Annotated in this window: 104 protein-coding genes, 2 tRNA genes, 1 pseudogene and 1 riboswitch (1 of these 108 running past the window's edge); of the genes and pseudogenes, 85 read left to right on the forward strand and 22 right to left on the reverse strand. The window is 42.8% G+C overall.

From position 1 onward, the window contains the following. Nucleotides 1-20: 20 nt before the first annotated feature. The 8 genes from ACUW6H_RS07950 to ACUW6H_RS07985 all read left to right on the forward strand — a co-directional run bounded on the left by ACUW6H_RS07950 (nt 21) and on the right by ACUW6H_RS07985 (nt 10972). Nucleotides 21-94, forward strand: a tRNA-Pro gene (locus tag ACUW6H_RS07950). A gap of 176 nt (nt 95-270) precedes the next feature. Next, nucleotides 271-4662 (forward strand): PolC-type DNA polymerase III, encoded by a 4392-nt coding sequence (locus ACUW6H_RS07955; protein ID WP_454363896.1) that lies wholly within the window; start codon nt 271-273, stop codon nt 4660-4662. A 19-nt stretch (nt 4663-4681) separates the two neighbouring features. After that, entirely contained in the window at nt 4682-4834 is a 153-nt protein-coding gene (locus ACUW6H_RS07960) for a hypothetical protein (RefSeq protein ID WP_000778898.1), read from the forward strand. Nucleotides 4835-4855: 21 nt separating this feature from the next. Then, nucleotides 4856-6097 carry an aminopeptidase gene (locus ACUW6H_RS07965; RefSeq protein WP_454363898.1) on the forward strand — a complete coding sequence of 414 codons (1242 nt, stop codon included), beginning with the start codon at nt 4856-4858 and terminating at the stop codon, nt 6095-6097. Nucleotides 6098-6106: 9 nt separating this feature from the next. After that, nucleotides 6107-6337: a GlsB/YeaQ/YmgE family stress response membrane protein gene (locus ACUW6H_RS07970; protein ID WP_000901575.1), complete on the forward strand. Its 231-nt coding sequence runs from the start codon at nt 6107-6109 to the stop codon at nt 6335-6337. A 73-nt stretch (nt 6338-6410) separates the two neighbouring features. Next, nucleotides 6411-7133, forward strand: a complete 723-nt coding sequence (locus ACUW6H_RS07975; RefSeq protein ID WP_454363900.1) for a pseudouridine synthase — start codon at nt 6411-6413, stop codon at nt 7131-7133. Nucleotides 7134-7243: 110 nt separating this feature from the next. Further along, nucleotides 7244-8578, forward strand: coding sequence for an aminopeptidase C (pepC, locus tag ACUW6H_RS07980; RefSeq protein WP_454363902.1), 1335 nt, complete (start codon nt 7244-7246; stop codon nt 8576-8578). A 165-nt stretch (nt 8579-8743) separates the two neighbouring features. Then, a complete protein-coding gene (locus tag ACUW6H_RS07985) occupies nt 8744-10972 on the forward strand; it encodes an HAD-IC family P-type ATPase (RefSeq protein WP_454363904.1) in 2229 nt (742 codons plus the stop codon). A gap of 61 nt (nt 10973-11033) precedes the next feature. Here the strand turns inward: ACUW6H_RS07985 and ACUW6H_RS07990 are convergent, their stop codons facing one another. From ACUW6H_RS07990 to ACUW6H_RS08005, 4 genes are all read right to left on the reverse strand, one after another. Beyond that, nucleotides 11034-11945: a PTS system mannose/fructose/sorbose family transporter subunit IID gene (locus ACUW6H_RS07990; protein ID WP_004250646.1), complete on the reverse strand. Its 912-nt coding sequence runs from the start codon at nt 11943-11945 to the stop codon at nt 11034-11036. A 14-nt stretch (nt 11946-11959) separates the two neighbouring features. Next, nucleotides 11960-12772 (reverse strand): PTS mannose/fructose/sorbose transporter subunit IIC, encoded by an 813-nt coding sequence (locus tag ACUW6H_RS07995; RefSeq protein ID WP_004250648.1) that lies wholly within the window; start codon nt 12770-12772, stop codon nt 11960-11962. A gap of 29 nt (nt 12773-12801) precedes the next feature. Further along, on the reverse strand, nt 12802-13791 hold the full coding sequence (locus ACUW6H_RS08000; protein ID WP_454363906.1) for a PTS sugar transporter subunit IIB: 990 nt from the start codon (nt 13789-13791) through the stop codon (nt 12802-12804). A gap of 278 nt (nt 13792-14069) precedes the next feature. Further along, the gene (locus ACUW6H_RS08005; RefSeq protein WP_096405960.1) at nt 14070-14882 is read right to left on the reverse strand and encodes a Cof-type HAD-IIB family hydrolase; all 813 of its coding nucleotides are present in this window, start codon (nt 14880-14882) and stop codon (nt 14070-14072) included. A 186-nt stretch (nt 14883-15068) separates the two neighbouring features. On the opposite strand from ACUW6H_RS08005, the gene ACUW6H_RS08010 reads away from it, so the two are divergent. From ACUW6H_RS08010 to ACUW6H_RS08040, 7 genes are all read left to right on the forward strand, one after another. Then, nucleotides 15069-16487 carry an NCS2 family permease gene (locus ACUW6H_RS08010; RefSeq protein WP_454363909.1) on the forward strand — a complete coding sequence of 473 codons (1419 nt, stop codon included), beginning with the start codon at nt 15069-15071 and terminating at the stop codon, nt 16485-16487. A gap of 53 nt (nt 16488-16540) precedes the next feature. Beyond that, nucleotides 16541-17248 (forward strand): CPBP family intramembrane glutamic endopeptidase, encoded by a 708-nt coding sequence (locus ACUW6H_RS08015; RefSeq protein ID WP_454363911.1) that lies wholly within the window; start codon nt 16541-16543, stop codon nt 17246-17248. A gap of 93 nt (nt 17249-17341) precedes the next feature. Continuing rightward, entirely contained in the window at nt 17342-18319 is a 978-nt protein-coding gene (gene folP, locus ACUW6H_RS08020; protein ID WP_454363913.1) for a dihydropteroate synthase, read from the forward strand. Nucleotide 18320: 1 nt separating this feature from the next. Beyond that, nucleotides 18321-19643: a bifunctional folylpolyglutamate synthase/dihydrofolate synthase gene (locus ACUW6H_RS08025; protein WP_454363915.1), complete on the forward strand. Its 1323-nt coding sequence runs from the start codon at nt 18321-18323 to the stop codon at nt 19641-19643. After that, on the forward strand, nt 19624-20178 hold the full coding sequence (gene folE, locus ACUW6H_RS08030; RefSeq protein ID WP_454363917.1) for a GTP cyclohydrolase I FolE: 555 nt from the start codon (nt 19624-19626) through the stop codon (nt 20176-20178). The genes ACUW6H_RS08025 and folE overlap by 20 nt, the downstream gene beginning before the upstream one ends. A gap of 42 nt (nt 20179-20220) precedes the next feature. Further along, complete coding sequence (gene folK / locus ACUW6H_RS08035) at nt 20221-21042, forward strand: 2-amino-4-hydroxy-6-hydroxymethyldihydropteridine diphosphokinase (protein WP_096405965.1); 822 nt, start codon at nt 20221-20223, stop codon at nt 21040-21042. Beyond that, the gene (locus ACUW6H_RS08040) at nt 21035-22318 is read left to right on the forward strand and encodes a DUF308 domain-containing protein (protein WP_096405966.1); all 1284 of its coding nucleotides are present in this window, start codon (nt 21035-21037) and stop codon (nt 22316-22318) included. The genes folK and ACUW6H_RS08040 overlap by 8 nt, the downstream gene beginning before the upstream one ends. Before the next feature lie 50 nt (nt 22319-22368). Here ACUW6H_RS08040 and ACUW6H_RS08045 read toward each other — a convergent pair whose 3' ends face one another. Continuing rightward, nucleotides 22369-22686 (reverse strand): DUF960 domain-containing protein, encoded by a 318-nt coding sequence (locus tag ACUW6H_RS08045; protein WP_000886038.1) that lies wholly within the window; start codon nt 22684-22686, stop codon nt 22369-22371. 204 nt (nt 22687-22890) lie between these two features. On the opposite strand from ACUW6H_RS08045, the gene ccpA reads away from it, so the two are divergent. After that, on the forward strand, nt 22891-23901 hold the full coding sequence (ccpA, locus tag ACUW6H_RS08050; RefSeq protein ID WP_001090640.1) for a catabolite control protein A: 1011 nt from the start codon (nt 22891-22893) through the stop codon (nt 23899-23901). A gap of 52 nt (nt 23902-23953) precedes the next feature. Here the strand turns inward: ccpA and ACUW6H_RS08055 are convergent, their stop codons facing one another. Beyond that, complete coding sequence (locus tag ACUW6H_RS08055; RefSeq protein ID WP_454363920.1) at nt 23954-24916, reverse strand: asparaginase; 963 nt, start codon at nt 24914-24916, stop codon at nt 23954-23956. A 65-nt stretch (nt 24917-24981) separates the two neighbouring features. Between ACUW6H_RS08055 and ACUW6H_RS08060 the strand changes: the two genes are divergently transcribed. After that, nucleotides 24982-26367 (forward strand): Cof-type HAD-IIB family hydrolase, encoded by a 1386-nt coding sequence (locus tag ACUW6H_RS08060; protein WP_454363922.1) that lies wholly within the window; start codon nt 24982-24984, stop codon nt 26365-26367. A gap of 38 nt (nt 26368-26405) precedes the next feature. Here ACUW6H_RS08060 and ACUW6H_RS08065 read toward each other — a convergent pair whose 3' ends face one another. Then, the gene (locus ACUW6H_RS08065) at nt 26406-26858 is read right to left on the reverse strand and encodes a universal stress protein (RefSeq protein ID WP_454363924.1); all 453 of its coding nucleotides are present in this window, start codon (nt 26856-26858) and stop codon (nt 26406-26408) included. A 165-nt stretch (nt 26859-27023) separates the two neighbouring features. Here ACUW6H_RS08065 and ACUW6H_RS08070 point away from each other — a divergent pair, with 165 nt between their 5' ends. The 3 genes from ACUW6H_RS08070 (at nt 27024) to rpmH (ending at nt 28964) form a co-directional block, all read left to right on the forward strand. Beyond that, complete coding sequence (locus ACUW6H_RS08070) at nt 27024-27323, forward strand: hypothetical protein (protein WP_454363926.1); 300 nt, start codon at nt 27024-27026, stop codon at nt 27321-27323. Between the two features lie 146 nt (nt 27324-27469). Next, nucleotides 27470-28684, forward strand: a complete 1215-nt coding sequence (locus tag ACUW6H_RS08075) for a pyridoxal phosphate-dependent aminotransferase (protein WP_454363928.1) — start codon at nt 27470-27472, stop codon at nt 28682-28684. A gap of 145 nt (nt 28685-28829) precedes the next feature. Beyond that, entirely contained in the window at nt 28830-28964 is a 135-nt protein-coding gene (rpmH, locus tag ACUW6H_RS08080; protein WP_000831905.1) for a 50S ribosomal protein L34, read from the forward strand. A gap of 181 nt (nt 28965-29145) precedes the next feature. Here rpmH and ACUW6H_RS08085 read toward each other — a convergent pair whose 3' ends face one another. Beyond that, complete coding sequence (locus ACUW6H_RS08085; RefSeq protein ID WP_454363988.1) at nt 29146-30990, reverse strand: APC family permease; 1845 nt, start codon at nt 30988-30990, stop codon at nt 29146-29148. A gap of 151 nt (nt 30991-31141) precedes the next feature. On the opposite strand from ACUW6H_RS08085, the gene ACUW6H_RS08090 reads away from it, so the two are divergent. The 12 genes from ACUW6H_RS08090 to pflA all read left to right on the forward strand — a co-directional run bounded on the left by ACUW6H_RS08090 (nt 31142) and on the right by pflA (nt 42252). Next, complete coding sequence (locus ACUW6H_RS08090; protein WP_096405974.1) at nt 31142-31915, forward strand: TatD family hydrolase; 774 nt, start codon at nt 31142-31144, stop codon at nt 31913-31915. Continuing rightward, the gene (gene rnmV, locus ACUW6H_RS08095; protein WP_454363990.1) at nt 31915-32490 is read left to right on the forward strand and encodes a ribonuclease M5; all 576 of its coding nucleotides are present in this window, start codon (nt 31915-31917) and stop codon (nt 32488-32490) included. The genes ACUW6H_RS08090 and rnmV overlap by 1 nt, the downstream gene beginning before the upstream one ends. A gap of 49 nt (nt 32491-32539) precedes the next feature. Continuing rightward, nucleotides 32540-33844 carry a hypothetical protein gene (locus tag ACUW6H_RS08100; protein ID WP_000790643.1) on the forward strand — a complete coding sequence of 435 codons (1305 nt, stop codon included), beginning with the start codon at nt 32540-32542 and terminating at the stop codon, nt 33842-33844. Between the two features lie 4 nt (nt 33845-33848). Beyond that, nucleotides 33849-34721 (forward strand): 16S rRNA (adenine(1518)-N(6)/adenine(1519)-N(6))-dimethyltransferase RsmA, encoded by an 873-nt coding sequence (gene rsmA, locus ACUW6H_RS08105; RefSeq protein WP_454363992.1) that lies wholly within the window; start codon nt 33849-33851, stop codon nt 34719-34721. Nucleotide 34722: 1 nt separating this feature from the next. Then, nucleotides 34723-35601 (forward strand): ribosome small subunit-dependent GTPase A, encoded by an 879-nt coding sequence (gene rsgA / locus ACUW6H_RS08110; RefSeq protein ID WP_454364185.1) that lies wholly within the window; start codon nt 34723-34725, stop codon nt 35599-35601. 10 nt (nt 35602-35611) lie between these two features. Beyond that, the gene (gene rpe, locus ACUW6H_RS08115) at nt 35612-36268 is read left to right on the forward strand and encodes a ribulose-phosphate 3-epimerase (RefSeq protein ID WP_096405983.1); all 657 of its coding nucleotides are present in this window, start codon (nt 35612-35614) and stop codon (nt 36266-36268) included. Continuing rightward, nucleotides 36231-36893, forward strand: a complete 663-nt coding sequence (locus tag ACUW6H_RS08120) for a thiamine diphosphokinase (RefSeq protein ID WP_096405985.1) — start codon at nt 36231-36233, stop codon at nt 36891-36893. The genes rpe and ACUW6H_RS08120 overlap by 38 nt, the downstream gene beginning before the upstream one ends. A gap of 1 nt (nt 36894) precedes the next feature. Beyond that, nucleotides 36895-38151: a DNA recombination protein RmuC gene (gene rmuC / locus ACUW6H_RS08125; protein ID WP_096405986.1), complete on the forward strand. Its 1257-nt coding sequence runs from the start codon at nt 36895-36897 to the stop codon at nt 38149-38151. Continuing rightward, the gene (locus ACUW6H_RS08130) at nt 38141-39082 is read left to right on the forward strand and encodes a 3'-5' exoribonuclease YhaM family protein (protein ID WP_096405988.1); all 942 of its coding nucleotides are present in this window, start codon (nt 38141-38143) and stop codon (nt 39080-39082) included. Before rmuC ends, ACUW6H_RS08130 begins: the two co-directional genes overlap by 11 nt. A 104-nt stretch (nt 39083-39186) precedes the next feature. Next, a complete protein-coding gene (gene purR, locus ACUW6H_RS08135) occupies nt 39187-40014 on the forward strand; it encodes a pur operon repressor (RefSeq protein WP_002874197.1) in 828 nt (275 codons plus the stop codon). Between the two features lie 66 nt (nt 40015-40080). Further along, entirely contained in the window at nt 40081-41337 is a 1257-nt protein-coding gene (locus tag ACUW6H_RS08140; RefSeq protein WP_096408799.1) for a diaminopimelate decarboxylase, read from the forward strand. Between the two features lie 120 nt (nt 41338-41457). Next, on the forward strand, nt 41458-42252 hold the full coding sequence (pflA, locus tag ACUW6H_RS08145) for a pyruvate formate-lyase-activating protein (protein ID WP_001288281.1): 795 nt from the start codon (nt 41458-41460) through the stop codon (nt 42250-42252). A gap of 72 nt (nt 42253-42324) precedes the next feature. On the opposite strand, the gene yidC is transcribed toward pflA, so the two are convergent. Together yidC and ACUW6H_RS08155 are read right to left on the reverse strand one after the other, a co-directional pair. After that, a complete protein-coding gene (gene yidC / locus ACUW6H_RS08150; protein WP_096408803.1) occupies nt 42325-43254 on the reverse strand; it encodes a membrane protein insertase YidC in 930 nt (309 codons plus the stop codon). A 77-nt stretch (nt 43255-43331) separates the two neighbouring features. Beyond that, the gene (locus ACUW6H_RS08155) at nt 43332-43610 is read right to left on the reverse strand and encodes an acylphosphatase (protein WP_001174609.1); all 279 of its coding nucleotides are present in this window, start codon (nt 43608-43610) and stop codon (nt 43332-43334) included. 33 nt (nt 43611-43643) lie between these two features. Here ACUW6H_RS08155 and ACUW6H_RS08160 point away from each other — a divergent pair, with 33 nt between their 5' ends. The 11 genes from ACUW6H_RS08160 (at nt 43644) to ACUW6H_RS08210 (ending at nt 52429) form a co-directional block, all read left to right on the forward strand. Beyond that, nucleotides 43644-44384 (forward strand): TrmH family RNA methyltransferase, encoded by a 741-nt coding sequence (locus tag ACUW6H_RS08160; RefSeq protein ID WP_454363998.1) that lies wholly within the window; start codon nt 43644-43646, stop codon nt 44382-44384. Between the two features lie 54 nt (nt 44385-44438). After that, a complete protein-coding gene (locus ACUW6H_RS08165; protein WP_454364000.1) occupies nt 44439-45122 on the forward strand; it encodes a Bax inhibitor-1/YccA family protein in 684 nt (227 codons plus the stop codon). Nucleotides 45123-45231: 109 nt separating this feature from the next. Then, nucleotides 45232-46224 carry an aspartate--ammonia ligase gene (asnA, locus tag ACUW6H_RS08170; protein ID WP_049537752.1) on the forward strand — a complete coding sequence of 331 codons (993 nt, stop codon included), beginning with the start codon at nt 45232-45234 and terminating at the stop codon, nt 46222-46224. Between the two features lie 64 nt (nt 46225-46288). Continuing rightward, complete coding sequence (gene rsmD / locus ACUW6H_RS08175; protein WP_096405992.1) at nt 46289-46828, forward strand: 16S rRNA (guanine(966)-N(2))-methyltransferase RsmD; 540 nt, start codon at nt 46289-46291, stop codon at nt 46826-46828. Further along, on the forward strand, nt 46818-47306 hold the full coding sequence (gene coaD, locus ACUW6H_RS08180) for a pantetheine-phosphate adenylyltransferase (protein ID WP_200370493.1): 489 nt from the start codon (nt 46818-46820) through the stop codon (nt 47304-47306). The genes rsmD and coaD overlap by 11 nt, the downstream gene beginning before the upstream one ends. Then, nucleotides 47290-48327, forward strand: a complete 1038-nt coding sequence (locus ACUW6H_RS08185; RefSeq protein WP_454364003.1) for a SepM family pheromone-processing serine protease — start codon at nt 47290-47292, stop codon at nt 48325-48327. The genes coaD and ACUW6H_RS08185 overlap by 17 nt, the downstream gene beginning before the upstream one ends. Before the next feature lie 55 nt (nt 48328-48382). Further along, nucleotides 48383-48613: a DUF1146 family protein gene (locus ACUW6H_RS08190; protein WP_002892633.1), complete on the forward strand. Its 231-nt coding sequence runs from the start codon at nt 48383-48385 to the stop codon at nt 48611-48613. Nucleotides 48614-48636: 23 nt separating this feature from the next. After that, the gene (murA, locus tag ACUW6H_RS08195; RefSeq protein ID WP_000411920.1) at nt 48637-49920 is read left to right on the forward strand and encodes a UDP-N-acetylglucosamine 1-carboxyvinyltransferase; all 1284 of its coding nucleotides are present in this window, start codon (nt 48637-48639) and stop codon (nt 49918-49920) included. Further along, entirely contained in the window at nt 49907-50101 is a 195-nt protein-coding gene (locus ACUW6H_RS08200) for a DNA-directed RNA polymerase subunit beta (protein ID WP_000739701.1), read from the forward strand. The genes murA and ACUW6H_RS08200 overlap by 14 nt, the downstream gene beginning before the upstream one ends. Before the next feature lie 40 nt (nt 50102-50141). Further along, the gene (locus tag ACUW6H_RS08205) at nt 50142-50966 is read left to right on the forward strand and encodes a DNA/RNA non-specific endonuclease (protein WP_454364006.1); all 825 of its coding nucleotides are present in this window, start codon (nt 50142-50144) and stop codon (nt 50964-50966) included. Nucleotides 50967-51097: 131 nt separating this feature from the next. Continuing rightward, nucleotides 51098-52429 carry a hemolysin family protein gene (locus tag ACUW6H_RS08210; RefSeq protein ID WP_454364008.1) on the forward strand — a complete coding sequence of 444 codons (1332 nt, stop codon included), beginning with the start codon at nt 51098-51100 and terminating at the stop codon, nt 52427-52429. An 80-nt stretch (nt 52430-52509) separates the two neighbouring features. Here ACUW6H_RS08210 and ACUW6H_RS08215 read toward each other — a convergent pair. Then, a tRNA-Cys gene (locus ACUW6H_RS08215) sits at nt 52510-52580 on the reverse strand. Nucleotides 52581-52890: 310 nt separating this feature from the next. Here ACUW6H_RS08215 and ACUW6H_RS08220 point away from each other — a divergent pair. The 6 genes from ACUW6H_RS08220 (at nt 52891) to ACUW6H_RS08245 (ending at nt 61149) form a co-directional block, all read left to right on the forward strand. Next, nucleotides 52891-54870 carry a peptide ABC transporter substrate-binding protein gene (locus ACUW6H_RS08220; protein WP_454364010.1) on the forward strand — a complete coding sequence of 660 codons (1980 nt, stop codon included), beginning with the start codon at nt 52891-52893 and terminating at the stop codon, nt 54868-54870. 66 nt (nt 54871-54936) lie between these two features. Beyond that, nucleotides 54937-56433 carry an ABC transporter permease gene (locus ACUW6H_RS08225; RefSeq protein WP_454364012.1) on the forward strand — a complete coding sequence of 499 codons (1497 nt, stop codon included), beginning with the start codon at nt 54937-54939 and terminating at the stop codon, nt 56431-56433. Then, entirely contained in the window at nt 56433-57359 is a 927-nt protein-coding gene (oppC, locus tag ACUW6H_RS08230) for an oligopeptide ABC transporter permease OppC (protein WP_000103692.1), read from the forward strand. Before ACUW6H_RS08225 ends, oppC begins: the two co-directional genes overlap by 1 nt. A gap of 8 nt (nt 57360-57367) precedes the next feature. Beyond that, nucleotides 57368-58435 (forward strand): ABC transporter ATP-binding protein, encoded by a 1068-nt coding sequence (locus ACUW6H_RS08235; RefSeq protein WP_454364015.1) that lies wholly within the window; start codon nt 57368-57370, stop codon nt 58433-58435. 10 nt (nt 58436-58445) lie between these two features. Then, entirely contained in the window at nt 58446-59375 is a 930-nt protein-coding gene (locus ACUW6H_RS08240) for an ATP-binding cassette domain-containing protein (RefSeq protein ID WP_096406003.1), read from the forward strand. A gap of 160 nt (nt 59376-59535) precedes the next feature. Beyond that, complete coding sequence (locus tag ACUW6H_RS08245; RefSeq protein ID WP_454364017.1) at nt 59536-61149, forward strand: LPXTG cell wall anchor domain-containing protein; 1614 nt, start codon at nt 59536-59538, stop codon at nt 61147-61149. Nucleotides 61150-61302: 153 nt separating this feature from the next. On the opposite strand, the gene ACUW6H_RS08250 is transcribed toward ACUW6H_RS08245, so the two are convergent. Both ACUW6H_RS08250 and trkA read right to left on the reverse strand, forming a co-directional pair. Continuing rightward, nucleotides 61303-62742 carry a TrkH family potassium uptake protein gene (locus ACUW6H_RS08250; RefSeq protein ID WP_454364019.1) on the reverse strand — a complete coding sequence of 480 codons (1440 nt, stop codon included), beginning with the start codon at nt 62740-62742 and terminating at the stop codon, nt 61303-61305. Nucleotides 62743-62745: 3 nt separating this feature from the next. Then, entirely contained in the window at nt 62746-64092 is a 1347-nt protein-coding gene (gene trkA / locus ACUW6H_RS08255; protein WP_000706819.1) for a Trk system potassium transporter TrkA, read from the reverse strand. A 400-nt stretch (nt 64093-64492) separates the two neighbouring features. Between trkA and ACUW6H_RS08260 the strand changes: the two genes are divergently transcribed. The 9 genes from ACUW6H_RS08260 to rpsI all read left to right on the forward strand — a co-directional run bounded on the left by ACUW6H_RS08260 (nt 64493) and on the right by rpsI (nt 73880). Continuing rightward, the gene (locus tag ACUW6H_RS08260) at nt 64493-64996 is read left to right on the forward strand and encodes a tRNA (cytidine(34)-2'-O)-methyltransferase (protein WP_242747135.1); all 504 of its coding nucleotides are present in this window, start codon (nt 64493-64495) and stop codon (nt 64994-64996) included. A 40-nt stretch (nt 64997-65036) separates the two neighbouring features. Beyond that, nucleotides 65037-65255: riboswitch (FMN riboswitch) on the forward strand. Between the two features lie 153 nt (nt 65256-65408). Next, nucleotides 65409-65972 (forward strand): ECF transporter S component, encoded by a 564-nt coding sequence (locus tag ACUW6H_RS08265; RefSeq protein ID WP_454364022.1) that lies wholly within the window; start codon nt 65409-65411, stop codon nt 65970-65972. Continuing rightward, entirely contained in the window at nt 65962-66612 is a 651-nt protein-coding gene (locus tag ACUW6H_RS08270; RefSeq protein WP_454364024.1) for a phosphatase PAP2 family protein, read from the forward strand. Before ACUW6H_RS08265 ends, ACUW6H_RS08270 begins: the two co-directional genes overlap by 11 nt. 273 nt (nt 66613-66885) lie before the next feature. After that, nucleotides 66886-67932 carry a phenylalanine--tRNA ligase subunit alpha gene (pheS, locus tag ACUW6H_RS08275; protein ID WP_454364026.1) on the forward strand — a complete coding sequence of 349 codons (1047 nt, stop codon included), beginning with the start codon at nt 66886-66888 and terminating at the stop codon, nt 67930-67932. Nucleotides 67933-68063: 131 nt separating this feature from the next. Continuing rightward, nucleotides 68064-70469, forward strand: a complete 2406-nt coding sequence (pheT, locus tag ACUW6H_RS08280; RefSeq protein WP_454364028.1) for a phenylalanine--tRNA ligase subunit beta — start codon at nt 68064-68066, stop codon at nt 70467-70469. A 249-nt stretch (nt 70470-70718) separates the two neighbouring features. After that, complete coding sequence (locus ACUW6H_RS08285; protein WP_454364030.1) at nt 70719-71612, forward strand: ABC transporter ATP-binding protein; 894 nt, start codon at nt 70719-70721, stop codon at nt 71610-71612. Beyond that, complete coding sequence (locus ACUW6H_RS08290) at nt 71609-72808, forward strand: ABC transporter permease (protein ID WP_454364032.1); 1200 nt, start codon at nt 71609-71611, stop codon at nt 72806-72808. Before ACUW6H_RS08285 ends, ACUW6H_RS08290 begins: the two co-directional genes overlap by 4 nt. 214 nt (nt 72809-73022) lie before the next feature. Further along, the gene (gene rplM / locus ACUW6H_RS08295; protein ID WP_001044624.1) at nt 73023-73469 is read left to right on the forward strand and encodes a 50S ribosomal protein L13; all 447 of its coding nucleotides are present in this window, start codon (nt 73023-73025) and stop codon (nt 73467-73469) included. Between the two features lie 18 nt (nt 73470-73487). Further along, nucleotides 73488-73880, forward strand: a complete 393-nt coding sequence (gene rpsI, locus ACUW6H_RS08300; RefSeq protein WP_000075973.1) for a 30S ribosomal protein S9 — start codon at nt 73488-73490, stop codon at nt 73878-73880. Nucleotides 73881-73990: 110 nt separating this feature from the next. Here the strand turns inward: rpsI and ACUW6H_RS08305 are convergent. Then, a pseudogene (locus ACUW6H_RS08305) lies at nt 73991-74140 on the reverse strand (site-specific integrase); the annotation flags it as partial. A gap of 409 nt (nt 74141-74549) precedes the next feature. Between ACUW6H_RS08305 and ACUW6H_RS08310 the strand changes: the two are divergent. From ACUW6H_RS08310 to ACUW6H_RS08335, 6 genes are all read left to right on the forward strand, one after another. Beyond that, nucleotides 74550-75515, forward strand: a complete 966-nt coding sequence (locus ACUW6H_RS08310) for a hypothetical protein (RefSeq protein WP_454364059.1) — start codon at nt 74550-74552, stop codon at nt 75513-75515. Nucleotides 75516-75577: 62 nt separating this feature from the next. Continuing rightward, nucleotides 75578-76090, forward strand: a complete 513-nt coding sequence (locus ACUW6H_RS08315; protein WP_454364061.1) for a GNAT family N-acetyltransferase — start codon at nt 75578-75580, stop codon at nt 76088-76090. Between the two features lie 263 nt (nt 76091-76353). Continuing rightward, nucleotides 76354-77040 carry an XRE family transcriptional regulator gene (locus ACUW6H_RS08320; RefSeq protein ID WP_454364063.1) on the forward strand — a complete coding sequence of 229 codons (687 nt, stop codon included), beginning with the start codon at nt 76354-76356 and terminating at the stop codon, nt 77038-77040. A 3-nt stretch (nt 77041-77043) separates the two neighbouring features. Then, nucleotides 77044-78459 carry a Y-family DNA polymerase gene (locus ACUW6H_RS08325; RefSeq protein ID WP_454364065.1) on the forward strand — a complete coding sequence of 472 codons (1416 nt, stop codon included), beginning with the start codon at nt 77044-77046 and terminating at the stop codon, nt 78457-78459. Next, a complete protein-coding gene (locus ACUW6H_RS08330) occupies nt 78456-78818 on the forward strand; it encodes a hypothetical protein (protein WP_096406040.1) in 363 nt (120 codons plus the stop codon). Before ACUW6H_RS08325 ends, ACUW6H_RS08330 begins: the two co-directional genes overlap by 4 nt. Further along, the gene (locus ACUW6H_RS08335; RefSeq protein WP_454364067.1) at nt 78811-79104 is read left to right on the forward strand and encodes a DUF5960 family protein; all 294 of its coding nucleotides are present in this window, start codon (nt 78811-78813) and stop codon (nt 79102-79104) included. The genes ACUW6H_RS08330 and ACUW6H_RS08335 overlap by 8 nt, the downstream gene beginning before the upstream one ends. A 363-nt stretch (nt 79105-79467) precedes the next feature. On the opposite strand, the gene ACUW6H_RS08340 is transcribed toward ACUW6H_RS08335, so the two are convergent. The 6 genes from ACUW6H_RS08340 to ACUW6H_RS08365 form a co-directional block, all read right to left on the reverse strand. Then, entirely contained in the window at nt 79468-85491 is a 6024-nt protein-coding gene (locus tag ACUW6H_RS08340) for an alpha-L-fucosidase (RefSeq protein WP_454364069.1), read from the reverse strand. 345 nt (nt 85492-85836) lie between these two features. Continuing rightward, nucleotides 85837-86313 carry a glutathione peroxidase gene (locus tag ACUW6H_RS08345; protein ID WP_220107319.1) on the reverse strand — a complete coding sequence of 159 codons (477 nt, stop codon included), beginning with the start codon at nt 86311-86313 and terminating at the stop codon, nt 85837-85839. After that, nucleotides 86310-86888 (reverse strand): DUF3278 domain-containing protein, encoded by a 579-nt coding sequence (locus ACUW6H_RS08350; protein WP_454364071.1) that lies wholly within the window; start codon nt 86886-86888, stop codon nt 86310-86312. Before ACUW6H_RS08350 ends, ACUW6H_RS08345 begins: the two co-directional genes overlap by 4 nt. A gap of 12 nt (nt 86889-86900) precedes the next feature. After that, on the reverse strand, nt 86901-87236 hold the full coding sequence (locus ACUW6H_RS08355) for a hypothetical protein (protein WP_454364073.1): 336 nt from the start codon (nt 87234-87236) through the stop codon (nt 86901-86903). Between the two features lie 10 nt (nt 87237-87246). Continuing rightward, on the reverse strand, nt 87247-87789 hold the full coding sequence (locus ACUW6H_RS08360) for a DUF3278 domain-containing protein (protein ID WP_454364075.1): 543 nt from the start codon (nt 87787-87789) through the stop codon (nt 87247-87249). A gap of 15 nt (nt 87790-87804) precedes the next feature. After that, complete coding sequence (locus ACUW6H_RS08365) at nt 87805-87999, reverse strand: helix-turn-helix transcriptional regulator (RefSeq protein WP_001082467.1); 195 nt, start codon at nt 87997-87999, stop codon at nt 87805-87807. 162 nt (nt 88000-88161) lie between these two features. On the opposite strand from ACUW6H_RS08365, the gene rsmH reads away from it, so the two are divergent. Genes rsmH through mraY form a run of 4 tightly spaced genes read left to right on the forward strand, consistent with a single transcriptional unit; the run spans nt 88162 to nt 92681 of the window. Beyond that, nucleotides 88162-89112: a 16S rRNA (cytosine(1402)-N(4))-methyltransferase RsmH gene (gene rsmH, locus ACUW6H_RS08370; protein WP_454364077.1), complete on the forward strand. Its 951-nt coding sequence runs from the start codon at nt 88162-88164 to the stop codon at nt 89110-89112. A gap of 10 nt (nt 89113-89122) precedes the next feature. Continuing rightward, nucleotides 89123-89440 carry a cell division protein FtsL gene (gene ftsL / locus ACUW6H_RS08375; RefSeq protein ID WP_000840795.1) on the forward strand — a complete coding sequence of 106 codons (318 nt, stop codon included), beginning with the start codon at nt 89123-89125 and terminating at the stop codon, nt 89438-89440. 3 nt (nt 89441-89443) lie between these two features. Next, the gene (pbp2x, locus tag ACUW6H_RS08380) at nt 89444-91699 is read left to right on the forward strand and encodes a penicillin-binding protein PBP2X (protein ID WP_454364080.1); all 2256 of its coding nucleotides are present in this window, start codon (nt 89444-89446) and stop codon (nt 91697-91699) included. Between the two features lies 1 nt (nt 91700). Beyond that, on the forward strand, nt 91701-92681 hold the full coding sequence (gene mraY, locus ACUW6H_RS08385; RefSeq protein WP_084880148.1) for a phospho-N-acetylmuramoyl-pentapeptide-transferase: 981 nt from the start codon (nt 91701-91703) through the stop codon (nt 92679-92681). A gap of 69 nt (nt 92682-92750) precedes the next feature. On the opposite strand, the gene ACUW6H_RS08390 is transcribed toward mraY, so the two are convergent. Then, nucleotides 92751-97931: an SIALI-17 repeat-containing surface protein gene (locus ACUW6H_RS08390; protein ID WP_454364082.1), complete on the reverse strand. Its 5181-nt coding sequence runs from the start codon at nt 97929-97931 to the stop codon at nt 92751-92753. A gap of 331 nt (nt 97932-98262) precedes the next feature. Here ACUW6H_RS08390 and ACUW6H_RS08395 point away from each other — a divergent pair, with 331 nt between their 5' ends. The 12 genes from ACUW6H_RS08395 to ACUW6H_RS08450 all read left to right on the forward strand — a co-directional run bounded on the left by ACUW6H_RS08395 (nt 98263) and on the right by ACUW6H_RS08450 (nt 105923). After that, nucleotides 98263-98508 carry a YneF family protein gene (locus ACUW6H_RS08395; RefSeq protein WP_000364980.1) on the forward strand — a complete coding sequence of 82 codons (246 nt, stop codon included), beginning with the start codon at nt 98263-98265 and terminating at the stop codon, nt 98506-98508. Between the two features lie 205 nt (nt 98509-98713). Next, on the forward strand, nt 98714-99508 hold the full coding sequence (racE, locus tag ACUW6H_RS08400; protein ID WP_007522320.1) for a glutamate racemase: 795 nt from the start codon (nt 98714-98716) through the stop codon (nt 99506-99508). Further along, the gene (locus ACUW6H_RS08405; protein WP_454364085.1) at nt 99505-100476 is read left to right on the forward strand and encodes a nucleoside-triphosphate diphosphatase; all 972 of its coding nucleotides are present in this window, start codon (nt 99505-99507) and stop codon (nt 100474-100476) included. Before racE ends, ACUW6H_RS08405 begins: the two co-directional genes overlap by 4 nt. Continuing rightward, complete coding sequence (locus ACUW6H_RS08410) at nt 100452-100973, forward strand: metallophosphoesterase (RefSeq protein WP_454364086.1); 522 nt, start codon at nt 100452-100454, stop codon at nt 100971-100973. The genes ACUW6H_RS08405 and ACUW6H_RS08410 overlap by 25 nt, the downstream gene beginning before the upstream one ends. Then, nucleotides 100970-101431 carry a cyclic-di-AMP-binding protein CbpB gene (gene cbpB, locus ACUW6H_RS08415; RefSeq protein ID WP_000560697.1) on the forward strand — a complete coding sequence of 154 codons (462 nt, stop codon included), beginning with the start codon at nt 100970-100972 and terminating at the stop codon, nt 101429-101431. Before ACUW6H_RS08410 ends, cbpB begins: the two co-directional genes overlap by 4 nt. Next, nucleotides 101428-102162, forward strand: coding sequence for a site-specific tyrosine recombinase XerD (gene xerD, locus ACUW6H_RS08420; protein WP_454364089.1), 735 nt, complete (start codon nt 101428-101430; stop codon nt 102160-102162). Before cbpB ends, xerD begins: the two co-directional genes overlap by 4 nt. After that, nucleotides 102162-102890 carry a segregation/condensation protein A gene (locus ACUW6H_RS08425; protein WP_000351879.1) on the forward strand — a complete coding sequence of 243 codons (729 nt, stop codon included), beginning with the start codon at nt 102162-102164 and terminating at the stop codon, nt 102888-102890. The genes xerD and ACUW6H_RS08425 overlap by 1 nt, the downstream gene beginning before the upstream one ends. Nucleotides 102891-102908: 18 nt before the next feature. After that, on the forward strand, nt 102909-103478 hold the full coding sequence (scpB, locus tag ACUW6H_RS08430; protein ID WP_454364091.1) for an SMC-Scp complex subunit ScpB: 570 nt from the start codon (nt 102909-102911) through the stop codon (nt 103476-103478). Next, nucleotides 103465-104187 carry a pseudouridine synthase gene (locus ACUW6H_RS08435; protein ID WP_001222211.1) on the forward strand — a complete coding sequence of 241 codons (723 nt, stop codon included), beginning with the start codon at nt 103465-103467 and terminating at the stop codon, nt 104185-104187. Before scpB ends, ACUW6H_RS08435 begins: the two co-directional genes overlap by 14 nt. After that, nucleotides 104187-104423 carry a membrane protein insertion efficiency factor YidD gene (gene yidD / locus ACUW6H_RS08440; protein WP_084856689.1) on the forward strand — a complete coding sequence of 79 codons (237 nt, stop codon included), beginning with the start codon at nt 104187-104189 and terminating at the stop codon, nt 104421-104423. Before ACUW6H_RS08435 ends, yidD begins: the two co-directional genes overlap by 1 nt. Nucleotides 104424-104540: 117 nt before the next feature. Then, nucleotides 104541-105605: a glutamyl aminopeptidase gene (gene pepA / locus ACUW6H_RS08445; protein WP_454364093.1), complete on the forward strand. Its 1065-nt coding sequence runs from the start codon at nt 104541-104543 to the stop codon at nt 105603-105605. A 21-nt stretch (nt 105606-105626) separates the two neighbouring features. Next, nucleotides 105627-105923 carry a bacteriocin immunity protein gene (locus ACUW6H_RS08450; protein WP_000390584.1) on the forward strand — a complete coding sequence of 99 codons (297 nt, stop codon included), beginning with the start codon at nt 105627-105629 and terminating at the stop codon, nt 105921-105923. Nucleotides 105924-106044: 121 nt separating this feature from the next. On the opposite strand, the gene ACUW6H_RS08455 is transcribed toward ACUW6H_RS08450, so the two are convergent. Beyond that, nucleotides 106045-107676 (reverse strand): Na/Pi cotransporter family protein, encoded by a 1632-nt coding sequence (locus ACUW6H_RS08455; RefSeq protein ID WP_000026625.1) that lies wholly within the window; start codon nt 107674-107676, stop codon nt 106045-106047. Nucleotides 107677-108010: 334 nt separating this feature from the next. Here ACUW6H_RS08455 and ACUW6H_RS08460 point away from each other — a divergent pair, with 334 nt between their 5' ends. The 5 genes from ACUW6H_RS08460 to glnA all read left to right on the forward strand — a co-directional run. Then, nucleotides 108011-112735: an endo-beta-N-acetylglucosaminidase gene (locus tag ACUW6H_RS08460; RefSeq protein ID WP_454364096.1), complete on the forward strand. Its 4725-nt coding sequence runs from the start codon at nt 108011-108013 to the stop codon at nt 112733-112735. A 248-nt stretch (nt 112736-112983) separates the two neighbouring features. Then, nucleotides 112984-114183, forward strand: coding sequence for a phosphoglycerate kinase (locus ACUW6H_RS08465; RefSeq protein WP_048715731.1), 1200 nt, complete (start codon nt 112984-112986; stop codon nt 114181-114183). A 137-nt stretch (nt 114184-114320) separates the two neighbouring features. Further along, nucleotides 114321-114848: an FUSC family protein gene (locus ACUW6H_RS08470; protein ID WP_096406080.1), complete on the forward strand. Its 528-nt coding sequence runs from the start codon at nt 114321-114323 to the stop codon at nt 114846-114848. A 76-nt stretch (nt 114849-114924) separates the two neighbouring features. Then, a complete protein-coding gene (gene glnR, locus ACUW6H_RS08475) occupies nt 114925-115281 on the forward strand; it encodes a transcriptional repressor GlnR (RefSeq protein ID WP_000659541.1) in 357 nt (118 codons plus the stop codon). 36 nt (nt 115282-115317) lie between these two features. Beyond that, nucleotides 115318-115343, forward strand: partial view of a type I glutamate--ammonia ligase gene (gene glnA / locus ACUW6H_RS08480; RefSeq protein ID WP_454364099.1) — the start only. Its footprint extends 1321 nt past the window's final position; only the first 26 of its 1347 coding nucleotides appear in the window; its start codon is at nt 115318-115320; the stop codon falls past the right edge of the window.

A 115343-nucleotide genomic window follows, 5' to 3' on the forward strand; every position in this document is an offset into this window, starting at 1 on the left:
GTGCATTTTTCTATTTAACTCGGGAAGTAGCTCAGCTTGGTAGAGTACTTGGTTTGGGACCAAGGTGTCGCAGGTTCGAATCCTGTCTTCCCGATCAATCACGAGGATACTTTAGGGTATCTTTTTTTGTTTATCAAGGGGATTCTGAGAATCTTCTTTTTTGTTTGTGGGAATCATTTTATGAAAACTGGCAGTACTTAAGGAATGGTAGTGACTATATATTTTCTTTAATTATGGTAAAATAGTAAGAGAATAATGTGAGGGAAATGAATGTCAAGTAAGTTTGAAATTTTAATGAATCAATTAGGAATCTCTGAACAACTAAAACAGGATCCTGCTCTTATTGATGCAAGCATTGAGCGTGTCGTGATTCATAAAATTAGTAGGGTTTGGGAATTTCATTTTGTATTTTCTAAAATTTTGCCTATTGAAATCTTTCTGGGGTTAAAGAAGGGGTTGAGTGAAGAATTTTCTAAGACAGGAAATCAAGCTGTTTTTGAAATCAAGGCTCTGTCTCAAGAATTTTCTAATCAACTCTTACAGGCCTACTACAAGGAGGCTTTTTCTGAAGGTCCGTGTGCCAGCCAAGGATTTAAATCTCTTTATCAGAATTTGCAAGTTCGTGCGGAGGGAAATCAGCTCATTATTGAAGGTTCCGAGGCGATTGATAAGGAACACTTTAAGAAGAATCATCTTCCTAATCTAGCGAAACAACTTGAAAGATTTGGTTTCCCATCCTTTGTATGCCAAATAGAAAAGAACGATGCCCTTACACAAGAGCAGGAGGAAGCCTTTCATGTGGAGAATGAACAGATTGTTCAGGCTGCCAACGAAGAAGCTCTGCGGGCTATGGAGCAACTGGAACAAATGGCTCCTCCACCAGTAGAAGAGAAACCAGCCTTTGATTTTCAGGCTAAAAAGGCTTCGGCCAAGCCAAAGTTAGACAAGGCAGAAGTTACCCAGATGATTGATGTGACGACTGAGGAAAATCGTTTGGTCTTTGAGGGGGTAGTTTTTGATGTCGAGCATAAAGTGACCAGAACAGGCCGTGTCTTGATTAACTTTAAGATGACGGACTATAGTTCGAGCTTCTCAATGCAAAAATGGGTCAAGAATGAAGAAGAGGCTCAGAAATTTGACCTCATCAAAAAGAATTCTTGGCTCCGTGTTCGTGGAAATGTAGAGATGAATAACTTTACAAGAGATTTAACCATGAACGTGCAGGATGTGCAGGAAGTTGTTCACTATGAGCGGAAGGATTTGATGCCAGAAGGTGAGCGTCGGGTTGAGTTTCATGCTCATACAAATATGTCGACTATGGATGCTCTGCCTGAGGTCGAAGAAATCGTTGCGACAGCTGCAAAATGGGGTCATAAGGCGGTAGCAATTACGGACCATGGCAATGTCCAGTCCTTCCCACATGGCTATAAGGCAGCCAAGAAAGCGGGAATCCAGCTAATCTATGGAATGGAAGCTAATATTGTGGAGGATCGTGTTCCTATTGTCTACAATGAGGTTGAGATGAATCTATCTGAAGCAACCTACGTGGTCTTTGACGTGGAAACGACAGGTCTTTCAGCCATCTATAATGATTTGATTCAGGTTGCGGCATCTAAGATGTACAAGGGCAATATCATCGCTGAATTTGATGAATTTATCAATCCTGGCCATCCCTTGTCAGCTTTTACTACTGAGTTGACTGGGATTACAGATGACCATGTTAAAAATGCCAAACCACTGGAACAAGTTTTACTAGAATTCCAAGAATTCTGCAAGGATACGGTCCTAGTCGCCCACAATGCCACCTTTGACGTTGGCTTTATGAATGCTAATTATGAGCGTCATGGTTTGCCTAAGATTAGCCATCCAGTAATCGACACGCTAGAGTTTGCTAGAAACCTCTACCCTGAGTATAAACGTCATGGTTTGGGCCCTTTGACTAAGCGTTTTGGTGTGGCTCTGGAACACCACCACATGGCCAACTACGATGCGGAAGCTACTGGTCGCCTGCTTTTCATCTTTATCAAAGAGGTAGCAGACAAACATGGTGTGACGGATTTGGCTAGGTTAAATATTGATCTAATCAGTCCAGATTCTTATAAAAAAGCTCGAATCAAGCATGCGACGATTTATGTCAAGAATCAGGTGGGGCTGAAGAATATCTTTAAGCTGGTTTCTTTGTCCAATACCAAGTATTTTGAAGGAGTTCCACGGATTCCGAGAACAGTTCTAGATGCCCACCGGGAAGGTTTGATTTTAGGTTCAGCCTGTTCAGAAGGTGAAGTTTTTGATGCAGTTGTTTCCCAAGGTGTGGATGCAGCGGTTGAGGTGGCCAAGTATTATGACTTTATTGAGGTCATGCCACCTGCCATCTATGCTCCTTTGATTGCCAAGGAGCAAGTCAAGGATATGGAGGAACTTCAGACCATTATCAAGAGTTTGATAGAGGTTGGAGACCGTCTTGGCAAGCCTGTTCTAGCTACGGGAAATGTCCACTATATCGAACCGGAAGAAGAGATTTACCGTGAAATTATCGTCCGTAGTTTAGGTCAGGGGGCGATGATTAACCGAACCATCGGTCACGGTGAACATGCCCAATCAGCACCACTTCCAAAGGCTCATTTTCGAACGACTAATGAGATGTTGGATGAATTTGCCTTCTTGGGAGAGGAACTAGCTCGGAAATTGGTTATTGAAAATACCAATGCCTTAGCAGAAATTTTTGAACCTGTTGAGGTGGTTAAGGGTGACTTGTACACTCCTTTCATTGACAAGGCTGAAGAAACGGTCGCTGAGTTAACTTATAATAAGGCCTTTGAGATTTATGGAAATCCGCTGCCAGATATCGTTGATTTGCGGATTGAAAAAGAATTGACTTCTATTCTGGGGAATGGCTTTGCCGTGATTTATCTGGCTTCCCAGATGCTGGTGCAACGTTCCAATGAACGGGGCTACTTGGTTGGGTCTCGTGGATCTGTCGGATCTAGTTTCGTCGCGACCATGATTGGGATTACGGAGGTTAATCCTCTCTCTCCTCACTATGTCTGTGGTCAGTGTCAGTACAGTGAGTTTATCACCGATGGTTCTTACGGTTCAGGTTTTGATATGCCCAATAAGGACTGTCCAAACTGTGGTCACAAACTCAGCAAAAATGGACAGGATATTCCGTTCGAGACCTTCCTTGGTTTTGATGGGGACAAGGTTCCCGATATTGACTTGAACTTCTCGGGAGAAGACCAGCCTAGCGCCCACTTGGATGTGCGTGATATCTTTGGTGAAGAATATGCCTTCCGTGCAGGAACGGTTGGTACGGTGGCTGCCAAGACTGCCTATGGCTTTGTCAAGGGCTATGAGCGGGACTATGGGAAGTTTTATCGTGATGCGGAGGTGGAACGCCTCGCTCAAGGCGCTGCTGGTGTTAAGCGGACAACAGGACAACACCCGGGGGGGATCGTTGTTATTCCTAACTACATGGACGTCTACGATTTTACGCCTGTCCAGTATCCGGCAGATGACGTGACGGCTGAATGGCAGACCACGCACTTTAACTTCCACGATATCGATGAGAACGTCCTCAAACTTGATGTGCTAGGTCATGATGATCCAACTATGATTCGGAAATTGCAGGACTTGTCTGGGATGGACCCTAATGAAATTCCTATGGATGATGAAGGCGTGATGGCCCTCTTTTCTGGTACGGATGTGCTAGGTGTGACGCCGGAGCAAATCGGAACGCCGACGGGTATGCTGGGGATTCCAGAATTTGGAACCACCTTTGTACGTGGGATGGTAGATGAGACGCATCCAACGACTTTTGCGGAGTTGCTTCAGCTGTCTGGTCTGTCCCATGGTACCGATGTGTGGTTGGGAAATGCTCAGGATTTGATCAAGCAAGGAATTGCGGACCTATCAACTGTTATCGGTTGTCGGGACGACATTATGGTTTACCTCATGCATGCGGGTCTAGAGCCTAAGATGGCCTTTACCATCATGGAGCGCGTACGTAAGGGCTTGTGGTTGAAGATTTCCGAAGAGGAGCGAAATGGCTATATCGAAGCCATGAAGGCCAATAAGGTGCCAGAGTGGTATATCGAATCTTGTGGAAAAATCAAGTATATGTTCCCTAAAGCCCATGCGGCAGCCTACGTTATGATGGCTTTGCGTGTGGCCTACTTCAAGGTTCATCATCCCATTTATTATTACTGCGCTTACTTCTCTATCCGCGCCAAGGCTTTTGATATCAAGACCATGGGGGCAGGTTTAGATGCTATCAAGCGCAGAATGGCAGAAATCGCTGAAAAACGGAAGAACAACGAAGCCTCCAATGTAGAAATTGACCTCTATACAACTCTTGAAATCGTCAATGAGATGTGGGAACGTGGTTTCAAATTTGGCAAGCTAGATCTATACCGTAGTGATGCGACCGAATTCCTCATCGACGGAGATACACTGATTCCACCATTTGTCGCTATGGATGGTCTGGGAGAGAACGTTGCTAAGCAGTTGGTACGAGCGCGTGAAGAGGGCGAATTCCTTTCTAAGACAGAACTCCGCAAGCGTGGCGGACTGTCATCTACCTTGGTTGAAAAGATGGATGAAATGGGTATTCTCGGCAATATGCCAGAGGATAACCAGTTGAGTTTATTTGATGAGTTTTTCTAAAATATAGAAAGAGATTTTTATGAAACTTACCATTTCCGCTCAGGATAAGCCAGCGCAGAAGGTATTTGATTACCAGCTGGATCTTGACCCTGATACGATTTTGAAAATGACCGCTTTGATTTGCGGCACTGTGGCAGCGGTTAGCCTGTTGTCCCTGTTTAAAGAGAAATAACAATAGAAAAGGAAAAATAAAATGGTTTTACCAAATTTTAAAGAAAATCTAGAAAAATACGCGAAATTGTTGGTTGCGAACGGAATCAACGTGCAACCTGGCCATACTTTGGCCCTCTCTATCGATGTGGAGCAACGTGAGTTGGCTCACTTAATCGTCAAAGAAGCTTATGCCTTGGGTGCGCATGAGGTCATCGTTCAGTGGACAGATGATGTCATCAACCGTGAGAAATTCCTCCACGCGCCAATGGAGCGTTTGGACAATGTGCCAGAGTACAAGATTGCTGAGATGAACTATCTCTTGGAGAACAAGGCTAGCCGTCTTGGTGTCCGTTCTTCTGATCCAGGTGCCCTGAACGGAGTGGATGCGGATAAGCTTTCAACTTCTGCCAAAGCTATGGGGCTTGCCATGAAACCAATGCGTATCGCAACTCAGTCCAACAAGGTTAGCTGGACAGTGGCTGCCGCTGCTGGGCTTGAGTGGGCTAAGAAAGTCTTCCCAAATGCAGCAAGCGACGAAGAAGCAGTCGATCTCCTTTGGGACCAAATCTTCAAAACTTGCCGTGTCTACGAAGAAGATCCTGTTAAGGCTTGGGAAGAACACGCTGCTATCCTTAAGAGCAAGGCTCAAATGCTCAATAAAGAACAATTCTCAGCCCTTCACTACACAGCGCCAGGGACAGATTTGACACTTGGTTTGCCTAAGAACCACGTTTGGGAATCAGCAGGAGCTATTAATGCTCAAGGGGAAGGTTTTTTGCCAAATATGCCAACAGAAGAGGTCTTTACCGCGCCTGACTTCCGTCGTGCAGATGGGTATGTAACCTCTACAAAACCACTTAGCTATAACGGAAATATCATCGAAGGGATTAAAGTAACCTTTAAAGACGGACAAATCGTTGACATCACTGCTGAGAAGGGTGATCAGGTCATGAAAGACCTTGTCTTTGAAAATGCGGGCGCGCGTGCCTTGGGTGAATGTGCCCTGGTACCAGATCCAAGTCCAATTTCTCAGTCAGGCATTACCTTCTTTAATACCCTTTTCGATGAAAATGCGTCAAACCACTTGGCTATCGGTGCAGCATATGCAACTAGCGTTGTTGGTGGTGCAGAGATGAGTGAAGAAGAGCTTGAAGCTGCTGGACTTAACCGTTCAGATGTTCACGTGGACTTTATGATTGGCTCTAATCAAATGGATATCGATGGTATCCGTGAGGATGGAACACGCGTACCCCTCTTCCGTAATGGAGACTGGGCAATTTAAGGAGAAGCTATGCTTGGAAGTATGTTTGTTGGTCTCCTAGTGGGACTCTTGGCAGGTGCTTTAACCAATCGCGGAGAAAGCATGGGATGCTTTGGGAAAATGTTTCTCGGCTGGATTGGTGCCTTTCTGGGGCACCTGCTCTTTGGAACTTGGGGTCCAATTATAGCAGGAACGGCCATTATCCCAGCTATTTTAGGAGCTATGATTGTCTTAGCTATTTTCTGGAGACGAGGAAGTTAGTTTCTTGAAAAATTAGAAAAAAGGAGGTTGGTCACTTGGGCCAGCCTCCTTTTGAGTATGATATAATAGTTTTATGAGATTAGATAAATTTTTAGTTGCCTGCGCTGTGGGAAGTCGGACGGAGGTCAAAAACTTGCTCAAGGCTGGACGCGTGACGGTCAATGGCAAGAAAGAAAAATCAGCTAAACTGCAGATTGACGAAGAAAGAGACCAAATTCGTTTTGACAGTCAAGTGCTAGAGTACGAGGAGTTTGTTTACTACATGATGAACAAGCCCCAAGGAGTCATTTCGGCGACTGAAGATCCCAAGCATAGAACTGTTTTAGACTTGTTAGATGACTATGCTCGCGCCAAGGAAGTCTTTCCAGTGGGGCGCTTGGATATCGATACGCATGGACTCCTGCTCTTGACTAATGATGGTCAGCTGGCCCATGCGTTGCTTTCACCCAAACGTCATGTGGATAAGACCTATTTGGCTCAAGTCGAGGGGATTATGACCCAAGAAGATGTGGATACATTTGCCAAGGGCATTCCGCTCAGGGATTTCACCTGCCAGCCAGCTAAGCTGGAGATTGTGTCGGTAGATCCAGAAAAGAATCAAAGTCTGGTTCGTGTGACCATTGCGGAGGGGAAGTTTCATCAGGTCAAACGCATGGTAGCCTACTGCGGGAAGGAAGTCGTGGACTTGCAACGTTTGACTATGGGTACTCTAGTTTTGGATGAGAATTTGAAACGAGGAGAATGGCGTCGCTTGACCAAGGAGGAGTTAGAGAATCTCCTTGCTAGTATTGCTTAGTTTGGATTATGTTAGAAAAGGTGAGGAGAATGTCCTTGCCTTTTTAAGTTTTTCGGTTGCTTCCTTTGTGAAAAGAGTTATAATAGACAGTAGAATAAAAGGAGGAATCTATGAACGCGATTCAAGAATCATTTACTGATAAACTATTTGCCAACTATGAAGCAAATGTCAAATACCAAGCGATTGAAAATGCTGCCAGCCATAACGGAATTTTTGCAGCCCTAGAACGTCGCCAAAGCCATGTAGACAATACACCTGTTTTCTCATTGGATTTGACCAAGGACAAGGTTACTAACCAGAAAGCGTCTGGTCGTTGCTGGATGTTTGCAGCTCTCAATACCTTCCGCCACAAACTCATCTCTCAATACAAACTGGAAAACTTTGAGTTGTCACAAGCCCACACATTCTTCTGGGACAAGTATGAAAAATCTAACTGGTTCTTGGAGCAAGTCATTGCGACTGCAGACCAAGACTTGACGAGCCGCAAGGTTAGCTTCCTACTCCAAACCCCTCAACAAGATGGTGGTCAATGGGATATGGTTGTTGCCCTATTTGAGAAATACGGTGTCGTTCCTAAGTCAGTTTACCCTGAGTCAGTTTCTTCTAGCAGCAGTCGTGAGCTCAATGCCATCCTCAACAAATTGCTTCGCCAAGATGCTCAAATCTTGCGTGATTTGTTAGCTTCTGGTGCAGATCAAGCGACTGTTCAAGCCAAGAAAGAAGAGCTTTTGCAAGAAATCTTTAACTTCCTTGCCATGTCTTTGGGGCTTCCACCGCGTCAGTTTGACTTTGCTTATCGCGATAAGGACAATAATTACCAAAGCGAAAAGGGCATTACACCACAAGAATTTTACAAGAAATATGTCAATCTTCCTCTAGAAGATTATGTTTCTGTTATCAATGCTCCAACTGCTGACAAACCTTACGGCAAATCTTACACAGTTGAGATGTTAGGAAATGTGGTTGGTAGCCGTGCGGTTCGCTATATCAACGTTCCTATGGAGCGTTTGAAAGAATTGGCGATTGCCCAAATGCAAACAGGTGAGACTGTTTGGTTTGGTTCAGATGTCGGCCAACTCAGCAACCGCAAAGCTGGAATCCTTGCGACAGATGTTTATGACTTTGAATCAAGCATGGATATTCAACTCACTCAAGACAAGGCTGGACGTTTGGACTACAGCGAAAGTTTGATGACCCACGCCATGGTCTTGACGGGTGTTGATTTGGATGAAAATGGCAAGTCAACCAAGTGGAAAGTTGAAAACTCATGGGGAGACAAGGTCGGCACAGATGGTTACTTCGTCGCCTCAGATGCTTGGATGGATGAATACACTTACCAAATCGTTGTCCGTAAGGAATTGCTGACGGCAGAAGAACAAGCTGCCTATGAAGCAGAACCAATCGTACTTGCACCATGGGATCCAATGGGAGCCTTAGCAGAATAAAGTCTAAAGAAAAGAGGTTAGGGGAATCCTAGCTTCTTTTTTAAGTCCTTCTTGAAGTGGCGATAGATGATGCTTGCCAAGTGAGTTCTCCTTATTTTGAGTCTTTAAGTGACAGAGAAAAAGATATGTGTTACTATAGTAGTACAAAAGGATATCGGAGTAGAAATGAAGTATTTAAGCAGCCAAGACATCAAGGATCGTCAACGAAACATCAGTGACATTAAACCTTATAAAACAACCAAGGAAATCGTCGTTTCAAATATCTTTACCTTCTTTAATGCTATGAACTTGGCTCTGGCAGTTCTGGTAGCCACAACCTTGCGATTTGAGAATATGCTGTTTTTGGGCGTGATTGCTATCAATACAGCTATCGGGATTTTCCAAGAAGTGCGTTCAAAAAATGCTTTGGAAAAGCTAAGTTTGCTTGGTAAAAGTAAGTATAGGGTCAACCGAGATGGTCAAACGATTGAGATTGATCCAGAGGACATCGTACTGGGCGAGTATCTGCATCTCAATCTGGGAGATCAGGTACCTGTAGATGCAGAAGTGTTGGAAGGGAATATTGAAGTAGATGAGTCCTTGCTGACGGGTGAGAGTGATTCGGTCTTTAAAACAGTTGGTGACAAGCTGATGAGCGGAAGCAATGTTGTCAGCGGTACTTGTCTGGTCCTTGCTACAGCTGTGGGTCCCGATAGTTATATCAACAAACTTGCAAAATCCAGCAAGGAATTCAAAAAATACCCTTCTCAACTGCGCGATTATATGGATAAGATTTTAAAAATCGTCTCTATCCTGCTGGTGCCAGTTGCCATTCTGCTCTATGTAAGAGGTTTTAGTCTAGGACGGTCTTATGTTGAGATTGTCTTGGGAAGTTCAGGCGCCTTGGTCGGCATGATTCCAGAGGGATTGATTCTCCTGGTCAGTGTATCTCTGGCGGTAGCGGCCATGAAGCTGGCTAAAAAGAAGGTTCTGGTGCAGGAACTATACTGTGTGGAGACCTTGGCGCGTGTAGATGTTCTTTGTTTTGATAAGACAGGAACCATCACGACTGGTAATATGAAGGTCCAAGAAATGGATGTTAATTTAGCAGAGAAGCTATCTTCTTATCTAGCTTATTTTGAGGATGAAAATGCGACGTCGCGGGCTCTGAAGACTTACTTAACCTGTGAGAAAAAATGGGAAGTTCAAGAAGTTGGTGCCTTTTCAAGTAAAAACAAGTATTCCTTTGTCCAAGTTAAAGACGGTGGAACCTACTTTTTCGGTGCTTATGAGTTTCTCGGTTTTACCCAAGCGATGGATTCTTACTATGAACATCTAAAACAGCAAGGTTTTCGAATCTTATCGCTTGCTCATAGCAAGGACCAGATTACAAGTCCAGCCGATATGGAACTATTAGGCCACGTCGTTTTGTCAGATGAGATTAAGGACAATACCCAGGAAACCTTTGACTATTTCGAATCTCAAGGTGTTGAAGTGAAGATTATCAGTGGGGATAATCATGTGGCTGTATATGGGGTGGCTCGTAAGGCAGGATTTAAAGAATCAGCCCGTGCGATTGATATGACCAAGGTTAGTGATGAGGACTTTGAAAGAGTGGTCTTGGACCACGATATCTTTGGGCGCGTGACACCTGAGCAGAAAGAAAAGATGGTATCTATTTTGCAAAATGCTGGTAAAACAGTTGCCATGAGCGGTGATGGAGTCAACGATGTCCTAGCTCTCAAAAAAGCAGATATTAGTTTTGCTATGAATGGAGCCACCAGTGCAGCAAAAAGCGTCTCCAATATTGTTTTTCTCACAGATGACTTTGCAGTATTTTATGATATCTTGATGGAAGGTCGCCGTGTCATCAATAACATCCAAAAGGTCGCCTCTCTCTTTCTAACAAAGACCTTCTTCTCCATCGTGTTTGCGATTTTGAGTGTGATATTTGGATTGGAATTTGCCTTTATCCCCATTCAGTTTACAATCATTTCAGCCATTACGATTGGGATTCCATCTTTCTTCCTAACTTTTGAGTCCAATAAAGAAAAGGTCAGCACACATTTTATGCGAGATATTTTGACCAATGCTGCGATTGGTGGTGGCATTCTGGTTGCTAGTGTTCTTTTGACCAATTTCTTTATCACTGTCCCAGGTCAGGTCAAATTTATTTGCTTCCTCCTTGCCCTGATTAATGGTCTGTGTCTAGTTGCCAAGGTCAGCCTGCCTTTTAATCGATACAAGTTACTCTTGCTCACGTTTTTGAGCCTTGCAGCCCTAGTAGGTGTGCTTGTCAATACCTTTATCCTGCAAGGAGCTTTTATCCCTTTAGAAACCACTCAAGTCGTCTATGTAGCTGTCCTAGCAGTGGTGATTGGGGGCTTGCATTATCTGACTAGGAGAAAAAGTTGATACACAAAAAGAATCAGGTTTAGTCCTGATTCTTTTTTATCTACATCTTCAATTGCTTGGATTACATGATACCGAAGAAACGAGCTGCGATACCAACTGCAAAGAGGGCAAGGATGATTGTGATTGGAGATACTTTTTTCTTAAGCAACCACATGCAAAGGAAAGTAAGGAGAAGTCCCATCAATCCTGGAATCAATGAGTCCAACTGACCTTGAAGCGTTTGTGGTTGAACGCTATCTAGGCTCATACCACTAAGCGCTTGACCAAGAATACCCTTCAATTCTCCACCAGTAACAGCACCTTCTGGGAAGTTGATGTAGGCACCTTCTGACAATTGTTTGCCTGGAAGGTTGATAGTGAAGTTGATGGATACCCAACGTTGTACAAGAACGGCAAGGATGAACATACCAAGGATAGATGCTCCCTTAGTGATGTCTTTCAAGATACCACCAGACATGTCTTTAGTGATTTCAGATCCAGCCTTGTAACCAAACTCTTGTGTATACCATAGGAAAGACATACGGATTGCATTCCATCCAAAGAAGAAGAGAAGTGGTCCAACGATGTTACCAGTTGCAGCAAGTGATGCACCAAGGGCACCAAGGATAGGACGTACTGTAAACCAGAAGACTGGGTCACCGATACCAGCAAGAGGTCCCATCATACCGATCTTAACACCTTGGATAGCAGCGTCATCGATTTCAGTACCGTTAGCGCGTTCTTCTTCAAGTGCAAGAGTAACCCCCATGATTGGAGCAGCTACGTATGGGTGAGTGTTGAAGAACTCAAGGTGGCGCTCAAGAGCAGCAGCTTGGTCTTCTTTTTTAGTGTAAAGTTTCTTGATAGCTGGGATCAAAGAGTAAGCCCAACCCAAGTTTTGCATACGTTCGTAGTTCCAAGAACCTTGAAGGAATTGTGAACGCCACCAAACTTTTTGGCGATCTGATTTTGATAATTGAATTTTTTCAGCCATGATTGTTCCCCTTTCTAGTAGTCTTCTAAGATATCACCAATTGGGTCGTTAGAAGTTGCAGCTCCTCCGCCACCGTTTCCACCTTGTTTAGAAAGGTTGAGGTAGATGAAGGCAAGGGCAACACCGATTACACCAAGGGCAATCAAAGTTAATTGAGAAATTGCTGCAAGAGCAAAACCGATAGCAAAGAATGGCCATACTTCACGAGTAGCCATCATGTTGATAACCAAAGCGTAACCAACGGCAACGACCATAGCACCACCGACAGCCATACCACCGTTCAACCAGTCTGGCATCAATTTAAGAGCATCTTGAACAGCAGAAGCAGGGATAGCGATAAGGAAGGCAGCAGGGATTGCAATACGTAGACCTTGAAGAACAAGAGCAAAGTAGTGAGCGCGTTCAACAGCTGCAATATTTCCTTCTTTAGCAGCAGCGTCTGCAGTGTGAACCAAACCAACTGAGATTGTACGAACGATCATAGTCAAGAAAAGTCCAGCTACGGCAAGAGGGATTGCAGTTGCAGTTGCGACTGCGATACCTTCAGTAGTAAAGTTACCACCCTTAATCATGATGATTGCAGCTGCAACAGAGGCAAGAGCAGCGTCAGGAGCTACGGCAGCTCCGATGTTAGCCCAACCAAGGGCAATCATTTGAAGTGATCCACCAAGCATAACCCCTGCTTCGAGGTTACCAGTTACAAGACCGATGAGGGTACATGCAACGATTGGTTGATGGAATTGGAATTGGTCGAGGATACCTTCAAGACCTGCGAAGAAGGCAACAACTACAACCAAGATAGCAGAAATGATTGAAATATCTGACATGGTTTTATTCCTTTTCTATTTAATGTAAATTATTGAACGTTAGCTTTGCTAATCAAGTCAAACAAATCTTTTTTCGTGTCGTTTGGTACTTTACGTACGTCAAATTCAACACCAAGGTCACGCATTTTTTCAAATGTAGCAACGTCGTCTTTGTCCATTGACAATACGTTGTTGACCATTGTTTTACCAGTTGAGTGAGCCATTGATCCAACGTTAAGAGTCTTGATTGGTACACCGCCTTCGATAGCACGAAGTGCATCTTGTGGAGTTTCAAACAAGATAAGGGCATGAGTTTCGCCGAAACGTGGGTCTTTTGCAACGTCGATCAATTTTTGGATTGGTACGACGTTGGCTTTTACTCCGTTTGGAGCTGCTTGTTTAATCAATTCTTTACGCAAGTCGTCGTTAGCAACATTGTCTGAAGCAACGATGATACGGTTTGCTTTTGAATCTGGAGTCCAAGCAGTCGCAACCTGACCGTGAAGTAGACGAGTGTCTAGACGAGCAAGGTTGATTTTCAGTTTACCGTCACCGATAACAGTTCCTTCTGGAATCGCAGCTTGTGCGGTAGGAGCAGCTGCAGCAGTTGCAACTTCCTCAACTGGGTTAAGCTCTTCTGGAAGAGCTTTGATGCCATCTTTGGCTTCTTTAATGATATTCGCAGCGACTTTTTCCACACCTGCATTCGCGTCCATAAGGCGCTCTGTGTAGGCTTGGATCAACATCGGCAAGTTTAGTCCAGTGATGATGGCAAATTTACGTTCTGGATTTTCTCCCATTACGCGACTAGCTTGGTTGAATGGAGATCCACTCCAAAGGTCAGCCAATACTAGAACCTCATCTTCTGCGTCAAATGCAGCAACAGCGTTATTGAGCTTAGCGTATAAATCATCTGGACCTTCATTTGGCATAAAGGTTACAACTTGAACCTTCTCTTGTTCACCAAAAATCATGGATCCGGACTGATGAATACCCGCAGCAAATTCGCCGTGGCTCGCAATAATGATTCCGATACTCATTATTGTCATTCCTCCTTTAAAATGTTTGACTGTGTGTTTAAGAAAACTTTAAGCCTAATTAAGTATAAACCGTTTTCATATAAAAATCAACTACTTTTTCTAAAAACAGGAAAGTTTTTAATAAAAACACCCCTACAAAATGTTAATATAATAAGCTTTTTAAAAAATGTATGAAAATAAAGCTAGAAAATTTAATATAAAAATACTGAAAATAAGCCTTAGTTATGAAAACTGAATGAAAACAAAAGGAAAGGTTGCAGAACAGCAACCTTTCCTTTTTATAGGAATAAATCTTGTAAGGCGTGGGCAACACCATCCTCTTCATTGGTTAGTGGGAGTTGTTCATCTGCATAGGGAAGCAAGTCCGGATTGGCATTTTTCATGGCATATCCCTTGCCTGCGAAAGCCAGCATTTCTCTATCGTTTTGCTCATCACCAAAGGCAATTAAGTCTTTTTTGTCACGATTCATCACATTGAGCAAATATTCGAGGGCAAAGGCCTTGTTTACCCCTTTGGGAGTACACTCGAGGATGTTGAGGGGGCCTCCCCAAGTATTGATGGATAGTTGGTGTTGATAAAAACGATTCATCTCGTCTGCTAGAGCGTATTTGTCCTCAGCTCTTGTTTGCAAGAGGATGCAGTTTGGGTCCTTGGTCACCAGTTCAGGCTTGAATTGATTTTCGGGTTGGAAATTTTCCACACCAAATAATTTTGGATCTGCGATTTCTTCATTAGGAGCTGTGATGTAGAATTTCTTACGGTATTCTCCAGCAATAAAGTCAGCTTGGATATCCTCTTTGCGTTGGACCATGTCCAAGAGGTATTTTTTGTCCAAGGTCAAGCACTTTTCATGCGCCCAAGTCTGTCCGGGTAGATGAGTGAGGGAACCATTAAAGTTAATCATGGGAGTATGCAACTCTAATTCACGGTAGAAGTTTTTCGCCATGCGGTAAGGACGGCCTGTCGTGATGACAACATGGTGCCCCTTTTCAGTAATTTTTTTGATTGTCTTTTTGGTAAAATCGGAGAGCTTGCTTTCACCATTGAGCAAGGTTCCGTCCAAATCGACTGCAATAATTTTTTTAGTCATATAAACCTTCCTAGTAGATTCCAGATAAGATGTTTACTATTATATCAAAAAGAAAGAAGAAAAACAGACTCAAAACAAAAAATGAAAATTCCATTTTGTTAAATAATTCAAACAAACATATTGAAAAGGTGAATGATAAATGATATAATACTGATATTGTTCGTAAAAAACAAAAGGAGATTAAAGATGGACAAACTATTTAAACTAAAAGAGCACGGGACAGATGTCCGTACAGAGGTGCTTGCTGGTTTAACAACATTCTTTGCAATGAGTTATATTCTCTTTGTAAACCCTCAAATGCTTTCCCAAACGGGTATGCCTGTTCAAGGTGTGTTCTTGGCAACGATTATCGGTTCTGTAGTTGGTACTTTGATGATGGCTTTCTATGCTAATTTGCCGTACGCACAAGCACCAGGTATGGGACTAAATGCCTTCTTCACCTTTACAGTTGTATTTGGAATGGGCTATACTTGGAAAGAAGCTCTTGGTATGGTCTTCATCTGTGGAATTATTTCACTGATTATTACCTTGACAAATGTTCGTAAAATGATCATCGAATCTATTCCTACAACACTTCGTTCAGCTATTTCGGCTGGTATTGGTGTTTTCCTTGCCTATGTTGGGATTAAGAATGCCGGTCTCTTGAAATTCTCAATCGATCCAGGTACTTATACGGTAGCAGGCGAAGGAGCAGACAAGGCTCAAGCTGCACTTACAGCAAATTCAGCAGCCGTTCCAGGCTTGGTAGACTTCAATACTCCAGCAGTATTGGTGGCTCTTGCAGGTCTGGCTATTACCATCTTCTTTGTTGTTAAAGGCATCAAAGGTGGAATCATTCTTTCTATTTTAACAACGACTGTCCTTGCTATTGCTGTTGGTGTTGTGAATTTGTCAGGGATTGACTTTGCTAGCAACAATCTTTCATCAGCGATTAATGATTTAGGAACTTTGTTTGGTGCAGGTCTTGGTTCAGAAGGTTTAGGATCTTTGATTTCAAACACTTCGCGTTTACCAGAAACCTTGATGGCTATTCTTGCCTTCTCACTAACGGATATTTTTGATACAATCGGTACTCTTATCGGTACTGGTGAAAAAGTTGGTATCGTTGCGACAAGTGGAGAAAATCATGAGTCCGCTAAATTGGACAAGGCTCTATACTCTGATTTGGTAGCAACTTCGGTAGGTGCCATTGCAGGTACTTCAAACGTAACAACTTATATTGAGTCAGCAGCAGGTATTGGTGCTGGTGGACGTACAGGTTTGACAGCCCTAGTGGTTGCGATCTGTTTCGCCCTATCTAGCTTCTTTAGCCCACTTCTTGCTATTGTTCCTTCAGCAGCAACAGCACCAATTTTGATTATCGTCGGAATTATGATGCTGTCTAATCTTAAAAATATTCCTTGGGATGATATGGCTGAGGCTGTTCCTGCCTTCTTCACATCTATCTTTATGGGATTCAGCTACTCAATCACTCAAGGAATCGCAGTTGGTTTCTTGACATACACCTTGACAAAACTTGTCAAAGGTCAAGCCAAGGATGTGCACGTGATGATTTGGATTTTGGATGCCTTGTTTATCCTTAACTATATCAGTATGGCACTGTAAATGGTATAATAGAAAAAGGGGAATTTCCCCTTTTTATTATAAGGAGGTACAAGATGAAAGAAAAGACAATCTGGCAAGAGGTTTTGAACAGAGGAATGTGGGTCCTCATTCTTTTAGTGGCTTTAATTCTAGCGCAAGTTCCTTTAGGGCTATCTTTTTGGTTAGCTTCTAATCAATTTCCCCTTTTACAATCAGGGCTCTTAGTCGGTGCTCTATCCATTGTTATTTTGACTGTCTTTATTTTAGGTGCTCGAAAAACACAACTTGCTACTTTTAATCTGTCCTTTTTTAAGGCCAAAGACTTGGCTCGCTTGGTGTTGAGTTACCTAGTGATTTTTGCTAACAATTTGTTTGGTGCAGCTTTGCTTCGCATGACGAATGAGACGACAACGAGCAATCAATCAACTATTAACAGTCTGGTTGAAAATAGTTCCTTGATTGCCACTTTTTTCATGCTAGTCTTGATTGCGCCGATTTGTGAGGAAATTTTGTGTCGTGGGATTATTCCTAAAAAAATCTTCCGAGGCAAGGAGAACTTGGGATTTGTGGTTGGTACGATTGTGTTTGCTTTATTGCATCAACCAAGTAATTTACCTTCTTTATTGATTTATGGAGGTATGTCAACAGTTCTGTCTTGGACAGCTTACAAGACCCAACGTTTGGAAATGTCTATCTTACTTCACATGATTGTGAATGGGGTTGCTTTCTGTTTGTTGGCTCTCGTGGTGATTTTGAGTCGGACATTAGGGATCTCTGTTTAAGATTTTTGACAATTGCTTACTTGTTTCTACTGGGAAAAAGATGAATGCAATCGTGTCCATCTTTTTCTTTTTATGGTAAAATAGAGAAATAATATGGTGAAAAGCCTTGAGGGAGTGACCGATATGTCAAGTAAAGCCAATCATGCAAAGACAGCTATTTGCGGAATTATCAATGTAACCCCAGACTCCTTTTCGGACGGTGGTCAATTTTTTGCTCTTGAGCAAGCACTCCAGCAGGCTCGTAAATTGATAGCAGAAGGAGCCAGCATGCTAGATATCGGCGGAGAATCGACTCGGCCGGGAAGAAGCAGCTATGTTGAGATAGAAGAGGAAATCCAGCGTGTTGTTCCAGTGATTAAAGCGATTCGCAAGGAAAGTGATGTCCTTATCTCCATTGATACTTGGAAAAGTCAAGTGGCAGAGGCTGCTTTGGCTGCTGGTGCCAATCTAGTCAATGATATCACTGGTCTCATGGGTGATGAAAAAATGGCCCATGTGGTAGCTGAAGCGAGAGCGAAAGTTGTCATCATGTTTAATCCAGTCATGGCGCGACCTCAGCACCCTAGCTCGCTTATATTTCCTCATTTTGGTTTTGGACAAGCTTTTACTGAGGAAGAGTTAGCTGACTTTGAAAAATTGCCAATCGAAGAGTTGATGGAGACTTTCTTTGAACGAGCACTAGCGAGAGCAGAGGAAGCTGGAATTGCACAAGAAAATATCCTGTTGGATCCAGGAATCGGCTTTGGTCTGACCAAGAAAGAAAATCTGCTTCTTTTACGGGACTTGGATAAACTACATCAGAAGGGGTATCCAATCTTTCTTGGAGTGTCGCGCAAGCGATTTGTCATCAATATCCTTGAAGAAAATGGTTTTGAAGTCAACCCTGAGACAGAACTTGGTTTCCGCAATCGAGATACGGCTTCGGCTCATGTAACTAGTATTGCTGCAAGACAGGGTGTAGAAGTGGTGCGCGTGCATGACGTAGCTAGTCACAGGATAGCAGTTGAAATTGCCTCCGCTATTCGTCTGGCTGATGAAGCGGAAAATCTAGATTTAAAACAATATAAATAAGATGAAAGAAATCGAAAACAATCAGTGGATTGCTAACTACCGGACGGACCAACCGCATTTTGGCTTGGAACGAATGGTGGAACTGTTAGCTTTGCGTGGTAATCCCCATCTCAAACTCAAGATCATCCATATCGGAGGGACCAATGGCAAGGGTTCGACCATTACTTTTTTGAAAAATATGCTAGAAAAGATGGGGCTGAGAGTTGGTGTTTTCAGCTCGCCCTATCTCATTCATTACACAGACCAGATTAGCATCAATGGGGAATCTATCCCAGAGGCTAGACTAGAAGCCCTCATGGCAGACTATCAGTCTTTGCTTGAGGGGGAGAAGGGCCTTGCTTTACAAGGAACGACCGAATTTGAGATTATCACAGCCATAGCCTATGACTACTTTGCTTCAGAGCAAGTAGATATGGCCATCATGGAAGTCGGCATGGGTGGACTTTTAGATAGTACCAATGTCTGTCAGCCTATTTTGACAGGAATTACGACTATTGGATTGGACCATGTAGCCCTACTTGGTGACACCTTGGAAGCTATAGCAGAGCAGAAAGCTGGTATTATCAAACAAGGTATTCCCTTGGTGACAGGTCGTATTGCTCCAGAAGCTTTGGCTGTGATTGACCGCATTGCGGAAGGGAAAGATGCACCGAGACTTGCCTACGGGACAGATTATCAAGTTAGTCATCAAGAGAGTGTGGTAACGGGTGAAGTCTTTGACTATACTAGTTCTCTCAGACAAGGTCGCTTCCAGACTGGCTTGCTTGGCTTGCACCAGATAGAGAATGCTGGGATGGCCATAGCTTTACTTGATGCTTTTTGTAAAGAAGATGGTCGAGAACTAGCAAGCAATCACTTGCTTGCTCAAGCTTTGAAAGAGACCAGATGGCCAGGGCGTTTGGAGGTCGTGTCTAAAAAGCCCTTGCTGCTTTTGGATGGGGCACATAATCCCCATGCTATCAAGGCTTTATTAGCAACCTTGCAAGAACGCTTTGCGGATTATCATAAGGAAATCCTCTTTACCTGCATCAAAACCAAGGCCTTGGATGATATGCTGGACTTGCTAGGGGAAATGCCAGATACCGAGCTTACCCTTACACATTTTGATGATAGTCGGGCGACGGATGAAAGCGTGCTGAAAGAGACAGCCAAGTCTAGAAATCTCAATTACCAAAGTTGGCAGGATTATCTAGAGCAGAAATTGACAGATAAAAATGAAGAGAAACAAACAGTTAGGATTGTCACAGGTTCCTTGTATTTCTTGAGCCAAGTGAGAGCCTATCTGATGGAGAGGAAGAACGAGAATGAATACACAAAAGATTGAAACGGCTGTAAAAATGATTATCGAGGCTGTTGGTGAGGACGCTAACCGCGAGGGCTTGCAGGAAACACCTGCTCGTGTAGCCCGTATGTACCAAGAGATTTTTTCAGGTCTGGGCCAAACTGCTGAGGAACACCTGTCAAAATCCTTTGAGATTATTGATGATAATATGGTGGTAGAAAAGGATATCTTTTTCCACACTATGTGTGAGCACCACTTCTTGCCTTTTTATGGGAGAGCGCACATTGCCTATATTCCAGATGGTCGGGTGGCAGGCTTGTCTAAGCTAGCCCGTACGGTTGAAGTTTATTCTAAAAAACCACAAATTCAAGAACGTTTGAATATTGAGGTGGCCGATGCCTTGATGGACTATCTGGGTGCTAAAGGAGCCTTTGTTGTCATTGAGGCCGAGCATATGTGTATGAGCATGCGTGGTGTCAGAAAGCCAGGCACGGCAACCTTGACGACAGTAGCTCGTGGTCTATTTGAAACAGATAAGGACCTCCGAGACCAGGCTTATCGTTTAATGGGACTATAAAAAGAATCCGCTTCATGCGGATTTTTCTAGAAAGGGCTAGTTATGGATCAACTGCAGATTAAAGATTTGGAAATTTTTGCCTATCATGGTCTTTTTTCAAGTGAGAAAGAATTGGGGCAGAAGTTTGTTATTTCCGCAAGCTTATCCTATGATATGACTAAGGCGGCGACAGACTTGGATTTAACAGCATCTGTCCATTACGGAGAACTGTGTCAGCAGTGGACGACTTGGTTTCAGGAAACCACTGAGGACTTGATTGAAACGGTAGCCTACAAACTAGTAGAGCGTACCTTTGAGACCTATCCTCTGGTCCAAGAAATTGAACTGGAACTCAAAAAACCTTGGGCACCAGTGCACTTGCCGCTGGATACTTGCTCAGTGACCATTCATCGCTGTAAGCAACGTGCCTTTATCGCTCTAGGAAGCAATATGGGCGATAAGCAGGCGAACTTGGAACAAGCTATCGATAAACTGCGAGCTCGCGGCATCCATATTCTCAAAGAGTCCAGTGTCTTAACGACGGAACCTTGGGGTGGTGTGGAGCAAGATACTTTTGCCAATCAGGTGATTGAAGTAGAAACCTGGCTACCAGCACCAGTCTTGTTAGAGAACTTGTTAAGCATTGAGGCAGAGATGGGACGGGTTCGAGAAGTGCATTGGGGACCACGTTTGATTGATTTGGACTTGCTCTTCGTGGAGGACCAAGTCATTTATACAGACGACCTCATCTTGCCTCACCCTTATGTAGCAGAACGCCTCTTTGTCCTTGAGTCTCTGCAAGAAATAGCTCCCCATTTTATCCATCCGAACTTAAAACAATCAATTCGTTGCTTGGTTGACCAGTTGGAGCAAGGAGATGCCTAAACTTTCCGATAGCTATAGCAAGTGGAAGAGTATAGGGGAGGGGCTACTTGCTATTGTTTTAGGCTTTCTCTTGATTTATTTCGGACAGGTGATTCCAAGGATAGGTTATCAGTTGCTGATGACTTACTTTTCCTTGTCAGCAGTTTGGCACTTGTTGACTCGTTGGTTACAGGATAAACAGCGTAGGGAAAACATCTTTGTAACCTTGGCCAAGCTGGTGGTTGCTGCTCTCTTATTTGATTCTATCATTTTACAAGACCTGACCCTCTACCTCCTGGTGTTTATCATTGCGAGTTACCAGCTGTTTACGGGCGTCATTAGTCTTGTGACTTGGTTTCTCTATCGAAAAAATGCCATTCATCCTCGGCTTCATCATTTCTTCGATGCTGTATGGATGATAGGATTCGGGCTTTATAGCATCTCTCCTTTTCACGATGCAGCGAATTTTGAATTGCTCTTGCTTGGGTTTTACTTGCTCATGCTAGGAGCCAGTAGCCTCTGGGACGGTTTCTTTTTTGAAAGGATAGAAAACAATCCCAAGCTAAAACGGCGAATGCGAATGACCTTGCCGATTTTTGTGACGGCTCTGATCCCTATCAGCACCTTGCGTAAACTGAATGAGTGGCTGTCAAATCATGAAAGCCAGGAAGGTGAAGTTCATTCAGAAAGAAAAAACGACCAGACGGTTGATCTAGAAATTTTTATTCATACCTCAGAAACATCTTTCTTCCTTGCTATGGGGCATGTGGATATTTGCTATCAAGGGATGGTTATTTCCTATGGCTCGTATGATCCTCACTCGGAGCGTTTATTCGGCATGGTTGGAGATGGTGTCTTGTTTAAAGCCAATCGGGAAAAATACATCGAGCTCTGTAAGAGAGAAAGTCAGAAGACCTTGTTTGCTTATGGTCTGAGTTTGACAGAACAACAGAAAGCTGCTATCCAAGCTCGTTTAGAAGAAATAGAAGATTTGTTAATTCCTTGGGAGCCGAGCTCTCAGTTGATGAAAAGAAGAGAAGGTGAGGTCAAGCATGCCTACTCCTACCAACTGAAGCAAGAAGCGGATGCGGTCCTCTATAAATTTAGCTCATCTGAGTTTAAGACCTACTTTGTTCTCAGTACCAATTGTGTCTTGCTGGCAGACTCAATCGTGGGAAAAGCTGGGACGGATATATTAAGTCCCCAAGGTTTCATTGTACCGGGGACTTACCAGGATTACCTTGATTTAGAGTACACAAAACCCAATGGTCTAGTTGTTAGTCGCTCCATTTATTAGAAAAAGAAAACTCTAGTTCCTCAGCAGTTTACGCCAAGAAGCTAGAGTTTTTAAAATAGGTCATTTTCTTCTGGAAGGAGGATGGTTTCTTTACCGTCCGTGTCTAAAACAAGGACCCTAGGAGGGTAAAGGGGATCGAAAGGATGATTGAAATCAAAATCGATGCTAGTCGGAAGGTTTTGACTAGAGAAATGGAAGGTAATGGTCCCCTCGTTGTTGAGAATCTGAAATTCGAGTTCTTCTTCTAATTCAAAGACATTTTTCAAAAAATGATCGATAATGAACCATAAAGAGTCAATAACATCGTCGGGTAGACTGGTCACAACACCAAAACTGGCGGAACGTCTCTGTGTATTTGTAAAAGCCATGTTTCCTTCCTCCTTTTATTTTTCTTATCATACAGTAAAAAAGCTGAAAAATCAAGGAATCCTGCTTGTTTTTTCAAAATGAGAATAGACTGTGAAATTTTTTCAAAGTTTCTCTAAAAAATACTTGAAAGTGTTTACAATAAGTGATAAAATGGAGTAAGCAGATGCGTGAAAGCGAAATTTTCAATATAGAAAGGAAACGGAATGAACACAGATGATACAGTAACGATTTATGACGTTGCCCGTGAAGCAGGGGTTTCAATGGCAACAGTTAGCCGTGTCGTTAATGGCAACAAGAATGTTAAAGAGAACACTCGAAAAAAAGTCCTCGAAGTGATTGAACGCTTGGACTATCGTCCAAATGCGGTCGCTCGTGGTTTGGCTAGTAAGAAAACAACGACAGTCGGAGTTGTGATTCCTAACATTACCAATGGTTATTTCTCAACACTTGCTAAGGGGATTGATGACATTGCTGAAATGTACAAGTATAACATTGTCCTAGCAAATAGTGATGAGGATGATGAAAAGGAAGTTTCAGTGGTTAACACGCTCTTTTCAAAACAAGTCGATGGGATTATTTTTATGGGCTATCACTTGACTGAAAAGATTCGTTCAGAATTCTCTCGTTCACGGACGCCGGTTGTTCTTGCAGGTACGGTGGATGTAGAACACCAACTTCCAAGTGTGAATATTGACTACAAACAAGCCACGATTGACGCAGTGAGCTATCTTCTTAAAGAAAATGAGAAAATTGCCTTTGTGAGTGGCCCGCTTGTCGATGATATCAATGGCAAGGTTCGTTTGATTGGTTATAAGGAAGCTTTGAAAAAAGCAGGAATCCCTTATAGCGAGGGCTTGGTTTTTGAATCAAAATATAGCTATAACGATGGTTATGCCTTGGCAGAACGGTTGGTTTCATCACAAGCTACAGCTGCAGTTGTGACTGGTGACGAATTGGCAGCAGGTGTGCTAAATGGTTTATCAGATCATGGTGTTTCAGTGCCAGAAGAGTTTGAAATCATTACGACGGATGACTCTCAAATTGCACGATACACCCGTCCAAACTTGACGACAGTTGCCCAACCGCTTTATGATTTGGGGGCTATCAGCATGCGTATGTTGACTAAGATTATGCATAAGGAAGAATTGGAAGAGCGCGAAGTTCTCCTACCTCATGGTTTGACAGAACGCCGTTCTACACGAAAACGCAAATAAAAAAATCAGGGAATCGTGAAGATTTCCTGATTTTGCTTTCTAGAGAAGAGGTTTAGCCTTCCATATAGTCTTTCAATGCTTGTCCTTTTAGTCCTGCGTTGATGGCAATCAATAATTTGAGGCGAGCTTTTTGAGCGTTGAGTTCTTTGACAAAGAGAACGCCAGACTCTTGCAACTGCACTCCCCCCCCTTGGTAGGCGTAGACGGGCTCGGCAATCCCGTTAAAGCAACGTGAAACCAAGGCAACTGGAATTTCTTTTTGGAGGAGAGTTTCTAATTTTTGGGCTGTTTCTTTGGGAACATTTCCAGCTCCAAAAGCTTGAATGACTAGACCATCTAGGTGCTCTAAATCAAGCATGTCAATCAATTCATCGGTCATACCTGCATAAGCGGAGATGATAGGCACCAGACCTTGAATATGCTCGAGATTAAAACGGACACGAGGTTCAGCCGTTTTGAAGTAGAGGATTTCTTGCTTCATGATGAGGCCAAGTGGTCCATGTGTTGGGGTTTGAAAGGTCCCTACGTTGGTGGTATGGGTTTTTGTGACGTACTTAGCTGCGTGGATTTCATCGTTCATAACGACCAGGACACCCTTGTCAGCTGACTTGTCATCGCTGGCGACTCGTAAAGCGCTCAGGTAGTTATAAACGCCATCGCTACCGAGTTCGTTGGAACTACGCATAGCTCCTGTTAGAACGATGGGCATGTTGGGGATTTTCATGGTATCAAGGAAGTAGGCTGTTTCTTCCAAAGTGTCTGTCCCATGTGTAATCACAACCCCATCGTAGTTGTCTGCTTCCTCTTTAATCTTATGGTAGAGGGCTAGCATGTGTTTGGGTTTGATATGGGGGCTCGGTAGGTTAAAAAAGTCTATGGCCTGGACCTCTATCCCTTTAAGAGGATTGGTGACATGGTTCATGGGATTGTCCTGGCTGGTCACAACTGCGCCAGAAGCGTCTGCTTGCATGGAAATAGTCCCACCTGTATGTAAAACAAGGATTTTCTTAGGCATGAATTACTCACTCTTTCTGAAATGTGGTATAATCATTGTAACACAAAAGGGGAGAATGGGATAGGATGGAAGTCAAAGCTGTTTTTTTTGATATCGATGGAACGCTAGTCAACGATCGTAAGAGTGTTTTGAAATCCACTAAGGACGCAATTCGGATCGTGAAAGAACAAGGGGTGCTTGTTGGAGTGGCGACAGGACGGGGACCTTTCTTTGTCAAGGAATTGATGGAAGACTTGGACTTGGATTTTGCAGTGACCTACAACGGCCAATACATCTTTAATAAAGAAAAGGTGCTCTTTGCTAGTCCGATTGCTAAGTCAAGTCTACGCCAACTGATTGCTTATGCTAAAAAGGAGCGTAAAGAAATCGCTCTTGGAACGGAGCATGCAGTAGTTGGCTCTAAAATTATGTCCTTTGGTCTTGGATCCTTTTCACAGCTGGTGAGCCGTTTTATCCCGACTGTCTTAACAAGAACCGTTAGCCGTTCCTTTAATCGAATGGTTAGCAAGGCAGTCCCTCAAAAGGAAGATGACCTGCTTCGTTTGATAAATGAGCCAATCTATCAAGTGTTAATGCTGATGACTCCAGAAGAATCTGAGAAAGCTGCCAGTGATTTTGAAGATTTGAAATTGACTCGAAGCAATCCTTTCGCAGCAGATATCATCAACCAAGGGAATTCAAAATTAGAAGGCATTCGCCTAATTGGGAAAGAATATGGTTTCGACCTCAACCAAGTCATGGCCTTCGGAGATTCAGACAATGACCTGGAAATGTTGGCGGGTGTCGGCATGTCTGTGGCTATGGGAAATGGCAGTAACAGCGTCAAAGAGGTTGCCAAACACATCACTGCAAGTAACCAACAAGATGGTATCCACAAGGCACTCGAACATTTTGGTGTTTTAGCAGCAGAAAAGGTATTTGTTAGTCGGGACTACCACTTCAATAAAGTCAAAACCTTCCACCACATGATGGATGAACGAACCCAAGAAGAACCACGGGCCTGGGATGTTGAAGGAGCAACCCACCGTGCAGACTTTAAAATTGAAGAATTAGTAGAGTTTGTTCGTGCAGCAAGTTCTTCAGAGGAAGAATTCCAGCAGTCGCTTGCAAGTATGCACGAGGCGATTGATAAGGCTGCAGAGAAAGTGGTGAAAAAGACACCGGCCCAAAAAGATTTGATTGGGCAAGTTGATGCCTTGATCGATACTCTCTACTTTACCTATGGTAGCTTTGTCTTGATGGGAGTAGATCCGGAACGTATCTTTGATATTGTTCACGAGGCGAATATGGGGAAAGTGTTCCCTGATGGAAAAGCTCATTTTGATCCAGTTACACATAAAATTTTAAAACCAGATGACTGGGATGAGCATTATGCCCCAGAAGCTGCGATTCGAAAAGAGATCCAACGCCAGATGAAGGCCTATGAGCGCCACAAAGAAAAACAGAAATAAGTCATAAAAAAAGGAGCTCCGTGCTCCTTTTTTTATGATTATAAGGTTTTTTCTCTTTCTCTCACGACCAGCAAGTCGACTTTCGCATGACGGAGAATGTACTCAGATGAAGAGCCAACCAAGAGGCGTTCAAAGGCATTGAGCCCTGTTGCACCAACGAGTATCAGATCGACATTTTCTGCGTCTGGAATAGTGCGGGCAAGGAGGGTTTTTGGATTTCCCATTTCGATGACGATGTGAATATCGGTCACACCAGCATCTTTTGCGCGCTTTTCGTACTCCTTCATCAGACTTTCAGCGTCGACTTGGAGTTCTTCGTAAACTTCAGCATCAAAGGTAGACACGCTTTGAAGAGCGCGTGTGTCAATAACATGGGCAATGGTGAGCTTGGATTCGTTGCGTAGAGCAGTGTAAACACCTTTGACGAAAGCCAAGTCCGCTTCTTTAGAACCATCAATTGCGACCATAACATTTTGGTAACGTTGTGCCATAATGAAACCTCCTGAAATTTTCTTACTGTTATTGTAACCCTTTTCACTAAAGAAGTAAAGTAAAAATCAGATTTAAATAAATATTATTGGAGATTCGATTTGGTGGAGATATGTTAAAATAAAAGAAAACAGGATAGTAGGAAACACAGTGGGGGAGGAGAAAGTATGAAAGATTCTGTTCAAGCTTCTAAAAAAACAAGTTTTCTTTATCATGGAATTATCCTTGTATCGCTTGTAGGAGAAGTAGTGATGCTTTGGCAGTTGGAAAGAGTCGTGCCGGTTCTCTATCCAGGTTTTATTGGATTTCTTCTCTTTCACTTAGTCTACCACATCATTTTATTTGTGATTGCAAAGAGAAGTGGTCGCTTGGATTATTTGGTCACGTGGGGGCTCTTTCTCATGTTTAATCTTTTGTATGATTCCTTTTTAGCATTAGTCTTTCTTGGTCTGTCTTTTGGCATGTGATAGGACTTAGCTAAAGGATCAATCTTCTATGTCCGAAGGGTTTCGCATCTAGTGAGACTTTTCTTTTGCTGGCTTGTTTCAGAAAACTTGTCGCATGGCCTGTCTAGTGGTATAATGTTACTATCCTGATGAATTGAGGAAAAAAGATGAAAGAATTTAACAAGTCTAGTAAGTTAGAGCATGTGGCTTATGATATTCGTGGTCCGGTTTTGGAAGAAGCCATGCGGATGCGCGCAAATGGTGAAAAGATTTTGCGTCTAAATACAGGGAATCCTGCTGAGTTTGGTTTTACAGCACCTGATGAGGTCATTCATGATTTGATTATGAATGCACGTGATAGTGAAGGTTACTCTGATTCCAAGGGTATTTTTTCGGCGCGTAAGGCTATTATGCAGTATTGCCAACTGAAAAAATTTCCAAACGTAGGCATCGACGACATCTACCTAGGTAACGGTGTCAGTGAGCTGATTGTTATGTCTATGCAAGGGCTTTTGGATAACGGTGATGAAGTCTTGGTACCTATGCCAGACTATCCTCTCTGGACGGCTGCTGTCAGCTTGGCTGGAGGAAATGCTGTTCACTATATCTGTGATGAAGAAGCAGAATGGTATCCTGATCTGGACGATATTAAATCTAAGATTAGCTCTAATACCAAGGCCATTGTCCTTATCAATCCAAATAACCCGACGGGAGCTCTCTATCCTAAGGAACTCTTATTAGATATTATCGAGATTGCGCGCCAGCATGATTTGATCATCTTTGCGGATGAGATTTATGACCGCATGGTGATGGACGGACATGTGCATACACCTGTAGCAAGTCTGGCTCCAGATGTCTTCTGCGTCAGCATGAATGGTCTGTCAAAATCTCACCGTATCGCAGGTTTTCGTGTAGGCTGGATGGTCTTGTCTGGACCTAAGACTCATGTTAAGGGCTATATCGAAGGGCTCAATATGCTGTCAAATATGCGCCTGTGCTCCAACGTTTTGGCCCAGCAAGTTGTACAAACCTCGCTAGGAGGTCACCAGTCAGTGGACGAATTGCTCCTTCCTGGTGGTCGTATCTATGAGCAAAGAAACTTTATCTATAATGCCATTCAAGATATTCCAGGTTTATCTGCAGTCAAGCCTAAGGCGGGTCTTTATATCTTCCCTAAAATTGACCGTAATATGTACCGCATCGATGATGATGAGCAGTTTGTCCTCAATTTCTTGAAACAAGAAAAGGTTCTCTTGGTTCATGGTCGTGGTTTTAACTGGAAGGAACCAGACCATTTCCGTATCGTTTACCTTCCTCGTGTGGACGAATTAGCACAAATCCAAGAAAAGATGACTCGTTTCTTGAAACAGTATCGTAGATAAGGGCTTTCATAGGAAAAGCTAGAAAACATTTGCTTGGAGCTATTGACAAAAGTGGCAGAATCAGATAGAATAGTAAAGTATGTTTAGTAACTGATCACTTTATAGCCGGCTAAACGAATACAAAATCTATGAGGAGGTATTCATCGTGAAACGTACTTATCAACCAAGTAAACTTCGTCGTGCGCGCAAACACGGATTCCGTAACCGTATGTCAACTAAAAACGGTCGTCGCGTATTGGCAGCTCGTCGTCGTAAAGGACGCAAAGTTTTGGCTGCTTAATCCAAACGAATTCAACAAAGAAGTCAGTAGGAACTCGAGTCTACTGGCTTTTCTTTTTATCCTACATAGTGAACTGTCCACGAAATCTTCAATTTCAAATGGAACTCATGGAGGGCTCTTTTAAAAGGTCATATACAAAAAACTCAAAACCAGATATAAGTTACTGATTTTGAGTTTTTGTTTATTCTTTTAAGTGATAAGAGTAGCTAGCGACAACGACGTCTTCATGCCATCTGAGAGCGTATTTTAGTTTGAGGCTCATTTGATTGTGCAGGATATTTTGCCAAGGCTTGTTAGGGATAAACTGTGGGACAAGGACTGTAACAGTGTAGTTTTTTTGCTTAGCTTCTTGGGCGATTCGTTTGACATACTTAACGCTAGGGGTGATGATGTCGCGGTAGCTAGTATTGATATTCTTCAGAGTGATATTTGGGAAGTAATCGGCAAATTCCTGAAGAATTTCTTGGTCTTTTTCTGCCGTTTCTTTAGTAGAAATGTGCATGGCTAACACTTCGTCACCGATACTTTGAGCGTAGTTAATGGCTCCAACACTTACTCGAGTAACATTTCCTACTAGGACAAGGACAAGATTGCCGTCATAAGTGCGCTTTTCAATTCCTTCGTAGAGTCGCAGTTGTTTTGCCACTTTTTGGTAGTGGCTGTGAATGGACAAAAAGAGGAAGGTTAGAACTAGGATAATTGGGAAGAATGGCCAGATATCACCCAGTCTGAAGAGGAGTAAAATGAGGACAATAGCATAACAAATGATAGCTCCAAGGATATTGGCAAGGGCAGGTTTTAAGAAATTTGCCCCTTTTTCTTTTTTCCAATGGCGAATCATCCCAGTCTGAGAAAGGGCAAAGGGAACGAAGACCCCGATAGTATAAAGGGGAATCAAACGTTCGGTATTGCCATTAAAAATGAGAAGAAGAATCATAGCCCCAAAAGCCAGAGTTAAAATTCCATTAGAGTAGCCTAGGCGGTCTCCTTTTTCCATAAAGAGATGGGGCATGTATTTGTTTTTAGCCATATTGTAAGCTAGCATAGGGAAGGCTGAAAAGCCAGTATTTGCAGCTACGGCTAAAATCAAGGCTGTGGAGAATTGGAAGATATAATAGCCAAGGTGACCTAAGAAGGAATTACCAAGGATGCCTTGAGCCATCTGTGAAAGAATAGTTTCTCCGTGTTGAGGCATAATCCCCATCCAGTAGTTTAGGAAGGTAATGCCTGCAAAAAGAAAACCTAAAATCAGTGACATAATGGTCAAGGTTTGAGCAGCATTCTTTTCTTTTGGAGCCTTGAAAAAGGGAACGGCATTTGAAATAGCTTCAACCCCAGTGAGAGAGGCTGATCCGCTGGTAAAAGCTCTTAGAATGAGAACGATAGACAGGCTCGGAACAGCATGCCCAATAGGTGAAGTTGCCTGATAGCTGAGAGCCCCTGTCACTAGTTGAAAGATTCCATAGAGCAAGAGAAAGACAGTGCTGATGATAAAGAGATAGACAGGAATCATTAGTGAGCTGGCAGATTCTTTCAATCCTCTTAAATTCAAGAGCATGAGCAGGCAGACTAGGAAAATAGAGATATGAAGATTATAAGGATGGAGGGCAGGTATGGCTGCTGTAATAGCATCAGCTCCAGAAGCGACGGATACGGCTACGGTCAGCATATAGTCAACAAGGAGGCTACCACCAGCAATCAAGCCTAGTTCGGGAGAGAGGTTTTCCCGAGTGACCATATAAGCCCCTCCACCTTGAGGATAGGCGTGTATGATTTGACGATAGGAAATGGTCAAACTAGCGAGGAGTAAGAGGACAAAAATACCGATAGGGAGGCTCCACCAAATAGCGAGAGGAGAGAGGCTAACTAAAACGAGAATAACTTGTTCAGGTCCATAGGCAATGGAAGACAGGGCATCACTGGATAACATTGCAAGTGCTTGCATTTTCCCTAATAAGCCCCCTTCGCCGTCTGTGAGAGACTTGAGTGGCCGACCGATAAAGGTATATTTTAATTTTCTAAACATTTTCTTTTCCTTTACTGAAAATTTCAATAAGTGTTATTATACTGTTTTGAAAAAAGGCAGTCAAGGGAGAACGATTGGTATTAGAATATTTTTACAAGCCGAGGGATGCTATTTTTGGTATAATAGATGAAAGAAAATGAGGTTAGAAGAGATGATTTTTGATACGCACACACATTTAAATGTAGAAGAATTTGCAAGACGTGAAGCCGAAGAAATCGCCTTGGCTGCTGAGATGGGTGTGACTCGGATGAATATTGTTGGCTTTGACAAGCCGACCATTGAACGGGCCCTAGAGTTGGCAGATGAGTATGAGCAACTCTACGCAACTATTGGCTGGCATCCGACTGAAGCAGGGACATACACAGACGAGGTCGAAGCTTACTTGCTGGAAAAGTTAAAACATCCCAAAGTTGTTGCCTTGGGTGAGATTGGTTTGGACTATCACTGGATGACAGCATCTAAGGAGGTGCAGGAGCAGGTTTTTCGCCGTCAGATTCAGCTGTCTAAGGACTTGGAACTGCCTTTTGTTGTCCATACCCGTGATGCGCTGGAAGACACCTATGAGATTATTAAAAGTGAGGGCGTTGGTCCTCGTGGCGGCATCATGCATTCATTTTCAGGTTCTTTGGAGTGGGCTGAAAAGTTTGTTGAGCTTGGCATGACTATTTCCTTCTCAGGAGTGGTGACTTTTAAGAAGGCAACTGACATCCAAGAAGCAGCTAAAGAGTTACCTTTGGACAAGATTTTGGTGGAAACAGATGCGCCTTACTTAGCACCTGTACCCAAGCGGGGTCGTGAAAATAAAACAGCCTACACTCGCTATGTAGTGGACTTTATCGCCGACTTGCGTGGTATGACGACAGAAGAGCTAGCGGCGGTAACAACTGCAAATGCAGAACGAATTTTTGGATTGGACAGCAAGTAATGAAAGAGAAAATTTCCCAAGTCATCGTAGTCGAAGGTCGCGATGATACGGCCAATCTCAAACGTTACTTTGATGTAGAGACCTATGAGACACGAGGATCGGCAATCAATGATCAGGATATAGAACGCATTCAGCGCCTGCATGAACTGCATGGGGTCATTGTCTTTACAGATCCTGACTTTAACGGTGAGCGCATTCGTCGCATGATTATGACGGCGCTCCCGACAGTTCAGCATGCCTTTCTCAAACGAGATGAAGCGGTTCCCAAATCCAAGACCAAGGGGCGTTCTCTGGGAATCGAACACGCCAGCTATGAGGACCTGAAAACAGCGCTGGCTCAGGTGACAGAACAATTTGAAAATGAGAACGAGTTTGACATCAGTCGTGGTGACTTGATTCGCCTAGGTTTCTTAGCGGGATCAGACAGTCGTAAGCGCCGAGAATATCTGGGGGAAACCCTCCGCATCGGCTATTCCAATGGGAAACAGCTGCTCAAGCGGTTGGAGTTGTTTGGAGTAACTTTGGCAGAAGTGGAAGAGGTTATGGAAAGTTATGAGAAAGACTCTAAAGTGTAGAGAATTATGTTAAAATGAAGGTAGTGTATTTAAGTTAATAGGAGGCTGTATGAAAAATAAGGATGGTAAATTATTGTTGAGTTTTGCTGCAGTCGGAGTTGTGATTGTTGGTATTATTTTATATATGAATAATCTTTTTGAGGGTAAGAATTTAATTCTTAATAGTTTATCCCAAGGAGAAGTATTAGCGGGCATAGTTATTGCGTTGCCGACATTAGTTACTTGGAATCAAGCTATTGAACAAAGTAAAGAAAATAAGAAAAATACTGTGTCTGATAATGTTAGAGACACTGTGAAGTATTATGATAAGCAACTTACAGAACTTGTTGCAGATATTAGTAAGACCAAAGAGTTACCCTTTTATAAGGCGGGAAAAATTGAATATATCATTGATACGTATAATAAATTATTAAAGGAATGGAATGAGATATTAAAATTAGATATTTCTCTTGACTTTGTTCAAGTATTGTCTACAATTTGTTCAATAAAATATCCAAAAGGAATAGAGAATCCTGGGAATGAGTTGGCGGAGAACTGGAAATATAATTTGAGCACAGCACTGAAACCAGTTATGAGAGAAATAATATCTTTGAAAAAGGAAGAAATATTTGGTTCCAAGGAAGTTAAATATTTCAGTTATGTTGAATTTGGTGTTACTGGATATGAGATTGAAAAAGTAAAGTTTAAAGACAAAAGCTTTGTAGAGTGTACTTTTTCTGCTGATTTTTTTGCTTCAAATTCATTTGAAGCATGTGAATTTATCAACTGTAGTATCAGTACTGGTGAGTTATCTGAACAAAAAGTGAAAGAATTACTAAGTGATAGTAATACGATTATAGGAACATTTAAAGACTCTAATGAGGATGATTTTGCTGAGCAATTTTATTCTACATCTGTTTCAGAATATGGAACTGTATTTGATGCCCGAGAAGGGATTATAGCTGATAACTATATTTTAGGAAACAAGTTTTTTGAAATTGATTCTAAGTCAGAAAATAGGGAAGAAATTTATAAGGATATTATTAATGGGTTGGTATCGTACGGCATAGGAGTTGATGAAAAAAGAAATAACAAAAAAATAAGTATCAGTAAAAATTATATAACGGAGGAAAATAAATCCAGCTATATTGCTGGAAGTTTATTCTCTGGTTGGAATAGTCTATTTTCAGAGAAAATACAAAAGTCTAATAATTTCAAATATTATATATTTTGTATAAAGAATGAAAATGTTTATAATACAATAGTTTTTGAAAATGATAGCTTTACTAGATTTTTAAAGAAAAAGAATATAGATAAGGCAGGAAAGTATAATTTTTATTTTACTGGTTTTAATAGTAATGTGGAAAAAGAGTAGATAAATGAGAATTGCAGATTATAGCGTGACCAAGGCAGTGCTGGAGCGTCACGGTTTTACCTTTAAAAAGTCCTTCGGGCAAAATTTCCTGACGGATACCAATATCCTTCAAAGAATCGTGGATACAGCTGAAATTGATGACCAGGTTAATGTCATTGAAATCGGTCCAGGAATTGGTGCCTTGACTGAGTTTTTGGCTGAGCGTGCAGCTGAGGTCATGGCTTTTGAGATTGACCACCGTTTGGTACCGATTTTGGCAGATACCCTGCGTGATTTTGACAATGTGACCGTAGTCAACGAGGACATTCTCAAGGTTGACTTGGCGCAGCATATCCAGAATTTCAAAAATCCTGAACTGCCAATCAAGGTAGTAGCCAACTTGCCATACTACATTACGACGCCTATTCTCATGCACTTGATCGAGAGTGGCATTCCTTTTAGTGAGTTTGTGGTTATGATGCAAAAAGAAGTGGCGGATCGTATCTCAGCACAGCCAAATACCAAGGCCTACGGTAGTTTGTCGATTGCTGTGCAGTATTACATGACAGCCAAGGTGGCCTTTATCGTGCCTCGTACGGTCTTTGTACCAGCGCCAAACGTGGACTCGGCTATCCTGAAAATGGTACGTCGACCAGAACCGGCTGTAGCGGTAGAAGATGAGCAACTCTTCTTCAAGGTTTCCAAGGCCAGTTTCACCCATCGCCGCAAGACCTTGTGGAACAACTTGACAGGTTATTTTGGTAAGACTGATGAAGTCAAGGAAAAGTTGACCAAGGCTTTGGATCAAGCAGGCTTGTCACCAAGTGTGCGTGGAGAAGCACTTAGCTTGGAAGAATTTGCTAGCCTTTCAGATGCGCTTAAAGGACAAGGACTCTAAGATGCAGGGACAAATCATTAAAGCCTTGGCAGGCTTCTATTATGTGGAGAGTGAGGACCAAGTCTATCAGACACGTGCGCGCGGGAATTTTCGTAAAAAAGGCCACACGCCCTATGTTGGGGATTGGGTAGATTTTTCTGCAGAGGAAAATTCCGAAGGTTATATCCTCAAGATTCATGAACGGAAAAATAGTCTCGTCCGTCCGCCTATTGTCAATATTGACCAAGCTGTGGTGATCATGTCCGTCAAGGAACCTGATTTTAACAGCAATTTGCTGGATCGGTTCTTGGTTCTTCTGGAACACAAGGGCATTCATCCCATCGTCTATATTTCCAAAATGGATTTGCTGGAAGATAGCGAAGAATTAAGTTTTTATCAACAAACCTATCGTGCCATTGGTTATGACTTTGTGACCAGTAAGGAGGAACTCCTGCCTTTGTTGACAGGAAAAGTGACGGTCTTTATGGGGCAGACAGGTGTTGGAAAATCAACACTCCTCAATAAAATCGCACCAGACCTCAATCTTGAAACAGGAGAAATCTCAGACAGTCTGGGTCGCGGTCGCCATACTACTCGAGCTGTTAGTTTTTACAATCTCAATGGGGGTAAAATCGCGGACACACCAGGCTTTTCATCACTGGATTATGAAGTGTCAACGGCTGAAGACCTCAATCAGGCCTTTCCAGAGATTGCCAGTGTCAGTCGAGACTGTAAATTCCGTACTTGTACCCATACCCATGAACCGTCCTGTGCGGTTAAGCCGGCTGTCGAAGAGGGTATCATTGCATCCTTCCGTTTTGACAACTACCTGCAATTTCTCAGTGAAATTGAAAATCGCAGAGAAACCTATAAAAAAGTCAGCAAAAAAATTCCAAAATAAGGAGAAACCTATGTCTCAATACAAGATTGCTCCGTCAATTCTGGCAGCAGATTATGCCAACTTTGAACGTGAAATCAAACGCCTAGAAGCAACTGGTGCAGAATATGCCCATATCGATATCATGGATGGTCACTTTGTGCCTCAGATTAGTTTTGGTGCAGGTGTGGTTGAAGCTCTTCGTCCTCATAGCAAGATGGTTTTTGATTGCCACTTGATGGTTTCTAATCCTGAACATCATCTGGAAGACTTTGCGCGTGCAGGTGCAGACATCATCAGTATTCACGTAGAGGCAACACCTCATATCCATGGTGCTCTTCAAAAGATTCGTTCTCTAGGTGTCAAACCTTCTGTTGTCATTAACCCTGGTACGCCGGTTGAAGCTATCAAACACGTACTTCACCTAGTTGACCAAGTTTTGGTGATGACGGTTAACCCTGGCTTCGGCGGGCAAGCCTTTCTACCTGAAACCATGGATAAGATTCGCGAGTTGGTTGCCCTTCGTGAGGAAAAAGGTTTGAACTTTGAGATCGAAGTGGATGGTGGGATTGATAATCAAACCATTGCTCAAGCCAAAGAAGCTGGTGCGACCGTTTTTGTAGCAGGGTCTTATGTCTTTAAGGGAGATGTCAATGAACGAGTGCAAACGCTCAGAAAACAACTGGACTAGGGTTGCCGTTTTTGCAGGCGGAGACCGAGGTCATTATCGGACGGATTTTGATTGCTTTGTCGGTGTGGATCGAGGATCGCTCTGGATCTTGGAAGAAGACTTGCCTCTTGCTCTAGCAGTTGGAGATTTTGATTCTGTCACTGCAGAAGAGCGACAGGTGATTCAAAAAAGTGCCCAGCATTTTGTTCAAGCCCAGCCAGAAAAGGATGATACGGATCTGGAATTGACTCTCTTAACCGTCTTTGAGCAAAATCCTCAGGCTCAGGTCACTATTTTCGGTGCTTTGGGTGGCCGTATTGACCATATGTTGGCCAATGTTTTTCTACCTAGCAATCCCAAGTTGGCACCTTATATGAGCCAGATAGCGATTGAGGATGGGCAAAATGTGATTTGCTATTGTCCAGAAGGAACCAGTCAGCTTCAACCTCGTTCGGACTATGACTATCTAGCCTTTATGCCAGTTCGGGATAGTCAGTTGACCATTATCGGTGCCAAGTACGAATTGACTGAGGAAAATTTTTTCTTTAAAAAAGTGTACGCTTCTAACGAATATATAGATAGGGAAGTTTCGGTGACTTGCCCGGATGGCTATGTAGTCGTACTGCATAGCAAGGACAGGAGGTAGGATGGAGACTGTATTACTACTATTATTAATTGTCAACCTGGCTGGACTGTTTCTCATTTGGCAGAGGCAGGATAAGCAAGACAAATATCTAGTCAAGAGTTTGGAAGACCAGGCAGACAATCTTTCAGATCAATTAGATTACCGCTTTGAACAAGCCAGGCAAGCCAGCCAACTAGACCAAAAAGACTTGGAAGTGGCTGTCAGTGACCGCTTGCAGGAAGTACGAATGGAATTGCATCAAGGCTTGACTCAAGTCCGTCAAGAAATGACAGATAATCTCCTCCAAACCAGAGACAAGACCGACCAACGTCTCCAAGCCTTGCAGGAATCAAATGAGCAACGCCTAGAACAAATGCGCCAAACAGTCGAGGAGAAACTAGAAAAGACCTTACAGACGCGCTTGCAGGCGTCCTTTGAGACAGTTTCTAAACAACTGGAGTCTGTCAATCGTGGCCTTGGAGAGATGCAGACAGTTGCCCGCGATGTCGGAGCCCTCAATAAGGTTCTCTCTGGAACCAAAACGCGAGGCATTTTGGGTGAATTGCAACTGGGGCAAATCATCGAAGACATCATGACGCCTACCCAGTACGAACGAGAATATGCAACGGTTGAAAACTCCAGTGAACGAGTGGAATATGCCATCAAGTTGCCTGGGCAAGGCGACCAGGAATACGTCTATCTACCAATTGATTCCAAGTTTCCACTGGCAGATTATTACCGCCTAGAAGAAGCCTATGAAGCAGGTGATAAGGACGAGATTGAACGTTGTCGTAGATCTCTCTTGACAAGCGTTAAGCGTTTCGCCAAGGATATCAAGAGCAAGTATATAGCGCCGCCTCGGACGACCAATTTTGGAGTCTTGTTTGTTCCGACAGAAGGTCTTTATTCAGAAATCGTCCGCAATCCGATTTTCTTTGATGATTTGAGACGGGAGGAACAGATTATTGTTGCTGGTCCAAGTACCCTATCAGCCCTGCTTAATTCCCTATCAGTTGGCTTCAAAACCCTCAATATCCAAAAGAGTGCCGACCATATCAGTAAGACCCTTGCTAGCGTCAAGACCGAGTTTGGCAAGTTCGGGGGGATTTTGGTAAAGGCACAAAAACATCTTCAACATGCCTCTGGCAATATTGATGAATTATTAAACCGTCGCACCACAGCTATTGAGCGGACGCTCCGTCACATTGAGTTATCAGAAGATGAGCCTGCGCTTGATCTACTCCATTTCCAAGAAAATGAGGAAGAATATGAAGATTAGTCACATGAAAAAAGATGAGCTGTTTGAAGGATTTTACCTGATTAAGTCAGCTGACCTGAGACAGACACGAGCTGGGAAAAACTACCTAGCCTTTACCTTCCAAGACGATAGTGGCGAGATTGAAGGAAAACTCTGGGATGCTCAGCCTCATAACGTTGAGGCCTTTACCGCAGGGAAAGTGGTCCACATGCAGGGGCGCAGAGAAGTTTACAACAATACTCCTCAAGTCAATCAAATTACTCTCCGCCTGCCTCAACCTGGCGAACCAAATGATCCAGCTGATTTCAAGGTCAAGTCACCAGTCGATATCAAGGAAATTCGTGACTACATGTCGCAAATGATTTTCAAAATTGAAAATCCTGTCTGGCAACGTATCGTTCGCAGTCTCTACACCAAGTATGATAAGGAATTCTACTCCTATCCAGCTGCAAAAACCAACCACCATGCCTTTGAAACGGGTTTGGCTTTTCACACGGCAACCATGGTGCGCTTGGCAGATGCCATTAGCGATATCTATCCTCAGCTCAATAAGAGCTTGCTCTATGCCGGGATTATGTTGCACGACTTGGCCAAGGTTCTAGAACTCAGCGGTCCTGATCAGACGGAGTACACAGTGCGAGGCAATCTCATCGGTCATATCGCCCTAATTGATAGCGAAATTACCAAAGCAGTCATGGAGCTTGGCATCGATGATACCAGAGAAGAAGTGGTGCTACTGCGCCATGTCATTCTCAGTCATCATGGCTTACTGGAGTATGGTAGTCCTGTTCGTCCTCGTGTGATGGAAGCTGAAATCATTCATATGATCGATAATCTCGATGCCAGCATGATGATGATGACAACAGCTCTTGCTTTGGTGGATAAAGGAGAAATGACCAATAAAATCTTCGCTATGGACAATCGTTCCTTCTATAAACCAGATTTAGATTAATAATTTAAGAAAAACGAGCATTTTTTACGCAATAATGTTCGTTTTTTTATGTGAATATGGTATAATGGATAAAATATCAAAATTAAATGGAATGGTAAATAAAAATGAAATTAAGAAGAAGTGATCGGATGGTTGTTATTTCCAACTATTTGATTAATAATCCATACAAACTAACCAGTCTCAACACCTTTGCAGAAAAGTACGAATCAGCTAAATCATCGATTTCAGAGGACATCGTGATTATCAAGCGTGCCTTTGAGGAAATTGAAATTGGCCATATTCAGACTGTGACTGGAGCAGGTGGTGGCGTTATCTTTACACCATCCATCTCTAGCCATGAAGCTAAAGAAATGATCGCAGACTTGCGTGATAAGCTTTCAGAAAGCGACCGTATCTTGCCAGGTGGCTACATCTACCTATCTGATTTGCTCAGTACACCTGCCATTTTGAAAAATATTGGTCGCATCATTGCCAAGAGTTTTATGGACCAAAAAATCGATGCCGTTATGACAGTGGCAACAAAGGGTGTTCCGCTAGCAAATGCGGTTGCCAATGTCCTCAATGTTCCATTTGTCATTGTGCGTCGTGACTTAAAAATTACCGAAGGTTCAACGGTCAGTGTCAACTATGTTTCAGGTTCAAGTGGTGACCGTATTGAGAAAATGTTCCTTTCAAAACGTAGCCTCAAGGCAGGCAGTCGTGTCTTGATCGTGGATGACTTCCTGAAAGGTGGCGGAACTGTCAACGGGATGATTAGTCTCTTGCGTGAGTTCGATTCTGAACTAGCCGGTGTCGCAGTCTTTGCAGACAATGCCCAAGAAGAACGTGAAAAGCAGTTTGATTACAAGTCACTCTTGAAGGTTACCAATATTGATGTTAAGAACCAATCCATCGATGTTGAGATTGGAAATATCTTTGACGAAGACAAATAAGAGATAGAACTAAAGGTTGGAACGATTGTCCCAGCCTTTCTTTGCAAACAGAATAGAAGGATGCCTATGAAAACACCATTTATCAGCCGTGAAGATTTAGAAACAATTGTTGCAGAGTTCCCGACTCCCTTCCACTTGTACGACGAGAAGGGGATTCGTGAAAAAGCAAGAGCAGTCAACCAGGCCTTTTCCTGGAACAAGGGCTTTAAGGAATATTTTGCCGTCAAGGCCACTCCAACCCCAGCCATCTTGAAAATCCTCCAAGAGGAAGGTTGTGGTGTGGACTGTTCTAGTTATGTGGAACTTTTGATGAGCCATAAACTTGGATTTGCAGGTCCTGAGATTATGTTCTCATCAAACAATACGCCAGACCAAGAGTACGCTTATGCCCATGAATTAGGTGCGACCATTAACTTGGATGCCTTTGAAGACATTGCACATCTGGAGCGAACTGTAGGCATTCCAGAAATCATCTCTTGTCGTTACAATCCAGGAGGAGTCTTTGAATTAGGAACAGACATCATGGATAATCCTGGAGAGGCTAAGTTTGGCATGACCAAGGATCAACTCTTTGAAGCCTTTGCTGTTTTGAAGGAAAAAGGAGCTAGGACTTTTGGGATTCATTCCTTCCTAGCATCCAATACCGTGACCCACCTCTATTATCCAGAATTGGCCCGCCGGCTCTTTGAATTAGCTGTGGAAATCAAAGAAAAATTGGGTATTTCACTGGACTTTATTAATCTTTCTGGCGGAATCGGTGTCAACTATCGCCCAGATCAGGAGCCAAATGATATTGCGATGATTGGTGAAGGGGTGCGTAAGGTGTATGAAGAAGTCCTTACGCCAGCAGGTCTTGGTCAGGTCAAGATTTTTACCGAATTGGGACGTTTTATGCTGGCACCCCACGGAGTTCTCGTCACAAAAGTTACTCATAAGAAAAAAACTTACCGTACCTATCTAGGTGTGGATGCCTCAGCAGTCAACCTCATGCGCCCAGCCATGTATGGAGCTTACCACCATGTCACCAATCTGACCCATCCAGACGGACCAGTTGAGGTGGTAGATGTGGTCGGTTCACTCTGCGAAAACAATGATAAATTTGCCGTTAACCGCGAACTACCTCATACAGAAATCGGTGATTTGCTGGTGATTCATGATACAGGTGCACATGGATTCTCCATGGGTTACCAGTACAATGCCAAACTACGATCGGCAGAAATCCTCTATACCGAAGAAGGAAATGCTCGCCAAATCCGCCGTGCAGAGCGTCCTGAGGACTATTTCGCAACCTTGTATGGTTTTGATTTTGAACCGGATCACTAAAAGGGTATGAAAATGAAAGTGAAAAACAGATTGCTTTCTAAAAAATAGACAAAAAACCTTGTTTTTCATCTTACTCATGATATAATAAAACTATAAAACGGTTTCAAGGAAGGTGACGATATGTCTGAAGAAACAATTGACTATGGACAAGTGACAGGAATGGTGCATTCGACAGAGAGTTTTGGGGCGGTAGATGGCCCTGGGATTCGGTTTATTGTCTTTTTGCAGGGTTGTCACATGCGTTGCCAGTACTGTCATAACCCCGACACATGGGCTATGGAGACCAATAAATCACGCGAACGGACAGTAGACGATGTCTTGACAGAAGCCCTTCGCTACCGTGGTTTTTGGGGAGACAAGGGAGGAATCACTGTTAGTGGAGGAGAAGCCCTCTTGCAGATTGATTTCTTGATTGCCCTCTTTACCAAGGCCAAAGAAAAAGGAATCCACTGTACCTTGGATACCTGTGCTCTTCCATTCCGTAACAAGCCACGTTATCTCGAAAAGTTTAATAAACTCATGGCTGTGACAGACTTGGTTCTTCTGGATATCAAGGAAATCAACGAAGAACAGCACAAGATTGTAACCAGTCAAACCAATAAAAACATCTTGGCCTGTGCCCAGTACCTATCAGATATTGGGAAGCCTGTTTGGATTCGCCATGTGCTGGTTCCAGGTTTGACGGACAGAGATGAGGATTTGATCGAACTCGGTAAATTCGTCAAAACCCTTAAAAATGTTGACAAGTTTGAAATCTTGCCTTATCACACGATGGGTGAGTTCAAGTGGCGTGAACTTGGAATTCCTTATTCGCTCGAAGGGGTCAAACCTCCAACAGCAGACCGTGTCAAGAATGCCAAGGAATTGATGGATACAGAAAGCTACCAAGACTACATGAAACGTGTTCATGGATAAAAAAGAAGCCTGATGGAGACATCGGGCTTTTGTGATGCATAAAAAGCCTAGCCTTTCAGCTAAGCTTTTTTCTTATTTTCTAGAATGTTGTTTACCAGCATTGCGTTTTTTATGTTTCTTATTAGTCATGATCGCAGTTGCTTGGTTTGGAGTGACATCTTTGCGTCCGCCTCCAGTTGAAAATGAGCTTGCTTTTGGTGGATTTTTGGCAAATTCTTCACGAACTTTTTTGCGAAGTTTTGGACGAACAACATAGTTAACGATGAACTGTTGAAGAATCATCATGAAACCACCGACAACCCAGTAAAGCGTCACACTAGCTGGTGAGAAGAGGGAGAAGACCACAATCATGAGTGGGCTCATGTAGATCATTTTCTTGATCTGTTCTCTTTGCATCTCATCTTCTACGCCATGAAGTGAAAGGAGTGATTGGAGATAGTAGAGGATACCAGCAAAGGCTACGAGGATCATACTTGGTGAACCAAGATCGATACCCAAGAAGGTAGAGCTAGCTACCCCTTCAGTGAGCTGGGCTGCAAAGTAGATAGCAGAGAAGAATGGCATTTGAATGAGGATAGGGAAGCAACCTACACCACCTAACATGCTAATACCGTGTTCTTTCTGAGCAGCAAAGAGAGCTTGTTGAGCCTCAAGTTTTTCTTCCTGAGTTGTTGCTTCTTTGAGACGTGTTTGGTGTGGTTCGAGTACGTGTTTGAGGGCGTTCATCTTTTCAGAGTGAAGTGTCGCCTTCCATGATTGGTAGATACCAAGTGGCAAGATAATCAAGCGCACGATAATGGTTACGATAATGATAGCGACCCCGAAGCCTAGTCCTTTATCAGTAGCGAAGTACTTGATAGCTTCTCCCATCGGAGCACCCAAGAAATCCCAAACGGGACCAACTGGCTTACCTGTTGCTTTGTCTACTTGGACACAGCCTGTCAAGACGAGTAGCATAGCCACTCCCATAGCAGAGAGGGCAAAACGTTTAATAGATTTCAATGTTTTCATTCCTTCTTTAAAAATTGTACCTTTCTATTCTACTGTTTTTTTGTAAAATATACAATAGTTCTGGAGACCTAATTTGCAACTTTGAAGTCTGAATAGGATGAAAAGTTGCTCATCTGCACATCCAGATAGGTGACTTTTGAAAAGGGCGTTGGGCCTTTTCGAATTTCTTGGATAAATTTTGCCATAGTGGCAGAGGAGTCTGCCTGAGCAAGAATTTCCACTGTGCCGTCGTCGTTATTCCAGACACGACCGGTGATGCCACCGATTTCAAGCGCTAGAGTAACCACACCCCAACGAAAACCAACACCCTGTACCCTGCCTTGGGCAATCATTCTAACCTTTTGCATACTAAACCCCTTTGATTGTGTTATAATGTTTCTATGACTATTATAACCTCAAAAGCCAATTCAGTGGTAAAAAATGCCAAGAAATTGCATCAAAAAAAATATCGAAAGTCTGCCTATTTGATTGAAGGTTGGCACTTATTTGAAGAAGCTGTTCAAGCTGGAGTGACGATTGAGAAGATTTTTGCTCTGGAAAGTTACCGAGATCAGCTAGCTGCCTTTCCTCAAACGGTCTGGGTTTCAGAGGAAATTTTGCTGGATTTGGCAGATACGCAAACTCCTCAAGGGATTGTCGCTGTGATTCAAAAAGAAGAAGTGGGACTGCCTGATTTTAGTCAGGGTAAGTTTCTATTTTTAGAAGATGTTCAAGATCCTGGTAATGTGGGCACCATGATTCGGACTGCGGACGCTGCAGGTTTTACAGGGGTCATTGTTTCAGATAAGTCAGCAGATATCTACAGTCTCAAGACCCTGCGTTCCATGCAAGGAAGTCATTTTCATTTGCCCATCTATCGGATGTCTCTTGCTTCCTTTGTAGAAGAGGCAAAGAAGAGCAATTTGCCCATTCTTGCAACGACCTTATCCAAAGAATCCAAGGACTATCGTGAGCTTTCTCCCTTAGAAAACTTTGCTTTAGTCATGGGAAATGAAGGGCAGGGGATTAGTTCTATCATGGCTGAGAGTGCTGATCAGCTGGTTCATATTGGCATGAAAGGCCGAGCAGAAAGTCTCAATGTGGCAGTTGCAGCAGGCATTTTGATGTTTTATTTCAGCTAATTTATAAAATCTTTGTTATAATCAAGACATATTTATAGAAAAAGGAGAATCGGAATGAATCAAACAATTATTCAAGAACGTTCAGGTCTTAATCAATTTTACGCTAAGGTTTATGCCTTTGTAGGACTTGGGATAGGTCTATCGGCTCTCGTGTCCGCTTTGATGTTGACAGTCTTCCAAGCTCAATTGACTTACTTTTTAATGCATGGCCGTCTCTGGTTGATGATTGCAACTTTTGCAGAACTTGGTTTAGTCTTTGTTGCAAGTAGCATGGCTGCCAAAAATAGCCCAGCAGCTCTGCCGGTATTTCTAGTATACTCCCTACTGAATGGCTTCACCCTTAGTTTTGTCGTAGCCTTCTATACGCCGGGAACAGTTTTGTCAGCCTTTGTATCCAGTGCCCTTCTCTTCTTTGTCATGGCGGCAATCGGAATTTTCACCAAGAAAGATTTGAGTGGAATGGGACGAGCTTTGATGGCTGCTCTTGTCGGGTTAATTATCGCCATGGTTGTCAATCTATTTTTAGCCAATAGTTTCTTTGACTACATGATTAGTATTGCCATGGTCTTGGTTTTCTCAGGTTTGATTGCTTGGGATAACCAAAAGATTCGCTATGTTTATGAGCAGTCACGAGGACAAGTAGCGACAGGTTGGGTCATTTCAATGGCTCTCAGCATCTATCTAGACTTTATCAACCTCTTCCTTAGCATCTTACGAATCTTTGGTCGAAACGATTAATGAATGACAGGGTCAGTGTTCAAAAGAGCACTGACTTTTTCTTATTTACTCTTTTCTTTTCTTGGAAATAGGTGTATAATGCTTTTAACTAATTTTTGAGGAGCTGTTTATGAAGAAAAGTTTTATTCATCAGCAAGAAGAAATTTCTTTTGTTAAAAATACCTTTACCCAGTATTTGAAAGATAAACTAGAAGTTGTTGAAGTTCAGGGACCTATCTTGAGTAAGGTCGGCGATGGGATGCAGGACAACCTGTCAGGTGTTGAAAATCCAGTATCCGTCAAGGTTTTGCAAATTCCGAATGAAACCTATGAGGTCGTTCATTCACTTGCTAAATGGAAACGCCACACCTTGGCTCGTTTTGGTTTCGGTGATGGGGAAGGTTTGTTTGTCCACATGAAGGCTCTTCGCCCAGATGAAGATTCACTAGATGCGACCCACTCTGTTTATGTAGACCAGTGGGACTGGGAAAAAGTGATTCCAAATGGAAAACGCAATATCGCTTATCTTAAAGAAACAGTTGAAAAGATTTACAAGGCTATTCGTCTGACAGAGTTAGCAGTAGAAGCTCGCTATGATATCGAATCCATCTTGCCAAAACAAATTACCTTTATCCATACAGAAGAGTTGGTAGAACGTTACCCAGACTTGACACCAAAAGAGCGTGAAAATGCAATCTGTAAAGAGTTTGGTGCAGTTTTCTTGATTGGTATTGGTGGGGAATTGCCTGACGGGAAACCGCATGATGGCCGTGCGCCTGACTACGATGACTGGACAACAGAGTCTGAGAATGGCTACAAGGGGCTAAATGGAGATATTCTGGTTTGGAATGAATCTCTTGGTTGCGCTTTTGAACTTTCTTCAATGGGGATTCGGGTAGATGAGGACACGCTTCGTCGCCAAGTTGCCCTTACAGGGGACGAAGATCGTCTGGAGTTGGAATGGCATAAAGCCCTGCTCAACGGCCTTTTCCCATTGACAATCGGTGGAGGGATTGGACAGTCTCGGATGGCCATGTTCCTTCTTCGTAAGAAACACATCGGAGAGGTTCAGACTAGTGTTTGGCCGCAAGAAGTCCGCGACACTTATGAAAATATCTTGTAGAAAATCGAACCGTAAGGTTCGGTTTTCTTTCTCTTTTTGCCCATAATTTGGTATAATAAACGGTATGAAAATCGTATCAGGAATCTATGGAGGGCGTCCTCTCAAGACGCTAGAAGGCAAGACGACGAGGCCGACATCGGATAAGGTGAGAGGAGCTATCTTTAACATGATAGGTCCCTATTTTGAGGGTGGTCGTGTCTTGGATCTCTATGCTGGCAGTGGCGGTCTGTCTATTGAAGCTGTGTCAAGAGGGATGTCCAGTGCTGTCTTAGTGGAACGGGATCGAAAGGCACAAGCTATCATCGCTGAAAATATCCAAATGACCAAGGAAGTTTCTAAATTTCAGCTCGTAAAAATGGAAGCTGAACGAGCCTTGGAGCATGTGAATGGTCCCTTTGACCTGATCTTTTTAGATCCCCCCTATGCCAAGGAACAAATCGTTGCAGATATCGAAAAAATGGCAGAAAGAAATCTCTTCTCCCAAGAAGTCATGGTCGTCTGCGAAACAGATAAGTCTGTAGAACTCCCAGAAGAAATCGCCTACTTAGGCATCTGGAAGGAAAAAATATATGGGATTAGTAAGGTGACAGTCTATGTCAGATAAAATTGGATTATTTACAGGTTCATTTGACCCGATGACAAATGGACATCTGGATATCATTGAACGTGCAAGCAAACTCTTTGATAAGCTCTATGTCGGGGTGTTCTACAATCCCCACAAACAAGGCTTTCTCCCTGTTGAAAATCGCAAACGGGCAGTCGAAAAAGCGGTGGCGCATTTAGATAATGTAGAGGTGCGGGCTTCTCATGACCAACTAGTCGTCGATGTTGCAAGAAGACTGGGTGCTAAGACCCTTGTCCGTGGCTTGCGAAATACCACCGACTTGCAATATGAGTCTAGTTTTGATTACTACAATCATCAACTGGCTCCAGAAATCGAAACCATTTACCTATATAGCCGCCCAGAGCATCTTTATATCAGCTCTTCGGCCGTGAGAGAACTTCTGAAGTTTGGTCAGGAGATTCAGCAATATGTCCCAAACAGTGTTGTGGAGGAATTAGAACATGAAGAAAAAAACTAGATGGCCCTTATATGTCATCCTAGCACTAGTATTGACTTTTTTAGCCTTTGTAGTACCTTTACCTTACTACATAGAAGTTCCAGGTGGAGCGGAAGATATTCGGCGTGTTTTGAAAGTCAATGAAACAGAAGACACAGAAGCAGGAGCATACCAGTTTGTAACAGTCGGTATTCGACACGCAACCCTATCGCATCTTGTCTATGCTTGGTTAACGCCTTTCACGGATATTAGAAGTGCCAAGGAGACTACGGGTGGCTCTACTGATGCAGAATTTATGCGGATCAATCAGTTCTACATGCAAACTTCTCAAAACATGGCCAAGTATCAGGGATTGAAGACGGCTGGAAAGGATATCGAACTCAAGTATCTGGGAGTCTATGTCTTGACCGTGACGGACAATTCAACTTTTAAGGGCATTCTGAACATAGCAGACACCGTGACGGCTGTTAATGACAAAACATTTGATAGTTCAAAAGACTTGGTCGACTATGTCAATTCTCAACAATTAGGAGATACGGTCAAGGTAACCTATGAAGAAGACGGAAAAGTCAAGTCTGCAGAAGGTAAAATTATCACTCTCGAAAACGGAAAAAACGGTATTGGGATTGGCTTGATTGACCGTACGGAAGTGACCAGTGACGTTCCAATTCGCTTTTCAACAGCTGGTATCGGCGGGCCAAGTGCCGGTCTCATGTTTAGTCTCGCTATCTACACCCAGATAGCAGATCCAGGACTTCGTAATGGCCGCATTGTTGCGGGAACGGGAACTATTGATCGCGATGGAAATGTTGGTGATATTGGTGGAATTGACAAAAAAGTGGTTGCAGCCTCTCGTCAGGGAGCCAACATCTTTTTTGCTCCTGACAATCCAGTCACCGAGGAAGCAAAAAAAGCAGATCCCAATGCGAAAAGCAACTATGAAACAGCCATAGAAGCTGCTAAAACGATCAAAACAGAGATGAAAATCGTTCCCGTTAAGACCTTGCAGGATGCAATTGATTACCTTAAAAACAATCCCTAATTCGTAGAAAAATTGAAAACTAGCGCGCAAGCGGATAAGATGGTATAATAGTCAAATGGTTCAATTATTATTCACTCTAAGTAGTCATATACTCTTTATTTATTTGAGTTTTTACCTTTTGAAGGATCTTGTGAGATGGGAAAAGGTTTTAAAAGTGACCGCTACTAACACAAAAAAAGTTCGTTTGTTGGTAGGCTTCTTTAGTATTGTGATGGGCTACATCTTGAGTTCATTCTTTATCAGTTTGTACCAACTGTGGCAAGAAGCACTTAGAGGACTATTATAAAATCAAAAGTAAAGGAAACAACTATGGAAAAAATTGTGGTTCAAGGCGGTGATAATCGTCTGGTCGGGAGTGTGACCATCGAGGGGGCAAAGAATGCCGTCTTGCCCTTGTTGGCAGCGACTATTCTAGCAAGCAAGGGTAAGACAGTCTTGCAGAACGTCCCAATCTTGTCAGATGTTTTCACCATGAATCAAGTAGTTCGTGGTCTGAATGCCAAGGTGGACTTTGATGAGGAAGCTCATGTTGTCGAGGTCGATGCGACTGGTGACATCACTGAGGAAGCTCCATACAAGTATGTCAGCAAGATGCGTGCATCGATCGTTGTCTTGGGACCAATCCTTGCTCGTGTAGGCCATGCCAAAGTTTCTATGCCAGGGGGATGTACCATCGGAAGTCGTCCAATCGACCTCCACCTCAAAGGTTTGGAAGCTATGGGGGCAAAGATCACCCAGACAGCTGGTTATATCGAAGCTAAGGCAGAACGCCTGCATGGCGCTCATATCTACATGGACTTTCCTAGTGTTGGTGCAACACAAAACCTGATGATGGCAGCGACTCTAGCTGATGGTGTGACGGTCATTGAAAATGCTGCGCGTGAGCCGGAAATTGTTGACCTTGCTATTCTCCTTAATGAAATGGGAGCCAAGGTCAAGGGAGCTGGTACTGAAACAATCACAGTAACTGGTGTCGAGGAACTCCATGGTACGACTCACAGTGTCGTGCAGGACCGTATCGAAGCAGGAACCTTTATGGTAGCGGCAGCTATGACTGGTGGAGATGTCCTCGTTCGAGATGCAGTCTGGGAACATAATCGCCCCTTGATCTCAAAACTACTTGAAATGGGCGTTGAAGTGACAGAGGAGTCAGAAGGCATCCGTGTTCGTTCTCAACTGGAAAATCTCAAGGCTGTTCATGTAAAAACCTTACCACATCCAGGATTCCCAACAGATATGCAGGCGCAATTTACAGCTCTGATGACAGTCGCAAAAGGGGAATCCACCATGGTGGAAACGGTGTTTGAGAATCGCTTCCAACACTTAGAGGAAATGCGCCGTATGGGCTTGCATTCAGAGATTATCCGTGACACGGCTCGTATTGTTGGGGGACAAGCTTTACAGGGGGCTGAAGTTCTATCAACGGATCTTCGCGCTAGTGCTGCTTTGATTTTGACAGGTCTGGTGGCGCAGGGAGAAACAGTTGTCGGTAAGTTAGTCCACCTTGATAGAGGTTACTACCGTTTTCATGAGAAATTGGCTCAGCTAGGAGCGAAGATTCAGCGAATCGAGGCAAATGATGAAGAAGAATAAAAATTTACGCTATGTACTCCGTCGTTTACTGTTGATTTTTATCGTACTATTGCTAGGCTTTTTGGCTTTAGGAATCGGCTTGATGGTTGGTTATGGTATCCTAGGAAAGGGACAGGATCCATGGGCAATCTTGTCTCCAGCAAAGTGGCAGGAATTGATTAGCAAATTTACAGGAAATTAGACTGGGAGACCAGTCTTTTTCTAAAGAAATAAGGAGAAAAATGGACAAAAAAACAAGACAAGCTCTGATAGGGTTACTTCTATTCTTACTCTTGGCTGCTGGAAGCTATTACATCAAGCAGATGCAGACAGCGCCAAACACCCCTAGAACCAAGGTTAGTCAGAAAAAACAAGCTTCAGAAGCTCCCAGTCAGGAGCTTGCTGAAAGTGTCTTAACTGAGTCAATCAAAAACCAAATCAAGGGGGGGCTCGAGTGGAATGGAGCAGGGGCCTTCATTGTCAATGGCAATAAAACCAATCTAGATGCCAAGGTTTCTAGCAAACCCTATGCGGATAATAAGACAAAGATAGTTGGAAAAGAAACAGTCCCGACTGTTGCCAATGCCATCTTATCCAAAACGACTCGGCAGTATAAGAATCGTGAAGAAACTGGAAATGGATCTACCTCTTGGACGCCACCAGGATGGCATCAGGTTAAGAATCTAAAGGGAGCCTATACACATGCAGTTGATAGGGGGCACCTGCTGGGCTATGCCTTGATAGGTGGTTTGGATGGCTTTGATGCTTCTACTAGCAATCCCAAGAACATTGCAGTTCAGACAGCTTGGGCCAACCAGGCTCAGGCTGAAGATTCGACAGGTCAGAACTACTATGAGAGTTTGGTTAGAAAAGCCTTGGACCAGAATAAGAGAGTCCGTTATCGGGTAACTCTCCACTATGCTACGAATGAGGATTTGGTTCCATCTGCTTCACAAATTGAAGCCAAGTCTTCAGATGGCGAATTGGAATTCAATGTCCTAATCCCCAATGTTCAAAAGGGTATCCAACTTGATTACCGAACAGGTCAGGTCACGGTGACAAACTAGAAAAAAGGAATAAAAATTGCTCCCTTGTCCGTCATTGATAAGGGAGTGATTGTATAAATTAGAAAATAATGTGATTCCTAAGCCAATTTATGATATAATGGAACACAAGATACTATTTTAGGAGAAGGACTATGGAAGACCCGAGCAGTCAGAATTTGTTGCTACAGTTTGTATTGTTATTTATCTTGACCCTGTTAAATGCTTTTTTCTCAGCCACTGAAATGGCGATGGTGTCACTAAACCGTTCCCGAGTGGAGCAAAAGGCAGAAGAGGGAGACAAACGTTACATTCGTTTGTTAAAGGTACTTGAAAATCCTAACCACTTTTTATCAACCATTCAAGTCGGTATCACCTTAATCACGATCTTATCAGGGGCAAAATTGGCAGATACACTTGGACAAGTAATTGCATCTTGGATAGGAAATAGTGAAACAGCTTACGCTATTGCAAGTTTTCTATCTTTAGCGTTTTTGACCTATATTTCTATTGTTTTTGGGGAACTCTATCCTAAACGGATTGCCCTCAATCTGAAAGATGCTTTGGCAATTCGAACAGCACCAATTATTATTGGTCTTGGAAAGATTGTCAGTCCCTTTGTCTGGTTGTTATCTGCTTCAACCAATCTCTTGAGTCGTTTAACGCCAATGACCTTTGATGATGCGGATGAAAAAATGACTCGAGATGAAATTGAGTACATGTTGACCAAGAGTGAGGAAACCTTGGATGCAGACGAAATCGAGATGTTACAAGGGATTTTCTCTCTAGATGAACTGATGGCGAGAGAAGTTATGGTTCCTCGGACAGATGCCTTTATGGTGGATATTCAGGATGATAGTCAAACCATTATCCAAAGTATTTTAAAACAGAACTTTTCCCGTATCCCAGTTTATGATGGGGATAAGGACAATGTGATTGGGATTATTCACACCAAGAGTCTTCTTAATGCGGCCTTTGTGGATGGTTTTGACAATATTGTTTGGAAGAGGATCTTACAAGATCCACTCTTTGTCCCGGAAACTATTTTTGTGGATGACTTGCTAAAAGAATTGCGAAATACTCAGAGACAGATGGCCATTTTGCTCGATGAATATGGTGGTATGGCTGGTCTGGTCACACTGGAGGACCTGCTGGAGGAGATTGTCGGAGAAATCGACGACGAGACAGACCGAGCAGAAATTGAAGTCCATCAAATCGGTGAGGACACCTATATTGCACAGGGAACCATGAATCTTAACGACTTCAATAACTACTTTGGTGTCGAACTAGAAAGCGATGATGTGGATACCATCGCCGGTTATTATTTGACGGGTGTTGGAACGATTCCAACCACTGAGAAAATCAGTTACCAACTGGTCAGTCAAAACAAGCAAGTCGTCCTGACCAACGACAAGGTGAAAAACGGACGTGTTACCAAGGTAAAAGTTCAAATCACTGAAATAGAAAATGAAGAAGAAACAGAATAAAGGAGCTTGAGCCACCATCAGGTGCTCAAGCTCCCATTTATAAGAAAAAAGACTCACGAGGAGTCTTTTGGTTTACTATAAGGCGGTAGACGGATTTGAACCGACGATCAAGCTTTTGCAGAGCCGTGCCTTACCACTTGGCTATACCGCCTCAACGTTTATTATTATACCTTGAAAATGATTCTACGTCAATAGTTTCTTAACCGAAAATCCAATTTAGGAAACTTTCCCTTTTTATGATAGACTTTAAAACCGAGAGAGAAAGTCTGGGAATCAGTCTTCACAGGCTGTAAAATTGCCATCTAATCACCTAGATAGCAAACAAAGAGTGTAGAAATTTGACAAATGAAAGTTTTTTGAGGGTATACGCCTAAATATTCTGAAAATTCGTTTACTTTTTAGATAATATATGATATAATCGAAAACAAGACTAAAATTTTTTTTAAAGAGGGGATACATACATGAAAAAAAGTAGAGTATTTGTCGCAGCAGGGATTGCCCTATTAGCAACTGGTGTTTTAGCTGCTTGTGGTTCTTCAAAATCATCTGATTCTACAGCGCCAAAAAATTATGGTTATGTTTATACAGCTGATCCAGAAACGTTGGATTACCTCATTTCAGGGAAACAAAGTACTAAGGTCGCCACTTCAAATGGTATCGATGGTCTCTTTACAAATGATAAATATGGAAACCTAGTTCCTGCAGTTGCAGAAGACTGGTCCGTTTCAAAAGACGGTTTGACTTACACCTACAAGATTCGTAAAGGTGTCAAATGGATGACATCTGATGGCGAAGAGTATGCTGAAGTAACAGCCAAAGACTTTGTAAATGGTTTGAAACACGCAGCTGACAATAAATCAGCAGCTAAGTATCTAGCAGAAGATTCAGTTAAAGGTCTAGCTGACTATATAGCTGGAAACAATAAAGATTTTGCTTCAGTCGGTGTAAAAGCAGTTGATGATTATACCCTTGAATACACTTTGAACAAACCAGAACCATACTGGAACTCTAAGCTAGCCTACTCAATCTTCTGGCCATTAAACGAAGAATTTGAAAAATCAAAAGGATCTGATTTTGGTAAAGCAACTGACCCTACATCATTGCTTTACAATGGACCATTCTTGCTGAGAGGTTTGACTGCTAAGTCATCTATCGAATTTGTGAAGAATGAAAACTATTGGGACAAAGACAATGTTCATCTTGATAAAGTAACACTTGCTTACTATGATGGTTCTGATCAAGAATCAATTGAACGTAACTTTACAAGTGGGGCTTATAGCTATGCCCGTCTCTTCCCAACAAGTTCAAACTACTCTAAGGTAGAAGAAACATACAAAGACAATATCTACTACACTCCATCAGGTCCAGGTATTGGTGGTTTGGGTGTAAATATTGACCGTCAAGGTTACAAATACACTTCTAAGACAACTGATGAAGAGAAGACTTCTACTAAGAAAGCCCTTCTTAACAAGGACTTCCGTCAGGCTTTGAACTTTGCCTTTGACCGTACTTCTTACTCAGCACAAATTAACGGTAAGGAAGGTGCTCCTCTTGCAGTTCGTAACCTCTTTGTGAAACCAGACTTTGTCTCTGCAGGCGAAAAAACTTTCGGTGACTTTGTAACTGAAAAGATGGCTGCTTATGGTGATGAGTGGAAGAACGTAAACTTTGCGGATGGTCAAGATGGACTTTTCAACGCAGATAAAGCCAAAGCTGAATTTGCCAAAGCTAAAACAGCATTGGAAGCAGAAGGTGTGAAATTCCCTATCCACTTGGATATCCCAGTAGACCAAACATCTAAAAACTATATTGCACGTATTCAATCCTTCAAACAATCCGTTGAGACAGTACTTGGAGAAGAAAACGTAGTCATCGATATCCAACAAATCACTACAGATGAACTACATAATATTACATACTATGCAGCTAGCGCAGCAGCAGAAGATTGGGATCTCTCAGGAGCAGTTGGATGGAACCCAGACTATGAAGATCCATCAACTTACCTTGATATCTTGAAAACAACGAATGCTGAACAAACAAAAACATACATGGGTTACGAAGGTGCAGATAATGCTGCAGCGGCTCAAGTTGGTTTGAAAGAATACGATAAGCTAGTTGATGAAGCTGCTAAAGAAACCAACGACTTGAATGTTCGTTATGAAAAATATGCTGCTGCTCAAGCTTGGTTGACAGATAGCTCCCTCTTCTTGCCAGCGATGTCGTCAAGTGGTGCTGCACCAATCATTTCTCGTGTTGTACCATTCTCTGCATCTTACAGTCAATCTGGAGACAAGGGATCAGACGTATACTTCAAGTATATTCAGTTACAAGATAAGGTTGTAACAAAAGCTGACTATGAACAAGCTCGTGAAAAATGGCTCAAAGAGAAAAAAGAATCAAACGAAAAAGTTCAAAAAGAATTGGCTAATCACGTTAAATAAATAACTCTCAAGAGAACTTTCTCTCCATGAGGAGAAGGTTCTTTTGGGATTTTAAAAGGAAACGATATGAAGAAATATATTTTTATGCGTGTATTGCGTTCATTGTTGTCTATTTTCTTGGTGACAACCTTGACCTACACAATTATCTATACGATGGTTCCTCGGAAATTGATTTTCAAGCAGGATACCAACTATAACAAGATTGCAACGACGCCAGATAAACGAGACAATTATGAAAATACCGTTTATGAGCGAATGGGCTATATCGAGTACTACGATACCAAAGAGTTGCAAGAAAGAGCGAGCACGATGGACTCATCTGTAACAGTGGATGCCAATGATACCAATAAGGCAATCTATGAAAAATACATCAACCAACTAGGAAATGGTTGGACACTCGGTGTGTTCTCAGAAAGTGGTCAATTCTATGCTACGCGTGAAATTCCAATTTTTGAACGTGTTTTCAAATTCTATTCCAACTTGATTGATATTGATCATACAAACAAGATTCAAGATCCTGAAAATCCAAACTTGGAACGTTATCTTCGTTTTGAAAATGACCCTGCTATTGGTTGGTCATTGGTTGGTTCAGGTACAAAACATAAATACCTTTTGTATTTCAACAACCAATTCCCATTTGTACACCAGAACTTTGTGAACATTAACTTAGGTGACTCTTACCCAACTTATGCAAACACACCAGTGCTTCAAGTTATCACACAAGGTCAGGGACAAACTAAGACATCAGAAGTTCAATTCCCTACAGGTAAAAAGACTTCATCTGTAGATATTTACTCTCGTACCTACAAATCTCCAAGTCAAGCAGATGCGCGTGAGGTAGCCAACTATGGTAAAGATGATCCATATACAGCTACAGAAAGCAATTATCAATATCCATCAATGATTGCAAGCTCAGCGGTTGCTGGTTTGATCGGTTTGATTATTTCTTATGCGATTGCGATTCCACTTGGATCTGCTATGGCTCGCCACAAGAATACTTGGATTGATAGCTTCTCGACAGGTGCTCTAACCTTCTTGCTTGCTCTTCCAACGATTGCCTTGGTTTACATCGTCCGCTTGATTGGATCATCCATTGGTCTGCCTGACTCATTCCCTATTTTGGGTGCTGGAGATTGGCGTTCTTATGTCTTGCCAGCAGTTATTCTAGGTTTGTTGGGTGCACCAAGTACGGCTATCTGGATTCGTCGTTACATGATCGACTTGCAATCTCAGGACTTCGTTCGTTTTGCTCGTGCAAAAGGTTTGTCTGAAAAAGAAATTTCAAATAAACACATCTTTAAAAATGCCATGGTTCCTTTGGTTTCAGGTATTCCTGGTGCCGTAATCGGAGTTATCGGTGGTGCAACATTGACAGAAACGGTCTTCGCTTTCCCAGGTATGGGTAAAATGTTGATTGATTCTGTTAAGGCATCAAACAACTCAATGGTAGTTGGTCTTGTCTTCATCTTCACATGTATTTCTATCTTCTCACTCTTTGTAGGTGATATCTGGATGACCATGCTTGACCCACGTATTAAATTGACAGAGAAAGGAGGCAAATAATGTCAACAATCGATAAAGAAAAATTTCAGTTCGTAAAACGTGACGATTTTGCCTCTGAAACAATTGATGCTCCTGCCTATTCATACTGGGGTTCTGTATTTAGACAATTTCTAAAGAAAAAATCAACCGTCTTTATGCTAGGAATTTTGGTTGCTATTATCTTGATGAGCTTTATTTACCCAATGTTCTCAGATTTTGACTTCAACGATGTAAGTAAGGTCAATGACTTCTCTGCTCGTTTTATCAAGCCCAATGCTGAACATTGGTTTGGTACAGATAGCAATGGTAAATCCTTGTTTGACGGGGTTTGGTTTGGTGCGCGTAACTCTATCCTCATCTCTGTAATTGCAACTTTTATCAACCTTGTGATTGGGGTTATTGTTGGTGGAATCTGGGGAATTTCAAAATCCGTTGACCGCGTCATGATGGAGGTTTATAACATTATTTCAAACATTCCATCCCTCTTGATTGTCATTGTCTTGACTTACTCAATTGGTGCTGGTTTCTGGAATTTGATTTTTGCCATGAGTGTGACAACTTGGATTGGGATTGCTTATATGATTCGTATCCAAATCATGCGTTACCGTGACTTGGAATACAACCTTGCTTCTCAAACACTTGGAACACCAACCTTTAAAATCATTGTTAAAAACATCATGCCACAATTGGTATCTGTTATTGTTTCTACGATGACCTTGATGTTGCCAAGTTTTATCTCTTATGAAGCCTTCCTTTCCTTCTTTGGATTGGGATTACCTGTAACAGTGCCAAGTTTGGGACGTTTGATCTCAGATTACTCACAAAACGTTACGACCAACGCTTACTTGTTCTGGATTCCATTGACAACCTTGATCTTGGTATCCCTATCTCTTTTCGTTGTTGGTCAAAACCTAGCGGATGCTAGTGATCCACGTACACATAGATAGGAGTAGGCATGATAAAAGGAAAAAATGTAATTTTGACTGCTCGTGATATTGTCGTGGAATTTGACGTTCGTGACAAAGTTCTGACAGCTATCCGAGGAGTTTCTCTAGACCTGATTGAAGGGGAAGTTCTTGCCTTGGTAGGTGAGTCAGGTTCTGGTAAATCTGTTTTAACAAAAACCTTTACAGGGATGTTAGAAGACAATGGACGTATTGCCCAAGGAAGTATCGACTATCGTGGACAAGACTTGACAGCTCTTACTTCTAACAAGGATTGGGAGAAGATTCGTGGTGCTAAAATTGCGACCATCTTCCAAGATCCTATGACAAGTTTGGACCCAATCAATACAATCGGTAGCCAAATCACTGAAGTTATCGTTAAACACCAAGGGAAAACAGCTAAGGAAGCCAAAGAGATGGCAATCGACTATATGAATAAGGTCGGAATTCCAGACGCTGAAAAACGTTTTGATGAGTATCCTTTCCAATATTCTGGAGGGATGCGTCAACGTATCGTTATCGCGATTGCCCTTGCCTGTCGTCCAGATATCTTGATCTGTGACGAGCCAACAACGGCTCTTGATGTAACCATTCAAGCACAAATCATTGATTTGCTTAAAACTTTACAGAACGAGTACCACTTTACCATTATCTTTATCACCCATGACCTTGGTGTGGTAGCAAGTATTGCGGATAAGGTAGCGGTTATGTATGCTGGTGAAATTGTAGAATACGGAACTGTTGAGGAAGTTTTCTACGACCCACGCCATCCATATACTTGGAGTCTCTTGTCTAGCTTGCCTCAGCTTGCTGATGATAAAGGGGAATTGTACTCTATCCCAGGAACACCACCATCTCTTTATACTGAGTTGAAAGGTGATGCCTTTGCCCTTCGTTCAGATTATGCGATGCAAATTGACTTTGAACAGAAAGCACCTCAATTTTCAGTTAGTGATACCCACTGGGCTAAGACTTGGTTGCTTCATGAGAATGCTCCTAAAGTTGAAAAACCTGGGGTCATTGCAGATTTGCATGACAAAATTCGTGATAAAATGGGCTTTGCTCATCTAGAAGACTAGGAGGAAGGAAATGTCTGAAAAATTAGTAGAAATTAAAGATTTAGAAATTTCCTTCGGTGAAGGAAGTAAGAAGTTTGTAGCGGTTAAAAATGCCAACTTCTTTATCAACAAGGGAGAAACTTTCTCTCTTGTAGGAGAGTCTGGTAGTGGGAAAACAACGATTGGTCGTGCTATTATTGGTCTAAATAATACCAGTAAAGGTGAGATCATCTTTGATGGTCATAAGATCAATGGAAAAAAATCTCATAAGGAATCCTCAGACTTGATCCGTCGTATCCAGATGATTTTTCAGGACCCTGCAGCCAGCTTGAATGAGCGTGCGACAGTTGACTATATCATCTCTGAAGGTCTTTACAACTACCATTTGTTTAAAGACGAAGAAGATAGAAAAGAAAAAGTTCAAAAGATGATTCATGAAGTTGGACTTTTGAAAGAACACTTGACCCGTTATCCACACGAGTTTTCTGGTGGTCAACGCCAGCGTATCGGGATTGCCCGTGCCCTTGTGATGGAACCTGATTTCGTTATTGCGGATGAGCCAATCTCTGCCTTGGACGTATCTGTCCGTGCGCAAGTTTTGAACTTGCTCAAGAAGTTTCAAAAAGAGTTGGGCTTGACTTATCTCTTTATCGCCCATGACTTGTCAGTTGTTCGCTTTATCTCAGATCGTATCGCAGTTATCTATAAGGGAGTTATCGTCGAAGTTGCGGAGACAGAGGAGTTGTTTAACAATCCTGTCCACCCATATACTCAGGCGCTTCTATCTGCTGTACCGATTCCAGATCCAATCTTGGAACGCAAGAAAGTCTTGAAAGTTTACGACCCTGACCAACATGACTATGAGACAGACAAGCCATCTATGGTGGAAATTTGTCCAGGTCACTATGTTTGGGCAAATCAAGCAGAACTTGCTCGTTACAAGGAAGCTCTTAAAAAATAATTAGATTCGGAGAGGACCAAAAGGTCTTCTCATTTTTAATTTTTTCAATGAAACAATCTGGGGAGAGAAATATTTTAAAAAGTGCTGAAAAAGGCTTGACAAAGGGATTGGGGGGAGATATACTTAATGTGATAAATTTTAAATAATGAGGAGACACAAGATGTCAAGAATAAAGCGTTATAAACATGATCGAAAAAAAGCTATCAAGCTAGAGAAACTTGCTTTGCTTGGTCTAGCAGCTGTGACGGTTGGTCTGGCTGGAGCAAGCCTTGCACAGGCAGAGGAAACGGTAGCAGAAACACCAAAAACCCTAGTTGATACCCCAGAAGCTAAGGAAAAGGAGCAAACAGCAGAAAAGAATACGGACTCTACTAAGGAAACTTCTAATCAACTACCAGATAAAGAAAAGAAGATAGTTGAGGGAGAGAAACCTGCTTTGCAAACAGTCACCTTTGATGTGGTTGAAGTATATCACTATTTCCAAGCTGGTGGTCGAGGGACTGATGAATTGTCCCGAAAAACAATCACTCTCAAGCCAGGAGAAAGCTATACCTTAAAGGCGAATACCTATAAGGATTTTGAGCTTGATGATTATAAGAAAAGCTATGATTATAAGGAAAATCTTAAGAATATCGGCAGAACCATAACCAATGACGGCTCTGAGCAAATCCAAGAGGAGTATATCATCACCTTCAAAGAAATTATCAGGGAGGTTCCAAACCCTACAGATTCGACCAGCCCAGATATTTATGCTAGTAAGATAAGCCATGATACAACCGTGATGGTATATCATCTTATAGATTGGGATGAGCAGAATTGGAAAGGACAGAGAGGGTTGACGAGAACTTATAGACTTCCCCTTGGGAAACGTTTTGACCCTAAAGACCTTGTAAATCCTGCATATGGAACCTTGTTGAAGTATGAAGTGTCTGATACTGCTGTAGGGGTTGTAGCAGCACGTGTATACTACAAATCTCACCCCAAAGAGACCCTCGTTTCCCCTACAAGCAATGTTTCTGTTTCTCTAACAGGAGCAGATGTTGCAGCGGTTGATAAGATTGTTGCGGACAAGGTTTTAGATACCACTATTCTGGCTAAACTCCCAGCAGAACTTCCAGCCAAAAATGTTGAACTTTACGATGTTAAGACTCAAAAGGCAGATGGTAGTTTTGTACAAATTTCAGGAGAAGCAACTGTAACGATTCCTGTGGATCCTAATCGTAAAGTAGAAAAAGTAATCTACTTCTTACCAGAAACGGGAGCAGTTGAGGAACTGCCGTTTGAATTGAGTGCTGATGGAAAATATGTTCATTTCAAAGTTTCTCACTTCTCAAATTATGGGGTTGTTTATCAATCTCAAAACACTGAGAAACCAAATCCACAGCCAGATCCAGCACCACAGCCGAACCCAGCACCGCAACCAGATCCAGCACCGCAGCCGAATCCTGCACCTCAACCAGATCCAGCACCACAGCCGAATCCGGCACCGCAACCAGATTCTACACCACAGCCGAATCCTGCACCACAACCGGAACTAAACCTGAAACCTCAGGATAATGGTAAGAATAAGGATTCTAGGAGTCTGTCTGAGGAGCCGAAAAAAATTGAAGATGTGAAGTCTGATCCATCTAAGAAAGAAATAGAAAAGACTGAAGATAAAGAAAAAGCTTTACCAAAAACAGGAGAAAGTAGTAGTCTTTTAGGCCCAGTTGGAGCAGTATTACTAGGAATGATGACGCTTCTTAAATTCTCTTTCAAGAAGAAAAGAAACTAGTGTTTATTAAAAAAGTTGAATAAAACCTTCATGCTCTGTTAAACTATGGGGATGGCTTATATACTAAAACGCATAAAATCAGGTTAAAAGTAGCCATAATTTTATGCGTTTTTACTATTTAAAGAGTTTTATCTAGTTTCGTTTATATTTCTATTAACGCTTAGACCAGGTGCGTTTCATAAAGAGCAGCAAAATTGGGTAAATCTCTAAGCGGCCTGCAATCATTGCAAAGGAGAGCAGGATTTTAGAGATGGGACTAAAGATGGCAAAGCTCGATGTTGTACCTAGAATTGGTCCGATATTGTTAAAACAGCTAAAGACCGCACTGGTCACGACTAGAAAATCATTGCTGTCTAGGCTGATGATGAAGATGAGCGACAATAAAATCATAGCATAGATCACAAAATACTTAAGAATCTTGTGTTGGGTATCCTTATCAATCACCGTTTTATTGACATGGAGAGTCAAGACACGGTGAGGAGATAAGATGGACAGAATCTGATTTTTAGCAATTTTTGTAAGGATCAGTCCACGGATAATTTTGAGACCACCTGCTGTTGACCCAGCTGAGCCACCGATTGCCATAAGGAAGAGGAGGATAAACTGGGAGAAAAGGGGCCAGTTGGTAATATCTCCGTAACCAAATCCCGTTGTCGTAATGATATTGGATACTTGGAAGAGAGCCATCTCAAAACTCTTAGAGACACCTTGGTAAAGGTGGAGGGTGTTGAGGGTGATCAAGCCGGTAGACACCAGAACAATAATGACATAAGCCCGCAGTTCCTCATCTCCAAAGAAGGCCTTGACCCGACGGAGCATGAGAAAGTAATAAAGGTTAAAATTGACACCGAAAACCAGAACGCCAAAACTGACAAGATAGGTAATTAGGGAACTGCTGTAGTGGGCGATTCCATCATTGTAGACGGTGAATCCCCCCGTTCCTGCTGTTCCCATAGCGATGACAAAGCTATCAAACAAGGGCATACCTGCTAGATAGTAGATGACAACAAAGAGGGAGAAGAGCCCGAGGTAAAGGAGATAGAGGATCTGGGCAGTATTTTTCAGTTTGGATACAACCTTACCAAAGACAGGACCAGGGACTTCTGCTTTCATCACCTCTAAGTGACTATTCTTAGCATTGTCCATAATAGCAAGTGCGAAAACAAGCACTCCCATCCCTCCTATCAAGTGGGTGAAACTTCGCCAGAAGAGGAGGGAACGACTGAGAACGGAAACATCTGTTAGGATAGTAGCACCAGTCGTTGTAAAACCAGAGCTGATCTCGAAAAATGCATCGATGATGCTGGGAATTTGTCCTGAAAAGACAAAGGGTAAGCCACCAAAGAAAGACCAGAGTATCCAACAGAGGGCAACGATTAAGACACCCTCCTTGGCATAAATCCGTTGATTTTTTGGTTTTCGTAGGACTCCCACCCCACCGAGAAGAACTAAAATTCCAATCGTAGTAAAAAGAGCTGTAAATACTTGGCTGGACTCTCGGTAATAGGTCGCAACGCTGACAGGAACTAGGAGGAGAACAGCCTCAATCAAGAGAAGTTTGGAGAGGAGGTAACGAATCATACTTTTATTCATTTCTTACCTCTCAATCAAATCATAAATTTTGGTGATATTTGGTAGCAGGGTGGTTACCAGTAATTGGTCTCCGACCTCTAGCGTATCCTCTCCGGTCGGGAAGATTGTTTTTCCTTTTCGAATAATGGCTGCGATGAGAATACCCTTCTTCAATTTCAGATGAGAAAGAGGCTTGGCAGTCATTTTATTAGCTTCCTTGATATGGAATTGTAGGGTTTCAATCTGGCCGTTTGCAAGATGGTGCATGGCTTGAAGGTCTGAGTATTGGGCATTAACCCGACCTCGGATAAAGTGCATAATGGTATCCACTGCGATGATCTTTGGCGTGATGATACTTGAAAAATCAGGTGCATGGATAATTTCTAGGAGACTGGTCCGGTTGACCTTGGTGATGTTTTTCTGGACGCCAACACGGTCAAGGAACATGGAGGTGATGATGTTTTCTTCGTCCACCCCAGTTAAGGTTGCGACCGCATCGTAGTGAGGAGCACTTTCTTCTAGTAAGATATCTTTGGCTGTCCCATCTCCCTGAACGATATAGAGATTTGGGAATTTTTCACTAAAGAAACGGGCTCTTTCAGGATTGATTTCGATAACCTTGGTGTCAATCCGGCTGTCTTTCAAGATACCGACGAGATAGTAGGCAATTTTTCCTGCTCCGATAATCAGAAAGCTCTTAACAGTCCGAGCTTTAAAATGATTGTGCAGGCGCATCATATCGACCCGATTTCCTGTAACAAAGATGCGATCCTTATCTTGAAGGGTCATTTCACCACCTGGAATGATCAACTCATGGTTGCGCTCCAAAGCACACACAATCACATCAAATTTTTTCCGAAATTCTGAAATGGGCATCTGGCAAAGACCACTAGCATCTTTGACCACAAACTCCATCAAGCTAACTCGACCTCCAGCAAAACGTTCGACTGAAAGGGCACTTGGGAAGTCGACAATATTCCCAATAGCACGGGCAGCTAGAAGCTCAGGATTGACAATGAGAGAAAATCCAAGAATGTTTTTTTCTTTAAAATAGGAGTTGGAGTACTCTGGATTTCGAACCCGAACGATGGTTTCTTTAGCGCCCATTTTTTTGGCAAGAACTGCTGAAATCATGTTCACTTCATCGTGTTCGGTTAGTGCGATAAAGATATCACACTCTTGAACACCGGCTTGCTCTAAGATAGTAAAGTCGGCACCATTTCCAAGGAGGCCCATGATGTCAAAGCGACTGACAATATGGTTCAGTACAGCTTCATTTTGCTCGATGAGGACAACATCATGGTTTTCCGCGACTAGTGAACGACAGAGGGCAAAACCAACTTTCCCTCCACCAACAAGGACAATTTTCATATAAAAACCTACTTTTTCATGATGTAACTATCATACCCTTTTTTAGCAAAAAATGCACTTGCCAAGCCGATTTTTGCAGGAAGAAAGAACTTTTTCAAGTTTTTGAAGATAAATATGCTTATCTTCTATAAAAATGTCTCTGGGATGAAGTGATTAACCTCTCTTGATAAGGCTATTCTGAAAGTGAATGTCCGAGTATGAAAATATCATTAAAAAAAGTAAAAAATTCAAGTCGTTTCTATTGACATTGGTTCTGAAAGTGTTATACTAAGAAAGTAGTTTCGCTGATTTACTTCAAACCTGTTGTGAGGTAAGTTAACGACGCCTTAACCACGCTGTTTGCTGAGCTTGACTCCGGGCAGTGTGGCTATTTTTTTGCAATGATAAAAGGAAGCCAATTATGACAAATCACATTGTTTTATTTGAACCTCAGATTCCACAAAATACTGGCAACATCGCGCGTACTTGCGCTGCGACCAATTCTCCCCTCCACATCATTAAACCAATGGGCTTTCCCATTGATGATCGCAAGATGAAGCGAGCAGGTTTGGATTATTGGGATAAGTTAGAGATTCATTTTTATGATAACTTGGCAGACTTTATGTCTCAGATGAAAGGACAAGTCTATCTGATTTCTAAATTTGCAGAAAAGGTCTATTCTGAGGCGAATTTGGCAAGTGGTGAAGATCAGTATTTTCTCTTCGGACGTGAAGACAAGGGTTTACCAGAGGATTTTATGCGTGAACATCCTGAGAAAGCTCTCCGTATTCCTATGAACGATGAACATGTCCGCAGTCTCAATGTTTCGAATACCGTATGTATGATTGTTTATGAAGCCCTCCGTCAGCAACATTTTGCTGGTTTAGAGCTCGTTCACACCTATGAAGCGGATAAATTGAAATAAACAAAATGCTTGCAAGTGCAAGCGTTTTTTGTTATGATTAAAGGGTCTTCAGGGCAGGGTGAGATTCCCGACCGGCGGTAAATTTGACTAGCTATTTTAGCTTTCTCGTCGTTGTCTTGTCTCGATATACTTTAAGTATTATCTTCGACTGCGACGCCTAGGTAAATCTAAAATATCTTAGCCAAATAAGTCCGCGAGCGCAAGCTGATGTGGTGCGATTCCACAACCGACAGTATAGTCTGGATGGGAGAAGACGAAAGAATAGCTTTGTCTGTTCGGATGAGTTTATAGATAAATTGCAACCGCTTGCTCAAAAGAGTGAGGGGGAACTTTTGGGATATAAAAAGTGAGAATAGATAGAGGGATCCTTTCCAACTTCTTCTGATTTTATAGAAAATTGGAGGAACCTGTTATGACAAACACACGTCGACTTTCGACCATTGCGATTTTATCAGCCATTTCATTTGTGCTGATGTACTTTGACTTTCCGCTCTTGCCAGCGGCGACCTTCCTCAAGATCGAGTTTAGTATCTTGCCAGTCCTTGTGGGCTTGGTGGTCATGGATTTGCCTGCTGCTCTCGGGATTCTCTTGCTGCGATCACTCTTGAAGTTGCTTCTCAATAGCCAGGGAGTGAATACCTACATTGGCTTGCCAATGAATATCGTAGCCTTGGGAGTTTTTGTTATCGCTTTTGGTTTGATTTGGAAAAAGGAGCGTAGCACCCTTCGTTTTCTACTAGCATCTCTAGCGGGAACTATCGGATTGACTGCGGCTATGTTGGTTCTCAACTATGTCTATGCTGTTCCTTTGTACGCGAAGTTTGCCAACTTTGATATTGGAAAAATTTTGGGACTTTCCAACTACCTAATGACTATGGTATTACCTTTTAACTTGCTTGAGGGTGTAATCTTTGCCGTTTCATTCTGGTTGTTATACGTCCTCTTGAAACCAACCTTAAAACATTATGAGAGATAAACAAACATTTTTAATGAAGGGCAGTTTTGCCCTTTTACTTTTCGTCCTTCTTGGCTACATGGTTAAGTTTTACCCCGAAACGCTGGTCGGTTTTGACCAACCGCTTCAGACAGCTATTCGTGGGGACTTGCCAGATTATTTGACAGTTCTGTTCCGTGCCCTTACGCATTTGATTGATATCCCAGTGATTATCACCTGGGTTGCCATCGCAGTCCTTGTCTTTTATCGTAAGCAGTGGAAGATAGAAAGCTACTTCATGGCGGGTAATCTAGCCTTAGCCGGTCTTTTGATTGTGACCTTTAAAAATATTTACCAGCGCCCACGACCAGCTATCTTACACCTAGTCGAGGAGAAGGGATTTTCTTTTCCAAGTGGCCATTCTCTTGCAGTAACGCTGATGGTAGGCACTTTGATTGTCATTCTCAGTCAACGGATTAAAGATCCGGTTTGGAGAAAAATTGTGCAAATCGTCCTTGCTCTCTACCTAGTCAGTGTGCTGGTATCAAGGGTCTATCTGGGAGTTCATTATCCATCAGACGTCCTTGCCAGTCTCTGTGTGGGTTTGGGAGTCCTGTTTATTGAATTTCCCTTCTATGACAAGCTCCGCTTCCAATGGCGATTTAAAGGCAAGCAGAAGTGAGATAGGTCTTGCAAGAATGGTGAAAATCTGATAAACTAAGTAGTAATTGAATAGAAATCCGCAAGACTAGTAGCCCAAGGGAAGTATATCAGGGAGGAGAGCCGTGACTGCAAGCTCTCTATATGAAAGCTGGGTGAATTCACTTGCGCATGGATTTAGAAATGAAGGTCTGACTTGTCAGATGAAAACGGATGGTACCGCGTGTCAACGCTCCGAGTGGAGTTTTTGGCATGTGGTTTTCTTTTTATCTTATGAGAGACTGATGGAGGAAATATGTCAACTATTGAAGAACAATTAAAAGCGCTTCGCGAAGAAACGCTGGCTAACTTGAAGCAGATTACTGCTGAAAATGAAAAAGAGATGCAAGACTTGCGTGTCTCTGTCCTAGGTAAAAAAGGTTCGCTTACCGAAATTCTTAAAGGGATGAAGGATGTTTCTGCTGAGATGCGCCCAATCATCGGGAAACACGTCAACGAGGCTCGTGATGTCTTGACGGCCGCTTTTGAAGAAACAGCAAAGCTCTTGGAAGAAAAGAAAGTTGAAGCACAACTTGCTAGCGAGAGCATCGATGTGACCCTTCCAGGTCGTCCAGTTGCGACTGGTCACCGTCACGTTTTGATACAAACCAGTGAAGAAATCGAAGATATTTTCATCGGTATGGGTTATCAAGTCGTGGATGGCTTTGAAGTTGAAAAAGACTACTACAACTTTGAGCGGATGAATCTTCCAAAAGACCATCCAGCTCGCGATATGCAGGACACTTTCTATATCACTGAAGAAATCTTGCTCCGTACTCATACGTCTCCAGTTCAGGCGCGTGCCATGGATGCCCATGATTTTTCAAAAGGTCCTTTGAAGATGATCTCACCAGGACGCGTTTTCCGTCGTGACACGGACGATGCGACCCACAGTCACCAATTCCACCAAATCGAAGGCTTGGTTGTTGGGAAAAATATCTCTATGGCGGACCTTCAAGGAACACTTCAGTTGATTGTGCAAAAAATGTTTGGTGAAGAGCGTCAGATCCGTCTGCGTCCATCTTACTTCCCATTCACAGAGCCATCTGTTGAGGTGGATGTTTCCTGCTTCAAGTGTGGCGGAGACGGCTGTAACGTATGTAAGAAAACAGGTTGGATTGAAATCATGGGTGCCGGTATGGTTCATCCACGTGTCCTTGAGATGAGTGGTATCGATGCGACAGTATACTCTGGTTTTGCCTTTGGTCTTGGACAAGAGCGTGTAGCCATGCTCCGTTACGGAATCAACGATATTCGTGGATTCTACCAAGGCGATGTCCGCTTCTCAGAACAGTTTAAATAAGATTGAAACCTGAAACACAGTCCTATACAGTCGTTCTCGTTTTCTCATAGTTTAGAAATAGAAACGACTGACTCGAAGAAAAAGAAAGGAATTGAAAAGGTCTTACTCGGTGGGATCTTAGAATCAGAATTATGTTAGTATCTTATAAATGGTTAAAAGAGTTGGTGGACATTGATGTGCCATCACAAGAGTTGGCTGAAAAAATGTCAACTACAGGGATAGAAGTAGAAGGTGTGGAATCACCAGCTGCTGGTCTCTCAAAAATTGTCGTCGGTGAAGTCTTGTCTTGCGAAGATGTACCCGAAACACACTTGCATGTCTGCCAAGTCAATGTGGGTGAAGAAGAAGCCCGTCAAATCGTCTGTGGAGCGCCAAATGTGCGTGCAGGCATCAAGGTCATGGTGGCTCTTCCGGGTGCTCGCATAGCGGATAACTACAAGATTAAAAAAGGGAAAATCCGTGGCTTAGAGTCACTCGGAATGATCTGTTCCCTTGGTGAGTTGGGCATTTCTGACTCCGTTGTACCGAAAGAATTTGCAGATGGCATCCAAATCTTGCCAGAAAATGCTGTTCCAGGTGAGGAAGTCTTCTCTTATCTAGACTTGGATGATGAAATCATCGAACTTTCCATCACTCCAAACCGTGCAGATGCTCTTTCTATGCGTGGGGTGGCGCACGAAGTAGCAGCTATCTATGACAAGGCAGTCAATTTTAAAGAATTTACTTTAACAGAAACAGACCAAGCCGCATCGGATGCTCTTTCTGTCAGCATTGATACAGACAAGGCTCCTTACTATGCAGCTCGTATCTTGGACAATGTGACCATCGCACCAAGTCCACAATGGTTGCAAAACCTCCTCATGAATGAAGGTATCCGTCCCATCAATAACGTTGTAGACGTGACCAACTATATCTTGCTTTACTTTGGTCAACCTATGCATGCCTTTGACTTGGATACCTTTGAAGGGACTGACATCCGTGTACGTGAAGCGAGTGCTGGTGAAAAATTGGTGACCTTGGATGGTGAAGAACGTGATTTGGAAAAAAATGACCTAGTTATCACTGTCGCAGACAAGCCAGTTGCCCTTGCAGGTGTTATGGGCGGACAAGCAACAGAAATCTCTGAAAAATCTAGTCGCGTTGTCCTTGAAGCTGCAGTCTTTAATGGCAAATCTATCCGCAAGACTAGCGGTCGCTTGAATCTTCGTTCTGAGTCATCTTCTCGCTTTGAAAAAGGGATCAATGTGGCAACTGTTAACGAAGCCCTTGATGCGGCAGCTAGTATGATTGCAGAACTTGCAGGTGCGACAGTGCGTAAGGGAATCGTTTCAGCAGGCCAGTTGGATACATCTGATGTAGAAGTTTCTTCTACTCTTGCAGACGTTAACCGTGTCCTTGGTACTGAGCTTTCCTACGCGGATGTAGAAGACGTCTTCCGTCGTCTTGGATTTGGCCTTTCTGGAAATGCAGAAGCCTTCACAGTTAGCGTTCCACGTCGCCGTTGGGATATCACTATCGAAGCGGACCTCTTTGAGGAAATCGCTCGTATCTATGGTTACGATCGGTTGCCAACCAGTCTTCCAAAAGATGATGGGACAGCCGGTGAATTAACAGCGACACAAAAATTGCGCCGTCAAGTTCGTACCATCGCTGAAGGAGCAGGACTGACTGAAATCATCACCTACGCTTTGACTACTCCTGAGAAAGCAGTTGAGTTTACGGCTCAACCAAGCAAGCTGACAGAACTCATGTGGCCAATGACTGTGGAACGTTCCGTTCTCCGCCAAAATATGATCTCAGGTATTTTGGATACGGTAGCCTACAACGTGGCTCGTAAGAACAAAAACTTGGCTCTTTATGAGATTGGAAAAGTTTTTGAACAAACAGGCAATCCCAAAGAAGACCTACCAAACGAGATCAACAGCTTTGCCCTTGCTTTGACAGGCTTGGTTGCAGAAAAAGACTTCCAAACTGCAGCAGTTCCAGTTGATTTCTTCTATGCTAAGGGAATCCTTGAAGCCCTCTTTGCTCGTTTGGGACTAGAAGTGACTTATACAGCAACATCTGAAATCGCTAGCCTTCACCCAGGACGTACAGCCGTAATCTCACTCGGGGACCAAGTTCTTGGTTTCCTCGGGCAAGTACATCCAGTCACTGCCAAGGCTTACGATATCCCAGAAACTTATGTAGCTGAACTTAACCTTTCAGCCATCGAAGCTGCCCTCCAACCTGCTGCTCCATTTGTGGAAATCACCAAATTCCCAGCAGTCAGCCGTGACGTGGCTCTACTTCTGAAGGCAGAAGTGACTCACCAAGAAGTTGTGGACGCTATCCAAGCTGCAGGCGTGAAACGTTTGACAGATATCAAACTCTTTGACGTCTTCTCAGGCGAAAAATTGGGACTTGGTATGAAGTCAATGGCCTATAGCTTGACCTTCCAAAATCCAGAAGATAGCTTGACGGACGAAGAAGTCGCACGCTATATGGAAAAAATCCAAGCATCACTCGAAGAAAAAGTGAATGCAGAAGTACGTTAACTCATCAATCCATCCTTCGGGGTGGATTTTTAGTTTCAAAAGGACAGTTCAGAAGAGAAAAACGACAGTTGAGGGGAAAGTCCTCCCAGATAGTCTTTAATGGATTATACTAAAGCTATCACTGGAGCGCTTAAAATCCTTAGAGACGAAATTATTTACTATAAATTATCATGTTAGAAATGGACATAAATCGTTGTAAAGGCTGTCAAAAAGGAGTATAATAAGTGCAACATATTTCGGAGGTGGAAGATGCTAGAAGTAAGAAATCTAGAGAAAAGTTTCGGTTCCAAGCAAGTCTTGTTTGGTGTCGATTTTCAGGCAAGTCCAGGACGAATTCTAGGGCTGGTCGGGAAAAATGGTGCTGGGAAAACAACGATTTTCCACAGTATGTTGAAATTTTTAGAGTATCAAGGAGAGATCAGTCTGGATGGGCAGGAGATTCGTCAGGAAACTTACGCTCGGATAGGTTATTTGCCTGAAGAACGCAGCCTCATGCCCAAGCTGACCGTCCTTGAACAAGTTCGCTACCTAGCGACTCTAAAGGGCATGGATGCCAAGGAGGTCAAGGAAAAGCTTCCACAATGGATGGAAAAACTGGAAGTTAAGGGGAAATTAACAGACAAGATCAAGAGTCTCTCAAAAGGGAATCAGCAGAAAATCCAACTGATTATTACTCTAATCCATGAACCAGACTTGATTATTCTGGATGAGCCTTTTAGTGGACTGGATCCAGTCAATACTGAACTGCTCAAGCAGGTCATCTTAAAAGAAAAAGAGCGTGGTGCGACCATTATCTTTTCAGACCATGTCATGACCAATGTCGAGGAGCTTTGCGATGATATTCTCATGATTCGAGATGGGCGTGTGGTCTTGCATGGACCGGTCCAAGAAGTTCGCAATCAATACGGAAAAACACGTCTCTTTGTTTCAAGTGAACGAAGCAAGGAAGAACTGGAAAGTCTTCCTCATGTCAAACAGGTGAGCTTAACCAAGCAAGGTAGTTGGAAATTGATCCTAGATGATGAGAGCGCTGGAAGAGAACTCTTCCCAATCCTCACTCAAGGTCAATACATCGCGACCTTTGACCAACAAGCTCCAACAATCGATGAAATCTTTAAACTAGAATCAGGGGTGGAAGTATGAGAAATATGTGGGTTGTAATGAAGGAAACCTATCTTCGACATGTTAAGTCATGGAGTTTCTTCTTTATGGTGATTTCGCCGTTCCTCTTTTTAGCCTTATCTGTAGGAATCGGCTTTCTCCAAGGGTCTTCTATGGCCAAGAATAGTAAGATAGCAGTAGTAACAACTGTACCATCTGTGGAAGAAGGGCTCAAGGGTACCAATGGTATCAACTTTGATTATAAGGATGAAGCCAGTGCCCAAGCTGCTATCAAGGATGAAAAAATCAAGGGTTACCTAACTATTGATCAAGAGGATAGTGTCATCAAAGCCGTTTACCATGGTGAAACTTCTCTTGAAACAGGCATCAAGTTAGCAGTAACCAATAAACTCAATGAGCTTCAATACCAACTCAATCGCTCGGCGGCTAATTTGTCCCAAGAGCAGGAAAAACGGCTGGCTCAAACTGTTGACTTTACTGAGAAGATTGACGAATCTAAGGAAAACAAAAAGATGGTCCAAACCATTGCGGCCGCAGGGCTTGGTTTCTTCCTTTATATGATCTTGATTACTTATGCTAGTGTCACTGCTCAGGAAGTAGCTAGCGAGAAAGGAACCAAAATCATGGAGGTGGTCTTCTCTAGTATCCGAGCAAGTCATTATTTCTACGCTCGCATGCTGGCTCTACTTCTTGTGATTTTGACTCATATTGGCATTTACGTCGTGGGTGGTTTGGCTGCCATTCTGCTCTTTAAGGACCTACCAATCTTGGCACAATCTGGTATTTTAAATCATCTAGGAGAGGCTTTCTCGCTCAATACCTTATTGTTTGTCTTGGTTAGTCTCTTTATGTACGTTGTTTTAGCAGCCTTCCTAGGCTCTATGGTTTCTCGCCCTGAGGATTCAGGAAAGGCCTTGTCGCCATTGATGATCTTGATTATCGCAGGATTTGTCGGTGTGACTTCTCTAGGTGCTGCAGGAGACAATTTGGTTTTGAAAATTGGGTCTTATATTCCCTTTATTTCAACCTTCTTTATGCCATTTAGAGCCATCAATGGTTATGCAAGTGATTTAGAAGCTTGGATTTCCCTTGCCATAACGGTTATTTTTGCAGCCACTGCAACAGCCTTTATCGGGCGTATGTATGCCAGCCTAGTCCTTCAGACAGATGACTTAGGTCTATGGAAAAGCTTTAAACGTGCCTTGGCTTACAAATAGCAATAGAAACCTCGTTTTCACGAGGTTTTTGTGATATTTTAAAAGTCAAATCAGGAAAATTATTTTTCATATCTATTGACTTTTAGTAGTAAAATTTGGTATGATAGTAGACGGTATTGTTTACCCCATTTGTAAGGCCCCGGAACCTTTCAAATACCCCGCGGACCGGAACATCCGCCCAGTAAACAAAAACGATATTCATATAGGAGAAATCATGAACAAAACTACATTCATGGCTAAACCAGGCCAAGTAGAACGCAAATGGTACGTTGTTGACGCAACTGATGTACCTCTTGGACGCCTTTCAGCTGTTGTTGCTAGCGTACTTCGCGGAAAAAACAAACCAACATTCACACCACACACTGATACAGGTGACTTCGTAATCGTTATCAATGCTGAAAAAGTTAAATTGACTGGTAAAAAAGCAACTGATAAGATCTACTACACTCACTCAAACCACCCAGGTGGATTGAAACAAATCTCTGCTGGTGAACTTCGTTCTAAAAATGCAGTACGTTTGATTGAAAAATCAGTTAAAGGTATGCTTCCACACAATACTCTTGGCCGCGCTCAAGGTATGAAATTGAAAGTATTCGTTGGAGCTGAGCACACTCACGCTGCACAACAACCAGAAGTTCTTGATATTTCAGGACTTATCTAAGGAAAGGAACAATAAAGTATGTCACAAGCACAATATGCAGGTACTGGACGTCGTAAAAACGCTGTTGCACGCGTTCGCCTTGTTCCAGGAACTGGTAAAATCACTGTTAACAAAAAAGATGTTGAAGAGTACATCCCACACGCTGACCTTCGTCTTGTTATCAACCAACCATTCGCAGTTACTTCAACTGTAGGTTCATACGACGTTTTCGTTAACGTTGTAGGTGGTGGATACGCTGGTCAATCAGGAGCTATCCGTCATGGTATCGCTCGTGCCCTTCTTCAAGTAGACCCAGACTTCCGCGATTCATTGAAACGCGCAGGACTTCTTACACGTGACTCACGTAAGGTTGAACGTAAGAAACCAGGTCTTAAGAAAGCTCGTAAAGCATCACAATTCTCAAAACGTTAATCAAAACGATTATATCAACGTTTCAAAACACTTCATGGTTCACACCATGGGGTGTTTTTTTGATGATTTTAAGCAAAATTCACACCACTTTTCACACCAAATTCACACCATTATTTTTTAAGATTACGAAAGGCAATTTCTCCAACAGCCATTGGGATTACATTTGAAGTGTTGACATAAATCTGTGTTGTACCTGTGTCGCTATGTGTTAGAGCTTTAGAAATATCTTTTAATGTCATTCCTGCTTGTTTAGTAAACGTTAATTCGAGAGAATTACTATACTTGCAAAGAACACCTTTCGGGGTGTTCTTTTTATGCTTCCTGCCATGGAGTGTTTGCTTCTCTCATCTTCTAACGATATCTCTCATATGGTATAATGAGGTAAGGACTGTTCCTCATTTCAGACGAGTTTATGGTTTTCAAGGTCCCCCTACCTGAATTGTCATGGAGCAAGTGTCCATTGCTCGGATTGGGCGTTCTCTCGTAGTTCATTTGATTTTAATCGTTTAGAAAGCATCTGGTGTGGGAGATTATTGTGATTTCAATGCAATGTCTCGTATGCTAGGCAGGAAAATTGGAATTTAGAATAAGTTAGCAGGTGAGAAGAGTATTTCTGTCAGCCTCCTATACACCTGTTAACAGCTATCCACGATAAAAGGAGATTGTAGATTGGTTTTATTAGTGTTAGGGATTTTGGTTTTGCTTATTCTAATCTTAAAAAGGAAACAGAAAACTGGTAAAAAATCTGAAGGAAACGCCAAGAAAAGAAATTGGCTATTAATAGGTTGCTTATCCATAGTTATCCCCATCGTAATCTTCACAGTGTTCAGTCCAATATTTTCTCTAATGGATATGTGGGGGCTATTTGCTTATGTAAGTCGAACTGAGATTGAGCAAGCTGTGCATCGTTCTTATCAAAATTACGGTCTCACAGGACAGTTTGAGTTAGAAAAATACGAGAAAAACTATACAAGTGTAGGAGGATTTATAATCCATGGTACCTATAGTGAAAATATAGCCGGAAAAACCTATGAGGTTAAAACTCGATTTAAATACTATACTCGCTTTTCGGAAAATAAAACATATAGAAAGACAGATGCAGAGGTTGATTACAAAAATGATAAAAAAATTTATAATATTTTCCCAGAATTAGCCTATTTAGGGATTGAGCTTAGTCCAGGCACCAGCGAATTTTTAAAAACACTGGACAGTTCAATCAAAGATCCTAAACTGCCTGATTTGAAGTATCAAGGTATTGATTTTGAATTTAATAACCAATCTGACAATATCCATCTTTATAATGAAATATTAGAGGAAAATCAAAGTAAGGGTCAAGCACTGCAAGGAATGTATCCCATGGATGCTCAATATCTTTTCCAAAAAGAGATTTTTATACCAACATTTGAATTTCAGTATTTCGTTCCAAAAGAAAAAAGAGATCTCTTGTATGATGACTATCTTAAAGAGCTTGAGACGCTCATGAAGGAATTTTTTGCCAACCACCCCTTACCAAGAGGTCTTTATGCTGTAAAGATTGCGAAATATAAAGAGGATAAACTTGTCAATGATAGTGGTGTATACTATGTGAGGATTGAAAATCGTCAAGTTGTAAAGCTGTTGCAAAAATTAGAATAGGAGTCGCTAGGGCTAGGTCAGTCTCACAATATTTTACCTAAGAAGAGAAGGGAAGTTTTGTAATGATTAGTTTAGAGCTGTTGTCTGAAGAAAATAGTCTAGATGTCTATTTTTTTGAAACAGAAAATCGGGAGTATTTTGAGCGAAATTTACCTCCCAGACCAGCTAACTATTTTGATTTAGAAGGTTTTAAAGAAATCACAAGGGAATTGTTAGCGGAACAAACGAATCGGGATGTCTACATGCATCTTATCAGAGATTCACAAGGCGTTATGGTCGGGAGAATCAATTTAAGTGTCTTAGAGGGTGATCGGAAAACAGCAGAGCTTGGGTATAGGATTGGGGAAAATGTTAGTAACTTAGGTTATGCTAGCGAAGCGGTTAAACTCGCTTTAGACAAGGCCTTCACGACTTATGGTTTCAATAGAATCATTGCAGGAACGGCAACAGGTAATCTAGCCTCTCAGAGGGTGCTTTTAAAAAATGGTTTCACCTTTAGTAGAATGATAGAAAATGACTTACACATTCATAATGAGTGGGTTCATACAGCAGTATTTGAGACAACAAGGCCATAATATCATCATTTCCGGTCAATTAACAAGGTTAATGGAGTCATCAATCTTTCCAGACATTCAAGAGTGTTTTCTTGGATGTCTTTTTTATTCAGAATAGATAAGTGGTGCTGTTTAAACTTGATTTTCCTAGTGGACAATTGTTCACTTTTTTTATATAATAAAACTAAACTAAATTGGTTGAGTTTCGAAAGTGTAAGTTCAACCGTCGATTTATCTTTCTAAGGGATATATTCTCAATAAAGCATCACACTAGGAGGTGAAGTATGTACCAACCAGAAAAACTCAAGGCTCGGAGAAAAGAGCTAAAACTGACACAAAAAGAGATTGCAGAGCAACTTGGGATTAGTTTTCAGGCTTATTCGGCTTGGGAACGTGGGGTCAAGGAACCATCCAGGGAGAAGGTTGCTCAGCTAGAGAAGATTTTAAAAGTCGCAAAAGGTTATTTCACCCAGATAGAGATTGTCCGTCTCTACAATAGTCTCTCCAAACAAGGGAAGGAAAAGGTTGTGCTCTATGCTCGCAACCTAGCTCAAGAGGAACAAGCCCAGAAAGTGATGACCATGCCAGAGCGCCTCTACGAGTACCGTGTCTATGAACGCATGTCAGCAGGGATCGGGGCTTCGGTCTATGATGATTGGAATTTTGATACGGTCTACTTTAACGAGGAGTTGGCCCATGATTTTGCATCTTGGGTATCTGGGGACTCTATGGAACCTAAATATCAAAATGGTTCAGTGGCTCTGATTCGGGAAACAGGATTTGACTATGATGGGGCAGTTTATGCAGTAGTTTGTAACAACCAGACCTATATTAAACGGGTCTATCGGGAGGAAGATGGTTTGCGTCTGGTTTCTATCAATCCTAAATACAAGGATATTTTCATCTCCTATGAGGAAGATCCTCGGATTGTAGGGATTATCGTTGGGAATTTTGTGCCGATGGAGGGTTAGCCTATGGGCTACTTTGATTATTCCAGAGAGCCCAAAAGTGATATTGCCTTTGTCGATATGAAATCTTTTTATGCCAGTGTTGAGTGTGTGAAACGGGGGTTGCATCCGCTAAAGACCTCGCTTTGTGTCATGAGTCGCGCGGATAATTCAACTGGCCTTATCCTAGCCTCCTCCCCCATGTTTAAGAAGATTTTTGGCAAGTCCAATGTTGGTCGGGCCTATGATCTGCCTTTTGATATCAAAACGCGCAAATTTTCTTATTACAATGCTCGAAAGCAAGGCTTGCCTACTGACTCAGACTATGTTCGCTACATCGAAGATTGGGCCCAAGTGACTTTGATTGTACCACCTAGGATGGATGAATACATAGCAGTCAATATGGAAATCCAACGAATCTTTCAAAACTACGGTAGTCCAGATGATATTTATCCCTACTCTATCGATGAGGGCTTTATTGACCTGACTAGTTCGCTCAACTATTTCATCCCAGACAGGCAGATTTCTCGCAAAGACAAGTTGGATCTGCTTTCTGCTCGTATTCAGAGGGATATTTGGAGGCAGACAGGGATCTACTCTACAGTGGGCATGTCCAATGCCAATCCCTTACTGGCCAAGTTGGCACTGGATAATGAGGCCAAGCACACCCCAACCATGAGGGCTAACTGGTCTTACCAAGACGTGGAAGAGAAGGTTTGGGCCATTCCCAAGATGACTGACTTTTGGGGGATTGGTAGACGGATGGAGAAACGCTTGCATGCTCTGGGGATTTTTTCTATCAAGGAATTGGCCACCAGTAATCCAGACCAGCTAAAGAAAGCTCTGGGGCAGGCTGGCCTGCGTTTGTGGTTTCATGCTAACGGGATTGATGAGAGTAATGTTCATAAGCCCTATAAAGCCAAGTCCCAAGGATTGGGAAATTCTCAAATCTTGCCGAGAGACTACGTGAAGCTACGGGATATTGAAATTATTCTCCGAGAAATGGCGGAGCAGGTGGCTATTAGGCTGAGAAGGGCGGGAAAGAAAACAACCCTTGTCTCTATCTATGTCGGTTTCTCTAAACAGGAGATTAGGCCGTCTATTCACACACAAATGAAGGTCGAACCGACTAATAATACAGCTGTCTTAACGGATTATGTTTTGAAGCTATTTCATAATAAATATACTTCTGGAGCGGTCAGAAGTGTCGGAGTCAACTATTCAGGATTTGTAGACGAGTCCTTTGGCTTGATCTCCCTCTTTGATGATGTTGACAAGTTAGAAAAAGAAGAAAGGCTCCAGACTGCCATTGACTCCATTCGGGAACAATTTGGTTTTACCTCCCTTTTAAAGGCCAATGCACTGGAAGAAGCCTCTAGGAGTCTTGCCAGAAGCAAGCTGATTGGGGGGCATTCTGCTGGAGGATTAGATGGTTTAAAATGATTGATCGTTCTTATTTACCCTTTCAATCTGCGCGTGACTATCAAGATTCAGGGATGCAGAAGTGGATGGGCTTTTTCCTCTCAGAGCATACTAGTTCACTTGGTGAAGAGAAAAATCGGGTTGCTTTTTCGACGAGTTTGAATTCCGTTGAGAAGTTGCTCTTGCTTTCGCAGCTTTATGTCGGGCAACTAAAGGGATACTTTGTAGTCAAGGAAAAGAAGCAGAAAACCACGATCATTGGTGAGGTAAGCGAATTATCACCTCAAACTCTATCTATTAGGACCAATGAGGGCTATAGGCTGGTAGAGGTAGTAGATGTCCTCGAAATTCGACTGTGGGAGGAGGGAGTGTATGACTAGAAAAGACTTGTACGAAAACAAACTGCAGATGGATTATTTTTCAGATAGTTATATCCGCTTTGAAGAGGATTTTCAAAAATACTCTGCTATGAATGTTCCCTTGACTTTTTTGATCGATGATATACTACGCACCATGGCTATGAATCAGAAGAACTACTTTGTCTTAAACAAGGAAAATGCCAAGGATGGGCGGGAGCATCGCTTTTATTTTAGGGTGGTGACGGAAAAAGAGTGTCCCAGAAATCGAATCTATGCATACGCTGGACTCAAAAATAGTAGTCAGTAGATCTAGATGTGGGAGAGGGAAGTCTGATCTAGGGGAGATTGCTTGTGAGCATCAGAAAATCTCATGGTATTGGAATTCGAAACATCATCCTATATCTGTGGAGTTCTTGCAGAAACTTATGATGGATGTTCTGATGAGATAAGGCAAGGGGTACTCTCTTTTTTTGATGAGCGTTTATTTGAAATCGTAGTTGGATTTGAGAAAACCTATTCTCAATAATCATTTTACTTTATAGATTCATACCAAAACATCCATGTATATTTGTGGATGTTTTTTAATTTTACAGATAGAAAAAGAGAAGACCAAATGGTCTTCTCAACGGGGGAACTGAAATAATGGAAAAGAATCAATCAAAGAGGGTTATTAGTCTTTGAAATTCTTTTGGAAGATCAGGAGAGACAAGATAGAAGTAATGGCTGCCAAGAAGAGGAAGGCAGTTGCTTCTTGTTCCCCAGTTGCAGGGAGTAGTCTTTCCTTGTCTTCTTTGACTGTAGCTGTAACAGGAGCTTTTTCATCTTTTGATGATGAATTATCTGTTACGGCTGGAGCAGGTTTTTCAGTCTCTCTTGGTAGAACATACTCAGGAAGAGTCACAACTGGTGGCGCTTCTGTTCCAACTGAGTTTTGTTTGCTACCTACCTCAATCACTCGATCTTGAGCTGGAGTTGCTTCTGTCTGGAGAACTTTGCGATTGTCACCGTCCACTTCAACATACTCGACTAAGAGACCGTCTTTTCCTTCTGATAGAACTTGCTCTTTTCCTTTGTCTAATTGTGGGTTTTCGCGATGAATTGTCTTAAACGGTACGACCTTATTGACGATTTCTAAGCTTGGAAGTTTAAAGACAAGGTCTTTAACCCCTTCTTCAGGACTTGAAGAAGTAATTGGTTTCTCAGGTTGCGCTGGAGTTTCCGGTTGAGCCGGTTGTTCAGGTTGAGCCGGTTTTTCAGGTTGAGCCGGTTTTTCAGGTTGAGCCGGTTTTTCAGGCTGAGCCGGAGTTTCCGGTTGCGCTGGTTTTTCCGGTTGAGCAGGTTTTTCCGGTTGAACTGGATTCTCAGGCTGAGCTGGAGTTTCCGGTTGAACTGGTTTCTCAGGCTGAGCCGGTTTTTCAGGTTGAACTGGATTCTCAGGTTGAGCCGGTTGTTCAGGTTGAGCAGGTTTTTCAGGTTGAACTGGATTCTCAGGTTGAGTTGGTTGTTCCGGTTGCGCTGGCTTTTCAGGCTGAGCCGGAGTTTCCGGTTGAGTTGGTTTTTCAGGCTGAGCTGGTTTTTCCGGTTGCGCTGGTTTCTCAGGTTGAGCAGGCTTTTCAGGCTGAACTGGTTTTTCAGGCTGTTCCGGTTGAGCTGGAGTTTCCGGTTGAGCAGGCTTTTCAGGTTCAGTTGCTTGGAGCTTGCTGATTTGTTCGAGAGCAGTTTCTAGCGCTTGATTGACTGCTTCCTGAGTTTTAGCTTCTTGGATTGCAGCAATGGCTTGGTCAGCAATTGCTAACAATTGCTTCTTAGCTTCATTGTTGGATCCAAGTTCAGCGACTTTTTTCTCGATAGCTTTCGTCAAGCTGTCCATAGCCTTATCATACTCAATTTCCGGTTGTTTTGGTTCAGCTGGTTGCTCAGGCTGATCAGGTTGAGCAGGTTTTTCCGGTTGCGCTGGACTAGGCTCCTCTTGGCCTCTTTGATAGTTCTCATCCTTGGATAGGATATCTTGTAGGGCACTGACTGTCAACATGACTTCTTGAACATCCACTGCATCAGCACTGAGTTGGTTTCTCAATTTTTCTAGATTTGCTTGGAAAGCTTGGCGTGCAGTAGCCGTATTTTTCAAGCCTGCTGGATCAAAGTTGGACAGATCGTCTTTCCATTTAGAGATAGACTGGATGATATCTGCCTTGCTGTAGAGTTCACTGCCTTCGCCACGAGTGATAAATTGGTCTACCTGAATACCGATATTTCGAGACAAATCGTTTCGATCAGGATCGAGTTGAAGGGTGACTGCGTGCAAGTTTTCGTCCAGACCTTTTAGGCTAACCAGCGTTTGATTGCCTTGGCGTTGGGTAGCGTGACCGCTAAAGTATTTCTTACCATCAATAGTCGACGCATTTCCCATGCCCTCTTGGTAAGGAACTTCTTTGCCATCTAGGAAGACTTTGTAGATACCATGATTTGGGTCGACATAGCCCTTGATATCAAGTCCAGTACCGTAGAAGTAGGCTGTGACAGTTGTCTTTTTCTTTTGCTCATCAGTTAAGCGACCAAAGGAAGCCCAAGACTCTGTTTTTTGGTACTTGTCTGCCGAATTGGTTTCATGGTGCCAGCCAGGACTGTAATCCAACTGACTAGCTTGGTCATCATAACTTGTTTGGTCCTTGACCAGCAATTCAGCTTTCATCACTTGGATGGTTGCATCTGTAGCGAAACCGAGCAGGGCACCATCAGTGACAGAAGTGAGCTTGGCTTTGAAGTCAAAGACAGAGTCGGCCTGTTCTGTAAAGTCAATCGTTGGGATGGTAACAGTCTTTTCTGTTTCTCCATCTTTAAAGGTCACATCTTGAGTTGTATCTTGGTAAACTTTACCGTGAACCCCAGTTCCAGGTTCTGTGATGAAGCGCACAGTAGCAGTCCCCTTGCTTCCACCAACACGCTTAATCTTAACAGTGACTGGTTTTCCTTTTTCGACTTCGTAGTTGGTAGACTCGAGTTCAAACATCCCTTTACTATCATTGTTTAGGGTGTAGATTCCTTCTGTAGCAATTGGTTCGCCTGTTTTGTTCACGAGGGTAATAGTGTGTTGGCCTGGTGCTAAATCGCCTGTCTCAAAGACTTTTTGGCTACGTTTACGGCTAGCATTCTTAGTTTGCACATCTGCAACCTTTTGACCATCAACGTAGACGGACATTTCTCCATGACCAGGATCGATCGTAGAGACGACATAGGCCTTGGTTCCTGTGAAGGTATAGCTTGCTTTGGCATCTTTTTGATTGGTCCACATAGAAGTGCCACGAACACCTTCAGATTCATTGTACCAAGTTGTTCCGGCTGTATCCGCAGTTGTGTTTGAGTGGTATTCAAGTCCAAGAGGATAGCCATCTGTCTTTTCAATGCTGCTTGGTGTTTTGTAGACTGAGAAGTTGGTCAAGATTGGAGTTGCTTGAGCACCAGTGATGGTTACACGAATTTTTTGTGCCTCTACAGGCTTGCCTTGAACCAAGCGACGGTAACCAACGGTCGAACCTTCGCCGTAAGTCACCCAACGTCCGTTGATTTCGACTTCAATCTTGAAACCAGAGATACGTTGACCTTTGGCGATGTCTTCCTTGAGTTCAACGACATCAAAACGTCTCTTTTGCCCTAAATCGACTGTGAAACTACCGGTTGTGGCATCATTTGAGAGCGCCCAGCTAGTATCATCTTTACCGTCAGTCAGGTGACTTTCTTTATAGAGGTGGTTCTGACGAGTAGAACTTGCTGTTACAGTGGCCCCTTTGGCAAAGTCAGTCGCATACATTTGGTCTAGGGTTGCTTTGAATTCTTTCAAGCGAGCCACATCCGCATCTGCAAATTTTCCTTCTTTGTTTGGTGGAATGTTGAGAAGGAGTGGGGTTCCACGACCAACAGACTTGAAGTAGATATCCATCAACTCTTTGAGTGATTTCGGCTGTTGATTGTCATGATAGAACCAGCCCGAGCGGATCGAAACATCAGCTTCCCCTACAGAATACATATCACCGTCAGGGTCACCATGGTTGAGGTATTCATTTTTCACATCGTCTGTGATGTTGGCTCTCTTGACTTTATGCCAAACAGGGTCACCAGCGATACCACGTTCATTTCCGATCCAGCGAACGCTTGTCGGTTGAGCAGAGAAGATGGCAATATCTCCTTCAGCTTCTTTGATGTATTTGAACCATTCATCAAAGGTATAAGTGACTTTTTGGGCACCGCTACCACGCGCACCGTCCATCCAAACCTCGATAAATTTCCCTTTATTTCCGTATTTCGGATTTCCAAGGATTTCTTTCAGTTGGTTGAGATAGTATTGGTTGTATTCTTTTTCGGTTGCAACATGGTATTTTGGATGATTGGCATCCCATGGTGACAAGTAAACACCCATATTCATGTCGTACTTGCTGGCAGACTTGGAAACTTCTTCGAGAAGGTCACCCTTTCCATCTTTCCATGGGCTGGCAGCTACAGTATGATCCGTATACTTAGAAGGGTAAGCAACGAAACCGTCGTGGTGTTTAACAACCATAATGGTTCGTTTGAAGCCAGTTTCCTTCAGGGTGCGAATCCATTGGTCTGTATCCAAGTTGGTTGGATTGAAGTATCGAGGGTCTTCTTTCCCATTTCCCCATTCAGAATTGGTATAGGTGTTCATTCCATAGTGGATGAAGGCTGCCAATTCTTCCTTGTGGTAATCAAGTTGGGCCTTGCTTGGAAGAGGTCCATGGTTGCCAATCTCAGTTTCCTTATCTTCTGGATGAGCGACTGGTGGAGTCGGAGTCGTTGGATTGGCTGTATCAGCGATTGGCTCGTATTCAAAGACGACCTCATTCACCCCTTTTTGCTGGATTCTTGCTTCCAAGCTAGCCTTAACCGGACGGTAGCCAGCAATGTCTTTTGCATGGAAGGTGTTGACAAAGGAAACGTCATACTCTTGACCGTCATTGTTATCAACTGTCGCTTCCGCTAGTTCAGTAGTGGTTCCTTTTTGACGGTAGTAAACTTTGAAGGTGCCTTTGTTGACTTTATAGACTACCTTGATGATACGTGTACCGGCAGGCGCTTTGCTGACAACATTGTGATCTTCAGTCCAAGTATCTTTTAGTTGTTTATTGATTGCTACACCATCAATGGATACAATTTCGTATTTATCTTTATTCTTCTGATAGAAGTCCGTTTTCTCGATTTCTTTTTTGAAATTGTAGTCAAATGGAGAATCAACAGCTGTCTGTTCGATAAAGGTGTCGTTATCTTTGACAAGATTTCCTTCTTCGTCTTCGTGTTGAATAACCACACGACCGTATTCAACTCCCTTGGTCAAGGTAGCAATCCCATCTTGGTTGAAGGAATATTCGTTGCTTCCGATAACAGCTTTCTCATTCCGAAGCATACGTCCTTCATCGGTAAAGTAGTAACGATTTCCGTTGTCTCCTTGGTACCAGCCTTTCACACCATATTTGGCAATCATGTCCTTAACCCATTTCAGCTGTTCAGGTGAAAGGACGAGTCCGCCACCAAAGCGATCCTTTTCAGGAACACCATTGTCAACGGTTCCGTGTTGGTGAACACCGAGAACTTTTCCTTGGCTATCTACAATCCCACCACCAGACAAACCAGATACAGAAGTGGTTTGGTAGGTGATACCGGTCGTTCCCTTATCATCATAGGACTCAACAGATCGGATAGTCCCATCTGCCTTGTAAAGTTGGCCAGCTAGGATAGGCTGTTTCAGCTCTTTTGAGCTCGAGTCTGTTGGGTAGCCAATCGTACTAATGGCTTCTCCTGGTTGATGCGTCTTGTGCTCCGCTAAAGGTGCAAAGGTTGCTGCTTTGTTTGGACTAGCAATTGGAAGAGGAATAGGAGCTTCTACAAGAGCAAGGTCGTTTTTATAGCCTTTTCCAAACTCCTTCTTGTTCCAGAAATGGATGTCCTTTTCTCTAAATAAAACCGTAGTTCCAGAAGATGGAAGTGAGTTTTTCTTTTCGCTGTTTGAACCAACGTTATAGTAGAACTGGGCAGATTTTCCACCACGAATGTGACCTTCGCCAGTTTCTTTATTTGCTTCTAGGAAGTTATGAGCAACGGTAAGAATCAAATTAGGTGCAACAAAGATACCAGATCCTGAAACGAGGTAGCGTTGCTCTCCTGCATTGTAAGTACTGTAAACCATAGTAGCAGCAGTAGCAGGTTGTCCCTCGTAGTTGATATGTTTGAGATCTTCTCCACCTTTTATAATAGCACGGTTTCCATTCTCAGCTTCTTTTGGAGCTTCTTCCTTGTCCTTTAGAATGCTCTTAGTTTCTACTCTTGGACTAGCTTTCTGGTCAACGATAGTTGTCGTGTCGAGTTCTTTGACAGGTGTGTCTGGATAGGCACGGTCTTGAATTTCTTCAGGGAGCAAATCAGCACTGCTGGTATCGGCAGCAGGTGTTTCTTGTTTTTCAGTCTCTACTCGACCTTCTTCTTTGACTGGTTCAGCCTTGCTTTCCTCTAGATCTGCGACTTGTTCAATTTGCTGATCTAAATTGGATGTTGCGGTAGGAGACGTTTCGTCTGCATGTACGGTTCCAGAAGCAAAAAACGCCAGTCCGACGATAACAGATGCTACGCCCACAGTTAACTTCCGAATGCTAAAAGTTTGCCCTTTTTCAAAAAGGTATCTATTCATAATATACTCCTAGTTTTTAGAAAGGCAGTCAGCTACTACCCGAGCCCAAGCTTAACTTGGTTGCATCTATATTTTACGATAAATCAATTCTCTGATAATTTGTAAGCCACCCTACCTCCTGTTTATAAAGCGCTTTCATTTTAAGATAAAAAAATTTAAAAGGTCATTTCTCCCTTAAAATGACTGAAAACTTTTAATATAACAAATATACTAAATTAATGAAAGAATTGCAATAGCAAAAAGCAAAAAAATAAATATAAATTAAAGAAAATCAGTTACTTTTTAAAGAAAAAACGCATCCTTTCATGGCTCAAACTAAATGAAAGGATACGTTTTAAAAAGAAATTAAAGTATTTTTTGAAGAGACTCTTGGATGGTTTGGGGGTCTGTTTTGGAAGAGAAGCGCTCAAGGACTTGCCCATCTCGGCCAATGAGAAACTTAGCAAAATTCCATTCGATTCGTTTTCCTAGCGGGCCAGATTTCTGGTCTTTTAGCCAAACATAAAGAGGATCTGCTTCCTTGCCGTTGACCTTGATCTTGGCAAAGCGAGGGAAAGTGGTCTGATAGTGAAGGCTGCAGAAGCTATTGATTTCCTCTGCGCTGCCGGGTGCTTGTCCCATGAACTGATTGCAAGGGAAATCTAAGATTTCAAAGCCCTGATCTTGATAGCGTTCATAGAGTTCTTGGAGCCCTTGGTACTGGGGCGTTAAGCCACATCCAGTAGCAGTGTTGACAATCAAGAGAACCTTGCCACGATAGCTCTCCAGGGGAGTTGCTTGGTTGTTTTGGTTTAAAACGGAAAAATCATATATACTGGTCATTTTTCTATATTCTCCTTATGCATTCCTGATTCAGAGTGTTTCACCTCGTGTTCCGATAAAAAGGCGTAGGTCATGGTTCCAAAGATTGCCCCAGTCCCAAGGCCACATGCTAGCAAAGGTAGCAATCTTTCAATTTGGAAGAGATTTTCCCAAAAGGTGTCAAGGGGGAGATGTTGAACAAAGAGTTTATGAAAGACTAGTAAGAGGAAGAGACCAAGCTGAATGCTGAGAAATACACCCCAACTACGAACTTTAATTTGGCTTTTGCTGTAGCTTTTGTGATGGATTTCGGACGGGTCATCCTTGTCCAAATGTAAGTCGCGAACTGCTAGTCTCGCCCTAGATGAGAGGATGAAGATAAGTCCAAAATAGAGGTAGGGCATGGCATCTCGCACCAACTCTATGAAGCGTCCAAATAGGAGATAGAACAAGAAGAGTAGGAGAGAGGAGTAAACGATTTGGATCAAGGTACGGGCACAAGCCCTGTAGATTATCTCTTGGCGGCATTCATCAAAGGGACCTTGTATGTGAAAGAATAGTTTGAGTAAGCGAGTGGTGAGATCTTCTTTTTTCATGGGAGTAATCTCCTAAATGAGCGATTTTTGATTGATTTCTTTAAAGAGTTGATAGAGAGTATAGAAGTAGACCAAACTCGAAATGATACAGATTATTAGAAATACCAGGTATCTCCAATCCATAGGATTTGTTAAAAGTTGTGGAAAGGATATAAGGAGGAAGAAAAGGGCAGCGTTGAGGACAGGTATCCGTTTTGATTGAATTTTCTCAAATCCTTTATTTATCGCAGGAATAAAGAGGAGTAAGAGTATTAAAACGGTATGAGATATAGCTCCTGAGATAAGGGCGATGGTGAGGAAAATACTGATAAAAACATGACTGATCAGTAGTCTAGCTAGTGATTTCATAAGTTTCCTCCTAATCGTCGTCCTGGTCTTCCTTGGCTTTTTGAATGCGAAGAGTGACGACAATTTGCATCATCAGTCCGAAAAAGAAAGCTCCCAGTATAGTTTTTAAAATATGTTTTGTATTCAGAAGAGAACGGATGAAATTTGGATTTTCACTTGTTAGGGTATCGATGAATGGTATTATAAAAAATATCGCTATTCCGTAGATTAGACCGGATTTTAGCCCCGAAAAATGTAGCTGTTTACTTTCTTTTTGGTTCAGCATTTCGGGATCAATAGCTGTGATGCCCGTTTTCTTGGTTTGGGAGACCACATAGAGAGCAGAAATCATCGAAATGCCAAACACCACGATAGGATAGCCGATAGCGACAATTTGCGGGTATTTATAAGCAAGGACAAAGGGAATAAGATTACCTAAAGTCATGAGGTAAAAGAGAATCACAAAGATTTTATTTCCGATGCGGTCAGCTTCGCGTCGTTTGTATTCATCAAGGGGACCAGAAATACCGTATATGCGTTTAATGAGTTTGTCAGTGAGAGTTTCTTTTTTCATTTGTTTGCTCCTTTTTTAAAAATCGTCTTCCCAAAAGAGACTGTTGAGGTCAGTTTGGAGGCTGCGGGCGAGATTGAGACAGAGTTCCAGAGTTGGATTGTACTTGTCATTTTCAATCATGTTGATGGTCTGTCTCGAGACACCGATATCTTTGGCGAGATCGAGCTGAGAAATGCCCAGTTCCTTGCGGAATTCTTTGACACGATTCATAGGGTCTCCTTTTTGATATGTCGCATATATTTGACTATATTATATTCTTTTGGAGATAGAGTGTCAAGTATATATGACATTTTTTGGGGAATTTTTTTCGAAGAAACTTAGCCTTGTCTGACAAGTGCAAGCTGGTTAGATTTGTGGTAAAATAGATAAGATATGACAAAAGAATTTCATCATGTAACGGTCTTGCTTCATGAAACGATTGATATGCTAGACGTGAAACCTGACGGTATCTATGTTGATGCGACCTTGGGTGGAGCAGGCCATAGCGAATATTTATTAAGTAAATTGAGCGAAAAAGGGCATCTCTATGCCTTTGACCAGGACCAGAATGCTATTGACAACGCGCAAAAACGGTTGGCACCCTATATCGAAAAGGGGATGGTAACCTTTATCAAGGATAACTTCCGTCATTTGCAGGCACGTTTGCTCGAAGCTGGTGTTCAGGAAATTGATGGAATTTGTTATGACTTGGGAGTGTCCAGTCCTCAGTTGGATCAGCGTGAGCGTGGTTTTTCTTATAAAAAAGATGCCCCACTGGACATGAGGATGAATCAGGAAGCTCGTCTGACGGCCTATGAAGTTGTCAATCATTATGACTATCATGACTTGGTTCGGATCTTTTTCAAATATGGAGAGGATAAGTTTTCTAAACAGATTGCCCGCAAGATTGAGCAGGCGCGTGAAGTGAAACCAATCGAGACGACGACTGAGTTGGCAGAGATTATCAAGTCTGCCAAACCTGCCAAGGAGCTCAAGAAAAAGGGACACCCTGCCAAGCAGATTTTCCAGGCTATCCGAATCGAAGTCAATGATGAGCTGGGGGCAGCTGATGAGTCTATCCAGCAGGCCATGGACATGCTGGCTCTGGATGGGAGAATCTCGGTCATTACCTTCCATTCGCTGGAAGACCGCTTGACCAAACAGTTGTTTAAGGAAGCGTCAACAGTGGAAGTTCCGAAAGGCTTGCCCTTCATTCCAGACGATCTTAAGCCTAAGATGGAATTGGTATCCCGTAAGCCAATCTTGCCAAGTACCGAAGAGCTAGAAGCTAACAACCGTTCGCATTCAGCCAAGTTGCGCGTGGCTAGAAAAATTCACAAGTAAGAGGAAAAACATGGCAGAAAGAATCGAAAAAACAAGCCAGTTATTGCAAACGAAGTTTAAGGGTTTTTCACGTGTGGAAAAGGCCTTCTATGTTTCGATTGCTGCAACAATGATTATTCTGGCAATTAGTGTTGTGTTTATGCAAACCAAGCTATTACAAGTTCAGAATGAATTAACTAAGGTCAATGCTCAAATCGAAGAAAAGAAAACCGAGCTAGACGATGCCAAGCAAGAGGTCAATGAATTGATTCGTTCAGAACGTCTGAAAGAGATTGCAAACTCCAAGGATTTGCAGCTGAATAACGAAAATATCCGAGCGGCGGAGTAAGATATGAAACAGTGGAAAGAAAAAATCATCCGTTATGCCGTTCGTAATCGCAAATCTCCAGAAGAAAACCGCCGAAGAGTAGGAAAAAGCCTGAGTTTACTGGCTGTCATACTCTTCGCTGTCTTTTTGGTGAACTTTGCGGTCATTATCGGAACGGGTAGTAAATTTGGTAAGGATTTGGTTCAAGAGGCCAAAAAGGTTCACCAAACAACCAAGACGATTCCTGCAAAACGGGGAACCATTTATGATCGAAATGGAGCGCCTATTGCAGAGGATGCGACTTCTTATAATATCTATGCCGTTATTGACAAGAACTACAAGTCAGCAACTGGTAAAATCCTCTATGTAGAGGATTCTCAATTTAATAAGGTAGCTGAAATTTTCCATAAGTATCTGGATATGGAGGAGTCTTATGTCAAAGAACAGCTTTCTCAACCAGATCTGAAACAGGTATCTTTTGGAGCCAAGGGAAATGGGATCACCTATGCCAATATGATGGCCATTAAAAATGACCTCAAAACAGCTGGGGTTGAGGGGGTTGACTTTACAACTAGCCCTAACCGCAGTTATCCCAATGGACAGTTTGCTTCTTCCTTTATCGGTTTAGCGCAACTCCATGAAAATGAGGATGGAACCAAGCGTTTGATTGGGTCATCTGGTTTGGAGAGTTCTTTAAATAGCATTCTTGCAGGTACAGATGGGATTATCACCTATGAGAAGGATCGTCTAGGAAATATTGTTCCGGGTACGGAGCAGGCTTCCCAACACATGGTAGACGGAAAGGATGTGTACACGACCCTTTCTAGTCCTTTGCAATCCTTTATGGAAACCCAGATGGATGCCTTCCAGGAAAAGGTAAAAGGCAAGTATATGACGGCTACCTTGGTCAGCGCTAAAACAGGGGAAATCCTTGCTACGACCCAACGTCCGACCTTCAATGCCGATACCAAGGATGGTATTACGAAAGACTTTGTCTGGCGAGATATTCTTTATCAAAGTAACTACGAGCCAGGGTCCACCATGAAAGTGATGATGTTGGCTTCAGCCATTGATAACAATACCTTCCCTGGTGGTGAATACTTTAACAGTAGTGAATTGAAAATAGCAGATGCGACCATTCGAGACTGGGACGTCAATGAAGGTTTGACTAGTGGTGGCACCATGACCTTCTCTCAAGGATTTGCCCACTCAAGTAATATCGGAATGACCTTGCTTGAGCAAAAGATGGGAGATGCAACCTGGCTGGACTACTTGAATCGCTTTAAGTTTGGAGTACCGACCCGTTTTGGTCTGGCAGATGAGTACACAGGTCAATTGCCTGCTGATAACATTGTCAATATTGCTCAGAGTTCATTTGGACAAGGGATCTCTGTCACCCAGACCCAGATGCTTCGTGCCTTTACAGCCATCGCCAATGATGGGGTTATGTTGGAGCCGAAATTTATCAGCGCCCTCTATGACCCGAATGACCAGTCTGTTCGTAAGTCTCAAAAGGAAATCGTCGGAAATCCTGTATCAAAAGCGGCAGCGTCCTCTACTCGAGACCACATGGTCATGGTCGGAACAGATCCTGTCTATGGTACCATGTACAACCACAGTACAGGAAAGCCTAATGTCAATGTTCCAGGTCAGAATGTCGCCCTCAAATCAGGGACTGCTCAGATTGCCGATGAGAAGAATGGGGGTTACCTGACAGGTGAAACCAACTATATCTTCTCTGTTGTGTCGATGCATCCTGCAGAAAATCCTGACTTTATCCTCTATGTGACGGTGCAACAGCCAGAGCATTATTCAGGCGTTCAGCTGGGAGAGTTTGCCAACCCAATCCTTGAGCGAGCTTCTGCTATGAAAGAATCCCTCAATCTTCAGTCAACTGCCAAAAGCTTGGATCAGGTCAGCAAGACGACAAGCTATGCTATGCCTGCTACCAAGGACTTTACGCCGGGTGACCTCGCAGAAGAATTGCGCCGAAACCTGGTCCAACCAATTGTTATCGGAACAGGAACCAAGATCAAGGAACTCTCGGTTTCGGAAGGAGATAATTTGGAAGCCAATCAGCAGATCTTGATCCTGTCAGATAAGGTCGAAGAAATGCCTGATATGTACGGCTGGACAGATGAAAATGTGCAAACATTTGCCAAATGGCTAAATATAGAAGTCGAGTGGGAAGGTAGTGGCAAAACGGTCAAGAAACAAAGTGTCCGTGCCAATACGGCTCTCAAAGACCTTAAAAAAATGAAAGTAACATTAGGAGATTAAGATGATTAGTTCCATTAGTGCTGGAATTCTAGCCTTTCTATTGACCTTGATAGGTATTCCAGCCTTTATCCGATTTTATCGAAAAGCACAGATTACGGGTCAGCAGATGCACGAGGATGTCAAGCAACACCAAGCAAAAGCTGGAACTCCAACCATGGGAGGTCTTGTCTTCCTGATCGTTGCAGTTGTTGTGAGCTTCCTTGTCGCTCTCTTTACCCAACAATTGACCAATAATGTAGGCATGATTTTGTTTATCTTGGTTTTGTATGGTTTGGTAGGTTTTTTGGATGATTTTCTCAAGGTCTTTCGTAAGATCAACGAAGGCTTAAATCCCAAGCAAAAACTTGCTCTCCAGCTCCTTGGAGGAGTGATTTTCTACCTCTTTTATGAGCGTGGTGGCGACATGCTTTCAGTCTTTGGCTACCAAGTACATCTGGGTATTTTCTATATCTTCTTTGCCCTTTTCTGGCTAGTTGGCTTTTCAAATGCGGTGAATCTGACGGACGGGATCGACGGCTTAGCAAGTATTTCCGTGGTGATTAGTTTATCGGCCTACGGTGTGATTGCTTATATGCAAAATCAACTGGATATTCTTCTTGTGATTCTTGCCATGATTGGTGGTTTGCTAGGCTTCTTCGTCTTTAACCACAAACCTGCCAAGGTCTTTATGGGAGATGTGGGAAGTTTGGCTCTTGGTGGGATGCTGGCAGCTATTTCTATGGCTCTTCATCAAGAATGGACCCTTTTGCTGATTGGGATTATCTATGTCTTTGAGACAAGCTCTGTTATGATGCAGGTCACCTACTTCAAACTTAGTGGTGGGAAGCGTATTTTCCGTATGACGCCTGTCCATCACCATTTTGAACTTGGAGGATTCTCAGGCAAGGGCAATCCTTGGAGTGAGTGGAAGGTTGACTTCTTCTTTTGGGGAGTTGGGCTTCTAGCAAGTCTCTTGACCCTAGCTGTTTTATACCTGCTGTAAAACTAACTTTTGATTACAAAATAAAACAGGATGAAGGTGATCTTCATCCTGTTTTTGTGTGCTTAAAGGTTAGTTGGAGTCATCCTTTCTCCCTTTTAACATAAAAGTGGCTGTGAGGGCTAGGCTGAGGCCTGCTAAGAAGAGGAGTGGATTAGATGCTTCTCCTGTTGCTGGAAGTTGTTCTTTAGGATAATGATTTCCAGCTTTAGCAAGACTCGGACTAGCTGAAAGTTGTTCAGCCTCGTGTGCCAAGGTTTCTGCATTTGAAGCACTTGGTTTTTCATCTGTACTAGGGGTTGTTCCAGCAGCTTGATAGACGACAGCATAGGTACTGAAATGACTAGTGATGAATTCTGCATTTCCTTCTCGAACATCGAAATCAAGGGCTTGCAACTCCTTGGTCGGAGTAATATAATAGACCTTTTCTACGCTAGCTGAAATAGGCAAGCGAACTAAGACAGAGCCTTTTGGCTGCAAGCTATGATCTGTTGGATCTTTAAGTTGTAGGTCGTAAGCATCATAGGTTTTACCAAAGAGTTCTTGAGCTAGGACACGTCGGCTAGAGATGTGAGAAATTCCTTCTAAGTCACTGACTCCACCAATAATTTCCACTCCGGTTTCCTTATCTTTTAAGACTCGAACTGGATAATCAGGAAGGGTAAGGGTTGGAGCAGCCTGATCCCCACTAGTTCCGATAGGATCAGTGTACTCAGGTTTTTCAACAGTAGGAGCTTCCTCTTGTCCTACCGTTCCGATAGGCTCGGTGTACTCAGGTTTTTCAACAGTAGGCGCATCTTCTTGCCCTGCTGTTCCGATAGGTTCGGTGTATTCAGGAATTTCAACTGTTGGAGCTTCTTGTTCTCCTGCCGTTCCGATAGGCTCGGTGTATTCAGGAATTTCAACTGTTGGAGCTTCTTGTTCTCCCGCAGTTCCGATAGGCTCGGTGTATTCAGGTATTGTCACTGTAGGCGGTTCCTCTTGCCCTGCAGTACCGATAGTTTCAGTGTACTCAGGTTTCTCTACAGTAGGAGCTGGTTCGTCCCCCTTGCTTGTAGTTGGTTGCTTCTCATCAACTTTCTTTTCATCCTTTTTAGTAAAGACGGCTACGATAGGGCTGCTTGTGGTAGTACCTTGAATGGTATAAGCTTCAATGGCATTTCCAGCTTTGCGATCGGTTTCGTCAGGGATTGGGATTTGAACTTGATTGTCTTGGATTGATAGGATAGTCTGATCTCCACTGGTAACCAGATGCGTTTCATCCACCTTACGCAAGACTAGAGGATCTTTGACACCTGGGAAGGTCACTGCGATGGCTTCCCAATCTCCAGCTGGTAGGCTTAAGGAAATTTCTTTGTCATTTTCCTTAAGAGGTGCGATACTTGGGCTATCTAAACCAACAGCTGGAGCTTTGATGATATCAAAGGAGTCTAGAGAGATTTTCTTACGACCTTCTGGCGAATCTGGGTCAACACGTAATGTCAGGGTGTGCGGACCGTCAGTGAGATTTGTAAATTCGCCAATAAAGGCTCTCTTTTCAGTTGCGCCTGACGTATAGAAATCCAAAGCAGGCATTTCTTTGCCATCTAATTTAACACGTGCTCGTCCAAGGGCAAGGCTCTTCAAACCATAGATACGAATACCTGTTCCTGTAAAGGAAATGGTTGCCTGAGCTTCTGAAGCTGCACTAGAGTCGCTATTGTTGATATCAGCGTATTTTTCCGTACCTCCGTAGAGTTCCGGGTCAGACCAGTCCTTAAACTGGGAACCATACTGGATGCGCGAATCACGGTCATCCATTTTTTCAATCGTACTTCCTTTTCCAGATAGGACCTTAAAGTAGTCTAAGGAAATTTTCGAGCGTTCACTTCCACGTCCCTTGTGCTCACGTTTAACGCTAAGAGTCAATGTATGAGGTCCTTCTGACAATCCTGTAAAGCGACCAATGAGGCTACCTTTTTCAGTTGCCCCAGCAGTGTGGAAATCAAGTTCGCCGACCTCTTTGCCATCAATTTTAGCAGTAGCAAGACCTAGTTCAGACGATTTTAGTCCATAGATTTCGATACCAACACCATTGAAAGGAATGGTTGCAGTGATATCTTCGTCTGAATAGTCATAGTATGAAAGATCCGCATACTTCTCAGTTCCTCCAAATAATTCTGAGTCTGCCCAGTTTCCAAAGGCGGCTCCGTACTGGATACGACTATCCCGATCATCCATCAATTCACTAGGAGTTTCTACAGTGACCTGTTCAGATACTTGGGTAGGAACTTCTCCCAGCATAGCCTTGACGGTATAGGTATAGGCGAGTTGAGGATTTAGTGAGCGGTCGATAAAGTGGGTTTGATTGGTTACAAATTCTCTAGTTGCAGAGGTTTGACCAGATTCATCTTTTACTTGTCTTTGGATGACATAGTGGGTAGCGCCTTCTACTTGGTTGAAGATGAGTTCGGCAGTGACTCCATTTTGTCGAACTGCTGTCAGACTGGTTACACGACCAGGGAAATGTTCAAAGGAAACGACATCACCTTTTTGTGTTGCTAGTTGGATGCGGCCATCTTTTAGGACAGTTGCCTTGACTGCTTTGCTATTGACCTTGATTTGGCTGGCTTCGATATTTGGATAGTCTACAACCAAGTCTCCACCGACATTTGAAAGGAAGGACAAGCTTTGCAGGTTTTTATCTTTCCACTTCATGCTAACTTCAAAGTTTCCTCGAGCAACCAAGCCAGAAACCTGACCGTCTTTCCAGGCATCTGGAAGAGCTGGTAATGGTGCAATATAGCCTGTATGAGATTGGAGGAGCATTTCTGCCATCCCACTGGTTGCTCCAAAGTTTCCGTCGATTTGGAAAGGCGCGTGCGTATCCCAAAGATTTTCTAGGGTTGAATACTTGAGTTGTTCAGCGAGCAAGCGATGGGCACGGTTACCATCCAGCAGACGAGCCCAGAGGTTGATTTTATTGGCCTTAGACCAACCAGTACCACCATCTCCACGGTGGTTGAGGGTAGCACGCGCAGCCTCTAGGTATTCAGCTTGATCTTTGCTAAAGAGCGTACCAGGGAAGAGCCCAACTAGATGGGAAACGTGGCGATGGTGATTTTCAATCCCTTCATTTGTGAATTGCGGGCTGTCTTCTTCGTACCATTCCTTGATACGGCCTTCATTGTTGATGTGAAGGGGTTTTAGTTTGTCAAATTTAGCCTTAACCTCTGTGACTAAGTCTTGGTCGACTTTCAGATGGTTGGCAACTTCCATGTAGTCGTGGAATAGCTGCCAGACTAGCGACTGGTCAAAGGTATTTCCGATGGTGATGGTCCCGTGTTCTGGTGAGTAGGATGGGGAAGACACCCAACGGTCGCTTTCTTTGTCGTAGTGCAAGAAGGAGTTCCAGAACTTGGCAGTCTCTTTCAACATAGGATAGATCTTTTCTTTGAGATAAGTCTCATCCTTGGTGAATTTGTAGTAGTCATAAACGTTCTGCATCATCCAGGCATTAGCAGCTGGCGACCAACCCCAATAGTAATTCCAGCCTGGAGTAGTCCAGCCAAATGGAGTTGCTTGAGTGTGGACCAGCCAACCATTTTCTTGCCCGTCTTTGGATTCGATTCCAGCGTATTCTTTGGCAGCGATACGTCCGTAGTAGCGCATGTTGTCAATGTAATTGATCATTGGCTTGGCAGTTTCAGCCAGATTGCTCATATAGGCAGGCCAATAGTTCATTTGCAAATTGACATTGAGGTGGTAGTCAGCGTTCCAAGGTGGATTGTCTACGGCATTCCAGACTCCTTGGAGGTTGGCAGGAAGGGCATCTGTCCGATCACGAGACGAACTGATCAATAAATAACGTCCGTATTGGAAGAAGAGTTCTTCCAATTTTTGCCCTTTTTCTGGGTTATAGCCTTGAAGGGCCTCTTTCGTTGTTTGAGCAGTCTTGTTTCCACCTAGGTTTAGTTTAACGCGGTTAAAGAGACTTTGATAGTCCTTGATATGGTCTTTTTTAAGTGTCTCGTAGTCTTTGGTCTTAGCTGCTTCTACAATCCCTTTAACCGTTTTTTCGAGATCAATGTCTTTTCGATAATTGGTTTTTGGATTTTGAGCAAAATTAGTCTTGGCGCTGAGATAGAGGGTCGCATAGCTTGCACCTGTGACGGTTAGAGTCTCATTCTGAACAGTGACTGTTCCGTCTGTTTTAATTCCTAGATAGGATGCAAATTTGAGACCGTTATCTTTGACAGTTCCTTTTAGAAGGATTCCATGTTCATCTGTAGTAACATGACCGTTCTTATAGTTGGAATATTCCCAAGAGTAGTCACCATTAGCAAGCAAGTCCTCTGTCAAGCTGTTCCAAAGGGTAAAGTCAAGCGTCTTATTTCCTTTTTTAGTCAAGTGGGTCACGGTGACATCATCAGGATAGCTGGAGAAGGTTTCGCGTTTGAAGGTCGTCCCATCTTGGGTGTAAGAAGTGGTTGTAGTAGCCTCTGTGATATCCAAACCGCGGTGATAATCTGTTACTGTATCCAACCCCTTTTTCTGGTTATTGAAGACCATAAAAATATCACCAAAGGCTAGGTAACGTCCATACTGGGCGTTGTTTGGTCCGACTAGATTTTGTTCAGCCAGTTGTTTGGCTTTTTGGCGATCTCCATCTTCGAGAGCTTTACGAATCTCCGCCAAGACCTTGTAGCGATCCTTGTAGTTCCCACCATTATAGTCGGTGCTATCGGGTTGGGGACCTCCAGACCAGAGAGTCTTTTCGTTATACTGGATTCTTTCTTCACCAATTAGACCAAAGACCTTGGCTCCCATTTCTCCGTTTCCGACTGGGAGAGCTTGTTTTTCCCATCCATCATAGGAAGGGGGTGTTGGTTGATTGTAGTTGAGTTGATAGTTTTCTTGCTTTGTCACTGGCAGTTCTGTCTTCTCGCTCTCCTTGTTTTCTTTTGAGTCTATAACAGCTTCACTACTAGCTTGACTACTTGTAGGCTGAGTCTCCTCGGCTGGTTTGCTTTCGGTACTTGGAGTCTCAACTAGAGCTGGTTTAGCGGTCTCGGTCGGTTCAATCTGCTCTGATCCACTATCAGGTTTAATAGTAGTCTCGACAATACTTGGGTCACTTTGCTGCACTTCAATACCATCAGCAGAGACTGTATGACTAGATAGAAAAACAGCTCCCAGCAAAACAGAAGCAGCCCCAACCGTTAGTTTGCGGATGCTATAGCGACAGGATTTCTCCCAAAAGTGTTTTTTCATAAAACCCTCCTTTGTTTATTAGAAACCGCTTACATTTTGTGAAGCAGTCCCGTTTAATTTGTTTCTATTTATCTCCTCACTTCCCATTCTAATGGTCGTTTAGCATTTGTCAAGAGCTTTTTAGCAAGATACATATTTGCTGTTGTTTTTTCTTAAAATAGTAGAAGAAAGAGAGGAAAGGGTGGAATTATTCGTAATTTCATAGTTCAATCTGATTGTAAGACTAGCTTAGAATTGGCTTAACCCTCTCTTGAAAGCGTAAAACAAACTAGTCAGGAAAAGTACTTTATGGTATAATATAGAAGACTTAAAAAGAAACAGGAGAAAAAGAATGGATTTACTTTTAGCAATTATCTTGATTGTGCTAGCTTTTCTAGGAGGAGCTCTTGGAGGTATGTACTTGGTGCGTAAGCAAATCGAAAAAGAATTTGCGGACAACCCACGTTTGAACGCTGAGGCAGTTCGTGCTCTCTTGAGTGCAAATGGTCAAAAGCCAAGCGAAGCCAAGGTACAACAAGTTTACCACCAAATTATCCGCCAACAAAAAGCAGCCCTTGCTAACAATAAAAAGAAATAAATAGGAAAAGTCTGGGATGAAAGTTCCAGACTTCTCACTATGTTCAATAGTTCTCAAGGATAAGACTTTTTCCTTGCATTCTATTGATATTTGATTATGATTAAGAGAGAGGCAGTTGCCATTCTATCAAGCTGTCGGTTAGTTCCTTCAGGACAAGGAATCATAATGAACTATCAATCAGAAAAAAGACTAGAAAGAAGACTGTATGGATAATCGACCAATTGGTTTTTTGGATTCAGGTGTCGGGGGCTTGACTGTTGTTCGTGAGCTCATGCGCCAGCTTCCCCATGAAGAAATCGTCTATATTGGAGATTCGGCACGGGCGCCCTATGGTCCCCGTCCTGCTGAGCAAATTCGTGAATATACTTGGCAGTTGGTCAACTTTCTCTTGACCAAGGATGTCAAAATGATTGTCATTGCTTGTAATACTGCGACTGCGGTCGTCTGGGAAGAAATCAAGGCGAAACTAGACATTCCTGTTCTAGGTGTGATTTTGCCTGGAGCTTCGGCAGCCATCAAGTCCAGTCAAGGTGGGAAAATCGGGGTGATTGGAACTCCCATGACGGTACAATCAGACATCTACCGTCAGAAAATCCATGATTTGGATCCAGACTTACAGGTGGAAAGTTTGGCCTGTCCCAAGTTTGCTCCTCTGGTAGAGTCTGGTGCCTTATCAACCAGTGTAACCAAGAAAGTAGTTTATGAAACTCTGCGTCCCTTGGTCGGAAAGGTGGATAGCCTGATTTTGGGTTGTACCCATTACCCACTCCTTCGCCCTATCATCCAGAATGTCATGGGACCAAAGGTTCAGCTCATCGATAGTGGGGCAGAGTGTGTACGAGATATCTCGGTTTTGCTTAACTATTTTGAAATCAATCGTAGCCGAGATGCGGGACCTCTTCAACATCGTTTTTATACAACCGCCAATAGCCAAAGTTTTGCCCAGATTGGAGCAGAATGGCTGGAAAAAGAGATTCATGTGGAGCATGTAACTTTATGACAAACAAAATTTATGAATACAAGGATGACCAGGACTGGTATGTCGGTGTCTGGGATGTCTATGGAGGCATCTATAGCCTTATCAAAGATCCTCTCGAGCTTGATTTTATGGATTTGGCGCGGATTTTTCGTGATGAGGAAAATGGCTTTCCAATTACGATAACGGTGATGCGCTGGTCTTCTAACTTCCGTTTACTCTCTTTTATCGTCGAGATTTTAAATGCAGAAGCTGGACGTAACTTGGAAGTCATCCAACGTCAGGGAGCCCTGCTCTTGGTTGAAAATGGACAGCTTTTGCATGTCGAATTGCCTAAAGAAGGAGTCGATGTAGAAGCCTTCTTTGAAACTAACAAGGTCAGAGAAACTCTGCTCATTGCGACTCGTAACGAGGGCAAGACCAAGGAATTCCGAGCTATCTTTGACAAGTTAGGCTACGACGTGGAAAATCTCAATGATTATCCAGATCTGCCTGAAGTAGCTGAAACTGGCATGACCTTTGAAGAAAATGCTCGACTTAAAGCAGAAACTATTTCCCAATTAACAGGCAAGATGGTTTTAGCAGATGACTCAGGTCTCAAAGTCGATATCCTTGGTGGTTTGCCAGGAGTCTGGTCAGCTCGTTTTGCAGGTGTGGGAGCGACTGATCGTGAAAATAATGCCAAGCTCTTGCACGAATTGGCCATGGTCTTTGATCTCAAGGACCGTTCGGCTCAGTTCCATACGACCCTAGTTGTAGCCAGTCCAAACAAGGAAAGCTTGGTTGTCGAAGCTGACTGGCCGGGTTACATTAACTTTGAACCCAAGGGTGAAAATGGCTTTGGTTATGATCCCCTCTTCCTTGTGGGAGAGACAGGCAAGTCAGCGGCTGAATTAACCCTTGAAGAAAAAAATAGCCAATCTCACCGCGCCTTAGCCGTTAAGAAACTTTTGGAGGTATTTCCAGCATGGCAAAGCAAACCATCATTGTAATGAGTGATTCCCATGGCGATAGCTTGATTGTGGAAGAAATTCGTAATCGCTATCTGGGGAAAGTCGATGCCATTTTTCACGATGGTGACTCTGAACTCCGTCCCGATTCTCCGCTCTGGGAGGGTATCCATGTCGTCAAAGGCAACATGGACTTTTATGCTGGCTACCCAGAACGTTTGGTGACTCAACTTGGTCCGACCAAGATCATCCAGACGCACGGACACTTGTTTGATATCAATTTCAACTTTCAAAAGTTGGACTACTGGGCTCAGGAAGAAGAAGCGGACATCTGTCTCTATGGTCACTTGCATGTGCCAAATGCTTGGATGGAAGGCAAAACACTCTTTTTAAATCCAGGCTCCATCAGTCAACCACGAGGCACTATTAGAGAATGTCTCTATGCCCGTGTGGAGATTGATGACAGCTATTTCAAAGTAGACTTTTTGACACGTGATCATGAGATTTATCCAGGCTTGTCCAAGGAGTTCGCTCGATGATTGCCAAGGAATTTGAAGCATTTTTACTGGAGCAGGAAGAAACTTTTCTTACCCCTGCTGAGAATCTAGCAGCTTTGATTGATACCCATAACGCTGATCATGCAATTTTGGTGCTGAGTCAAATTACCTACACCCGTATCCCTGTTGTGACCTTTGACAAACGCTTTGTCGGAACCATTGGTCTGAGAGATATTTTGGCTTATCAAATGGAGCAAGGTTTGACAGATGAGCAGATGGCAACGACAGATATCGTCAATATGACCAAGACGGATGTAGCAGTAGTAGCTCCAGACTATAACATCACTGAAGTCCTCCATAAACTGGTGGATGAACCCTTCTTGCCAGTCGTAGATGGTGAAGGAATTTTCCAAGGAATTATCACGCGCAAGTCCATCCTCAAGGCCGTTAATGCCCTCTTGCATGACTTTAGTAAGGAATATGAGATTCGATGCAAATGAGAGATAGCATTTCAGCTTTTTTAGAGAAAAAGCAGGGCTTGTCTGCCAATTCCAAGCAGTCCTATAAGTATGATCTGGAGCAATTTTTAGACATGGTAGGGGAGCGGATTTCTGAGACTAGTCTCAAGATTTACCGAGCCCAGCTAGCCAATCTAAAAATCAGCGCCCAGAAGCGAAAACTTTCGGCCTGTAACCAATTTCTCTACTTTCTCTATCAAAAAGGAGAAGTGGACAGTTTTTACCGTCTGGAATTAGCCAAACAAGCTGAAAAGAAGACTGAAAAGCCAGAAATTCTAGACTTAGACTCTTTTTGGCAGGAAAGTAATTATCCAGAGGGTCGCTTACTAGCGCTCTTAATCCTAGAAATGGGACTCTTGCCAAGCGAGATTTTAGCCCTTAAGGTTGCAGATATCAATCTGGATTTTCAGGTGTTGCGAATTAACAAGGCTTCCCAACAGAGGATTGTCACCATTCCCACTACCTTGATTCCAGAGTTGGAACCCTTGATGGGGCAGACCTATCTCTTTGAAAGGGGAGGGAAAGCCTATTCTCGTCAGTGGGCCTTTCGTCAGCTGGAGTCCTTTGTCAAGGAGAAAGGTTTCCCAACCTTATCAGCCCAAGCCTTGCGGGAACAGTTCATTCTAAGACAAATAGAAAACAAGATCGATTTGTACGAGATTGCAAAAAAACTAGGATTAAAAACAGTCCTGACCTTAGAAAAATATAGATAATGGATATTAAATTAAAAGATTTTGAAGGGCCCCTGGACTTGCTCTTGCATCTAGTCTCCAAGTATCAGATGGATATTTACGATGTGCCCATCACAGAAGTCATCGAACAGTATCTAGCCTATGTCTCAACCCTGCAGGCCATGCGTCTGGAAGTGACTGGTGAGTACATGGTTATGGCCAGTCAGCTCATGCTGATCAAGAGCCGCAAGCTTCTTCCAAAGGTGGCAGAAGTGGCTGATTTGGAGGACGACCTGGAGCAGGATCTCCTTTCCCAAATCGAAGAATACCGCAAGTTCAAGCTCTTGGGTGAGCACTTGGAGGCTAAGCACCAAGATCGGGCCCAGTATTATTCTAAAGCGCCGACAGAGTTGATTTACGAGGATGCGGAGCTTGTGCATGACAGGACGACCATTGACCTCTTTTTGGCTTTTTCAAATATCCTAGCCAAGAAAAAAGAGGAGTTCGCTCAGAACCACACGACCATTTTGCGGGATGAGTATAAGATTGAGGACATGATGGGCATTGTAAAAGAGTCCTTGACTGGACGAGACCAGTTGCGTTTGCAGGATTTGTTCAAGGAAGCCCAGAATGTCCAAGAGGTCATTACCCTCTTTTTGGCGACCTTAGAGTTAATCAAAACCCAGGAACTGATCCTCGTGCAAGAGGAGAGTTTCGGAGATATCTATCTCATGGAAAAGAAGGAAGAAAGTCAAGAGGCACAAAGCTAGACTTGATAGAGAGGAAAGATGAGTACTTTAGCAGAAATAGAAGCGCTCTTGTTTGTAGCAGGTGAAGATGGGATTCGAGTCCGTCAGTTGGCTGAACTCCTGTCGCTTCCCCCGACAGGCATCCAGCAGAGTTTAGAAAAATTAGCCCAAAAGTATGAAAAAGACCAGGATTCGAGCTTGTCCTTGATTGAGACAGGAGGGGCCTACAGATTGGTGACCAAGCCTCAATTTGCTGATGTTTTAAAAGAATATTCTAAGGCACCCATTAACCAGAGTCTATCTCGGGTTGCCCTTGAAACTTTGTCCATTATTGCTTATAAGCAACCTATCACACGTATAGAAATCGACGCTATTCGTGGGGTCAACTCGAGTGGAGCCTTGGCAAAGTTGCAGGCTTTTGAATTGATAAGAGAAGATGGGAAAAAAGAAGTGTTGGGTCGTCCCAATCTCTATGTGACTACGGATTATTTCCTAGATTACATGGGGATAAACCATTTAGAAGAATTGCCAGTGATTGATGAGCTTGAGATTCAAGCCCAAGAAAGCCAATTATTTGGTGAAAGGATAGAAGAAGATGAGAATCAATAAATATATTGCCCACGCAGGTGTGGCCAGTAGGAGAAAAGCAGAAGAGTTGATCAAGCAAGGCTTGGTGACGGTCAACGGCCAAGTGGTGCGTGAACTAGCAACGACCATCAAGGCGGGAGACAAGGTTGAAGTTGAAGGTCAACCTATCTACAACGAAGAAAAGGTCTACTATCTGCTTAATAAACCACGTGGAGTGATTTCCAGTGTGACAGATGACAAGGGCCGCAAGACTGTTGTGGATCTCTTGCCAAATGTTAAAGAACGTATTTATCCTGTGGGACGTTTGGACTGGGATACATCAGGTGTTTTAATTTTGACCAATGATGGGGACTTTACAGATGAAATGATTCACCCACGTAATGAGATTGACAAGGTCTATGTCGCGCGTGTTAAAGGTGTAGCTAATAAGGATAATCTCCGCCCCTTGACCCGTGGTCTTGAGATTGATGGCAAGAAAACCAAGCCAGCTGTATATGAGATTCTCAAAGTGGATCCAGTTAAAAATCGCTCAGTAGTGCAGTTGACTATCCATGAGGGCCGCAACCATCAGGTTAAAAAGATGTTTGAAGCTGTCGGTCTTCAAGTGGATAAGTTGTCTCGGACACGTTTTGGACACCTAGACTTGACAGGTCTCCGTCCGGGAGAATCTCGTCGCCTTAACAAAAAAGAAATCAGCCAATTACACACCATGGCGGTAACCAAGAAATAATGAAACGAATTTTAATAGCGCCAGTACGCTTTTACCAACGCTTTATCTCACCAGCCTTTCCACCCTCTTGTCGTTTTGAGCCTACTTGTTCCAACTACATGATTCAGGCTATTGAAAAACATGGTTTCAAGGGTGTTTTGATGGGCTTGGCTCGGATTTTGCGTTGTCATCCTTGGTCGAAAATAGGCAAGGATCCTGTGCCAGACCACTTTTCCCTCAAACGAAATCATAAATAAAACGAATTACAATGGTGATTTGTTTTATTTATAAGCAGTTTCAAGTTGGAATGATGATTTCCACTATCCTTCTCCTATAAAAAGTGGTAAAATGGAGGACAGAAAGAAGGAACTGATATGACAACATTATTTTCAAAAATCAAAGAAGTAACAGAGCTTGCTGCGATCTCAGGTCATGAAGCGCCTGTCCGTACCTATCTTCGTGAGAAGTTGACTCCGCATGTGGATGAAGTAGTGACAGATGGATTGGGTGGTATTTTTGGTATCAAACATTCAGAAGCTGCCGATGCACCCCGTGTTTTGGTCGCTTCTCACATGGACGAAGTTGGTTTTATGGTCAGCGAAATTAAGCCAGATGGGACCTTCCGTGTCGTTGAAATCGGTGGTTGGAATCCAATGGTAGTCAGCAGCCAACGTTTCAAACTCTTTACTCGTGACGGTCGTGAAATTCCTGTGATTTCAGGTTCTGTCCCTCCACATTTGACACGTGGAACAGGTGGACCAACCATGCCAGCTATTGCTGATATTATCTTTGATGGTGGTTTCGCGGATAAGGTTGAAGCAGAAAGTTTTGGAATCCGTCCAGGTGACACCATTGTCCCTGATAGTTCTGCTATCTTGACAGCCAATGAAAAAAATATCATCTCTAAAGCTTGGGACAATCGCTACGGTGTTCTCATGGTAAGCGAGTTAGCTCAAGCCCTTTCAGGTCAAAAACTTGGCAATGAACTCTATCTTGGCTCTAACGTCCAAGAAGAAGTTGGTCTTCGTGGGGCTCATACTTCCACAACTAAGTTTGACCCAGAAGTTTTCCTAGCAGTTGATTGTTCACCTGCTGGTGATGTCTACGGTGGCCAAGGTAAGATTGGAGATGGCACCTTGATTCGCTTCTACGATCCAGGTCACTTGCTTCTCCCAGGTATGAAGGATTTCCTTTTGACAACGGCTGAAGAAGCTGGAATCAAGTACCAATACTACTGTGGAAAAGGCGGAACGGACGCTGGAGCAGCTCATCTGAAAAATGGTGGTGTCCCATCTACAACTATCGGTGTCTGTGCACGTTATATCCACTCTCACCAAACCCTCTACGCGATGGATGACTTCCTAGAAGCCCAAGCTTTCTTGCAAGCCTTGGTGAAAAAATTGGATCGTTCAACGGTTGATTTGATTAAAAATTATTAAACATAAGGGAGGTTGATCGGGATGGAAGAAGCAAATCTAGAAAGCCTTATAAAAGACCTCTACAATCATGCCCGTCAGGGCTTGAGTGACGATTTAGTTGCTGCTCTCCTAGAGACTGCTAAGAGGCTGCCTACTACAAATGAGCAGTTACTAGCAGTCCGTCTCTCAGGACTGGTCACCCGTGAATTGCTCACCAATCCCAAACATCCGGCACCTGAGTTGCTCAACTTGGCTCGCTTTATCAAAAGAGAAGAAGCCAAGTACAGAGGAACCGCGGTTTCTGCTATTATGTTTGGAGAGCTATTTAAAATGCTTTGATTCCATTGTGAATCAAAGCATTTTTTTTACGTTAGAAAAAATATTCTTGATGAGGGGATGAAAAAGCCTTGAGTACGGCAAGGCGACGTTGACGTGGTTTGAATTTGATTTTCGAAGAGTATTAGATTTGTTCAGCGATGACCTTTTCAGCAAGGTTCATAGCATGGTCAGACACACGAGTGTAGTGGGAAATGATGTCGATGAAGTTGACCCCAGCTTGTGTAGAACACTCACCCTTGTTAAGGCGTTTGATATGGGTCTTTCTGAGAATGCGTTCCATATTGTTGATTTCTTTATGGCGTTCAATTAGACTTTGAGCTTTCTCAGTATCGTTGTTTTCCACACTATCAAGGGCATCTTTGATGAACTCAGTGGTAGCGTGATAAATCTCAGCTAGCTCTTTCAAAGCGGCCTCAGAGAACTGAACATTCTTGCGTTGGAGATAGTCTGTTAGGTTGATTAACCCTTCTGCGTGGTCTCCAATCCGTTCCAAATCACGAGACGAGTCGAGGATGTTGGTTAGGATTTCACTTTCCTTTTGACTCAATGATTCGCTTGAAAGGCTAATCAGGTAACGAGTGAGTTTTTCGTCAATTGTGTTAATAGCTTCTTCAGTCTTGTGCCCTTTCTCCGCTAGTTTTTCATCTAGATTGACGATGTAGTCGTAGGAAAGGTCAAAAGCTTTTGCAGCATAGTTCCCCAAGTGAAGAAGTTCTTTTTTGGCATTTCCTAGAGCGATAGAAGGTGCCTGTTTGATGAGTTGTTCATCCAAGTAGAGAGCCTCGTATTTAACAACTTCATCTTCACCAGGAATGAGCTTGGTTACAAGGTAAGCCAAGGCACCGATGAATGGGAACTGGATAATGGTATTTGTAATATTAAAGGTTCCGTGAGCAAAGGCAATGGTCATTTCTGGAGCTAGATTGAGCGCCGATTCAAACCATTGAATCAAGCCCGTGAAAGGAACAAGGAAGACAATACAGATAACCGTACCAATTACGTTAAAGGCGACATGGGCACCGGCAACACGTTTGGCAGCGATATTGGCTCCAAGAGAAGCAATGATGGCTGTAATGGTCGTTCCGATATTATCACCAAACAAGACCGGTAGGGCACCTTGTAGGTCAATCAAACCACTTGCGTACAGATTCTGTAAGATACCGATAGTTGCGGATGAAGCCTGAATGAGTAGGGTCAGCCCAGTTCCAACAAAGACACCTAGAATAGGACTCTTACTTAGTTCAACCATGTAGTCTCTAAAGACTTGCAGGTCTTTTAGGGGCTCCATTGCACCGCTCATAAGATTGAGGGCGAAGAAGATACCACCAACACCAAAGATAATTCGTCCGATGTTATTGATGGAGCGATTCTTGGTGAAGAAGAGACAAACCGCTCCGATAAAGAGCATAGGTAAGGCGTAATCTCCTAGCTTAAAACCGATGATAAAGGATGTAACGGTGGTTCCAATATTGGCACCCATGACAATACCGATAGCCTGACGCAAGGTCAAAAGTCCTGCACTGACAAGCCCCACTGTAATGACAGTAACACCAGAACTTGATTGAATCAGCGCCGTCATACCGATACCAACCAGCACACCGAAGAAGGGATTGCTGGTATATTTGTCAATGTAAAAACGAAGGCGATCTCCAGCAGCTTGTTGCAAACCGTCTCCCATGGTCTTGATACTATATAAAAATAGTCCCAGACCACCTAAAAAGTGAAATAAAATTTCCTGCCAATTAATGGACATTTCTTTTTCCTCCGAAAAATAATCGCGGAATTTCTCCTATTCTATTTTAAAGGATAATAGGAAATCTAACAAGTGTTTAATGGAAATTTTCATAAGAAAAAGGTAACTTTCTCTAAAAATAGAGGATAAATTTACTGTAAGAGAGTCGAATGATAGGATTGTGTCCAAATTTTACTGATTATTATCCTAGTTATAGTTTTTGTATCAAATAGATTGACATCGCTTTCATATAAGATAAAATGAAGATGATTCTGTTCGGGTGGTGTCCACTATGAACAGTTGCTTTTTATCTAAAAAGTAAAGCGCTTACTTTTTATTTTATTAGGAGGATAAGATGAAAGATCTATTTTTTGAAAAACGTTGCCGTTACAGTATTCGTAAGCTGTCTATTGGGGCTTGTTCCTTGATGATTGGTTCAGCTCTATTTGCGAGCCCAGCTCTTGCCGAACAGGTCGCTGCCCCTGAAACAGCTGCTAGTACGAGCACTCAAGCGACAAGTGCCAGTGAAATGACTAATCCAGAAACCGCAGCCATCGAAAAACAATTAGAGGAAACTGAAAACAAAGTAGCTGAGCAACCAATTTCAGAAAACACTCCAGCAATAGCTGATTTAGTTAATGAAAAAGAAGAAGCAAAGCCAGCTCCGACAGATAAAACTGAAAAACCTGCTCAACCAACTGACAAAGAAGGAGTCAAGCCTGAGGAAACTCCTCAAGTGGCTGACAATAAAGCTGACAAACCAAGTCTAGCAGACGTTCCTAAGAATGAAGAGAAGAGTCTCCGACCAAAAGAAATCAAGTTTGATACTTGGGATGATTTGTTGAAATGGGAACCAGGTGCGCGTGAGGATGATCCCATCAATCGATCCTCAGTTGAACTCGCCAAGCGCCATAGAGGCCAGTTGGTTAACGAAAAAGCAAGCAGAAGAGCCAAGGTTCAGGCGCTAGCAAACACCAACTCAAAGGCCAAAAACCACGCTTCTGTTGGTGGAGAAGAATTCAAGGCCTACGCCTTTGATTACTGGCAATACTTGGATTCAATGGTCTTCTGGGAAGGTCTAGTTCCAACTCCAGATGTCATTGATGCAGGGCACCGCAACGGAGTTCCCGTTTATGGAACACTTTTCTTCAACTGGTCAAACAGCATTGCCGACCAAGAGAAATTTGCAGCTGCCTTGAAACAAGACGCAGATGGCACTTTCCCTATCGCACGGAAACTTGTCGATCTTGCTAAGTACTATGGCTTTGATGGCTATTTCATTAATCAGGAAACAACGGGGGAATTGGTAGCACCTCTTGGTGAAAAAATGCGCCAATTCATGCTCTATACAAAAGAATACGCAGCCAAAGTCAACCACCCGATCAAGTATGCTTGGTACGATGCCATGACCTACAAATACGGTCGTTACCACGAAGATGGTCTAGGTGATTACAACTACCAGTTCATGCAAAAAGAAGGTGACAAAGTCCCTGCAGATCAATTCTTTGCCAATTTCAACTGGAACAAGGAAAAGAATGACCACTCCGTAGAGATGGCCAAATGGCTAGAGCGTAGTCAATATGATGTCTTTGCAGGCTTGGAATTGCAACAAGGTGGTTCTTATAAGACCAAAGTCAAATGGGATGCCCTCTTAGATGAAAAAGGTAAGTTGCGTTTGTCGTTAGGACTTTTTGCACCAGATACGATTACCAGTCTAGGAAAAACAGGCGAAGACTACCACAAGAACGAAGATATCTTCTTTACAGGTTACCAAGGAGATCCAACGGCTCAAAAACCAGCTGACAAAGAGTGGTATGGAATTGCCAATTTAGTTGCTGACCGTACACCAGCAGTAGGACGTACCTTCACCACCTCTTTTAATACAGGTCATGGTAGAAAATGGTTTGTTGACGGTAAAGTTTCTAAGGATTCTGAGTGGAACTACCGTTCTGTTTCAGGTGTTTTACCAACATGGCGCTGGTGGCAGACTTCGACAGGTGAAAAACTTCGTGCAGAATATGACTTTACAGATGCCTACAATGGCGGAAATTCTCTTAAATTCTCAGGTGATGTAGCTGGTAAGACGGACCAGGATGTGAATTTGTATTCTACCAAACTAGAAGTAACAGAGAAAACCAAACTTCGTGTTGCCCACAAGGGAGGAAAAGGCTCTAAAGTTTATATGGCCTTCTCTACGACTCCAGACTACAAATTTGAGGATGCAGGTGCATGGAAAGAACTGACTTTATCTGATGACTGGAAGAATGAAGAATTTTACCTTAGCTCACTAGCTGGAAAAACCATCTATGCAGTCAAACTCTTCTTTGAGCATGAAGGAGCTGTAAAAGATTATCAGTTTAACCTAGGTCAATTGACAATTTCGGATAATCACCAAGCACCACAAGCGCCGACAGGTCTTTCTGTGGTGAAACAATCTCTTAAAAATGCCCAAGAAGCTGAAGCAGTGGTCCAGTTTGCGGGTAACCAAGATGCAGATTTCTATGAAGTCTACGAAAAAGATGGAGATAACTGGCGTTTGTTGACAGGATCATCTGCTTCCACTATCTACTTGCCAAAAGTTAGCCGCTCTGCTAATGCGACTGGTAGGACTCAGGAACTGAAAGTCGTTGCAGTTGGTAAAAATGGACTCCGTTCTGAGGCTGCAACTGTGTCATTCAACTGGGGGATGACAGTTCAGGATACAACTCTCCCAAGACCTTTGGCTGAAAATATCGTTCCAGGTGCAAAGGTTATCGATAGCACTTTCCCAAATACTGAAGGTGGAGAAGGTATCGAAGGTATGTTGAACGGTACCATTACTAGCTTGTCAGATAAGTGGTCTTCAGGACAATTGAGCGGTAGTGTCGATATTCGTTTGACCAAGCCACGTACCGTTGTTAGATGGGTCATGGATCATGCGGGAGCTGGTGGTGAGTCTGTCAACGACGGTTTGATGAACACCAAAGACTTTGATCTTTACTACAAGGATACAGACGGTGAGTGGAAACTAGCTAAGGAAGTCCGTGGCAACAAAGCGCACGTTACGGATATCACTCTTGACAAACCAATCACTGCTCAAGACTGGCGCCTAAAAGTTATCACTTCAGATAACGGGACACCTTGGAAGGCCATTCGTATCTATAACTGGAAGATGTATGAAACCCTGGACACAGAAAGTCAAAATATTCCAATGGCTAAGGTAGCTGCCCGTTCACTTGGAAACCATCAAGTTCAACTAGGCTTCTCTGATGTTCCAGCGGGTGCAACTATCACCGTTTACGACAAGGCAGATTCACAAACACCGATTGCAACTTTGAAGTCGGAAACTGGAGGCGACTTGGCAACAGCACCATTGGGCTTTGACAAACAACCAAATCTCCTCTATTATCGTACCCAACTACCTGGCAAAGAAATCAGTAACACCTTGGCTGTAGCGATTCCACAGGATGAAAGAAAAATTGCTGCAGTTAGTCTCGAAAAAGGACCTAAGAAGACGGTTTATAAAGAGGGAGAAAAACTGGACCTAAGAGGCGGAACACTCCGTGTTCAATACGAAGGGGGACAAGCCGATGAGCTGATTAACCTTACTCACTCAGGTGTGACGGTATCTGGATACGATGCTCATCAAAAAGGGGAACAAAACCTAACACTTCAATACCTTGGTTTACCAGTGTCAGGTGATCTGAAAGTCCAAGTGACAGGACAGGATGAAGGAAAACCAAAAGAAGTAGCAGGTTTGTACATTACGAAGAAACCAAAAACAGACTATCTAGTAGGGGATCAACTGGATCTTTCTGAAGGTCGCTTCGGTGTCCTCTATGATGATGAGACGGAAGAAAGTCATGCCTTTACGGATCAAGGTGTTGAAATCACGGGCTATGATGCTCAGAAGACTGGACGACAAACCTTGACCCTGCATTACAAGGGACACACTGCTGAGTTCGATGTCTTGGTTTCTCCAAAAGCAGCTGTCAACGATGAGTACCTCAAACAAGAAATCACTGCTGCCCAAGGTCGCCAGTCAACCCTTGCCTATACCTTCTCAAGTGAGAACAAACAAGCTGTACTAGTAGAGAAACTTAATGCAGCGAAAGCTGTTGCAGAAAACCATGATGCCAGTCAAGAAGAAGTCAACAAAGCCTTGAATGAATTGAAACAAGCTGGAGCGGACTTGGATGGAAATCAACGTTATCAAACTGCTAGAGAAGAATTGGAAGGCTTGCTCGAGTCCGTCCGTGAAAAAGATTCTCAAGATGAGTTGATTGCCCAAGCTGAAGCTTTGTTGTCTTCACAAACACCAACTCCACAAGCTTTTTCGGACATGAAAGAAAAGTTGAATAAGAAACTAGCACCAGCAGAAGAAAGCAATCATGTTGGAAGCATGGATCCAAATGAAGTGGCTCCAACAGTTGAAGCCCTCCCTGAACTAGTTATTGAAACTGAAACAACAGCCTTTGAACGTCAGGAGCGACCAAACGCTGAGCTTCTCAAAGGACGACGCCAGCTAGTTCAAGCAGGAGCGGAAGGCCAAGTTCGTCGTCTAGTAGAAGTAGATGCCCAAGGCAAACGCATCCTTCGTTCAACTGAAGTTCTCAAGGAAGCCCTCCCAGAAATCACAGAAGTTGGAACAAAAGTTTTGTCAAGTAACCAACCGGCTGAGGGAGTAAAAGACCTAGTTTTAGAAATTTCGAAACTAGAAATTGAAGAGGATACAGTAGCCTTCGAACGTCAAGAGCGACCAAATGCAAGCCTTCTGAAAGGTCAACGTCAGCTAGTTCAAGCAGGAGCGGAAGGCCAAGTTCGTCACTTTGTAGAGGTGGATGCCCAAGGCAAACGCACCCTTCGTTCAACTGAAGTTCTCAAGGAAGCTGTCCCAGAAATCACAGAAGTTGGAACAAAAGAAGAGCTAGACTCACAAACAACAGACCAAGCGTCTTTAGCAGCATCGGTAAAAGTTGAAAAGTCAACAAATCAACTGCCAAATACTGGTGTAGAAACAGATGCCAGTCTAGTAGCTATGGGACTTTTCGGAGCAATGAGTGCATATGGCTTGCTTGCTAGAAAGAAGAAAGAAGACTAATCGATTTAGAATTCTTGGAATTTCTCATAACAACTAAAAAACAAGGTTTGACTGCAAGTCGGTCAGGCCTTGTTTTGATTATTTTATCTTGCTTTGATTACTTATTTGATAAGGTTTTTCTAGATTTGATTTTAAAAAATCCTAATTTCAGTCTCAAGAAAGAACAAGAAAAGTTTAGGCTTTTTCTATCTCTTTTGCTGATTTTGTGATATAATTAACACGTATAAAAAAAGAAGGAGTCATATCTAATGGCAAAATTGACTGTTAAAGACGTTGACTTGAAAGGGAAAAAAGTTCTCGTTCGTGTTGACTTCAACGTACCTGTTAAAGATGGCGTGATTACCAATGACAACCGTATCACTGCAGCTCTTCCAACTATCAAGTACATTCTTGAACAAGGTGGACGTGCAATCCTCTTCTCTCACCTTGGACGTGTAAAAGAAGAAGCAGACAAAGAAGGTAAATCACTTGCTCCTGTAGCTGCTGACTTGGCAGCTAAATTGGGTCAAGACGTTGCTTTCCTTCCAGGTGTCACTCGTGGTGCTGAATTGGAAGCTGCGATCAACGCTCTTGAAGATGGACAAGTTCTCTTGGTTGAAAACACTCGTTTCGAAGATGTTGACGGCAAGAAAGAATCTAAAAACGATCCTGAACTTGGTAAATATTGGGCATCACTTGGAGATGGTATCTTCGTAAACGATGCATTCGGTACAGCTCACCGTGCACACGCATCTAACGTTGGTATCTCAGCAAACGTTGAAAAAGCAGTTGCTGGATTCCTTCTTGAAAACGAGATTGCCTACATCCAAGAAGCTGTTGAAGCTCCAGAACGTCCATTCGTAGCAATCCTTGGTGGTTCAAAAGTTTCAGACAAGATCGGTGTTATCGAAAACTTGCTTGAAAAAGCTGATAAAGTCCTTATCGGTGGTGGGATGACTTACACATTCTACAAAGCACAAGGTATCGAAATCGGTAACTCACTTGTAGAAGAAGACAAATTGGATGTTGCGAAAGCTCTTCTTGAAAAAGCAAACGGTAAATTGATCTTGCCAGTTGACTCAAAAGAAGCAAACGCATTTGCTGACTACACTGAAGTAAAAGACACTGAAGGTGAAGCAGTTGATCCAGGCTTCCTTGGTTTGGACATCGGTCCAAAATCTATCGCTAAATTTGACGAAGCCTTGACTGGTGCAAAAACTGTTGTCTGGAACGGACCTATGGGTGTATTTGAAAACCCTGACTTCCAAGCTGGAACAATCGGTGTGATGGACGCTATTGTGAAACAACCAGGCGTGAAATCAATCATCGGTGGTGGTGACTCAGCTGCAGCAGCGATCAACCTTGGTCGCGCAGACAAGTTCTCATGGATCTCTACTGGTGGTGGAGCATCAATGGAACTCCTTGAAGGTAAAGTATTGCCTGGATTGGCAGCACTTACAGAAAAATAAGCTTTCCTAAATGAAACGATGAAAAGAGGAACTTTGTTTCCTCTTTTTCTTGTTGTTTGAATTAAAAACGTTTCCTATCGATTTTGGCTCATAAAATCAACTAATTTATGATAAAATGGAAATAGAAAGTTGAGATTATGGGTTATTTTAAAAAATATAAATTTGATAAGTCACAGTTCAAGCTTGGTCTACGAACCTTTAAAACCGGAATTGCTGTTTTTTTAGTTCTCTTGATTTTTGGATTTTTTGGTTGGAAGGGACTTCAAATTGGGGCTTTGACAGCAGTCTTTAGTTTGAGAGAAAGCTTTGACAAGAGTGTTCATTTTGGGACATCACGCATTCTAGGAAACAGTATCGGAGGTTTCTACGCCCTTGTTTTCTTCCTTTTAAACACTCTATTTCAAGAAGCCTTTTGGGTGACCTTGCTGATCGTTCCAATCTGCACCATGTTAACCATTATGACAAATGTCGCCATGAATAATAAGGCGGGAGTTATCGGCGGAGTTTCGGCAATGTTGATTATTACCCTATCGATACCGAGCGGGGAGACAATTTTGTACGTGTTTGCTCGTGTATTTGAAACTTTTATGGGTGTTTTTGTGGCAATACTCGTAAATTATGATATTGATCGTTTCAGAAATCTTTTAGAGAAAAAAAGAAAATAATGTTACATTTTGTGACATTATTAATTGACGTATAGATTTTTTTAGACTATAATAGACAGAAAGAAGGAAATTGTAAATGAAGGAAAAAGAATTTCGTCGAAATATGGCTGTTTTTCCTATCGGTAGTGTGATGAAGTTGACCGATCTATCGGCGCGCCAGATTCGTTATTATGAAGATCAAGAGTTGATAAAGCCTGATCGAAACGAAGGGAACCGTCGTATGTATTCTTTGAATGACATGGATCGATTGCTTGAGATCAAAGATTATATCTCTGAAGGTTTCAATATTGCTGCCATTAAGAAGAAATACGCTGAGCGTGAGGCGAAATCCAAGAAAGCAGTGAGCCCAACGGAGGTGCGTCGTGCGCTTCATAATGAGCTCCTCCAACAAGGACGCTTTGCTTCAGCGCAGTCACCTTTTGGTCGCGGTTAGTCAATCGCAAGTAGTCAAAAATTAAGGAGTAAACACATGCCAATCACAGCTGCAGATATTCG

Source organism: Streptococcus sp. 151470009-6, assembly GCF_053628175.1.

Excerpts from the sequence above, each read along its gene's own strand:
- rsgA (WP_454364185.1), top strand. The coding sequence starts at position 34,723 with ATGCAGGGACAAATCATTAAAGCCTTGGCAGGCTTCTATTATGTGGAG.
- ACUW6H_RS08460 (WP_454364096.1), top strand. The coding sequence starts at position 108,011 with ATGAAAGATCTATTTTTTGAAAAACGTTGCCGTTACAGTATTCGTAAG.
- ACUW6H_RS08325 (WP_454364065.1), top strand. The coding sequence starts at position 77,044 with ATGGGCTACTTTGATTATTCCAGAGAGCCCAAAAGTGATATTGCCTTT.
- ACUW6H_RS08335 (WP_454364067.1), top strand. The coding sequence starts at position 78,811 with ATGACTAGAAAAGACTTGTACGAAAACAAACTGCAGATGGATTATTTT.
- rnmV (WP_454363990.1), top strand. The coding sequence starts at position 31,915 with ATGAAAGAGAAAATTTCCCAAGTCATCGTAGTCGAAGGTCGCGATGAT.
- ACUW6H_RS07970 (WP_000901575.1), top strand. The coding sequence starts at position 6,107 with ATGCTTGGAAGTATGTTTGTTGGTCTCCTAGTGGGACTCTTGGCAGGT.
- ACUW6H_RS08450 (WP_000390584.1), top strand. The coding sequence starts at position 105,627 with ATGGAAGAAGCAAATCTAGAAAGCCTTATAAAAGACCTCTACAATCAT.
- ACUW6H_RS07960 (WP_000778898.1), top strand. The coding sequence starts at position 4,682 with ATGAAACTTACCATTTCCGCTCAGGATAAGCCAGCGCAGAAGGTATTT.
- ACUW6H_RS08065 (WP_454363924.1), bottom strand. The coding sequence starts at position 26,858 with ATGGCACAACGTTACCAAAATGTTATGGTCGCAATTGATGGTTCTAAA.
- coaD (WP_200370493.1), top strand. The coding sequence starts at position 46,818 with ATGTCAGATAAAATTGGATTATTTACAGGTTCATTTGACCCGATGACA.
- cbpB (WP_000560697.1), top strand. The coding sequence starts at position 100,970 with ATGATTGCCAAGGAATTTGAAGCATTTTTACTGGAGCAGGAAGAAACT.
- ACUW6H_RS08345 (WP_220107319.1), bottom strand. The coding sequence starts at position 86,313 with ATGACCAGTATATATGATTTTTCCGTTTTAAACCAAAACAACCAAGCA.
- purR (WP_002874197.1), top strand. The coding sequence starts at position 39,187 with ATGAAATTAAGAAGAAGTGATCGGATGGTTGTTATTTCCAACTATTTG.
- ACUW6H_RS08165 (WP_454364000.1), top strand. The coding sequence starts at position 44,439 with ATGAATCAAACAATTATTCAAGAACGTTCAGGTCTTAATCAATTTTAC.
- ACUW6H_RS08120 (WP_096405985.1), top strand. The coding sequence starts at position 36,231 with ATGAACGAGTGCAAACGCTCAGAAAACAACTGGACTAGGGTTGCCGTT.
- ACUW6H_RS08210 (WP_454364008.1), top strand. The coding sequence starts at position 51,098 with ATGGAAGACCCGAGCAGTCAGAATTTGTTGCTACAGTTTGTATTGTTA.
- rsmH (WP_454364077.1), top strand. The coding sequence starts at position 88,162 with ATGACAAAAGAATTTCATCATGTAACGGTCTTGCTTCATGAAACGATT.
- ACUW6H_RS08395 (WP_000364980.1), top strand. The coding sequence starts at position 98,263 with ATGGATTTACTTTTAGCAATTATCTTGATTGTGCTAGCTTTTCTAGGA.
- folK (WP_096405965.1), top strand. The coding sequence starts at position 20,221 with ATGGATCAACTGCAGATTAAAGATTTGGAAATTTTTGCCTATCATGGT.
- ACUW6H_RS07965 (WP_454363898.1), top strand. The coding sequence starts at position 4,856 with ATGGTTTTACCAAATTTTAAAGAAAATCTAGAAAAATACGCGAAATTG.
- ACUW6H_RS08155 (WP_001174609.1), bottom strand. The coding sequence starts at position 43,610 with ATGCAAAAGGTTAGAATGATTGCCCAAGGCAGGGTACAGGGTGTTGGT.
- oppC (WP_000103692.1), top strand. The coding sequence starts at position 56,433 with ATGTCAACAATCGATAAAGAAAAATTTCAGTTCGTAAAACGTGACGAT.
- ACUW6H_RS08320 (WP_454364063.1), top strand. The coding sequence starts at position 76,354 with ATGTACCAACCAGAAAAACTCAAGGCTCGGAGAAAAGAGCTAAAACTG.
- rpe (WP_096405983.1), top strand. The coding sequence starts at position 35,612 with ATGTCTCAATACAAGATTGCTCCGTCAATTCTGGCAGCAGATTATGCC.
- ACUW6H_RS08285 (WP_454364030.1), top strand. The coding sequence starts at position 70,719 with ATGCTAGAAGTAAGAAATCTAGAGAAAAGTTTCGGTTCCAAGCAAGTC.
- ACUW6H_RS08315 (WP_454364061.1), top strand. The coding sequence starts at position 75,578 with ATGATTAGTTTAGAGCTGTTGTCTGAAGAAAATAGTCTAGATGTCTAT.
- ACUW6H_RS08240 (WP_096406003.1), top strand. The coding sequence starts at position 58,446 with ATGTCTGAAAAATTAGTAGAAATTAAAGATTTAGAAATTTCCTTCGGT.
- glnR (WP_000659541.1), top strand. The coding sequence starts at position 114,925 with ATGAAGGAAAAAGAATTTCGTCGAAATATGGCTGTTTTTCCTATCGGT.
- trkA (WP_000706819.1), bottom strand. The coding sequence starts at position 64,092 with ATGAAAATTGTCCTTGTTGGTGGAGGGAAAGTTGGTTTTGCCCTCTGT.
- ACUW6H_RS08085 (WP_454363988.1), bottom strand. The coding sequence starts at position 30,990 with ATGTTTAGAAAATTAAAATATACCTTTATCGGTCGGCCACTCAAGTCT.
- ACUW6H_RS08465 (WP_048715731.1), top strand. The coding sequence starts at position 112,984 with ATGGCAAAATTGACTGTTAAAGACGTTGACTTGAAAGGGAAAAAAGTT.
- ACUW6H_RS08060 (WP_454363922.1), top strand. The coding sequence starts at position 24,982 with ATGGAAGTCAAAGCTGTTTTTTTTGATATCGATGGAACGCTAGTCAAC.
- asnA (WP_049537752.1), top strand. The coding sequence starts at position 45,232 with ATGAAGAAAAGTTTTATTCATCAGCAAGAAGAAATTTCTTTTGTTAAA.
- rsmD (WP_096405992.1), top strand. The coding sequence starts at position 46,289 with ATGAAAATCGTATCAGGAATCTATGGAGGGCGTCCTCTCAAGACGCTA.
- ccpA (WP_001090640.1), top strand. The coding sequence starts at position 22,891 with ATGAACACAGATGATACAGTAACGATTTATGACGTTGCCCGTGAAGCA.
- ACUW6H_RS08410 (WP_454364086.1), top strand. The coding sequence starts at position 100,452 with ATGGCAAAGCAAACCATCATTGTAATGAGTGATTCCCATGGCGATAGC.
- murA (WP_000411920.1), top strand. The coding sequence starts at position 48,637 with ATGGAAAAAATTGTGGTTCAAGGCGGTGATAATCGTCTGGTCGGGAGT.
- rsmA (WP_454363992.1), top strand. The coding sequence starts at position 33,849 with ATGAGAATTGCAGATTATAGCGTGACCAAGGCAGTGCTGGAGCGTCAC.
- rmuC (WP_096405986.1), top strand. The coding sequence starts at position 36,895 with ATGGAGACTGTATTACTACTATTATTAATTGTCAACCTGGCTGGACTG.
- ACUW6H_RS08205 (WP_454364006.1), top strand. The coding sequence starts at position 50,142 with ATGGACAAAAAAACAAGACAAGCTCTGATAGGGTTACTTCTATTCTTA.
- ACUW6H_RS08355 (WP_454364073.1), bottom strand. The coding sequence starts at position 87,236 with ATGAAATCACTAGCTAGACTACTGATCAGTCATGTTTTTATCAGTATT.
- ACUW6H_RS08470 (WP_096406080.1), top strand. The coding sequence starts at position 114,321 with ATGGGTTATTTTAAAAAATATAAATTTGATAAGTCACAGTTCAAGCTT.
- ACUW6H_RS08185 (WP_454364003.1), top strand. The coding sequence starts at position 47,290 with ATGAAGAAAAAAACTAGATGGCCCTTATATGTCATCCTAGCACTAGTA.
- ACUW6H_RS08005 (WP_096405960.1), bottom strand. The coding sequence starts at position 14,882 with ATGACTAAAAAAATTATTGCAGTCGATTTGGACGGAACCTTGCTCAAT.
- racE (WP_007522320.1), top strand. The coding sequence starts at position 98,714 with ATGGATAATCGACCAATTGGTTTTTTGGATTCAGGTGTCGGGGGCTTG.
- ACUW6H_RS08160 (WP_454363998.1), top strand. The coding sequence starts at position 43,644 with ATGACTATTATAACCTCAAAAGCCAATTCAGTGGTAAAAAATGCCAAG.
- ACUW6H_RS08010 (WP_454363909.1), top strand. The coding sequence starts at position 15,069 with ATGGACAAACTATTTAAACTAAAAGAGCACGGGACAGATGTCCGTACA.
- ACUW6H_RS08260 (WP_242747135.1), top strand. The coding sequence starts at position 64,493 with ATGACAAATCACATTGTTTTATTTGAACCTCAGATTCCACAAAATACT.
- pheS (WP_454364026.1), top strand. The coding sequence starts at position 66,886 with ATGTCAACTATTGAAGAACAATTAAAAGCGCTTCGCGAAGAAACGCTG.
- ACUW6H_RS08055 (WP_454363920.1), bottom strand. The coding sequence starts at position 24,916 with ATGCCTAAGAAAATCCTTGTTTTACATACAGGTGGGACTATTTCCATG.
- ACUW6H_RS08045 (WP_000886038.1), bottom strand. The coding sequence starts at position 22,686 with ATGGCTTTTACAAATACACAGAGACGTTCCGCCAGTTTTGGTGTTGTG.
- ACUW6H_RS08140 (WP_096408799.1), top strand. The coding sequence starts at position 40,081 with ATGAAAACACCATTTATCAGCCGTGAAGATTTAGAAACAATTGTTGCA.
- rplM (WP_001044624.1), top strand. The coding sequence starts at position 73,023 with ATGAACAAAACTACATTCATGGCTAAACCAGGCCAAGTAGAACGCAAA.
- ACUW6H_RS08435 (WP_001222211.1), top strand. The coding sequence starts at position 103,465 with ATGAGAATCAATAAATATATTGCCCACGCAGGTGTGGCCAGTAGGAGA.
- ACUW6H_RS08130 (WP_096405988.1), top strand. The coding sequence starts at position 38,141 with ATGAAGATTAGTCACATGAAAAAAGATGAGCTGTTTGAAGGATTTTAC.
- ACUW6H_RS08075 (WP_454363928.1), top strand. The coding sequence starts at position 27,470 with ATGAAAGAATTTAACAAGTCTAGTAAGTTAGAGCATGTGGCTTATGAT.
- ACUW6H_RS08015 (WP_454363911.1), top strand. The coding sequence starts at position 16,541 with ATGAAAGAAAAGACAATCTGGCAAGAGGTTTTGAACAGAGGAATGTGG.
- ACUW6H_RS08245 (WP_454364017.1), top strand. The coding sequence starts at position 59,536 with ATGTCAAGAATAAAGCGTTATAAACATGATCGAAAAAAAGCTATCAAG.
- ACUW6H_RS08190 (WP_002892633.1), top strand. The coding sequence starts at position 48,383 with ATGGTTCAATTATTATTCACTCTAAGTAGTCATATACTCTTTATTTAT.
- pflA (WP_001288281.1), top strand. The coding sequence starts at position 41,458 with ATGTCTGAAGAAACAATTGACTATGGACAAGTGACAGGAATGGTGCAT.
- pbp2x (WP_454364080.1), top strand. The coding sequence starts at position 89,444 with ATGAAACAGTGGAAAGAAAAAATCATCCGTTATGCCGTTCGTAATCGC.
- ACUW6H_RS08090 (WP_096405974.1), top strand. The coding sequence starts at position 31,142 with ATGATTTTTGATACGCACACACATTTAAATGTAGAAGAATTTGCAAGA.
- ACUW6H_RS07975 (WP_454363900.1), top strand. The coding sequence starts at position 6,411 with ATGAGATTAGATAAATTTTTAGTTGCCTGCGCTGTGGGAAGTCGGACG.
- ACUW6H_RS08455 (WP_000026625.1), bottom strand. The coding sequence starts at position 107,676 with ATGTCCATTAATTGGCAGGAAATTTTATTTCACTTTTTAGGTGGTCTG.
- folP (WP_454363913.1), top strand. The coding sequence starts at position 17,342 with ATGGTGAAAAGCCTTGAGGGAGTGACCGATATGTCAAGTAAAGCCAAT.
- yidD (WP_084856689.1), top strand. The coding sequence starts at position 104,187 with ATGAAACGAATTTTAATAGCGCCAGTACGCTTTTACCAACGCTTTATC.
- ACUW6H_RS08040 (WP_096405966.1), top strand. The coding sequence starts at position 21,035 with ATGCCTAAACTTTCCGATAGCTATAGCAAGTGGAAGAGTATAGGGGAG.
- ACUW6H_RS08100 (WP_000790643.1), top strand. The coding sequence starts at position 32,540 with ATGAAAAATAAGGATGGTAAATTATTGTTGAGTTTTGCTGCAGTCGGA.
- ACUW6H_RS08250 (WP_454364019.1), bottom strand. The coding sequence starts at position 62,742 with ATGAATAAAAGTATGATTCGTTACCTCCTCTCCAAACTTCTCTTGATT.
- ACUW6H_RS08425 (WP_000351879.1), top strand. The coding sequence starts at position 102,162 with ATGGATATTAAATTAAAAGATTTTGAAGGGCCCCTGGACTTGCTCTTG.
- ACUW6H_RS08360 (WP_454364075.1), bottom strand. The coding sequence starts at position 87,789 with ATGAAAAAAGAAACTCTCACTGACAAACTCATTAAACGCATATACGGT.
- ACUW6H_RS08405 (WP_454364085.1), top strand. The coding sequence starts at position 99,505 with ATGACAAACAAAATTTATGAATACAAGGATGACCAGGACTGGTATGTC.
- ACUW6H_RS08290 (WP_454364032.1), top strand. The coding sequence starts at position 71,609 with ATGAGAAATATGTGGGTTGTAATGAAGGAAACCTATCTTCGACATGTT.
- pepA (WP_454364093.1), top strand. The coding sequence starts at position 104,541 with ATGACAACATTATTTTCAAAAATCAAAGAAGTAACAGAGCTTGCTGCG.
- mraY (WP_084880148.1), top strand. The coding sequence starts at position 91,701 with ATGATTAGTTCCATTAGTGCTGGAATTCTAGCCTTTCTATTGACCTTG.
- ACUW6H_RS08365 (WP_001082467.1), bottom strand. The coding sequence starts at position 87,999 with ATGAATCGTGTCAAAGAATTCCGCAAGGAACTGGGCATTTCTCAGCTC.
- ACUW6H_RS07995 (WP_004250648.1), bottom strand. The coding sequence starts at position 12,772 with ATGTCAGATATTTCAATCATTTCTGCTATCTTGGTTGTAGTTGTTGCC.
- ACUW6H_RS08025 (WP_454363915.1), top strand. The coding sequence starts at position 18,321 with ATGAAAGAAATCGAAAACAATCAGTGGATTGCTAACTACCGGACGGAC.
- ACUW6H_RS08265 (WP_454364022.1), top strand. The coding sequence starts at position 65,409 with ATGACAAACACACGTCGACTTTCGACCATTGCGATTTTATCAGCCATT.
- ACUW6H_RS08000 (WP_454363906.1), bottom strand. The coding sequence starts at position 13,791 with ATGAGTATCGGAATCATTATTGCGAGCCACGGCGAATTTGCTGCGGGT.
- ACUW6H_RS08390 (WP_454364082.1), bottom strand. The coding sequence starts at position 97,931 with ATGAAAAAACACTTTTGGGAGAAATCCTGTCGCTATAGCATCCGCAAA.
- ACUW6H_RS08270 (WP_454364024.1), top strand. The coding sequence starts at position 65,962 with ATGAGAGATAAACAAACATTTTTAATGAAGGGCAGTTTTGCCCTTTTA.
- ACUW6H_RS07985 (WP_454363904.1), top strand. The coding sequence starts at position 8,744 with ATGAAGTATTTAAGCAGCCAAGACATCAAGGATCGTCAACGAAACATC.
- ACUW6H_RS08070 (WP_454363926.1), top strand. The coding sequence starts at position 27,024 with ATGAAAGATTCTGTTCAAGCTTCTAAAAAAACAAGTTTTCTTTATCAT.
- scpB (WP_454364091.1), top strand. The coding sequence starts at position 102,909 with ATGAGTACTTTAGCAGAAATAGAAGCGCTCTTGTTTGTAGCAGGTGAA.
- ACUW6H_RS08220 (WP_454364010.1), top strand. The coding sequence starts at position 52,891 with ATGAAAAAAAGTAGAGTATTTGTCGCAGCAGGGATTGCCCTATTAGCA.
- pheT (WP_454364028.1), top strand. The coding sequence starts at position 68,064 with ATGTTAGTATCTTATAAATGGTTAAAAGAGTTGGTGGACATTGATGTG.
- xerD (WP_454364089.1), top strand. The coding sequence starts at position 101,428 with ATGAGAGATAGCATTTCAGCTTTTTTAGAGAAAAAGCAGGGCTTGTCT.
- ACUW6H_RS08330 (WP_096406040.1), top strand. The coding sequence starts at position 78,456 with ATGATTGATCGTTCTTATTTACCCTTTCAATCTGCGCGTGACTATCAA.
- ACUW6H_RS08350 (WP_454364071.1), bottom strand. The coding sequence starts at position 86,888 with ATGAAAAAAGAAGATCTCACCACTCGCTTACTCAAACTATTCTTTCAC.
- ftsL (WP_000840795.1), top strand. The coding sequence starts at position 89,123 with ATGGCAGAAAGAATCGAAAAAACAAGCCAGTTATTGCAAACGAAGTTT.
- pepC (WP_454363902.1), top strand. The coding sequence starts at position 7,244 with ATGAACGCGATTCAAGAATCATTTACTGATAAACTATTTGCCAACTAT.
- folE (WP_454363917.1), top strand. The coding sequence starts at position 19,624 with ATGAATACACAAAAGATTGAAACGGCTGTAAAAATGATTATCGAGGCT.
- ACUW6H_RS08200 (WP_000739701.1), top strand. The coding sequence starts at position 49,907 with ATGAAGAAGAATAAAAATTTACGCTATGTACTCCGTCGTTTACTGTTG.
- ACUW6H_RS07990 (WP_004250646.1), bottom strand. The coding sequence starts at position 11,945 with ATGGCTGAAAAAATTCAATTATCAAAATCAGATCGCCAAAAAGTTTGG.
- ACUW6H_RS07955 (WP_454363896.1), top strand. The coding sequence starts at position 271 with ATGTCAAGTAAGTTTGAAATTTTAATGAATCAATTAGGAATCTCTGAA.
- ACUW6H_RS08340 (WP_454364069.1), bottom strand. The coding sequence starts at position 85,491 with ATGAATAGATACCTTTTTGAAAAAGGGCAAACTTTTAGCATTCGGAAG.
- rpsI (WP_000075973.1), top strand. The coding sequence starts at position 73,488 with ATGTCACAAGCACAATATGCAGGTACTGGACGTCGTAAAAACGCTGTT.
- ACUW6H_RS08225 (WP_454364012.1), top strand. The coding sequence starts at position 54,937 with ATGAAGAAATATATTTTTATGCGTGTATTGCGTTCATTGTTGTCTATT.
- ACUW6H_RS08235 (WP_454364015.1), top strand. The coding sequence starts at position 57,368 with ATGATAAAAGGAAAAAATGTAATTTTGACTGCTCGTGATATTGTCGTG.